Source organism: Pelobium manganitolerans, assembly GCF_003609575.1.
GTDB lineage: Bacteria > Bacteroidota > Bacteroidia > Sphingobacteriales > Sphingobacteriaceae > Pseudopedobacter > Pseudopedobacter manganitolerans.
Map to the genome: position 1 here is coordinate 1 of NZ_MBTA01000023.1, position 114,344 is coordinate 114,344.

The window sequence follows — 114,344 nt, forward strand, 5'->3', positions numbered from 1 at the left end:
GCTAATTATTTAATGTCACAAAGCCACAAAAAAAACCTTAGCGCCTTCGTGGCTAAATTATTTGTACGCCATCCTTAAATTTTGGAAGCGTTATTGCAGAGTTTTGCTTAATCGTTGAAAAATTGATGCTAAACACCCAGGCATCAATACAAAAGATATAGCCATGAAAACAACCAATAAAACGCTTTCTTTAGTTGCGCTAGCCATCAGTATTTGGTGTTTAGCTTGCAACAATTCTTCAACCAATAACAGCGCGAGCAGTGCCGTTGATGCTCCAACATCAGACAGCGCCAACTACGTATCTACCGCAGACAGTGGAGTAATGGTGGGCGCAGCCATGATGGTGCCTCAAAAAACTATCGTTCAAAACTTGGTAGGTTCCAGTGCGCACAGCGTTTTGTTAACGGCCATCAAAAAAGCAAACCTCGAAGAAACTTTAGCGGGCAAAGGGCCTTTCACCATTTTTGCGCCCTCAAATACAGCTTTTAACAATTTGCCCAATGGGAAATTGGAAGACTTACTGAAGCCAGAAAACAAAAGCGAACTTAGTAAATTGTTAACCAACCATATCGTGTCCGGAAATTATAAAACCGCTGATTTAAAAGACGGGATGGAACTGCAGTCTTTAGCTGGCAATATCCTCAAAGTATCAGTAAAAGATGGATTAGTTAAAGTCAACAACGTAAAAATCTCCCTGGCCGATGCCATCTCTAACAATGGCGTAATCCACGTAGTAGATGCTTTGCTGCAACCCTAAAAGCGTTGTAGTTCTTTTCTCTATTTAAACGCCCGAAGTCCATTTAAATAATCGCCATATTTGTTTAAATAGTTGCCTTATTGCGCGCCAAAAATCTTTCCACACGCTAGGCTATTAGCGCTAAATTGTTAACTTCGCAAAAGCATTTTTTAATTGTTTCTAATTTAGATTTTAAAAGATAATATGGCCGAAGAAACAGATCAGAACGAGGGCTTAGAGAACGACAAGATCATTAAAATAAATATTGAAGAGGAAATGAAATCCGCCTACATCGATTACTCGATGTCGGTAATTGTTTCCCGGGCTTTGCCAGATGTGAGAGACGGTTTAAAACCGGTTCACCGCCGTGTACTTTACGGTATGCAAGATTTAGGCTTGGCCAGCAACAAACCCTATAAAAAGTCGGCCCGTATTGTGGGTGAGGTTTTAGGTAAATATCACCCGCATGGTGATGCTTCTGTTTACGATACCATGGTGCGTATGGCGCAACCTTGGTCCTTACGCTACCCTTTGGTGGATGGGCAAGGTAACTTTGGTTCTATAGACGGCGACTCGCCGGCGGCCATGCGTTATACCGAGGCACGTTTTAAAAAAATGGCCGAAGAGATGTTGGCCGATATTAATAAAGACACCATTGATTACCGTTTAAATTTCGATGATTCTTTGCAGGAACCAACCGTTTTACCTTCCAAATTTCCTAACCTCTTGGTTAACGGAGGCTCGGGTATTGCGGTAGGTATGGCTACCAACATGGCTCCTCACAATTTAACCGAGGTGATTGACGGCATAAACGCCTACATCGACAATAACGAAATTGAAGTTCCGGAGCTGATGCAGTACGTGAAAGCGCCAGATTTCCCGACCGGAGGTGTCATTTACGGCTTTGAAGGCGTTAAAGATGCTTTTGAAACCGGCCGTGGCCGTGTAGTGATGCGCGGTGTTGCCGAAATTGAAACGCTAAATAACGGGCGCGAGCAAATCATCGTTTCCGAAATTCCGTATCAGGTAAACAAGGCGATGATGATTGAGCGCACCGCCGAGCTGGTTAACGAAAAGAAAATCGAAGGCATTTCTGAGATACGCGATGAATCTGACCGTGAAGGGATGCGCATTGTGTACGAAATTAAGCGCGACGGCAATGCTGCCATCGTACTCAACAACCTTTACAAATACACGGCTTTACAAACTTCTTTCAGCGTAAACAACATTGCATTGGTAAAAGGCCGTCCAATGTTGCTGAATTTGAAAGATTTGATCCGTCACTTTGTGGACCACCGTCACGAGGTAGTGATCAGGAGAACACAGTTTGAACTGGCAGAAGCCGAAAAGCGAGCGCATATTTTACAAGGATTGCTGATTGCTTTAGATCATTTAGATGAAGTAATTAAGCTTATCCGTGCATCGCAAACGCCAGACGAAGCCCGCGAAGGCTTAATGCAAAGCTTCGGCTTGTCCGACATTCAGGCGCGCGCAATTTTGGATATGACCCTGCGCCGTTTAACCGGACTAGAGCGCGATAAGATTAAAGAAGAATATGCCGAGTTGATGAAAACCATCGATTACTTAAAATCAGTTTTGGCTGATGAAGGTTTGAGGATGCAGATTATCAAAGACGAGCTTACCGAGATGAAAGATAAGTATGGCGACGAGCGCCGTACGCAAATTGTACACTCGGCCGCGGAGATGATGACCGAAGATTTCATCGAAGATGAAGAAGTGGTGATTACTGTTTCGCGCGAAGGCTATATCAAACGTACTCCTTTAACAGAATACCGCACGCAAGGCCGCGGAGGTAAAGGCAGCATCGGTTCCAACTCGCGTGATAACGACTTTATCGAATACATATTTGTAGCTTCTAACCATAATTACCTGCTGTTCTTTACAGATAAAGGAAAATGTTATTGGTTACGTGTATTCGAAATTCCGGAAGGTACACGCACCAGCAAAGGCCGCGCTATCCAAAACATCATCAACATTGATAAAGAAGAGCGCATAAGAGCTTATATTAAAGTGGTGAATTTGAAAGATCAGGAATACCTGGAAAATAACTTCATAATGATGTGTACCAAGAAAGGCACCATCAAAAAAACCACTTTACAGGCTTATAGCCGTCCGCGTTCTAACGGTATCAATGCCATTAATATCAACGAGGACGATGAATTGCTGGAAGCCAACCTAACAACCGGCTCATCAGAAATTGTGATGGCTTTGCGCTCGGGCCGTGCTATCCGTTTTAACGAATCAACCGTAAGGCCAATGGGGCGTACCGCAACCGGCGTTCGCGGCATCCGCTTAGCTAATGAGCAAGACGAAGTTGTGGGTATGATCAGTGTCGACTCTTCTGAGAGTACTATTTTGGTAGTTTCAGAAAAAGGCTACGGCAAACGTACAGATATTGAAGATTACCGCGTAACCAACCGTGGCGGTAAAGGGGTGAAAACCATCAACGTAACCGAAAAAACGGGGCAATTAGTAGCCATTAAAGACGTTACAGATACAGATGATTTGATGATCATTAATCGCTCGGGCATTGTGATCCGTATTGCCATGAAACACTTGCGTGTGATGGGCCGTGCTACTCAGGGCGTGCGTTTAATTACTTTGAAAGGCGAAGATGAAATTGCATCGGTGGCAAAAGTACAGCACGATGAAGAGGAAGAAACCATAGCTGTGGAAATTGATGAAACAGATGTTGCTTTAGCTGATGGCGCAGAGGAGGCAGAAGAAGAGGATGATGATGTGCCTGCGGACGATGATGCAACAGATGCGCCAGAACAAGATGAAGAAGAATAGTATTTAACAACAAAAAATCACACATACACAAACAAATGAAACCATCATGTGTTGAGCGCTTAGCAGGCCATGGTTGCTTCATCATTAAACACAAAACAATTAACATGAAAAAGACCATCTTAAGCTTGATGATGCTGGCTTTCTTTTTCGCTTCATACGCACAAAAAAGCGAAATCAGCTCGGCAAAGAACAACTATGCGCTTTACGAAGTAGGCCTGCAAACCAAAACTCCGATGAAAAAACAGTTGGAGTCTTTAAATTTGGCCAAAGAATCTACAGACAAAGCTATTACCAATGCTAAAACGCAAAACAATGCCGAGCTTTGGGCTTACCGAGCTTTAATTTACGCTTCTATTTCTGTTACGGATACCGTAAATAAGGCCAATGCGAATGCAGCTTTTGAAACAGCCAAAGAAGCTATCACAAAGGCCAAAGAACTGGATTCTAAAAACGAATACAGCAAAATAATTGAAAGCGCCGAGAAAAATTTGGCCATTATGATGCAAAACAAAGGGGTGGCAGCTTTTAATAAAAAAGACTACAAAGAAGCATATAACTCTTTTAAATTTATTGCAGATGTAATGCCTAAAGATTCGTTGTTTAACATGTACACAGCAATGGCGGCAAACAGCGCACAAATGTATGATGAGGCCATCAAATATTACAATAAAAGCTTAGAGATTAACCCAAATAATGCAGGTTTGTTTCAGGAACTAGAGCGTGTTTACATGGCAAAAGGCGATACTGCAATGGCTTTAAAAGTGATTGAGCAGGGCAGGGCAAAACACCCAGATAACATGAGCTTGATTTTTGATGAGCTAAATGTTTATTTAAACAGAGGTGAAGCCGCTAAACAGATTACTAAAATTGAAAACGCTATTGCTAAAGATCCAAGCAACAAAACTTTACACTTTGTAGCTGGTATTGCTTACTCGGCCAATAAAGACAATGATAAAGCGGTTGAGGCTTACAAAAAAGCTTTAGAAATTGATCCGAGCTATTCTGATGCCATTTACAATTTGGCGGTAATTTACATAAATAAAGGTAACGCTTATATCACTGAGGCTAATAAATTGCCTACTACAAAAGCAAATGATGCCAAATACAATGCTTTGAAAAAGAAGTTTGAAGTAGAGTTAGGCAATGCTTTGCCTTTGTTGGAAAGAGCCAGAGAGCTAAACCCGAAAGACGTAAGCACTTTGAACACGCTACGCGAGGTTTACATCAAATTAAACAAGATGGATAAAGCAGCGGAAGTTAAAAAGACGCTGGACCAAATGTAAGATTTGATTTGTTAGATAATTGAAGCCGGCGTTGAAAAATGCCGGCTTTTTCGTTTTGTGTGGGTTGTGCAAATCTTATGATAAAATTGAGGGCGCGGTCAAACTTCGGGAGTTTTGATAGAAGTTGTTATTCAATAGAACGGGGTTTGTTATTCAATCGCGCCGGGGGCTATAGACCGATGTATAAAAGATAATAAAAGCAATCTGTTTTTGAATTATTCAATAGCGTCGGGGGCTTTAGCCCGATGTAATGATGTTAGGAAAGGCTTTAGCCGAATTTTTAGCTGTAGACGACGATGCCGAGAGAAATGACGCGTGTTGCAAACTTCCCAAGTTTTAATGTTTCTATCGCACACAAGCTAAGCCTCAGCGTTTCGGAAGGTGTTTTTCTTAGGTGCTTTTACCAGTTTTATACTCCGCTTAGATAAATCTAAACTCGCGTTCAGCTCAAACCCTATTAATAATATTAATGAATTTAAGTACAGCCAAATCATCACCACCAATAGCGTCCCGATAGAGCCGTAAAGCTTATTATAGCTTCCAAAATTGTTAATGTAAAATGTAAATCCCCACGAAGTAAGAACCGCCAAAATGGTAGCCAAGCAAGAGCCCGCGCTAAACAGGTGCCATTTCTTGGAGTTGGCAGGGCCGTAACGGTACAGCAGTGAGGTAGTGATAAAATAAACGATGATAATGATGACCCACCGGCTAATCATGATTAAATAAATCCAGAAAGCACCTTCTTTTAAATGCAACTCATTACGAATAAAAGTAATGACAAACTCGCCAATTACCATTACCGCTACGCCTAAAATAATGGAAAATGCCGTTAACAAGGTAAGCGTTAAAGCCACAAAGCGCTGCTTAATCCAAGTGCGGGTTTCAATAATTAAAGACGATTTGTTAAAAGCTTGCATTAAAGTACTGATGCCATTTGTAGCAAAAAACAAAGCCAGCACAAATCCTAAAGAAAGCAATTTGCCGTTTTGGTTTTTTACAATATCCTCCAAGGTAGATTCAAAAGCCAAATAAGCGTTTTCGGGTAATAGCAGTGCAATAAGCGCCATCAGCTGGTTTTGAAAATTGCTAATAGGAATATAAGGGATAAGCGTAAACAAAAAGATGATGGAAGGAAAAAGGGCCATCATAAAATTGTAGGCCAGCGAAGAAGCTTTGTTAACTAAAGAGTCTTTCTGTATCTCCTGAAAAAAAAAGACTGCAACGGTATATAAAGGCAAAGAGCCAAAGCCCGGTAACACGATAACCTTCGTCCATCCAATAAAAGTTTGGTAAAACTTAAATTTTAGAAGAAACTGGTGTAGCCACTGCATCTATCTAATTTAGGAAAAATAAATTCCAATCTTTTCCCTAAAGTTCTTTGGTGGCAAGCAAGGCTTGTTTTTTTGGATGTTTACAAACACCAAAGTGGTTTCGCCAAGGTTGATGAGTACACCGTCTTGGTTAAACAGTTCATAGGTGAAAACAATACGGACGCCCGGTTTTTCGGAAATTACAACCTTTACGGTAATCTCATCATCGTAAAGGGCAGGTTTAATGTATTTGCATTTCAGTTCCAAAACGGGCATCATTACGCCGTCTTCTTCCATAGAGCGGTAGGTCATGCCTAGGCTACGCAACATCTCGGTACGTGCAACTTCATACACCGCGGCGTAATTGCCATAGTACATATAGCCCATTTGGTCGGTATCGGCGTAGCGCACTCTAATTTTTGTTTCAAAACTAAACATGCTTATTTTTTTATGTTGCGTTGGTTTAATGCCTGTTGAAATTTTTTGGCATTTACCAAATGCTCTTTCAATGTTGAAGCAAAGTTGTGGTAACCCGAAAAATCTTCTTTAGCGCACATGTAGATGTAATCGTTGGCTTTTGGGTTCAGCACGGCATCTATCGCTTTGATAGAAGGCATGGTAATTGGACCCGGAGGCAAACCTTTATTGAGGTAAGTGTTGTATGGCGATTGTTTGCTTAAATGGCGGTTTAGTACCCTTCGGATGTTAAAGTCGTTATTAGCAAAAATTACGGTAGGGTCTGCTTCCAGTTTCATGCCTTTCTTTAGTCTGTTCAGATACAAACCGGCAATAGTTGGCATTTCTTCGTCTATCAAAGCTTCGCTATCTACAATTGAGGCTAAAATAGTTACCTGTTGAGGTGTAAGGTTTAAAGCACCGGCTTTTTGCAAACGGTCCGCATTCCAAAAAGTGGTGTACTCTTTATTCATCCGCTCAAAAAACTCTTTGGCACTGGTGTTCCAGTACATTTCGTAAGAGTTTGGGATAAACATGGTGTAAACGTTTTCGGTGGTAAAACCGTAGCTTTTTACAAATGCTGTAGAATCCAACAAACGGGCAAAGCTAGCCGAATCGAACTCCAATTTTTTGGAAGCCAAGGCCGCAAAATTACTTTTTAGGCGCACATTGCGAAAAGCCAATTGCACAGGTTCTTGGTTGCCCGCAATTAGCATGTTTAAAATCTCACGGTTGTTCATCCCTTTTTTAAAAGGATACTTTCCGGCCTTTATTTTCTCACTATACTCGCGGTCGTTCGCCAAATCGTAAAAGGTGCTGCTGTCAATTAACAAATGGTTTTTAGAGACAGAATCTTGCACTTGTTTAAAAGAAGCACCCGTAGGAATGTACAGGTAGGTTTTCTCATTTACAGCGGTGTTAGATTTAATGTATTTACGATAGGCTTTCGGAATAGTCAAAAGTCCCGTGATAACTAAAATAGCCAGTAATATTAGCGCGACAGACGTTCCGGTATTTATTTTTTTAGCCATAGGTATTATTTGCTGGTTAATCTTTGGAATTTTAGCAGACCGCCGTTTAGGTTACGTACGTTAGGGTAGCCCGCAGCGGTTAAAATTTGCTTTGCTGTTTTACTTCTAAGGCCTCTTTGGCAGATGACAATGATGGTATCTTCGGCAGAAAAATCTAATTCTTCTTCGTTAATTAGTACCGGTAGCTTGCCTAAAGGTACGTTTAAACCGCCAACGTTGAAGGTATGGTATTCCAATTCTTCGCGCACGTCTAAAAGTTTTATGGTTGCAGGTTTGTTTAACAAAGCCGCAAATTCTTCTGCCTCTATATCCTGCATCGTTAATCGTTAGATAAAACCAGGTTAATTTTTGTGCCAATATTGACTTTATTTAACGAATCTGGGCGATACTCTGGATACTGTTTTTTAATAACAGCGTTGGCAGTATCTTGTACAAAGCCTTCATAAGTAAGCTCGCCCACGCCTAAGGATGCGCCTTTTAAAGAAAACATAGCTTCGCTAAGCGTTAAACCTACTAAATTTGGTAACTCTACTTCGCTGGCGCCTTGGCCATCGCCAAGTACCAAATCAATTCTCGAGCCTTTCGGGATTTTTTGTCCGGCCTGTAATTTTTGCCCGGCATAAGAACAAGCTAACACGGCATCCCTAGCGATGTCTGAGGTGTAAGAGGTATCGCCCAGTTTTAAACCATAATTGCTTAAAATGGCTTTAACTTCGATAAATGTTTTATCAACTACATCCGGAAAACTGACATCCGGAGTTTGTGAACTTACGATGGTCAAATAAATCATCCGGTTTTCTTTGACGTTGGTACTTGCATCCGGATCTTGTTCGGTAACTAAGCCCGCAGGTTTATCTAAGATAAAAACCGAGTCTATTTGATATCTAAACCCTTCTTGTTCTAAAATCGCAATGGCTTTTTCGATATTTAAACCTTTTAAGTTGGGTACCGGGCGGCCTTCGCCATGCCGGGTGTAATATCTTAAGCTGATAAATAAGGTGAATAAAAGCACAACCACCACAGCAAAAGCAATAATTACCTGTTTCCTGAATTCTGGTGTGGCTAAATAGCTAAAAAATTTACTCATTCACGAATGTGTTTTGTAGCCTCAAACTTAGCCAAAAATATAGAATTTGGCAGAAATTATATTGTTTAATCCACGTAGCATTACAGATAAAATTTATATTTGAAGCGAAGTTTAAGTGTTAGAATGGAAGGCATCAGAATGCCTTAGACTTTATTGGGCTGTGCATAATTTCAGTGGTGGGAAATAGAGAGGTTGGCGAAACAGAGATTACAAAATCTGCCCCAGCATCATAACGAAAATACAGATAAATGAAAAAAAAGGTAGCGCTTTTGGCGGGCGGATACACCGGCGAATCGGTTGTTTCTTTAAACAGTGCAAAGCAGATTGAAGCTTCATTGGATACCGAACGTTACGAGGTATATAAAATCATTGTTACGCCAGAAGAATGGTACTTTACTGATACGCAGAACGAAAAAGTGCCGGTAAACCGCGCCGATTTTAGCTTGGATGTGCAAGGAGAACGCATTAAGTTCGACGTAGTTTTTATCATCATCCATGGTTCGCCGGGCGAGGATGGCAAACTGCAAAGCTATTTTGACTTGTTGAACATCCCTTATACCACTTGCGATGCTACCACATCTGCCCTCACCATGAATAAAGCTTATACCAAAGCAGTGGTCAACGGCATAGATAAGTTGCATATCGCCAATTCTGTACAGCTATTTGAAAACGATGCGGAGCAACTGGAGAAAATTAAAATGAAATTGCAGTTGCCGCTTTTTGTGAAACCGAATAACGGGGGTAGCAGTATCGGAATGTCTAAAGTGAACGCATGGGAAGAGCTTGCCAGCGCTCTAGATAAAGCCTTTGCGGAAGATACACAGATATTGGTGGAAGAATTTATTGAGGGACGAGAGTTTACCGTGGGCATTTATAAGGCTGCAGGCGAGGTCCATGTTTTGCCTATTACAGAGATCAAATCGTCAAAAGAGTTTTTTGATTACGAAGCCAAATATACCAAAGGCGTTACCGAAGAAATTACGCCTGCCCAAATTGATGACGGTTTAGCCGCCAAGGTGGGCAAAATTGCCCAAGAGATATTTGTGAAATTGAATTGTAGGGGAGTAGTTAGAGTAGATTTTATCGTACAAAAAAACACGGAAAACTTTTATTTTATAGAGATAAACACCGTTCCTGGCCAATCCGAGAACAGTTTAATCCCACAACAGGTACGCGCCACCGGTCAAAGTATGAAAAGCTTCTACAGCTTGTTGATAGAAGAGGCGTTGGCAGAGTAGTTGAATTTTGAATGATTGAAGGAGTGAATGATTGAAGGAGTGGATTTTGAATGAGTGAATAGATAACTGCCTAGTCCCCTAACTACCTAACACCTAACAAACTAACCACCTAACAGACGAACCCCTACTCAAACACCACCGTTTTGTTGTCATAAACAAATACGCGGTCTTCAAAAGCCAGTTGCATAGCTTTGGCTAAGGCCGATGTTTCATTTTCGCGCCCGGCACGTACCAAATCTTTTAAGCTGAAACTGTGATTAACCGGCGTGATTTTTTGGGTAATAATAGGTCCCTCATCCAAATCATTAGTTACAAAATGTGCCGTTGCACCGATAATTTTTACCCCTCTTAAATAAGCTTGCTTATAGGGATTGGCGCCTATAAATGCCGGTAAAAATGAGTGATGGATATTGATGATTTTTAACGGAAATTTGCTGATGAAATTTGGTGAAAGTATCCGCATGAATTTGGCTAAAATCACATAATCTGGCTTGTAAGGCGCTATTTCTGCAATAAGTTCTTGCTCAAAATCCTCTTTGCTTTTATCCAAGTGCGAAACCAATTTAAAAGGAATATGGAAACGCTCGCACAAGTTGGCCAAATCGGGGTGGTTGCCTACTACACAGCTTACCTGCGCGCCCAAGGTTTTAAAGTGGTTACGCGTTAAAATATCGCTTAAGCAATGATATTCTTTAGTTACTAAAACCACAATATTTTTCTCGGGCTGTGGGTTTACATTTACAACCGCGTTCGCAGGCAATACCGCTAATAGGTTTTGTTCCATCGCAACTGAATCCGTAATGTTTTCCACCACTAGACGTGCAAAAAACTGGTTGGCTTCTACGTCCACATGCTCGCGCATTGAAACGATGTTACACCCTGCTTTGGCAATTACCGCAGAAATGGTAGCTACAAGCCCCACTTCATCTTTACAATGAATTACAATAACCAATGTTGTGATTTTTTATGACGCCGGCAAAGATAAGTATTTGATGGACTAAGGAGGAAAGATTGGTAAGGAGATTTGAGATGTGAGATATGAGATGTGAGATTTGAGATGGGAAGGCCTTATCGCTTTTGTACATCGTCCATTGACTATGGACCATAGGCTATCGTCCGTAAACCAACCGGCATTTGTCCAATTAAAACTTCCCAACTTCTTCAAAAACAAATTCGGGATTACTGAAATCGATAGGGGCTTCCGGCGCGTAATAAGGAATTTTCATATACACCACGGTTACGCCTTTACCTAATAAAAGTTTGTTATTAGCCATTAACAGTGCAATAGGTTTGGTTTTCTTTAACTGTTTGTTGTACGACGAAACGTAGCTAAAAATCCCTTTTAGTGTGTCGCCGAATATTTTTCCTCGCACTTGGCCCGAGTCTTTTTCTATCCCGCTTTTGTTAATTTCGTAGGTGCCAAAGAAAACATCGCCCATCTTTGTTAAGGCCAAGGTGGCAGTGTCCGTTTTATGCGTGGCCGAATAATGTTTGTCGTAATTACCGGTATGTTTTTCTTTACAAGCGAAGAGGCTAACAGAAATTATAAAGAAAGGGAGAATAGATAGGCGCATAAGTGTTTTTCAAAAGTAGAAAATATGCATTTCGACATCAAAATTTAGAAGTTCGTATTTATCGCTTTTCTGTCAAAAAAAAAGGTTGCTCAGTTTAGTAAGCAACCCTTTTTGGTTATTAGTTTAGTTGTTAAACGGTAGCCATGTGCTGTAACAAATCAATCAATTTGTTTGAGTAACCCCACTCATTGTCGTACCAAGAAACCACTTTCACAAAATTATCGTTGAGTGCGATACCGGCATCGGCATCAAAAATTGAGGTACGCGCATCGCCCAAGAAATCGTTAGAAACAACCGCATCTTCGGTGTAACCTAAAATGCCTTTCAACTCGCCTTCAGAAGCGTCTTTCATTGCTTTTTTGATTTGCTCGTAAGTGGCAGGTTTCTCTAAACGTACGGTTAAGTCAACCACAGAAACGTCTGGAGTAGGCACGCGGAAAGCCATACCGGTTAATTTTCCTTTAATTTCTGGAATTACCAAACCTACTGCTTTTGCTGCCCCGGTTGATGATGGGATGATGTTTTGTGCAGCACCACGTCCGCCTCTCCAATCTTTGGCAGACGGGCCGTCAACTGTTTTTTGAGTTGCAGTTGTAGCGTGTACAGTAGTCATTAAGCCTTCTACAATACCAAAGTTGTCCATTAAAACTTTGGTAATTGGCGCTAAACAGTTGGTGGTACAAGATGCGTTTGAAACGATGTTTTGCGCAGCTGTTAGCTGTTTGTGGTTAACACCCATTACAAAGGTTGGGGTGTCATCTTTTGCAGGCGCGCTCATCACAACCTTTCTTGCACCGGCATCAATGTGTTTTTGAGCCAATTCTTGGGTTAAGAACAAACCAGTTGATTCAATGATATATTCTGCACCAATCTCGTTCCATTTTAGGTTGGCCGGGTCTCTTTCTGCGGTAACACGGATGGTTTTTCCGTTTACTACTAAGTGACCGTCTTTTACTTCAACTGTACCGTCAAAAATACCGTGGGTCGAGTCGTATTTTAACATGTAAGCCATGTAATCTGGTTCAACCAAATCATTAATACCTACAACTTCAATATCACTTCTTTTTAATGCTGCTCTAAAAGCCAATCTTCCGATACGGCCAAAGCCGTTGATTCCAATTTTCATTTTGTTAATTTTTATTTGCGTAATAATTCAATAAATTATAGATCGGCTCTTTAATCACCGAACTAATCTGTATTTGTTTTTCATCGGCAACTTCCCTTAAAAAGTCTTGAAAAAATGCCGCAACCGTTCCTACAAAATAGATAGGATGCTTTGCGCCATAACTTTGATATACCGGTAAAAGGTAAGTGTCCATAAAAAGGCTGAAACCGCTTTTTACCAAATTAATAATAAAAGGCGAGCTGCGGTTTTCTATCAAAAAGCTGGTAAACGAGTTTAAAAACAGGTTTGGGTGCGGCAGTTTATAAATTTTGTCCATCATCAAACGCCTGTCCAAATCGTATTTACGGTCAAAAGCCAATTTAATATCTTCTGGCATATTGCCACTAAGGTAAGCTTTAAGCAAAGTTTTTCCCATCCACGTGGCCGAACCCTCATCTGCTATTGCATAACCTAAGCCAAAGTTGTTTTTTATTATTTTTTTTCCGTCAAAAAACGCTGCGTTAGAGCCACTTCCGATAATGCAAACGATGCCGGGTTTTTCATCGCAACTGGCTTTTGCTGCCGCATCTAAATCATTTTCTACATAAACTTTACTAAACTTAAAAAAGTTGCTCAGGCCGTTTTTGATGATTTCTTTACGTTCTTTAGATGAGGCGCCCGCACCAAAAAAATAAATCTTTTTAATGGCTTCGGCGTTATTGATTAGCTTGGAGTTTTTGTTTAGCAGTTGGTTGATGAATTTTTCATCGTTAAAAAAAGGGTTAATGCCGTTAGTGCGCACTTCTACCACTTCGTTTTTACCGATTAATCTCCAGTTAGAATATCTGGAACCGCTGTAAACAATAGCTATCATCTTTTATGCTAAAATGGTGGACATTTCCAGCAAATCTTCTTCTAATTTAAACTCGTGCCCTTTTAGCGCTTCTTCTATATCCGTTAAAACAATTTTGTTGCCTCTTAAACCCACTGTTTTTCTAGATTCGCCTGCTTGTAAAGCTTTAACGGCTGCAAAGCCCATCCGGCAACCTAAAATACGGTCGAAACTGCTTGGGCTACCACCACGTTGTAAGTGCCCTAGAATAGTAACTTTTGTGTCGTAAAAATTGAAGACTTCTTTAACGCGTTTGGCTACATTAAATGCGCCTCCGCTTTTATCGCCCTCAGACACGATTACAATTGCCGAGTTTTTATTTTTCGCTACTCCGTCATTAAGGGTGGCAATTAGTTCTTCAATGCTGGTATCGCGCTCGGGTAACATAATCGCCTCCGCTCCGGCGGCGATACCTGCGCGCAGGGCAATACATCCTGCATCGCGCCCCATTACTTCAACGAAAAATAAACGCGCATGTGATTCGGCGGTGTCTCTAATTTTATCAATCGCTTCAATAACGGTGTTGGTGGCGGTATCAAATCCTAAGGTATAGTCAGATCCGTAAAGGTCGTTATCTATGGTGCCCGGCACGCCTATAACTTGTAGGTCATATTCGGATGACAGGCGTTCTAACCCCGTAAAGGTACCATCGCCACCAATGGCTACCAGCGCGTCGATATTGTTTTTCTTCAAATTCTCAAACGCCAGTTTACGGCCCTCCACATTTCTAAAATCTGCACATCTAGCCGTTTTTAAAATAGTGCCTCCCAACTGCAAAATATTACTTACCGAGTGGCTGTTCATGTCAACAATATTATTGTCAATCATGCCTTGGTATCCGTGCATAATACCAGCTACTTCATAACCCAGGTGCAAGCCCGTTCTCACAACGGCTCTAATACAAGGGTTCATTCCTGGGGCGTCTCCGCCCGAAGTTAAAACAGCTATTTTTTTAATTTCTGACATATATACTTGTGGCTCGGGATTTGGAGTCACTAATATAAGGTGTATTTTTTACACTAAGCAACTTTTGTCGATTATTTTTTTCAACTTTGCACCACAAAGTATTTAAATTATAGCTTTATAACGTGGAAAATTTACCAGCACATTTTGATTCGGTTTTCACTGTAGATTGCATCATTTTTGGGTTTGATGAAGGTGAGCTTAAGATTCTGCTGATTGAGCGAAACGAAGAGCCATTTAAAGGCTGGTTTGCCTTGCCGGGATATTTTGTAGAACATACAGAAGCCATTGAAAACGCGGCAAAGCGTATTCTGTATGAATCAACCGGGCTTAAGGACATCCACATGGAGCAATTTTACACGTTTGGCGCCTTAGGCAGGCACCCTCACGGCAGGGTGATTACGGTGGCATATTATGCCCTTATCCGTTTAACCGGACAAAAAGAAGTGAAGCCGATTACCAATTTTGCTAAACAGGCAGTTTGGATGAATGTTAAAGATATTCCACAGCTGGCGTTTGACCATAGCCGGATTTTCCGGAAAGGTTTTGAAAAAATCCGCAACAAAATAAGTTACCAGCCCATCGCTTTTGAGCTTTTGCCCGAAAAGTTTACGCTTACCCAATTGCAGAATTTGTATGAAGTTATTTTGAACAAAAAGCTGGACAAACGGAATTTTCGGAAGAAAATGCTTTCATACGATATTTTAAAAGAGTTGGATGAGAAGCAAAAAGGAGTATCGTACCGCGCTGCCAAATTGTACAAATTTGATAAACGTAAATATGCTAAGAATTTCCAGAAAGAACTTTCTTTTGGGAAGTAACTGAGTTGAAGAATATAAAAAACCGTGGCCTTACAAGACCACGGTTTTTTTTTGTTTTAGCGCTAACTTATAGACCAGAGTTCGATTATTTTTTAAAATCAAACCATCAATTATGAGGTCTTTAAAGCTGATTCAATTGCATCGGGCTTTAGCCCGATGAATAAGATTATTAAGAATATGGCTTTAGCCGAAACTTTCTGATCTCGTTTTTGGCTAAAGCCAATTATAAATTGTCGTGTAAAGCGAGCTGAAGCTCGTTCCTAGTCATAATTTTGAAATTATTAATCGAACTTAGGTTATAGCGTGATTTTAATGCCACCGTTAAACACAAAACCGTCTAAAGGGGCATAAATATCCCGAAAAACAGGGTTAGCTACACTTCCGGTATAAATGCTGTCAAAGCGGGTTTGGCGGGTGTCCAGATAATTTTCAAAATTGGCGTACAGCGAAAATTTGGCCCACATTTTTTCAATTAAAAAGCCGGTTAACCAATAGGATTTTCCAATAGCTCCATCGCTCAGTTTCTGTTCCGAATAGTAGTAAGCTTCTAAACCGACTTTCCATTGGCTTTCAACCTCGTAAACCAAAACAGAATTAATGCGGTGTTTTGGCGTTAGTCTAAACCACGTTAAGGTGTTGTTTTCATGCTCTTTAGTATCTGTAAAGGTGTAACCTAAAAACAGCGCAAAGTCTTTATAAGAAAATTTTGCATTTGTTTCTATGCCTTTAGTGTCTATGTGGCCGTTTGCGTTTGTAAAACTGTAGTTATTGTTATTCAGCTTTAGTTGCAGTGGCTTGTTTAGGTACGTGTAAAAGAACAATTGGTTTAAAGACAGTCCAACTTGATCAGTAAATAGGGTAGTGCGGTAGTTAAAATCTATATTACCCCCAACAGATTTTTCAAGTTTAGTTTGGGTTGTGTTGATGGGCAGCACTTTCTCGAAATGCAACTGTTCTGCTTCGTCTGTAAATATATTTGGTGTTTGGTACCCGAAACCGCCGCCAATCCGCGAGCTAAACTTTGAGCTCAATTTAAATAAAGCGGACACTCTCGGTAATAACACCAAACCGTAGTGATTTACATAGTCGCCCCGTAGCCCAGTTTCAATCGCTGTTTTTTCGCTAAGCTGATAGGTGTTTTGCGCAAACAGGCCAAAAATTTCTTGATCATAGTCTCGCGGGATAACGTTGGTCACCTCTTTTTCTCGGAAGCTGTCGCTCCAGAAATTAGCACCAAAAATCCACTCGCTTTTATCTTTTGTATAATCTAAAGTAAACTCGCTAAAACTGGAAAATTGCTCTCCATAAAATGAGGAGCTCGGTACAGAAAGATCGCGGTTAAAATAATTCAAACTGTTTTTAAAACTCAGGTTGGTTTGTGGGTTTAGCTGATGATCAAATGCGAGTTGGGAAGAAAGCCTTTTGCTCAAGTTTTTCTCAAAAAAAGGATGTGCCGGATCGTTTTCACCTCGAATGTAGTGCATATCGCCGCCTATTCTGCGTTCGTAACCGCTGTTTAAGCCGAAGCTTAAGGCGCTTTTATCACTGATATCAATAAAAAGTTTTGGATTAAAAGTGAAACGCTGTACTTCCGGAATCGCAGAAAAACCTACATCCGAGGGGTCATAGGCTTTACTGCGGCTATGCGCGGCAAATACCGTTATTCCCGCTTTGCCATATTTTTCGGCATAAAAGCTATTTAAATCTAATCCGCCGGCACTGGTGCCGTTAATTTGAAAGCTTAGCTCCCGTTTGTCACTAGGAGTTTTAGAAATAAGATTAACCAAACCCGCAATTGCGCCACCGCCATAAAGTGTGGAAGCACTGCCTTTGATGATTTCTACCTGTTTCAAATCGAGAGGTGGCGTTTGCAGTAGGCTTAAACCTCCCGAGAAACCCGCATATAAAGGAAAGCCGTCTTTTAAAATTTGCGTGTAGCGCCCGTCTAAACCCTGTATCCGGATACTCGCATTGCCGCTTGTTGCAGATGTTTGTTGCGTGGTGATACCCGTAGTCTCGTTCAGCACCATACGGATATCGCCGGGTTTCATTACAGATTTTTCTCCAAGTTCTTCTGCAGTTAACACCTCCATGCGGGTGGGCACGTCGGTGATACTTCCCCTGGCGCGGGTAGATGAAACAATTATCTCATCCAATTCATCGTCATCTGCCGCTAAAGCTACATTTAAAGTGTCTTGTTGTAACGGAAAGCTTAGATTAAGCGTTTTGGGTTTAAACCCTATAAAGCTAAATGTTGCCGCATGTGTGCCATTGGGTATGTCGCCTATATAAATTAAGCCATCTGTATTTGCACTTGCGCCTATTTTTAGCTCTTTAAAAGCTACAGTAGCACCGGCTAAACTTTCGCCTGTTGTTGATTTTACGATTGCTATAAATTTGTTTTGTGCTAATGCCGGTGCTATAAAGAAAATGCACAGCAAAAGCCCCCATATTTTATTCATTTTATTTTTTGCTTAGATGTAAGATGGGCAGTTGAAATCCTTAGTTCACAACTTTATAGCGGTGAACTGATGACCACGCATCGGCGAAAGCCAACGCCCGTTGCAAATAGTTTAAACGCGCTTAAACATATCGGGAAGGTTACCCTCATCCGATTTTTAAACAATTAATCTTATAAAAACGAGTTAGCTAATTTTTGGCGGTTGCCAGATAGATTGTTGAAATTCTGAAACGGAATTACAGTGATATTCGCCACAGCGTTTCTCTAGCGGTTTTACCGGATGGTTTAACGTAAAATTTTGTTTGGTAAATACAAAGCCTGCGCAAGCGTTGCAAGCAAAAAAAGGCGAGCAACAATTGGTGGTTTGTTCTTTAGAGTGGTGTTTAATATTGTCGCAGTCGTTTTTTGCATTGCATGGCATGGCGCTCAACAACAGCACATAAACAGAAAATATTACCGTCAGGTATTTCACGCGTGCAAAATAGGCATTATGCATTTAAGCGCGAAAATTTCTTGAATAAAGCGCTGAATTTAAAACAGGCGAATGGTAGTATAAAGCAAAAAAAAAGAGCAGATTAAAAAACCTGCTCTTTAAGTATTAAAAAAGTGTGGATGCTTATTTAGCTTCTTCTTTTTTCTTAGCTGCTTTTTTAGCGTCGCCTTCTAACTTGTCTTTCAACTGAGAAAGTACGTCTAAATCACCAAGAGTAGATTTTTCTACAGAATCTTTCACTTTTTTCACTGATGCACTTGCAGCACTAGCTTCTTTTTTCTTGCTAGCTCTTTCTTCTGCAATTTCCTCAGCTTTTGCTTCTTCCCAAATACGGGCGTGTGAAACAACGATACGTTTTGAATCTTTGTTAAACTCGATGATTTTGAAATCAGCAGTTTCGTCGGCTTTTAATACCGAACCGTCCTGTTTAGCCAAGTGTTTGGTTGGTACAAAACCTTCAACTCCGTAAGGTAAAGCAACTAAAGCACCTTTGTCTGTTACTTTAGTAACCGTTCCTTCGTGGATAGAATCCAAAGTGAAGATGGTTTCAAAAGTATCCCAAGGGTTTTCTTCAAGTTGTTTGTGCCCTAAGCTTAATTTGCGGTTGTCTGCATCAAGCTCTAAAACTACCACGTCTAGCTCTTCACCAACTTTAGTGAATTCATTAGGGTGGTTGATTTTTTTAGACCAAGAAAGGTCAGAAATGTGGATTAAGCCATCAATACCTTCTTCAATTTCTACAAACACACCAAAGTTGGTCATGTTTTTAACAACAGCTTTGTGCTTGCTTCCGATAGGGTATTTCTCTGCCGCATTTTCCCAAGGATCTGGAGTTAATTGTTTAATGCCTAAAGACATTTTACGCTCTTCTCTGTCTAAAGTTAACACAACTGCCTCAACCTCGTCGCCGGTTTTCATAAACTCTTGTGGGTTACGCAAGTTTTGAGACCAAGACATTTCTGAAACGTGGATTAAACCTTCAACGCCAGGGATAATTTCCAAGAATGCACCGTAATCTGCAACGGTAACAATTTTACCTTTCACTTTAGAACCGATAGCTAAATCAGCATCTAAAGACTCCCAAGGGTGGGCAGAAAGTTGTTTTAAACCTAAAGCGATACGTTTTTTCTCGTCATCAAAGTCAAGAACTACTACGTTTACTTTTTCATCTAAAGACAATACCTCTCTCGGGTGTTCAATACGTCCCCAAGAAATATCGGTAATGTGTAATAAACCGTCAACGCCGCCTAAATCGATGAACACCCCAAAATCAGTGATGTTTTTAACGGTACCTTCTAATACTTGGCCTTTTTCAAGTTTAGAAACAATCTCTACTTTTTGTGATTCAAGATCGTCCTCAATCAATACTTTATGAGATACTACAACGTTTTTGAACTCATGGTTGATTTTTACCACTTTGAATTCCATCGTTTTACCTACGTAAACATCGTAATCTCTAATAGGTTTGATGTCGATTTGAGATCCAGGAAGGAAAGCCTCAACACCAATAATATCTACAATTAAACCACCTTTAGTTCTGCTCTTAACAAAACCGTTAATTACGGTATCGTTTTCTAAAGCTTCGTTAATCATCTCCCAAGAACGTTGGGTTTTTGCTCTTTTACGAGATAATACCAACTGTCCGTTTTCGTCTTCTCTTTGCTCAACGAAAACATCAACAGTGTCGCCTTTTTTAAGGTCTGGCATGTCGCGGAATTCGTTTAAAGGCACAAGACCGTCAGATTTGAAACCGATGTTTAAAACAACGTCTTTGTTGTTGATGGTAACTACCGTACCAGAAACAATTTCGCCTTTGCTTACAGAATTGAATGTACCAGAGTACATTTCTTCCATTTTTTCGCGATCGGCTTTGCTGTAATTGCCGAACAATTTGTCGTCTGCATCCCAATCAAAATCCTCTGGGTCAGCTACTTTCGACTTTGACTTAATGTCGTCGATAGATATTGAATCAGCTTCTGACTCAAATACCTCTTTTACCTTTTTTTCAGTGTCTTGAAGTTCTGCTTCTTTCGCTTTTAACTCCTTCTCTGCTACTTGTTTTTTTGCCATTAATTAATTGATCTCCTTTTTTCCCCGTTTGGGGATGGCAAAGGTATGAATATATATTTTGAATAAAAAAGATTTTTTATGTGATAATAATTGGTTGTGAGGGGATTAGTGGAGAGTATTGAGTATTGAGTATTGAGTTCAAGTATCAAGTATCTAGATATAGAATGCTTTAGGTGTTGATAGGCTCAAATGCACGGCGTACGCCCTCTTAATGCCCTGCTTCCAGAAAAAACCCGGCCAAAGCCAAACTTACGCCTATTAATACAGCGATGGTTTTTTTAACGGAAAATTTATGGTCAACGCTAGATTCGAATAAGATAGTGGTTGAAATATGCAAAAAGATGCCGATAACAATACCCATAATATAAGGATAATAGCTTCCTAAGCTTTGAATGTTGCCACTGCTGAGTAAAAAGCTGAAAATATAGCCCAAAGGAGACATGGAGGCAAAAACAAAAAGCAAAGCAATAACAGTGTTTTTGCGTACATGATTTGCCAATAAAACACTGCCTAAGGCAAAAGCCGCCGGAATGTGGTGGATAGCAATACCGTACACCAACTGGTGGTTGTGTTTAGCGGTTAAAGGCATCCCCTCTAAAAAAGCATGTAAGCAAAGGCTAAGCATTATGCCCCACGGAAAGCTGGTTTGGTGGTTGTGTACATGGATGTGCCCGTGCTCTATCCCTTGAGAAAACTGCTCCAGTAAAATCTGTAAAATAAATCCGCCCAATATAAAAAGGCCTATTAAATGGCTTTTATCTGCGGTATAAACATCGGGCAATAAATGCAAAACGGTGATGCCAAAAAGGTATGCCCCGCTAAAAGACAGAATAAGTTTCAGTTTAGTATTGCTGTCTTTTTTTACGATAAAAATTGCCAAGCCACCCAATAAAGCGCAAAGTCCTAATAAAATGATGATAAAATAACTCATGCTTTAAACGAGGTTGATTTAACAAAAAGTTTAGCCATCAAAAATCCTATTAAACTGCCAAATATCGCTCCGGCGGTAACATCTAAAGGAAAGTGTACGCCTACATAAACCTGCGAAAAGCAAATAAGCGCCGCCCAAAACAAGGCTATTGCGGTGAAATATTTAAACCTGCGGTGGAACAACATGCTCAAAAACACAGCTATCGAAAAATGATCTGACGCATGGGTAGAAGGGAAGCTTTTTCCAGAACCGCAAGGAACCCTGGAAACTACCTTTTCTTTAAAACCGACCTCATTGCAGGGGCGGTCTCTTTTATAAAAAGGTTTAATAATGCTGGCGCTCCCATAATCTGCAATACCAACTGTTATGGCCAAAAACAACACCAAATAAATTCCTTTGCTTTTATAAGTTTTTATGGCAAAAAAGATGATGCCGATGTAAAGCGGAATCCAAGTGTATTTATTGCGCATAATAGGCAAAAGCCAATCGAAAACAACATTACTAAGTCCGCTGTTAACGGCTTGAAACCATTGATGGTCCCAGTTGCTAAGTGTTTCAAGCATCTTTTTTAGTGCAAATAAATATTAAACGATCAGACTGGTTAAGATCAAACGGGTTTAGCTGATAATCGCCAAAGGTGTTCTTTATCTGCAAGCCAGCAGCCTCAAATAATCGTTCAAAATCTGCCTGCTTATAATCTTTAACCTCCTCTTTAAAAGCATAATCTTTGTTGCGATGCTCAAAACAAATGCTTTTTACAATTTTCCCGTTGCTTACCTGCCTGCTGATGTTAAACTGTATATCGTCAACTTCTTTCACCTCACGGGATACCAAATGGTTGATAATGCGCTGGCTGTTCATGTAATCCAAAACCAACAAGCCGTCTTTCTTTAAAGCTTTTTTAAATGATTTTAATGCTTTAATATGATCCTTATCGGTTTCAAAATATCCGAAACTGGTAAACATATTAAAGGCATAATCAAAGTAATTGATATAGAAAGGCTGGCGCATATCGTGCACAAAAAAATGCAAGTTTTTATTTTCAAACTGTTGCGCAAATTTAATGCTGCTGTAAGAAAGATCGATTCCTGCAACCTCAAAGCCTTTTTTGTTAAGATAAATGGCGTGCCTGCCCCGCCCGCAAGCAATATCTAACATCCGCGCATCCTGCTTCGGCTTTAAAAAACTACAAAGGTTATCAATAAAAAGTTCGGCTTCCTCGTCATCACGTTTTTTATACAGGATATGATAATAAGGAGAGTTAAACCAGTTTTGGAACCATTTTTTGGGCATGTGATATTCAATTATGAATGTGCAAATATATAAATAAGCCGTTAAGGGCTGTTTAATTATTACAATGTTGAGTTCAGGAACTAACAAATCAAACTAACAAATGATAAAAAATATGCAGTGGTCAAACTTTCCACGTACCTTCTCCGATACTTCTTCGGAAAAAAGGCAATTTTTGGATAGTTACACCGAATGAGAGGCGAGGGAATAGCGAATGATAATAGGAGATTTAACCCTATAAGGTCCCTATAGAGACGCTATATGCTCCCTATAAGCTCGGTTTTGAATCGTATATTTTGAATGAATGGTATTGGACGGAAATGTTAAGGGAAAGATATTAAAAATTACTGATAGTGTAACGCGAAAAGCAGTTTAATAGTAGGCCACGGGCAAAAATGCCGGAATAAAGCCATAATATTATAATTTTGCAGCTCAACAAAAAATCGAATCAACGTGACTTTAATAAAATCTATCTCCGGCATACGCGGAACTATAGGCGGTAAGGCCGGCGACGCGCTTACCCCAACTGATATTGTAAAATTTAGCACCGCTTTTGGACTTTGGGTAAAGGCGCAAACCGGGAACGCTAAAATTGTTGTGGGCCGTGATGCCCGTATTTCTGGCGAAATGGTGCGCAACTTAGTAGTGGGTACCTTGCAGGGTATTGGTATTGACGTGGTTGATGTAGGTTTATCTACCACGCCAACGGTAGAAATTGCAGTGCCTTTAGAGCAAGCGGGCGGCGGTATTATTATTACAGCCAGCCACAACCCAAAACAGTGGAACGCGCTAAAATTGCTAAACAACAAAGGTGAATTTATTAATGATGAGGAAGGCAAAAAGGTGCTGGAAATGGCTGAAGACGCAGAAACTGAGTTTGCGCAGGTGGATGATTTGGGCAAGGTTCGCCAAGACGATAGCTATCTGCAAAAACACATCGACCAAATTTTAGCTTTGCCTTTGGTGGATGTGGAGGCTATCAAAAAAGCAGATTTTAAGGTGGCTATTGATTGTGTAAACTCCTCGGGCGGAATTTTTGTGCCGGCTTTGCTGAAAGCTTTGGGCGTACAAACGGTGCATCAGCTTTATTGTGAGCCCGACGGGCATTTTCCGCACAACCCCGAACCTTTGCCAGAGAATTTAGTGGATTTACGCAAATTGGTGACAGATAAAAAGGCAGATTTAGGTATTGCGGTTGACCCGGATGTTGACCGTTTATGCTTTGTTTGTGAAGACGGCAACGCATTTGGCGAAGAATATACTCTGGTGGCTGTTGCCGATTATATTTTGAAAAATCAAATGGGAAATACGGTATCTAACCTGTCGTCTACACGGGCTTTGCGCGATGTCACGGAGAGTGCCGGAGGCGAATATCATGCATCTGCAGTAGGAGAGGTGAATGTAGTGACCTTGATGAAAGAGAAAAATGCAGTAATTGGCGGAGAAGGCAACGGCGGGGTAATTTATCCTGAACTACACTACGGCAGAGATGCATTAGTGGGGATTGCGTTGTTTTTAACCCACTTAGCTAAATTTGGTGGGCCAATTTCTGCCTTACGTGCAAGTTATCCGTCGTACTTTATCTCCAAAAACAAAATTACCTTAACGCCAGAAATGGACATCGACAAGCTTTTGTTGCAAGTTGAAGAAAAATACAAATCACAGCCTTACAGTACCATAGACGGATTAAAAATCGAATTCGGTAAACAGTGGGTGCACCTGCGCCGGTCAAACACCGAGCCGATTATCCGGATTTACTCCGAATCTGCCACAGAAGCGGATGCAGAAAAATTAGCGAAAGAAGTGATGGAGGAAATACGTAAATTATTGAATGATAGAAGGAGTGAATGATAGAATACCTTTTTGGTGGCTGAATTTTGAATGATAGAATGAGTAATTGATAGAATGATTGGATAAGCAATATTAGAAATCATTCAAAAATCACGCATTAAATAACAGGTTCGCAAAGCATTCAATCCTTCACTCATTCAAAAATCACTCATTAAAAAGATGAAAATTTATCTCGATAACGCCGCTACAACGCCACTTGCGCCAGAAGTGAAACAAGCGATGCTTGAGGTGATGGAAAACGAATACGGCAATCCGTCCTCCATCCACGCTTACGGCAGGCAGGCACGTACTTTGGTAGAAAAAGCGCGTAAAACGGTGGCTTCGCTATTGAACACTGCACCGGCAAATATTTTTTTTACTTCTGGCGGTACCGAAGCAGATAATATGGCAATACGTTGTGCTGTAGAGGCTTATCAGCTAACACATGCCATTACCTCAAAAACCGAACACCATGCGGTTTTGCACACTTTAGAAATGTTGGAGCAAAAAGGTGTTTTGCGTTTAAGTTATGTGGATTTGGATGAAAAAGGAAACATCAGTTTTGAGCATTTGGAACAGCTGTTGGCCAATAACCCGCGTAGTTTAGTTTCTCTGATGCAGGCCAATAACGAAATTGCCACGCTTACAGATATAGAACGTGTGGGCGAGTTGTGCGAAAAATACGATGCCATTTACCACTCGGACACGGTGCAAACTATGGGACATTACCGCCATGACTTAAGCACGCTAAAAGCGCATTTTGTGGTATGTTCGGCACATAAACTACACGGGCCAAAAGGTGTGGGTTTCATTTACGTAAATCCATCGGTTAAAATAAAACCGCTTTTGTACGGTGGTGCCCAAGAGCGTAACATGCGTGGCGGAACAGAGAATATTTATGGTATTGCAGGCTTGGCAAAAGCTTTAGAATTGGCTTACGCTGATTTGGAAAAACAGGCCGCTTACATCCAGGACTTGAAAAGTTATGCCATGGAACGGCTTAAATTGGCAGTTCCTGAAATTAATTTTAATGGCGAAACAGACGCAGATAAAAGCTTGTACACGGTTTTAAACGTACGTTTCCCAAAGATGGAAATGGGCGATATGTTGCTGTTTAAGTTGGACATAGCGGGAATCTCGGCTTCTGGCGGCAGTGCCTGTTCGTCGGGCTCTAACATTGGCTCGCATGTGCTAACAGCCATCGGCGGCAATCCCGATCATCCTTCTGTCCGTTTTTCCTTTTCCAAATACAACACCAAAGAAGAAATTGATTATGTGGTGCAAAAAGTAAAGGAGGTTTTTATGGAGTAAGGAGTAAAGAGGAAGGAATAAGGAATAAGGAATAAGGATTCATTCATAAGGCCTTCACTCCTCCAATCATCGGAAAGCCTTGGCAACATATTTGTTTTTATCAGCATAAATCTATTTAAAAACATTTAAAGAGGAGCTGTTATGGCAAAGAGTCCGATAGAAAAACAAAACGAGCTAAAGGAAGAATTAGAAGAAAACGTACCGGTAAAGAAAACCGATTTTGGTGCCGAATCCGGAGTGGAGGGAATACCTGAAAAAAAAGGTTCTTATTCTGAGACCTTGGCGGAAAAATCGCGCACCAACAGAGGTCCAATTGGAATTGATAGAGACCCTGGAGACGTTTAAATTCTGTAAAAATTTTCAAGCGAACCATAAAGGTTCGCTTTTTTTATTTTATTTCGGGTAATGCAAATTGATATCATTGTAAGCAGAGTAAACTCTGCCGCTGATTTAGAGCGGGTTTTTGCTATCCGTAAAACAGTTTTTGTGGAAGAGCAAAACTGTCCGCCCCAGCTGGAGTGGGAAAACGAAGAGGTCTCTGTCCATTTTTTAGCTACGGTAAATGGTGAAGATGCAGGTGCTTGCCGGTGGCGCAAAACAGAAGCCGGTTATAAGCTGGAGCGTTTTGCCGTGCTTAAACCCTTCCGGAGAAAAGGCGTGGCGGGGAAAATGATAGATGCCATTTTAAACGATTTGCCACCAAGTACGCCGCACATTTATTTACATGCGCAAGTTGCTGCTATGCCCCTTTACCTAAAAAAAGGTTTCGTCTCGGTAGGCGACGAGTTTGAGGAGGCCGGCATCGGGCATTTTAAAATGGTTTACTAATCGAGATTAAGCTTGCTGGTAAAAACTATCGGCGTTGTGATTAATTAAATTGTTACATTCGGGCAAATGCTTCAACATGCGTCTTGTTGTCCTCGGTTGCACTTTTTTTATTGTTTGTGGTAGCACTTTCCTGATTACCGGTAGGCTAGCGGTTGATTTAGCAGGACAAGCCGCTACAGTAATGTTGTTCCTAATTTCTGGCGTGCTGCATATCCGCTACCGCGAAGGCTACTACCTATCATACCCAAATTTGCTGCCCCAAAGATTTCGGATTTCTTTAGCTTATGCCGTTAGCGATATCCAATTTGCGCTGGCTTTAGCTTTTTTATTGGACGATTTTGCTAAGGCGGCAGCGGTTTTGGCAATTGTTTATTTGCTTTTAGAAACACTAACTATCATTTACGCTTCGGTTAAACGCATTAGTATAAAAAGGGGCAACTACAGCGGTGCAGGCCCCCTTTATTTAGTTTTTAAACTTCCCGAGCAGTTTTTTTTGATGTGGTGGGTTTATTTTTTTACTTACCAAAGCCCGCATTTATTGTTTAAGTAATTTGCTGCTGTATAATGTAGTGCCGTCTTTTACAGTTAAAACATATACTCCGGTTTTGTAGAGCCCAATTTTGTTGTTAATAAAGCTGTTTAGATAATGGATGTCGCCTTCTGTTTTTATTAAAAGCTTACCTTCCATATCTACCAAATTAAGTTCTAAAGCTTTGCTTTTGCTGTTAATATTAATATCTAATTTGTCTGTAACCGGATTTGGACAAATGTTTAGGTCTTTTACTTTAAGTTTTTCGGGTATAACAGCTGTACTTAAGGGTTTAGCATATTTTATGTTTGGTACAGGAGGCGTTTTCATCCCGGTGCCCAAGAAAAAACTTGGGTTAGGAGGTTGGTTATATGCCGAGTTTTGCCAAGCTATTGCAGTCCTGTATTGGGTGTCGTGCATTAGCGTATATATTTTGTTACTGGTAAGCGCTGTAGTGGTGAATATATATAAGCTTTTATTGTCATCACCACGCAAGATCACTTCTTCTCGCCAGTCGCCCAAAATATCGGCCATTAAACCGGGGTTAGATTTGGTAGTGTTGTTGCTGTTAACCGCAGCTAAATCTGTAAACGTGAGTAAACGTTCCGATTTTTTAGAGCTTGGGTTCCATTTATCTAACTTCACACCGTCCAATAATTCTCGGCTCAAATCGCCATCCCACCAAATGCCAAAATTATAAGAAGGCCTGCTTGTAGCAATGATATTGCCTTTTATGCTATACAGATTACTATTCGCCGAACCCCAAACTTCATAACCTGGGTAATTAGGGTCGATATCGGCGGCCATACAACGTCCAATGTCACCGGTTGCCTGCACGCCCCATAACAACTGACCGGTTTTGGCGTCACGCAAAGTTTCACCGGTACCGCCGTATTTTGCAGGTTCTTCGTGGCACATCCAAAGCTCTTGACCTTCCCTGTCAGGATCCATATCGCTCAAATGCATTGCATCACCGTGGCCTTTGCCATCAGTCCAAAATTTTGCGCCATTATCGTTGATAGCGCTAGAGCCGTTAAATATTTCATCTTTGCCGTCGCCATCTACGTCACCGGTTGCCATTTGGTGGTTTCCTTGCCCAGCATACGCGCTGTTTCCGGCGGTATTGCTGTCAAAAGTCCAACGGTGGGTCAGTTTACCGTCCCGCCAGTCCCACGCAACTCGTACCAACCGGGTATAGTAGCCACGCCCGAAAACTAAACTGGGTTTTTCGCCATCTAAATACGCAACCGCCGCAATAAACCGGTCTATACGGTTGCCGTAATTATCTCCCCACGAGCTTACAGTACCGCGTGCCGGCAGGTAATCTGTAGTGGCCATGGCTTTGCCCGTTTCACCATTAAAAACGGTTAAAAATTCAGGACCGCTCAATACATATCCCGATGAATTCCTATAATCTGCTGTTGGGTCTCCAATAACAGTTCCCGTACCGTCTATCGTGCCGTCGGCGGTTTTGCAAGCCACCTCGGCCTTACCATCACCATCTAAATCATACACCATAAATTGCGTATAATGGGCACCTGCCCTAATATTTCGGCCTAAATCAATTCGCCACAGCCGGGTTCCATCCAGTTTGTAAGCATCAATAAAGACATTACCGGTATAACCGGATTGCGAATTGTCTTTAGAATTTGAGGGATCCCACTTTAAGATAATTTCATATTCGCCGTCGCCATCTAAATCTCCAACACTGCAATCGTTAGGGCTATAACTGTATGTTTCACCGCTTTTAGTTACACTATCTGCCGGCAGGCTTAATGGTATTTTTAAATATTTAGCCGACCAAACACTAACTGCTTTAGACTCTTCTTGTTCTTGCCCGTTAACTACCGGTCTAATGGTATAAGTGCTATTGGTATTAGCGTAATCCTCAAAATTTGACGAGTTGCTGATAGGAGTGGTGGTTAGTTTCACACCACCTTTGTAAACATTGAAAGCGATATCTGCAGGGTCGGTACCAAATATCCGCCAGCTTAAAAACACTTTAGCAGCGTTGGTGCGCACGGCAACTAGGCCGCGGTCCAGGCGTTCAACTTGTTTAGGCGTGCTAACAACAGGGTCTTGCGCAAATAATGGGCTAGCTACAAAACTAAAGAGCATAAATGCAACAGCGTGCTTCAAACGTAAAATTTTCTTCATATTAAAAGATTTATGGGCTACGTAATTGGTATGCGATATTAATTATTAAACAAGAACTTGGCAACCTGTACTGTCTTGCTCGTGTTAGGGCTAATTAGCGAGATGGTGGCTGAGAACTTAGGCAATTTTGCAATTGGCCTCGCGATAAACTAAATTTGTTGCGATGGTAAACAATATCGTGGTGGCAATAGACGGCTATTCGTCTTGCGGAAAAAGCACCCTAGCCAAAGCGCTCGCTAAAAAACTGCACTTTATTTATGTGGATAGTGGCGCAATGTACCGCGCGGTTACTTTATATTTCTTGAGGAACCAAACGGATTTAAGCAATCACGATTTAATTATCGATGCTTTAGAGCATATCGACCTCAATTTCCACTCGCGCGATTATCAATCTCATATTTTACTAAATGGGGAGGAGGTTTCGGATGAAATTAGGCAGATGCCGGTTTCGGAAAGCGTGAGTTTGATTGCATCTATCAAAGAGGTGCGCAAAGCGATGGTGCGTAAGCAACAGAAGATGGGCAAATCCAAAAACATTGTGATGGATGGCCGAGACATTGGCACCACCGTTTTCCCTCATGCGCAAGTGAAATTTTTTATGACAGCCGACCCTAAAATACGGGCCGAGCGGCGTTATCAAGAGCTTTTAGCCAAAGGGGAGCGAATATCTTTAGAGGAGATTTTTGACAATTTGGCGCATCGTGATTTTTTGGACACCACCCGTGAAGAAAGTCCGCTTACCCGCGCAGCAGATGCTATAATTTTAGACAACACCAACCTAACCGAACAAGAACAGCTGGATTTTGCGATCGAAAAAATAAGGCCTTTTATGGTGTAGGGCTAACGTTTACCGAAAAAATCGGGTTTAAGATTTAAAGAAAAGTAGTTGTTTCCGCCTGCTGAACCTAATTGGCTGTGTGCATAACTCAAGCTTAGTTTTTTTAGGTTTACAGAAAACCCAAACGATAAACCCGCCGTGCCGCCCAAACCTTCTACGCTCAGCTCTTTATGTTGCTGCAGGTTGTAAGCACCTTGTATCTGAAATGTAGCGGAAAAAAGAAGCTCGGCACCAAAAACGAAGTGCTGGCTCAGCTTACTGCCAAAACTGGCTCTGCTTTTTTTTTGTTCCCCGCTAATCAAATCGATATCCGAACTTTCCCCGGTATTTCGGTAGCTTAAATCAAACTTTTGCAAATGCTTATAGCTAATGTGGTACCGGATAGGCGCAAACTGTAATTTCTTGCTCATCCCTAAAGCAATTTCAAAAGGTAATCGTTCTTTTTGGTTTTCAAAGGCATCTAATTGATAACCGATGTTTTTTAGCACCAAGCCGGTTGCAAGCGTGTTGCTGCTGTCTTTATAAGTAAAAGCCAAATCCGTTGCCAAAGCAAAAGAGCGGTAAATGTCATAACTCCCGTAAATAGCTTTTACATTAATTCCGTAGCTGATATTTTTATACAGAACATCTCCATAGCCGATGTTGAGCAGGTAATCTGCTGCACTAAAGTTGGCACCGGTTGCGGTAGCTGTTTCGTCATATTCTTCAAAATCGCCATAGTTAATCATCATTAAAGCTGTGGAAACCGTTTTTTTAGCGCCTACTTTAAACGCATACTGGACATTCCCGAAATTAATATCGGCGATATAATTGCTGTAATTGAGCGATAGCGTATTTTGATGTGTTGCCGAAAGCAAAGAGGGGTTAGCAAAGACATCGTCAAGCTCGGCGGTGTTTTGCATGGGTAAAACGTTGCCCATAGCCGCAACACGTGCTGAATTGGGTAAATTTAAAAAACGAAAAACGCCATTGCCGCCAAGTTGTGCATCTGCATTAAGCGAAAAAAAGCCCAAAAGCATGAAAAAAAATAGAGATGCGTGTTTTTTAACCATCAGATGGCTAATTTAGTTTTAATTATGAATTTTGATGAAGCGCAATTGCAAAAGGAATTTTCGTTTAGAACGGCACGCAGCGGAGGCAAGGGCGGCCAAAATGTGAACAAGGTAGAAACTAAGGTGGAACTGCTTTGGTATTTGGCAGGCACTGCTGTTTTTACAGAAGTACAGATGAAGCAGTTGCAATCTAGATTGAAGCACCGCATTAACAGCGAAGGCGTTTTTTCTGTAACGGCAAGCGAGGCCCGCTCGCAACTTCAGAATAAAGAGATTGCTGTTTCTAAAGCCCTAGCTTTAATTAAACAAGCTTTGCTGAAGCAGAAAGTGCGTAAAGCCACCAAACCCAATAAATTGGCAGTGCAAAATCGCTTAGAAAGCAAAAGAAAACAGGCGCTGAAGAAAATATCTCGCAATAAAAATTTCGATATCTAAAAGCGGTAATACAAACTGATAGAGCCATACTGCTCTGAACGTTTGGCACTTTCCAACTCTTTGCTTTTGAAAATAATCGAAAAATCGACAGTCCACTTTTCACTGGCGAATGCTGCGCCAATTTGTTGCGAAAAAACAAAGGGTTTTGGGTTATAGGTTACCGGACCTTTATCGGTGCGGAACATGCCGCCCTGTATGGTAGCGTTATAAGCGACATACTTTAAATTAGGTTGCAAGTAAAAATACAGTTCTTTGTTTTTCTCTTTTTCTGATGTGGAGGAAACCGTGCTTTGCGTGGCTACCGAATGGTTTAGGGGGTTGATATTGCCAGTTCTAAATAAAAGTCCGGCAGACAAACCGCTGTATGTATTTCCCAACTCTGCCAGTAATGGTAGCGAAAAATCAAAAGTTCTTTGCCGGTTTTTGAGCAACAAATAATGCAAGCCTAATTTTGCATTAATCCCGAGTTCATTATTTACTTGGTACTGCCAACCCGAGACTTCGTAAAATCCTACCACTTGGTGCAACAGCTTTTGTGCTTCTTCGCCCATTGCGGCGGGGCCGATAGTGCCTATTTGTAGTTCTGTCTTAACGCTATTCTGGTTACTTTTAAGCCACTGCATACTTGCACCGGCATATAAATAAGACGCGAAAGGCCGGTCCACGTTAACTATGTTTTTGATATTACCGGATCGGGCGTTGTACATTTCTTGCCCGGCGCTTATTCCCCAAATTTTTTTTACTGCACTGTCTTTAGCTTTGGCAGCTTGCCTATAATGTATAAACAAGCCGTTAGTATAATATCTATCTTGTTTTGATGCTAAATAAACGTCATTGTCGGACCGGAAACCCAGTTCATGACGGTAAGGTTTGTTTTGGGCAAACATAGTTATATGGCAAACGCAGATAAGAGATAGCAGGAAAAAACGCATAAAAAAAGGCCGAAAAAAATTCGGCCTTAAAATACGATATTATTTTTTTAGGCTTCCGCTCTTAATCTTGTTTTTGCTTATTGCCTTCTTCGCGATAGCTGATGTCTAAAGCGTTTTTGACTTTTACCGGTAAAAGCGCCAGTTTAACAACATCCATCATGTTGCTAACGTAATGGAAAGTCATGTCTTTGATGTAATCGGCTTTTATTTCCAAAATATCTTTCTGGTTTGATTTACATAGAATAACTTCCTTAATGTTTGCACGTTTTGCAGCTAAGATTTTTTCTTTTATACCGCCAACAGGCAATACCTTGCCGCGCAGGGTGATTTCGCCGGTCATGGCTAAATGTTGTTTCACTTGACGTTGCGTAAACGCAGATGTTAAGGCGGTGAGCATGGTTATGCCAGCGGATGGACCGTCTTTTGGTGTAGCACCAGCTGGCACGTGGATATGTAAATCCCATTGGTCAAAAACACGGTGGTCTATCTCCAATTCTTGCGCATGTGCTCTAATATAAGCCATCGCAATAACGGCAGATTCTTTCATCACATCGCCCAAATTACCGGTTAAGGTCATTTTTCCTTTTCCCGGACTTAAACTTGCCTCAATAAATAAAATATCGCCACCAACAGAAGTCCAAGCCAAACCGGTTACAACGCCAGCTACTTCGTTACCTTCGTAAGCATCCTTGTCATAATAGGGTGCGCCTAAAGCTTGGCTCACATCCTCATAAGTATAATTCGGATTGTAAGCTTCTTCCATCGCAATTTTTGTGGCTGCGCTGCGCACTACAGAGCCTAAAGTTTTTTCCAGGCTGCGTACGCCAGATTCGCGCGTGTAATCCTCAATAATTTTTTCGATAAGTGCACTTTTTAGATTTACGTCTTTAGCTTTTAAGCCATGCACTTCTTTTTGTTTTGGGATAAGGTGTTTTTTAGCTATCTCTATCTTTTCTTCAATGGTGTAGCCGTTCACCTCAATAATCTCCATCCTATCTAACAATGCAGGCTGGATGTTGCTGAGCGAGTTGGCCGTGGCAATAAACATCACGTTGGATAAATCGTAATCCAGCTCTACAAAATTATCTACAAATGCGTTGTTTTGTTCAGGGTCTAAAACTTCCAGCAAAGCCGATGAGGGGTCGCCACGGAAATCGTTACCTACTTTATCAATCTCATCCAGTACAAAAACCGGATTTGATGAGGCAGCCTTTTTTAGAGACTGAATTACGCGGCCCGGCATTGCGCCAATGTAGGTTTTGCGGTGGCCACGGATTTCGGCTTCATCCCTGATGCCTCCCAGCGCCATCCTCACGTATTTACGGCCCAAAGCTTTAGCGATAGATTTACCCAAAGAGGTTTTTCCTACACCTGGAGGGCCTACCAAACACAAGATTGGCGCTTTCATGTTGTGCTTTAATTTTAGCACGGCCAAATATTCTATGATACGCTTTTTAACCTTCTCTAATCCGTAATGGTCTTTATCCAGGATTTTTTGTGCGCGTTTTAAATCAAAATTATCTTTGGTGAACTCGCCCCAGGGCAAATCCAGCAAAACCTCTAAATAGTTGATCTGTACCGAATAATCTGCCGCAACAGGGTTCATACGGGCCAACTTATCAACTTCTTTGTTGAAATGTTCACCGGTTTCTTTGCTCCAGTGTTTCTTTTTTGCTCTAGCCCTCAGCTCCTCAATTTCCATGTCGGGCGAGTTGCCGCCCAGCTCTTCTTGTATGGTTTTAAGTTGCTGGTTTAAAAAATAATCGCGTTGCTGCTTATCTAAATCAACTTTTACCTTGCTTTGGATCTGGTTCTTCAATTCTAACATCTGCAGTTCAGAAGTTAAATGCCCTAAAACTAGGTGTGCGCGTTCGCGAAGGTTGGCCACTTCTAACATGGCTTGCTTATCTGCCACGCTAGCGTTCATGTTTGAAGATATAAAGTTGATCAAAAACGGCACGCTGTCAATGTTTTTGATGGCAATAGCCGCTTCAGAAGGAATGTTAGGCGAAAACTGGATAATCTGCATCGCAATTTCTTTCACAGAAGCAATTGCGGCTTTAAATTCCCTATCAACTTTTGGCCGTATTTCTTCAAACTTCTCAACAGTAGCTTTAAAATAGGGCTCCTCTTGCACCAATTCGCCCAGCTTAAAACGGTTTTTGCCTTGTATGATAACTGTGGTATTCCCGTCGGGCATTTGTAGCATTTTAACGATGATTGCCACCGTACCTATGGCGTTTAGCTCGGTAAAAGACGGGTCTTCTGCATTGCCGTCTTTTTGCGCAACCACGCCAATGGTTTTATCGCCTTTGTAGGCGTCTTTTATCAACTTTATAGACTTATCGCGGCCCACCGTAATTGGGATAACAACCCCCGGGAAAAGCACCGTATTGCGCAAAGGCAGTATAGAAAGCACCTCGGGAGTTTGTTCGTTGTTCATTTCCTCCTCGTCTTCTGGAGACATCAGCGGAAAAAACTCGGTATCTTCATTAATTAGGGGTAACGCTTGGTTAAAATCGAACTGGTCAAATTTGCTCATGAATAATATATAAACAGCGCCATTTTGACAGCAAAAACTGGAAATAGCGCTTTTAAGATGTATAAAGGTATATTTTACAAGCACTATGCCAAGCAATTTATTTGTGGTGGCATCAATTTTTTTTAAAGAATAACTTGTTTTATAGCAGAAATAACTGAAATTACGTCAGTTTTAGGTTCACGAAATAATAACGCTCTCCAAACGTTATTAAAGCTGTACCAACAATTTTTGTTGATTTTTTTATTTTTAATGAGAGCACCGGCTTTATTACTCGTAGTAGGATTTATTTTTATCAATGGCATTGCGCAAGCACAAACTCCTTATGAACGCTTGGGACAAAAAGCAATGACAGGCGGACAGTTTAGCACCGCTGCAGATTATTTTGAGAAAGCTTATGCCAGCGACCGTACCAATATGAACGTGCTTTGGCTCATGGGCTATTCTAGCTATCATGCGGCAGATTATAAAAAATCTATCGAAGCTTTTGATAAGCTGATAGCCATGAAACCTGCCGAAACCGCGGCTTATTACTATCGCGGTAAGGCCAAAATGTTGGCTGCATCAGCAGTGAAAGAAGCTAAATCTCCCGAGCGCGAGCGCTTGCTTTTAGGTGCGATAAAAGATTTTTCTTCTGCGCTTGATTTAACGCCTACTGATTATAAGCTTTACCAAAACAGAGGTTTAGCTTATCAGGAATATGCCATTTATAAGAGCCAAAAAATTGCTGATGTTTACAATAAGACTGTTGCAATTAATGCCTGCAATGCTTCTATCAATGATTTTGAAAAGGTTTTAGAAGAATCTGGCTTTCGCCGGGATATCGCATCGCAGATAGAAAAATCAAAACAGCTTTTGACTAACATCAGATAAATTAACCCACGCACACGGTTTTGATGTTCATAAACTCCAATAAACCGTTTTTGCCCAGCTCGCGCCCATAACCCGATTGTTTGATGCCTCCAAACGGCAGGCGCGGGTCCGATTTTACATTGGCATTCACAAAAACGCTTCCCGCTTCTATTTGGTTGCGGGCAACATCGTTGCCTTTCTCAGTATCGCTGGTGAAAACAGCACCGCCTAACCCAAAATCAGTGTCGTTTGCTAAATCCATGGCGTGATTTAAGTCATCTGCCACAATAATTGATGCCACCGGTCCAAACATTTCATCGTCAAATGCAGGCATTCCTTTTTTTACGTTTATCAATACAGTTGGTGGGTAAAATGCGCCTTCGCCTTCGGGTATTCTTCCGCCTAAAATACATTTAGCGCCTGCTTTTACAGAATCTTCAACTTGTTGATGCAACTGATTGCGTAAGGTTTTGTTGGCCATAGTGCCCAGCTCAAACTCTTCATTACTCGGGTCGCCAAATGTTTTGGCTCTCATTTTTTCGGTAAATAATTGAGTAAATTTTTCAGCGATGGGTTTTAATACAATAAATCTTTTTGCGGCAATGCAACTTTGGCCATTATTGATTAAACGGGCATTTACACAAAGTTCTGCGGATTGTTCTAAATCGGCATCTTCTAAAATTACATAAGCGTCGCTTCCGCCAAGTTCCAAAACACATTTCTTTAAAACGCTCCCGGCTTTCTCGGCAACTTTTTTTCCGGCTTCTGTACTTCCTGTCAGCGTTACTGCTTTTACATGCTTATGCTCAATCACTTGTGCAACGTTTTTGCCAGATACCAGCAATACGCTAAATACATTATCCGGAAAACCTGCTTTTGAAACCAATTTTTCAATAGCTAAAGCACATCCGCTAACGTTCGAGGCGTGTTTTAACAATCCGCAGTTACCGCCCATTAAATTTGGTGCTAAAAATCTAAATACCTGCCAAAATGGGAAATTCCACGGCATTACCGCTAAAATAACACCCAGGGGCTGGTAGCTGATATAGCTTTTTTGGGCGTCGGTTTCCACCAGCTCATCTTTCAAAAATTCTTGCGTGTTTTTTGCATAGTAGGTACAAACAGAGGCACACTTCTCAATCTCTGCTCTGCTTTCTTTTATTGCTTTGCCCATCTCTGCGGTTATCGTTTTAGCTAAATCTTCTTTTTCGGCTAAAAGCAATTCGCCTAAACGTATCATCATTTTAGATTTTTGTTCAAAAGAAATCTTTTTCCATTGTAGCCACGCGTGTTGCGCGGCCTCAATTTTTTGCTCAATTTCTTGCTTGTTTAATTCAGTATAGGTGCCTACTACTTGATTATTGTAAGGGTTTGTGCTTTTAATGCTCATGGTATAAAGGTGTTTTTAACCGTTTATCCGTATCAATTTTAGTACCGCTAATAAATTGTTACTTAAATTTATCAGTTAATATATTGGCTTTTTAAACGCATTAAAGCAGTTTTTTGTAAATTGGCGTGACTGTTTATTATTAAAGAAATTTTTTACCACAATACCTTAATTTTTTAACATTTACCGTACATATGGGGCATTTACCTAAACTTATTGAAGATTTAGCCTTAATTTTGATTGCAGGCGCGGCAACAACGCTACTCTTTCGCAAAATAAAACAGCCTTTAGTGTTGGGTTATATTATTGCGGGTTTGCTGGTAGGGCCGCACATTTCCATTACGCCGTCTGTGGTGGATAGCGCAAATATTAAAACCTTTGCCGAGATAGGCGTTATTTTTCTTCTATTTAGTTTGGGTCTCGAGTTTAGTTTTAAAAAGTTGGTGCGGGTTGGCGGCGCAGCATCCATAACCGCTTTTGTCGAGATTATTGTAATTACCATTTTAGGCTATTTTGTGGGTAAATGGATGGGTTGGTCAACCATGGACAGTTTGTTTTTAGGCGGAATGTTGGCTAGCTCATCTACAACAATCATTATCCGTGCTTTTGACGAACTGGGCATAAAAACCAAACGTTACGCCCGCATTGTTTTTGGCGTGCTGGTAGTTGAAGATATTGTGGTAATCTTGCTGATGGTATTGCTTTCTACAGTGGCCATTACCAAGCAGTTTGAAGGCTCGGAGATGATGTTTACCGTGGTCAAGCTTCTATTTTTTCTGGTGCTTTGGTTTATTACCGGCATTTTTTTACTGCCCACGTTTTTGCGCAAGGTAAAACCACTTTTAGATGAAGAGACTTTACTGATACTTTCCATTGGTTTGTGCTTAAGTATGGTAGTTATTGCCACCCAAGTAGGCTTTTCGGCCGAGCTGGGCGCTTTTATTATGGGTTCTATCTTAGCAGAAACAACATCTGCCGAAAAGGTAGAGCACCTTTTTAAACCTGTTAAGGATTTGTTTGGGGCGGTGTTTTTTGTTTCCGTAGGGATGATGATTGAGCCGGCAACCATTGTTGAGTATCGCTGGCCGGTGCTATGGGTTACGGTTTTAGCGCTCTTCGGAAAACTAATTAGTACCACGTTAGGCGCTTTGCTATCAGGGCAACCGCTAAAACAGTCTGTACAGGTGGGGATGAGCATGGCGCAGATTGGCGAGTTTGCTTTCATTATTGCAACTTTAGGTTTAACATTAGGCGTTACCTCCGATTTCCTGTTCCCGGTTGCGGTAGGGGCTTCGGCCATTACCACTTTTACCACGCCGTATATGATTAAGTATTCCGAAGCTTTACACAACGGAATTGTGAAAGTGATGCCAGACAGGTGGGTGCGGGGTTTAAACAACTATGCTTCTAGTACGCAAAATATCCGGGCAGAAAGCAATTGGAAACTACTTCTAAAATCGTACGGTAGCATAGCCGTAACAAACGGAATCGTGATTTTGGCCTTGATGCTGGTTTCTATCAATTTTTTGATGCCGTTTTTAAATGAAGCCATTGAGAACACCGTTTTAAGAGCCTTATTAGTTCTGGTGCTTTCTTTAGGCTTGGCTACGCCGTTTTTATGGGCTTTAATGGCGAAAAGGCCAAATACTTTAGCTTACAAAGAACTTTGGTTGGATAAAAAATACAACCGTGGTCCGCTTTTAATTCTCGAGATAGCCAGAAACTTGCTCGGCATTTTAATTATCAGCGTGTGGGTTGATCGTTTATTTTCAACCGATGTTGCCATTTTGGTAGCTGTGCCGATTATTATTGTGGTGTTGGTGGTGTTCTCTAAACGTATCCAAGGCTTTTATCAGCGTATTGAGGGGCGCTTTATCACTAACTTAAACGCCCGAGATATAGCCTTGGAAGCTAGTGAAGATAAATTAGTACGCGATTTAAAAAGTAAGTTTAAGCCAGAAGAGGATATTTCGCCTTGGATAGCCCACATTGTAGATATGGAAGTAAGTCAGCACGCAGCTTATGTTGGAAAAACTTTGGCACAATTGGGTTGGCGCGAGACTTACGGAATAAACGTAGCTTATATCAAACGCGGTGACAAAGTGATTTACGCTCCGGGCAGAGACCAAATTATTTTACCTTTTGACAGGTTGGGGGTGATAGCTAGCGACGAGCAAATGCAACAATTTAAACCCGTGTTTGATTCTTTACAAGAGGTGGCAAATGGTACGCACAGCATTGAAGATATTGTGTTGCTTACCATTGTTGTAGATGAGTTTAACCGTTTAAAAGATTTGAGCATCCGCAACTCTGGCATTCGCGAGCAAACCAACGGATTGGTGGTAGGTATAGAACGCGACGGAAAAAGAATTTTGAACCCGGAGCCAGATACTGTTTTTCATTGGGGCGATGTGGTTTGGATTGTTGGCGAGCGGAAAAAAATTCAGCAGTTAAACGCGATCAAGCAAACGCATAACTTGGCCTAGCTGTTTTTTCTTTGGTTGCATTTTTGATTGGTTTAGCAAAAAAGATACTGCCATGTTAAAACTGATTAAAGATTTGCCAGCCCACGTAGTTGGCGTAGAGGCTACCAATGAGGTAACTGCTGATGATCTGAAGAATGTATTAATCCCAGCTTTGGATGAAAACGTAAAACAGTACGGGAAAATTAACTACCTGCTTATTTTACATACCGACGTACAAAATTGGTCCGCAGGGGCTTGGCTACAGGATATGTGGGCAGGTCTAAAAAACTTCACTGCCTGGAATAGGATTGCCGTAGTTACAGATCAAGAAATGGTTGAGAAATTCACCGATGGATTTTCATTAGTAACTCCGGGAGAGGCAAAAGGCTTTAAACTTTCTGAAGAGCAAGAAGCCAGAAGTTGGATTAGCCGGCTTTTTTAAGTGCTTCTAAAACTTTAGCAACATCTTCGGGGCTGTCAATGGCAAGGCTTTCCTTGTCAGTGATGGCCACTTTAATCGTTGATCCGTTTTCTATCCAACGTAGTTGCTCCAACTTTTCGGCATTTTCTAGCTTGCCCAAATTCATGCTGGCAATAATGCCTAAAGTGGTGGTGCGGTATCCGTAAATGCCGATATGTTTGTAAAAGATGTGTTTCTTCAGGTAGTCGTCTGGTGAAACTTCTTTTAAATAAGGAATTACTTGCCTGCTAAAGTAAATAGCTTCGGAACGGCTGTTAATAATCACCTTCGGCGTGTTATAATTAAAAAGTTCGTCTTCGCTATGTATCCGTTTAATTAAAGTGGCTAAATCCGTGGTGATATCGTTAAAACAGCTGGCCAACAAATTGATCTGTTGAGGATCTATTAAAGGTTCGTCGCCTTGGATGTTGATAATTGCATCGTAACCTATCATTTTTTTAGAAACCTCGGCACAACGGTCGGTGCCACTTTGGTGCTGGTCGGATGTCATGATCACATTCCCCTTGAACGCATTAACGGCGTTAAAAATTTCGGCACTGTCTGTTGCCACCACCACATCGGCCAAAGCCGAAGCTTTTTTAGCTTGCTCGTAAACACGCTGAATCATGCTTTTTCCTGCCAAATCTATTAAAGGTTTGCCAGGGAAACGGGTTGAGGCAAAACGCGCCGGGATGATTCCTAAAATTTTCATGCTACTTAAAAAGTCCGTTTATTTCTCGTTCAACGCATTCAATGATATAAGCCAAATCGTCCGGGTTGTTAGTGAAATCTAGCTTGTCTTTATCTAAAACCAACAATTTTCCTTCATTGTAGTTTTTTATCCAGCGGTCGTATTTTTCGTTTAGCTTTTGCAGATAATCTAGGCGGATGCTCGCCTCGTACTCTCGGCCACGGCGTTGTATATTCTCTACCAACGTAGGTACAGAGGCTTTTAGGTAGATAAGCAAATCTGGCGGATTGATAAAAGAAGTGATATTGTCAAAAATGGCGCGGTAGTTTTCATGATCCCGCGTAGTCATTAAACCCATCTCGTGCAGGTTTTCTGCAAAAATATGCGCGTCCTCGTAAATAGTGCGGTCTTGCACAATGGCTTTATTGCCACGCTGAATTTCTTTTATCTGCTGAAACCTGCTGTTTAAAAAGTAAATCTGCAGGTTAAAGCTCCATCTTTTCATGTCGCTATAAAAATCCTCTAGGTAAGGGTTGTTGTCAACCGCTTCATAGAGCGCCTCCCAGCCGTAATTTTTAGCCAATAATTCTGTGAGCGTAGTTTTGCCGGCGCCAATGTTACCAACTATAGCTATATGCATAAAAGATTTTGTTAAAAGAGATTTGGGGATTAATCTACTAAAAATTTCTAAAACCGATAATTTCTCTGACTTCTTTCACTGTTTTAGCCGCACTTGCTCTTGCTTTTTCTGCGCCTTGCAAGGCTACTTTACGTAACAAATCTGTATCGGCAGAAATGTCATCAATCCGCTCTCGAATATCTTTTGTAGCGTTAATCATATCCTCGGCTAAAGCCTTTTTAAAATCGCCGTAGCGGATCTGGCATTTGTTGTACAAACCGTCAAAGTGCGCTAAAGTGTCCGGCGTAGATACCACTGCCATTAAGTCAAACAGGTTTTGGATTTCTTGTGGCTTTGCTTGATTTTCTTCCGTGGGTCCGCCATCGGTAACCGCTTTCATTACTTTTTTACGGATAATTTCTGGGCTGTCTGATAGGTAAACGGCATTCATTTCCCCTTCAGATTTTCCCATCTTACCTTTACCGTCCAATCCTGGAATTTTAATTAAATCTTTGGCGTAACTAAAAGCGTAAGGTTCTTTAAAATATTCGGTTTTGTATAAATTGTTAAAACGGTTGCCAAAGGTGCGCGCCATTTCCAAATGTTGCTCTTGGTCTTTTCCTACAGGCACTTTTGTGGCATGGTGTATCAATATATCAACCGCCATTAAAACGGGGTAGGTAAGCAGGCCGGCATTTACGTTGTTGGGGTTAGCTCGTATTTTATCTTTAAAAGATGCTCCTCTTTCTAACTCGCCCAAATACGCATTCATGTTCATAAACAGGTAAAGTTCGGCAATCTCGGGCACGTCAGACTGGATGTACAAAGTGCTTTTATCCGGATCCAGCCCGGCGGCCAAATACTCAACCAAAACCTGCTTCACATTTCCGTGCAAATCACTAGGAGTGGGGTGCGTGGTTAAAGAATGGTAATCGGCAATAAAGAAAAAGCAATTATACTCATTTTGCATCTTTAAAAAGTTGCGTAAAGCACCGTAGTAATTGCCCAAATGAAGCTTTCCGGTAGATCTTATTCCGCTAACAACTGTTTCCATATGCTGGCGAAAGTACAGAAAATTTCTATTTTTGATTGGCATGAAACGAATTTTGAAGCAATTGTTACGCTTGTGGCACTTAGCTATGGTGGCCTTAATTTTTGTGCTCACCTTTCCGTTTGTGTACTTTTTTTCGCGGCAGAAAAGCACCTACCGGCAATTGAATTTTTTTCGCAAAATCTGTGCTTTTTTCCCCTCCGCTTTAAGCGGGATTTTTTACCGTATCACCTATAAACAAAAAATAGATTGGAGCAGGAATTATATTTTTTGCCCCAACCACGCATCAAACCTGGATATTTTTGCAATGAGCTTGGTGGTTAAAAACAATTTCTTTTTTTTAGGGAAAGAAGAGTTGTTGAAAAATCTGGTTACGCGTATTTATTTTAAAACCATTGACATCCCTATTAATAGGGAACATAAAATTTCGGCATTTCGTGCTTTTAAAAAAACCGCGGAACGTTTGCAAGAAGGGATGACGGCCGTTATTTTCCCCGAAGGCAAAATTGCAGACGATTACCCGCCGGTATTGCAAGATTTCAAAACCGGGCCTTTTCGCCTGGCAATTGAGCATCAAATTCCTATTGTGCCGGTCACTTTAAAGGATAATTGGAAAATTTTTTGGGATGATGGACAAAAATATGGATGCAAGCCGGGAGTTTCGCATATTTGCGTACATCCGCCAATAGAAGTGGCGGGGTTTAGTTTAAAGGACGAGGATTTATTGCGGCAATTGGTGTTTGATCAGATAAAATCCGCATTGTAAATCATTACCATAAAACAAGTAAAATGAAGGTTGACAAAGAAACGGTAGACAAAATTGCGCACTTGGCGCGTTTGGAGCTTACAGAGGCAGAGGAAGAAAGATCTATTGAAGAATTAAGTGAGATTTTGAGCTTTATGGAAAAGCTAAACGAGCTGGACACCTCTGGCGTAAAGCCTTTAATTTACATGAACGAGGCCGTGAATGTTTTACGCCCAGATGTAATAGTACAAGAGCTTACGCGTGAAGAAGCACTAAAAAATGCACCGTTGAAAAATGAGGAATATTTTAAAGTTTCTAAGGTAATTCAAAAATAGCGGTAACAATTTTGCGCTTTTAGTGTCTGATAAAAAAAGAAAAAATGGAGCCATTAATTATCATAAAAGACTTAGGGCGTAAATATGTAATCGGCACAGAGGTAATTCACGCCTTAAAATCTGTTACGCTCACAGTTAATAAAGGCGAATTTGTGGCTTTAATGGGGCCGTCAGGTTCGGGAAAATCTACGCTGATGAATTTGTTGGGCTGTTTAGATACCCCTACCAAAGGCGAATATATCTTAAACGGCATCAATGTAAGCCATATGAGCGATAGCCAGCTGGCAGATGTACGCAATAAGGAAATTGGCTTTGTGTTTCAAACCTTTAACCTTTTGCCGCGTTCCAGTGCTTTGGATAATGTTGCTTTGCCTTTAATTTATGCCGGCGTAAAAAAGAAAGACCGTGATGAGCGTGCCACCAAAGCTTTGGTGAACGTAGGTTTGGAGCATCGCGTGCATCATAAACCTAATGAGCTTTCGGGCGGACAAAGACAGCGCGTGGCTGTTGCAAGGGCATTAATAAATAACCCGTCTATTATTTTGGCGGATGAGCCCACCGGCAACCTAGATACCAAAACTTCTATCGAAATTATGGGTTTAATAGAGGATATCCATGCTAAAGGGAACACCATTATTATCGTAACGCACGAAGAAGATATTGCGCAACACGCTCATCGTATTGTGCGTATGCGCGATGGTTTGATTGAAGAAGATTATCAGAACACGGATATAAAAACTGTGCGAATAAAGTTGCAGGAGCTATAAAGAGATTTAAAAGCGGAGTTTTTCCGCTTTTTTTATGCGATAACGAACAAAGGACGAAATGAAAATATATACAAAAACAGGCGACAAGGGTTATACTTCGTTAATTGGCGGTACAAGAGTTGCAAAACACCACGTCCGCATTGAGGCTTATGGCAGTGTAGACGAACTGAATGCACACATTGGATTAATAGCAGTACAAAATATAGATGCGGAGCAACAGGCCATTTTAAAAGAGGTTCAAAACTGTTTGTTTGTGGTGGGTTCGCTTTTAGCGGCCGATCCGGCGAAATCTAAAATGAAGTTGCCTGATATTTTACAAAGTGATATTGAACTTTTGGAACGTGGGATGGATAATATGAACGAAGCTTTGCCTGCACTAAAGCATTTCATACTGCCCGGCGGGAACCAAACAGCTTCTTTTTGCCACATTGCACGTTGTGTTTGCAGGCGGGCCGAAAGGCAAGTGGTGCATTTGGCCGAGCAAGAAATCGTTGATGAGCTTTTACTCATTTACCTTAACCGCCTATCAGATTATCTTTTTGTATTGAGTCGTAAGGTGGTTTACGATGCCAAAAACGAAGAAAATATCTGGAACCCGCGGGCTTAAAAATTGTTGATAACTTTTTTAGCAACTGTTAAATTTTAATATAGATTTGCAAAAAACTTAAATAATCTAAGACTATGTATTGGACGTTAGAATTAGCATCGCATCTGGAAGATGCGCCTTGGCCAGCAACTAAAGACGAGTTAATTGATTACGGTATTCGTTCTGGCGCTCCGGTAGAAGTTATCGAAAATCTTCAAGCGTTAGAAGATGACGGCGAACCTTACGAGAACATCGAAGAAATTTGGCCAGATTATCCTACCAAGGACGACTTCTTTTTTAACGAAGACGAATACTAAAACAGAGGGCTCATTAAAAAATGAGCCTTTTTTGTATCAAAATAAGTACATAGCAAAGGCCTTTAAAGGTGTTTCAGTACGTTTTTTAGCGGTTTATAGCGATATTTTCGCAATTGGTCTGTTTTTAGATAAGCTGACAGTATACATTTATTGTTAAACTTTATAAAAAATCGATCATGGGAAACTTACTTTATTTAATTGCAGTTGTACTAATTATACTGTGGATTTTAGGAGCTTTTGTATCTCCGTTTGGAGGTAACTTAATACACATTTTATTAGTTATCGCAATTATTGCCATCTTATTACGGGTAATAAGGGGCGCATAGGAATATCCAGTTTTTTAGGATAGAAAAAGCAAAATATCGGAAAGATATTTTGCTTTTTTATTTATAAAACATAAATATTGTTTATCATTTAGTGTTTAAATGAATTCATGATAACGTTTACCAGTACGCTTCCAGACGATTTGATGCGATTGCTTACTCAGAAAGCAAAAGAGCTTAAGTTGCCCAAAAACAAGTTGATTGAGCGCGCTTTGGAGATTTATCTCGACCAAATAAACAAAGCGCAGTATGCAAAATCTTACAGAAGTGCAGAAAATGACCCAGATATTTTGACGATTGCTGAAGAGGGTATGGCTGACTATTTTAAGCAACTAAAAGATTGAAACAGGGCGAAATCTGGTACGCAAATTTAGATCCGTCAAAAGGAAGTGGGCAAGCGGGCTATAGGCCCGTGGTTATTTTAAGTGGGAATTTATTGAATACGTTATTACAGGTTGTTATTGTACCACCGCTTACTACAAAGATTAAAAACTATAAAGGTAATCCTGTTTTGCTTCCCAACGACATAAACGGTTTAAAGGAAAAATCGGAGTTATTGATCTTTCATATCCGGTCATTGTCCAAGGAGCGTTTAGTAAATAAAGCCGGTTATATAGCCCGATCAGATTTGGATTTGGCTGTTGCTAGACTCAATGATATCCTGAGATATTAGAGTTTTCCATCGAAAATACTTTCTGCCAACTTTAAATCTGTTTTAAAAGTGATTTTAAAGTTATCCTCGTCACCGGCTTCCAGATTAATTGTAAAGCCTGCATGTTCTACCACAGAGGCGTCATCAGTAAAAAACGAGTTATAAGTTTGTTGATATGCTGTTTTGAGTTGGCTAAGCTTAAATGTTTGGGGTGTTTGCACCAAATACACCGCTTTGCGGTCAAGTGCTTCGGATTTGCCATTTTTTACCAGACGAACAGAGTCTTTAGAAGGTATAGCGGCTACGGCATTGCCACTTTTTAAGGCAGTTTGGTAGCAATTGCTAATGGTTTTTTCTGTTACTAGTGGCCGCACCGCATCATGCACAGCAATTATCGCATCTTTATCGTCAATGAGATCAAGCCCGTTTTTTACGGAATGAAAACGTTCTGCCCCGCCCGCAACTACTGTATGCGGGATATTAAAATCGTGCTCTGTTACTAATTGTTCCCAAAGTGCGATGTCATTTTGGTTAAGTACTACGATTATTGCTGGTTGGTGCGGGTTACGGTAAAATGTTTCGATACTGTGCATAATCACAGGTTTACCCTTAAGCAATAAAAACTGCTTAGGTATTTCGGTATTCATGCGTTTGCCACTACCGCCGGCTACTATAATGGCAAAAAAATGCGTGTTATCCATCCAAAGCGAAATAAACAAAAAAGACCGAAATTTTCGGTCTTTTTTAAGCTTTATATAATTAGCATGGCGTCGCCGTAGCTGTAAAATCTGTATTTTTCTTTCACCGCTTCCTCGTAGGCGTGCATCACATAATCGTAACCGCCAAAGGCAGCAACCATCATCAATAAAGTTGATTCTGGCGTGTGGAAGTTGGTGATCATGCTGTTTGCAATGCTAAAATCATACGGAGGGAAAATGAACTTTGATGTCCAATCGTTAATCGGTTTTAGTGTGTGGTTTGCAGAAACAGCAGATTCAATGGTGCGCATAGCTGTTGTGCCCACCGCACAAACTCTGTTTTTGCTTTCGATAGCTTTGTTTACAATGTTGGCCGCTTTTTCATCGATGATGATTTGCTCAGAGTCCATTTTGTGCTTGGTTAAATCTTCTACCTCTACCTGGCGGAAAGTGCCCAAACCGACGTGCAAAGTTACTTCGGCAAACTCAACGCCTTTAAGCTCTAATCTTTTCAAAAGCTCGCGGCTAAAGTGCAAACCCGCAGTTGGGGCGGCAACCGCACCTTCGTTTTTCGCGAAAATGGTTTGGTAGCGTTCTTTATCTTCAGCTGTCGGTTTGCGTTTAATATATTTAGGAAGCGGTGTTTCGCCTAAAATTTCAATGTTTTGTCTAAACTCTTCATCGGTACCGTCAAACAAGAAGCGGATGGTACGGCCTCTGGAGGTGGTATTGTCCACAACCTCGGCAACTAAAAGATCATCATCACCAAAATACAGTTTATTACCCACGCGGATTTTACGTGCCGGGTCAACCAAAACGTCCCACAAACGCAATTCTTTGTTTAATTCGCGCAGTAAAAAAACTTCAATGGTAGCGCCGGTTTTTTCTTTGTTACCGTACAAACGTGCCGGGAAAACTTTGGTATTGTTCAAAATCATCACGTCTTTTTCATCAAAATAATTCAAAACATCTTTGAAAATTTTGTGCTCTATTTTGCCGGTCTTTCGGTCTAAAACCATCAAACGAGATTCGTCACGGGCTTCTGCTGGTGTATGTGCAATTAAAGACTCTGGTAAATGGAATTTAAACTGTGATAATTTCATAAACTATATGCGATATTTTGGAGCGCAAATTTAAGAAAAATATATTCAATTTTTTGGTGCTATTCAAAAGCTTGGTTTAATGTGAGATAAGTCTGATACAGCCATCATCCTAACGCATTAACGATTGCAGCGGCATCCTTTTTGGCTGCCAAAGGCGCGCCGGTGCGGTCCAAAAAGATACAGCGGAAAGCGTGACCAGCTTTTTCTGCTGGGAATGCCCAAACTATATTTTTCTAGATAAAATTTATTTAAAATTGTAACTAAGCTTGCAAATGACGGTCAAACCCACAATATGCTGTTTTTAAAACTACTTCGCGAAAGTTTCATTTTTGCTTTTGATGCTTTACGGCAAAACAAAACGCGTACTTTCCTGTCTTTACTGGGGATTACCATCGGTATTTTTACCATTATTACCGTTTTTGCCGCAGTGGATACGTTTAGAGGGAACTTGCAATCGAGCGTGGATAAACTGGGCAGCAAAACCATTTACATTGAAAAGTGGCCCTGGGGCGGTTTTGGCGATTATCCGTGGTGGAAATATATGCAACGGCCACAGGTAAACCTGCGCGATTACGAAGCCTTACGGCAACGGACTACAACGGCGGAAGGTGTGGCTTATTTGGCAGGCATGTCTAACCGCACCTTAAAATACAGAAGCAATACCATTGAAGGCGTGCAGGTTACGGCTGTTTCGCACGATTATTATAAAACATGGAATTTTGATTTAGCCGAAGGGCGTTATTTTACCGATAATGAATCGAAAAGTGGGTCGCCGGTTTGTTTAATTGGTGCCGATTTGGCCGACGGTTTATTTGCAAACCAAAACGCTATTGGAAAATCGGTAAAAGTTTTAGGCAGAAATGCGACGGTAATTGGCGTGTTTGCGAGGGAAGGGGAGGATATGCTGGGCGTTTCTAAAGATAAAACCTTGCTAATGCCCTTAAATTTTGCACGTAATTTAATTAATGTGGAGAGCGGCCGCTACGATCCGCAGATTATGGTGCGCGGAAAAGAGCAGTATAGTTTGGGCGATGTAGAAACCGAATTGCGCGGATTAATGCGTTCTATCCGGAAAATACGGCCTGTTGATGATGATAACTTTGCGCTAAACAAAACCACCATTTTATCGGGACAGCTGGACCAAATGTTTATGATTGTAGATATTGCCGGTTGGATTATTGGTGGTTTCTCGATATTGGTAGGCGGTTTTGGTATCGCTAACATTATGTTTGTTTCTGTGAAAGAACGTACCAACATTATCGGCATCCAAAAATCTTTAGGCGCCAAAAACTACTTTATTTTAATGCAGTTTTTATTTGAGGCTATCGCTTTGTGCTTAATTGGCGGCTTAATAGGCTTAGCCATTGTTTACATAGTTACGCTGATTGCCACCTACGGTTTTGACGTGCGGATTGTTTTGGATATGGGCAACATCATCAGAGGAATTAGCATATCTGTTGTAATTGGTGTGATCTCTGGTTTTTGGCCGGCTTTTTCTGCAGCGAGGATGGACCCTGTGGAAGCCATCCGGTCTAAGTAGCCAGTTTTGCCACAATTTTGTTGAAACGGATATACAGCATCAGCGCAGCTAAGGTTAAGGATATGGATAATGATATCCAGATACCAAGAGCACCCAAATTAAAGGTGAAGCCCAACACATAGCCAAATGGCAAGCCTAAACCCCAGTAAGCAATAAGGGTGATTAAAGTTGGAATTTTTACATCGGACAAACCGCGCAAAATGCCTGCGCCAACAACCTGCACACCATCTGATATTTGGAAAAAAGCGGCCATTATCAACAATTGCGAAGCAATTAAAATTACATCTTGGTTTTGGATGTACAGCCAAGGCAAGAGTTTGTTGCAGGTAAGAAAGATGAAAGCAGTGACGCACATGTAAAAAATTACCAAATGGTACGAGCTGATTGCCGAAAGTTTTATCTCCCTAAAATCTCTTCGGCCGTAGGCATGTGCAGCTTTAACAGTTGCCGCCACGCCAACACCGCTGGCGCCCATGTACGTAAGTGCCGCTAAATTGATGGCAATTTGATGCGCCGCCAGTTCTTTAGCGCCTATCCAGCCCACCATAATTGCCGCGCCAGAAAAAGCACCCACTTCAAAAAAGTATTGCAAAGAGATAGGGAATCCCAGTTTGATGATTTTTTTCATCTTATCAAAATCCGGTTTACGGATTTTAAATTGTGCCAGATAAGGCTTAAAAATGCTGGATTTATTAACAAACCAAGCCATGCCGATAGCCATAAAAACCCGAGAGATGAAAGTGCCTAAACCCGCACCAAAAAGTCCGTAGGCCGGAAAACCAAACCAGCCGTAAATGAGCAAAAAATTAAAGAAAATATTTAAGAGGTTACCCATTACAGATACCCACATGGCTTGTTTGGTATAGCCCAATCCCTCGGCAAATTGCCTAAAGTTTTGAAAAATCATTAAAGGCACAAGTGAGGCGCCAATAATTAGCAAAAAGTTTTTTGCCGCCACCGCTACTTCTGTAGGTTGGCCAAGCCAGTTTAACCTCTGCGCAATTAAAGCCACAAGCGCAAAAAGTACGATACCGCTAAACAAACTGATGATAAATCCTTGCTCTAAATAATCGCCGCAAATGGATTTATTTTTTTTGCCATTTTCTTGCGCAACTAAAGGCGTAATTCCCTGCGAAATACCAATACCGCTCACCATAAAAATACCGAGGATGCTGTTGCCCAGTGCGCAGGCGGCTAAAGGTATTGCTCCCAACTGTCCAACCATCACGCTGTCTGCCACCATCGTAAACATATGGCCCAACTGCGAAACCACAACTGGGTAGGCTAATAAAAAATTGCTTTTGTAAAAGGGACGGTATTTTTCAAATCGGGCAAACATAGCGCAAAAACAAGTTAGCAAAGGACGCTATATTTGGCTGATTTTGCTTGCTCGGGTTTGTAAAATATTGGTGTTTTTTGGGTGAAACCTTAATAGGCAACAGATTCTTTCTCGCCCAAACGTAAATTTCTGACGTAAACTTCGTTTTGAACCAAAGCGCAAAGCACGCCATCTTTATTGTACATTTCTATTGGATAGCTTTTAACAAATTTGCCCACCGTGTTTAACTGTTCTTGTGCAAGGGCAATTTCTTCGTCGGCAATGCGGATGGTGAATTGCAAATCTGTGTTGCCAGGTTTTAGATATTGGATGTGTGCACTTTTAAGCCAAACCCTTGTTTTAAAGCCTTTACGCCTTAAAATCTGATCAAAAAGTAAAGCATAAAACGGATCGGATGCGCTAAAAATACTGCCCCCAAACAAGGTTTTATTGTAGTTGATGTTTAAAATGCTGCGCTTAATTTTTACAGTGACAGATTTAAAATCATCGCCAAAATGCAACACCCAAATCCGTTGAAAAAACAATGGCGGGTAAAATCTTAATAACCATTTTAAGGTATTGGGCTTTACATTCATCGCTACAAATATCGGTAATAATGGTTTTACAGAAAAGATATTGCAAAAGCGATGCTAGCTCTTGATGTTTAAACATCTATTTGTGAGCTTTTTACGTTATTTTTGATTTAGCCGATGTGCTATTTACGGTTTGTTTGATGCAAATGTTGGTAAAAACTGTGGGTTTTGCACAGTGTAGTTTTTCGTAATTAAAGGATATTAAGCATCTTAGCAAAACAATTACGTTTTTAAAGATGGAAGAAGTTAGAAGACCGGAGGATGAACTAGATAAAAAAGATACATCTGAACATATAGAAGTTAACATCCAAGATTTAGAGGAAGAAGAAATAAAATTTGTAAACAACCCCATTGTTGGGCTAAAGCCGATAGAAAAAGAATTTTTAGGCGCGGTAAAAGAAGTTAGGCAAGAGGGTAATAAGTTTATTTTTTCTGATGGTTCGGCATCGGTAGAAATACGGGTAGTAAGCGACGAGATTATACGCGTGCGTTTGGCGCCACACAGCTCGTTTTTAGAAGAGTTTTCTTACGCAGTGCCTAGCCTGGACCAAAAGGTGGCTGTGTTTAATTTTGTGGATGGCGATGGCTTTTACAGCGTTTCTACAAACACCGTTTCTTGCATCATCAACAAAGCAAACTTTCACATTTCCTTTAAAGATTTAGATGGCGTAGTTACCAGCGAAGACCATTTGGCGATGCACTGGGAAGAAAACGACCAGTTTGGAGGCTATTATGTGTATTGCACAAAAAAATGCTATCCAGAAGAGGCTTTTTTTGGTCTTGGTGATAAACCAACGGACTTAAACCTCCGAGGAAAGCGTTTGCAAAACTGGAATTCTGATACTTACTCTTTTGCTAAACACCAGGATCCGCTGTACCGCAGTATTCCGTTTTACATCAGTTTAAATGAAGGCAGGGCATACGGTATTTTTTTAGACAATACTTTTAAAACCCATTTTGATTTTGGACAAGAGGACCGCGAGAAGCTGAGTTTCTGGGCAGATGGTGGCGAACTGCAATACTATTATATCCATGGTCCGCACATGATGGACGTTGTAAAACGTTACCATACTTTAACCGGAACCCATGCTTTGCCGCCTATTTGGGCTTTGGGCTACCACCAATGCCGTTGGAGCTACTACCCAGAATCAAAACTGCATGATTTGGCGCATAATTTCCGCTCGCGCAAAATTCCTTGCGATGCGCTATATCTTGATATCGATTACATGGACGGCTATCGCTGCTTTACGTGGAATAAAAAGTACTTCCCTAATCCTAAAAAAATGATTAAGGAATTGGCCGATGACGGCTTTAAAACCGTGGTGATTATTGATCCAGGCATTAAGGTAGATGATAATTATTGGGTTTTTAAAGAAGGTAAAGAGAAGAAATATTTCTGCAGGCGCAGTGATGATTATTTTATGGAAGGCCATGTTTGGCCGGGCCGTTGCCAGTTTCCGGATTTTACCAATCCCGAAGTTCGTCAATGGTGGGGCGGTTTGTTCCAAGAGCTGGTTGATGTAGGTGTTGCCGGCGTGTGGAACGATATGAACGAGCCTGCTGTGTTTGGCAAAGGAACTTTCCCCGATGATGTACGTCATCAGTACGACGGTCACCGTGGTTCGCATCGCAAAGCACATAATGTTTACGGAATGCAGATGGTGCGTGCAACTTATACCGGGTTAAAGAAAATCCAAAAAAATAAACGGCCGTTTACCATCACAAGGGCAGGATACTCTGGCGTACAACGTTACAGCTCGTGCTGGACAGGTGATAACGTTGCCAGCTGGGAGCATCTAAAAATTGGAAGCTTGCAGATGCAACGTCTTTCTATGTCGGGTTTGCCTTTTGCAGGTACAGATATAGGCGGTTTTAGCGGCGAGCCGACGGGAGAATTGTTTACCCGTTGGATACAATTAGGTGTGTTTTCTCCGTTTATGCGGGCCCACTCGGCCGGGGACACAGCCGAGCGCGAACCTTGGAGCTTTGGCCCCGAGCTAGAAGCGATTAACCGCAAGTTTATCGAGCTGAGGTACAAATTGTTGCCCTACATTTACTCGGCATTTTGGGAGCACCACCGTTACGGTTTCCCCATACTGCGTCCGGTAGTAATGCTTGAGCAAGATAAGCCTGTGAATCGTTATAGAGAAGATGAATTTACCTTTGGTGATAAAATTTTGGCTTGTCCGGTTTTAGAAGAAGGTGCAACATCGCGCAAAGTGTATCTGCCTAAAGGGGTTTGGTTTAACTATTGGACTTTAGAACAATTTGAAGGCGGGGAAGAGATTTTGGTTGATGCGCCTTTGGATAGTATGCCGATTTTTGTAAAAGCAGGTTCCGTTGTGCCGGAGTATCCGGTAATGCAGCACACCAACGAGTTTGAGGTGGAAGAGATGAAGTTTCAGGTTTATTATTCCGCTACGGAGGTCAACTCGTTTTACTTTGAAGACCATGGCGATACTTTTGCCTACGAGCAAGATATTTATATGGAGAAAAAGTTTGTGGTTAACGGCGACAAAAAATGTATGACCATTAAACAATCTGTAGAAGGTTTGTTTACCCCGCGTTACGAGATGTACGAGCTGGTAATTAACGGTTTACCGTTTAAACCTGGTAAATTACTGATTGATGGCAAAGCTTATAATGGTTCGTTAGAGTTAAATGAGCAAAACAGATTAATTGTTAAGACACCTAAGCAGTTTAAGCAAGTGCAGGTGATGAAATAGGTAATATTACTGCTGTTTAAAGGTTGTTTCGGTAAAATGGAACAACCTTTTTTTATGGACAAAAATGTTGGTGTAATATTTGGAAAGGAGCTGCTTAAAATTGAACAATATCCGTACATTGTAAGCAACAAAGCCCTTAAAACTAAATTCACCCTTACCATGGCTAAAAAAGCAAAAGATAGCATTGCCCCAGGCACCGAACAAGATAAACCCAGCACAGAGAAACAGCCTAAAGTTCAGAAAAGTGCAAGCAAAAAGGCAGGTACATCTAGCCAGTCTGCTGCTGTTGCAGAAAAAAGCACAGCCAGAAAAGCAAGCAAAAAGCCCTTAGCCGTATCAACGGAGAAACCATCGCCACAAGGCAAAAAAGTTGCTGAAAAAGCAGAGGCTAAACCGGCGAAAAAAGCATCGGCGAAAGCCAGCGGTAAAAAAGCGGCAACCAAAGCCGTTGAAACAACAAAGTCTTTATCATCTGTTGAGGGAGAAACAACTTATGCCAGCGTAAAACATTTTTCGCGCTTTACAGATTTTGATGTGATGCTCTTTAAATCGGGCAAGCATTATAAGCTTTTCGATAAACTGGGTAGCCACGTGGTAACGCATAATGGGGTAGTGGGCACTTATTTTGCGGTTTGGGCGCCTAATGCGCATTACGTTTCGGTTATCGGCAACTTCAATTATTGGGACAATTCATCGCACCCTTTATATGTCCGGTGGGACGGAACCGGCATTTGGGAGGGCTTTATCCCACACGTTGGCAACGGTGAAACCTATAAATATTTCATCAACTCTACCAATGGTGCCGATTTAGAAAAAGCAGATCCTTTCGCTTTACGCAGCGAAGAACCTCCGCGTACCGCGTCTATTGTATGGGATACTTGGTACGAGTGGAAAGATAAAGAATGGATGATGCATAGGCATAAAAATAACGCCTTAAACCAACCTATGTCTGTTTACGAGGTGCATTTTGGTTCCTGGAGCCGTAGCCCCGAAACGCCGGATTTGTTTCTTTCCTACCGGGATATGGCTGATAAAATGGTGCCTTATGTGAAAGAGATGGGCTTTACGCATGTGGAATTTATGCCTTTGATGGAGCACCCATTTTATCCGAGCTGGGGCTATCAAATTACCGGCTATTTTGCTGCAAGTTGCCGTTATGGCACACCGCAAGATTTGATGTTTTTGATTGAAGAATTTCACAAAGCCGGTATTGGTGTAATTATGGATTGGGTGCCATCGCACTTCCCGGGCGATAGCCATGGCTTATATCAGTTTGATGGCTCGCATTTGTACGAGCATGCAGATGTTCGCAAAGGTTTTCATCCGGATTGGAAATCATACATTTTTAATTACGGCCGTAACGAGGTACGTTCTTTCCTAATTTCTAACGCTATTTTTTGGTTAGAACGTTACCATGTAGACGGTTTACGTGTAGATGCTGTGGCTTCTATGCTTTATTTAGATTACTCGCGTAAGCATGATGAATGGGTACCCAATGAGTTTGGAGGCAGGGAAAATACAGAAGCTATTTCTTTTTTGAAAGAATTTAATGAGGCGGTTTATGCCATGTTTCCGGATGTGCAGACTATTGCTGAAGAATCAACCTCGTTTAGCGGTGTAAGCAGGCCAACTTATGCCGGTGGCTTAGGTTTTGGACAAAAATGGATGATGGGTTGGATGAACGATACCTTACGCTATTTTGCCGAAGATCCGGTGAACAGGAAGTATCACCATAGCGGCTTAACCTTTAGCACCATTTACGCTTTTACAGAAAATTTTATGTTGCCGCTTTCGCACGATGAAGTGGTGCACGGCAAAAAGCCGCTTATTTATAAAATGCCGGGGGATGAGTGGCAACAGTTTGCCAACTTGCGTCTTTTATATGCGTATATGTGGACACACCCGGGTACTAAACTGCTGTTTATGGGTGGCGAGTTTGCACAGACCCGCGAGTGGAACCCACGGTATTCTTTAGATTGGCATTTATTACAATATACGCCACATCAAGGGATCAAAAAGTTGGTGATGGCGCTCAATAAACTTTATAAAGAGGAACCGGCCTTATACGAGAAAAGTTTTGATTCTGAAGGTTTTGAGTGGATTGTGAATGATGATGCAGAAAATTCTGTGGTGGTCTACACCCGTAAAGGCAATAATCCAAAAGACGATTTGATTATTGCGTTAAACCTAACACCGGTGCCGAGGCAAGATTATCGTTTCGGTGCAAACTGCGGCGGAACATGGACAGAGATTTTTAACTCCGACGCCAGAGAGTTTTGGGGAAGCGGTATGCGCAATTCCAACAAAGTAGCAGAAGACATTCCGAGCCATTGGCGTAAAAATTCTATTTCTGTTTGTTTGCCGCCTTTGGCGATGCTTGTTTTTAAATGTTTGTAGCTACAGGAGCCAAACGTAAATGTCGTTTGTAAAAGTATATATTCATCTGGTTTGGGGTACAAAAAACCGTTATCCTTTCTTAGAATCGAAAGAACTTAGACTTAAACTGTGGAACCATATCAGAGAAAACGCAAAAGAAAAAGGCGTGTTTGTGGATCATATTGGTGGGTATAAAGAGCATTGTCATTGTCTAATTTCATTGGGTGTTGACCAGTCTATACAAAAGACGGTGCAGTTAATTAAAGGAGAGTCTGCTTTTTGGATTAATCAATCCGGGATATTAAAAACAGCATCAGCGCATCCGGTTGATGAAGTTGTGAAATTTGCATGGCAAAAGGAGTATTTTGCGGTTTCTGTTTCTGAATCTATGGTGCAGCGGGTTCGGGATTACATCAAAAACCAAGAAATTCATCATGCTCATAAAAGTTATGAGGAAGAATGCGATGAACTTATCAAAAAATTCGGTTTTTATAAAGAGAGGGATTGAATAAGTTCGTATTCGTTTGGTGAATTTTGAGATAAATCTCAAAGGATTTTGAAAAAGATTCGGCTAAAGCCGTAAACGTAACTCAACTGTAACGCCCGGATAAATCCGGGCGCTATTGAACTGTGTAAATGGTTAAAAAATCTGAACGAGTGAACATTGCGCAACGTGATATTTCTGACAATTGATTTGAAAAAGATGTACACAATAATTGGTATTCAATAGAACCGGGCTTCCGCCCTGATACGATTTTTTCCGATATCGTCAATCAATGGAACCGGGCTTCAGCCCCTGATACGGTTTTTCCGATGTTCCTCAATCAATAGAACGGGGCTTCAGCCCTGATACGGTTTTTCCGATGTTCATTAATCAATAGAACCGGGCTTCAGCCCGGTTTGATATATTTTAAACGAATTTTCAGATCTGCCCATTCGATAAAACAGGGCTTCAGCCCGGTTTAACTGGGCAAACCTCACAAAGTGCCTTTCGCATAAGCGCGATTGGCTCTTTTTATGGCTAGTTTTTCTCTGAAATTTGCGTATTTTTCTTTAAAAATCAATTTAATTAAACTGTCCACACCGCCTTTAACGGCAAGGTTATAAATGCTATGCGCTTTGCGGGCGATAGATTTATCCCAAGCGCGCAGGCTGAGCGAAAAAGATCCGTCGATATATTTCATCCAATGCCAATAACCTGTTGGCATAAACAAGGTATCGCCATGCTCCAAAAAAGCTTCCATGCCCTCAACGCCCTTTAATGCTGGAAATTTCTCGAAATCCGGATTTAAAACATCGTAATCTTCCAAAGCGTAGGTGGCGTTAGGGATGCAATACAATCTGCGTTTCCACTTGTATTCGAACAAAATCACATGTTTTCTTCCGCCAAAATGCGTATGGAAAATGTGTGGCATATCTATATCATAATGCAAAAACGTAACGGAGTTGGAGCCACCGAAAAACATCGTTGGCAGGCTCTCAATAAAACCGCCCATCAAATCTTTCGGGATAATCACATCGTCTTTTAAACTAGGGATGTGCTTAAAAAAGTTGAACAAAAATATCCGAAGCTCCGTAGGACCACTTTTTAAAATATCCAGATAATCTTTCACCTTCATCCGCGCTGCGGCGGCATTAATAGGTTTAGAAGGATCAGCTTTTGAATTGTCGTACAATGGCACCTCAATTTCGCCGGCCACAGATTTAAAGTAATCTATGGTCCACTTTTCGCGGGCAGGCCAATCTTTGGTGAGGTTTTTAATAATTAGGGGGCGGTTTTTGTCCAGATAGTTTTTCTTAAAATCTTCAGGACTGATGGTATCTACCGTGTCTACCTTCGTTAAAATAAATCCCATATTTCTCAGATGAGGGCCTTCAGAAGCGTTAAGGTGTGTAAGCTAGCCCGGGCGGTAAAATTAAAAAATCGCAATAAATTTAAAAATATAGCTTTTTGCTATGGCTAATTTATGACAATTTAAATCTTTTGAACCTTTCCCGATCCGCTGATGTTCGACTGTACCTCCGGATTGCCCAGGTACAACACCCGGCCGCTACCGCTAATGGCTACTAAAAGTTTATCGCTCACTTTTGTTTTTACCTCGCCACTTCCGCTAATGCTAACGTTGGCATCGCTTGCATCTATATTGACCAAATTAACGTTCCCCGATCCACTGATATTAACGTCTAAGCTTTCTGCAACAAAAGCGCCGGCGTTAATATTTGCAGAGCCGTTTATCTTAAAAAAGATATGATTTACAGGCTCAAAATTGCCACTGATAAACGCATCTGCCGAGCCGTTAAGGTAAATATTAGGAGATTTTGGTAAAATTAAAAACACCTCTGTATTGTCGTTTCTAACATTGTAATGATTTTCAAATTCAACAGTCAGTACGCCGTTTTTCAAAGTTGTGCTCAGCGCGGCCACCAAATTTCCGTAGCCTTTAACTTTTAATTCCGGCACGGTACCGTAACTGATGTGGAGCTTGGTACTGCCGTTTACGCGCACGGTTTGCAGTTCGGATGCATTAATGCTTCTGCTTTCGGTTACCGTTGGACCTTCGCCACGTAAGCGGTCTTTGCTACATGCACTTAAATATAATATTGAAGTTAATAAGATAAGGTAAGTTCTCATGGATGTAAATCTTTAAGGTTTAAAACTGAATTTTATAATTAAAAGTTGGCAATAGGCCACTATGGTAAATGTTTTCAATCTTTTGTTTTTCCCTGCTATAAAACTGGCTTTGCACATTTTGTTTATTGGTGAGGTTTTGGACATCTAAAATGAGGAAGTGATTCACTTTCGGCCGATTTATCCGGTAGCTGATGGAAAAATCTGTGCGGAAATAATCAGAAGTTTTTAACGTGTTAGTTCGGTCATCGTAAAAAACGGCATCATCTTCTGCAATAGATTGAGCTAAATTGATAGGCGTATAACGTTTGCCTCCGTTTAAGGTGCTTTTCACATTGATGCCCAACAGGTTTTTACCATTTTCTTTAACCGCATACTCTTTACCGATGACAACATTGGCGTTGTATTTTCCGTTATAGGGCGTATTAAAGGTTCTGTTATCTATCGTGTTAAAGGTGGAGCTGTACAGCGATGCCGTGCCCAGGAAGTAAAATCCGTTCTCTAAGCTACGCTCTAAACTAAACTCTATCCCGTAGTTTTCGCCTGTGCCTTTGTTCACCAACAAATCGTAATTTTTATAATAAATAAGGTACGAGTTGTCTATGTTTAAGGTAGAGATGGGGAAACTTGGGTTCGGACTAACCGGAACGTCAAACATCTTTTGGTAATAGGTTTCTGTTTTGAACTTTAGGGCTTCATTGAAGCGGTGCTCGAATCCTAAAACAAAATGGGCAGATTTTGTAAGTTCCAGTTTTTTGTTTGATTGGATAATAGCGCCGTTGGGCTGTTCTTTTGTGCCGAAGTAAAGCAACAAGGGCTCGGTACGGCTATGTAAACCGAAACCAAAATTCAGTACATTTTTATCGTTGATGTGATAATTAGCACCTACGCGTGGCTCTACATTAACTTTTTGGCTAAGGCCGAAGTAATTGACGTGGAAACCGCCATTTAAAGTAAATTTTCCTGTGGGCTGATATTGCAGTTGCGTATAAGCCTCTAATAAATAACTGTTGCCTTTTTCATCAACCAATTGAGATAATTTTCCAAGCTCTCTGCGGTACGATAGCGAATTGAGGTTATACAATAACAGCGAACCGATTACACCGCTTCTTAAAGTTGTTTTTTCGCTGGTTTTATAATTCACCATACCCGAGTAGCGGATGGCTTGGTTTAAATATAAATCACGGTTAAAAGCACCGGCATTCAAATTATTGTCCAAGGTGTCGGTATGGTCAGTGTTGCGGTTCATACTAAAAGAAAGGATGTTTTTTAGATAGCCTTTTTGCCGCAGTAAACTCGTGTTTTTAATACCGCCGCTAAAAGAGCTGTAATTTAGGTCTTGGTCAAATTTGTCTTCAAAGCTGTCCCAGTTATTTACATTTCTATCGGCCCTGTCGCGCTGTATCCCAATTCCGCCAATCCCAAAAACAGAAAATGTTCCGGTGTTTTTTGTAGGGAAGTTAAGGTTGAAAGCCAGATCCTGAAAAATTGGTGTGCCGTAATCGCCAACAGGGTTTATGCCTATTTTTTTAAGAAGTCCGAGCGTGGAGTAGCGATAGTTAAACAGGTACGACGAATTTTTATTTTTCACAAACGGTCCTTCGGCAGAAATTTCTGTGCCTAAAACGCCAATCATAAATGCTTTTTCAGATTTCTCGGTGTTGCCTTTCCTAAATTGTAAATCAAACACACCGCTTAGCGCATTGCCGTATTCGGCCGGGAAGGCACCGGTAAAAAAATCCGATTTGCTCAACATGTTGGAGCTAATCATACTTATGCCTCCGCCCGAGCTTCCTTCTTCGCCATAATGGTTTGGGTTGGTGATTTCTACGCCCTCCAAGCGCCACTGTAAATTCTTTGGGCTATTGCCACGGATGACAATATTGTTGGTAAGATCATCCGTAAAGGTTACGCCGGGAAAGCTTTGTACCATACGCGCCGGGTCAAAATTTCCGGCAGCGTAACGGCTGGTTTCTTCGGTGCTAAAAGAACGTGCGCTTACAGAAGCCATCGCGTTAAGCGGCGCTGTACGGTCTCTGGAGTCGGAAACGGTGACCGACGCAAGGCTGTTAACCGCTTCTTTCATCTCGATGTTTAATACCAATTCTTTTGCAGATGTGAGTAAAAGTTCTGGATTGCTAATGGTTTCGTATCCGAGGTAACTTATTGCCAAATGTTGCCGACCAACAGGAACTTTCGCCAACCTAAAATTCCCGGCCGCATCCGTAATGGTGGCCAGCGGCTTATCTAAGGAAATAATTTGCACGCTAACGCCCACCAGGGGTGTTTGGCTATCTTTATCTACAACCTGGCCTCTTAAAGTTTGCGTTAAAGGTTCTTTAAGCTTTTCTGGGCTTTGCTTTGCAACTTTTAAAATAATTTGACCGCCCACCAATTGCCATTGCATAGCTGTTTGTTTGCACAGCTCGTCCAACACTTTGCTAAGCTTTTCATTTTTAGCAATTAAGCTTATTCGCTGGTCCAAATTAATTTGGTTGTTGGCGTAGCTAAAGGGTAAATCATAACGTTTGCTAAGGTCTTTAAGCACCTCGGCCAAAAAGCGGTTTTTGTAGTTTACGCTAATTTTTTTATCGCTCAGGCTTTGCGCCTGCGCCAGCAAAAAAGTGCACAGTAAGGCCAGTAAGACCAAAAGTCTTTTAGTTTTCATATTCAATTTTTTTTGTGATTGCCTTATTTTACAACGATATAGGCATTGTCAGATTTTTCGATTTTAACATCCAGCGATGCTTCCAAAACATCAATAATTTGATGGATGGATGCCGACTTGAAGCTTGTTGTGAGCTTAAGGTTTTGCAGTTTGCTGCTCTTTATTACAAACCTTACACTGTAAATTGTCTCGATTTCCGCGAGAACATTTTTTAAGGGTTCATTTTCAAAATTTAGCTGGCGATTTTTCCAGAACAAAAAGTTGGTGTTTTTAAAAGCGCTTTTTGCCAAACTGCCATTTGGGGTGTAGGTGCCTTTTTCGCCGGGCAATAAAAACAGTTGCGCTTTACCGTTTTCTTTAGCGAAAGAAACTTTTCCGCTAATTACAGCTACACTTACTTTTTTTGTAGTAGCATCAACGTTAAATGATGTTCCTAAAACCTGCGTTTTGGTGCCGCCTGCATGAATGATGAATGGTTTTTGAGGATTGTGCTGTACCTCAAAAAATGCTTCACCGCTTAGCTCAACTTCTCTCTGCGATAAATTTTCTAGTCCCTTTTTGTAGCTTACTTTTGCACCTTTGTTAAGCCAAATGCTAGAACCGTCTGGCAAAAGCAATTGCTGTTGCGTTTCTAAATTATTGGCAAAAGTAACGGTTTGATGCTTCTGGTAGTAGCTAACGCCAAGCCAAGCTAAGCTAATTATCAGAAATAAAGAGGCCGCAATGCTTGTCCACCGCCGCATTGGTTTAAATTGTGTTTTTGGATGGCTGTCTGCAAACAAGCGCGCTTCTACTTTTTTCCACGCAGCATCAACATCCACATCGGTTTTTAGCGTTTTTTGATATTCATTGGATTTTTCCCAAGCACTTTGCATTTCGCGCAGTAATTGGCCATTTTCCGGCGCCTCGGCAACCCAAGACAGCAACTCGTCAGTTTCTGTGTCAGAAAGCTCGTTAGCAAGATAATTGCTGATTAAAATCCAATATTTATCGTCTGGTGCCATCTAAATTAAAGCACAATTTTCTGAACCATCTCTAAAAGCGCTAACAAAGTTTCCGCTTCCATTTCGCCATTTTCAAAATTCGCGATAGCTTGATCTAAAACCTCTAATTCCATATCGTTGTTTCCTACAAGACAAAGACCTAATGCTTTACCCCTACATCAGCTCAAAAAAAATATATAAAAAAATCAAAATCAATTGCCCTCTCAATATTTTTAGGGCTTTGCTTACTTGGTTCTCCACCGTTTTTACAGAAATGTTTAAGGTTTCTGCAATTTGTTTATAGGATAATTTTTCAAAACGGCTTAATAAAAACACCTGTTTGCAAGCAGGCGGTAAGCTGTTGATGGCCAAATTTATTTGCTGTTGCGCGTCTTTTGCAAAAAGTAAGTCTTCGGTGCTGTTGCGCTCATCCATTTTTTCCATCGCATAAACCTCATTGCGTTTTGCTAAAGCTTGTTCCTTTTTTAGATAATTTAAACTTTCATTGATGACAGCGCGACGTAAATACGCCTGTACCGAAAGTTGTATGCCCAGTTGATGTCGCTTTTCCCAAAATCGGCAAAACACATCCTGAACAATATTTTCCGCAATAGCTAAATCGTTTACAAAACGCAGCGCAACATTGCATAAGCGCTTGTAATTGCTTTTAAATAGAATTTCAAAACTGTTTTGGTCCAGCTCCATGCTTGGTTAAGGCTTTGGCATACAGACGCTAAAATGCAAAAAATGTTACAGTAAAAAATTACCGCGTAAATCTTGCACTCATAAATAATAGCTGATATTGTACGGCTTCGCGCCAATAATCCCAATTATGCGCTCCCGGATTGGTAATAAAAGTGTGCGGAATGTTATTGTAAGTTAGCTTTTCGTGCAGTTTTACGTTTACATTGTAAAAGAAATCCTCGGTGCCACATTGTATAATTAACGACAAGGATTTTGGTGTAAGCAGGTTAATTTGCTCAATTACCGTGTTTTTGTCCCAAGCCTCTTTATTTTCTGCGTAGCTTCCTAGGTATTTTGCAATTTCCCAATTTAGCGGGAACGGTCTAAAGTCTACGCCACCACTCATACTACCGGCAATGCTGTAAGTATCTTGATGGCGGAAAGCCAAGTATAAAGCTCCATGACCGCCCATACTCAACCCAGTTATCGCACGATTATCGCGGTTCGGGATTGTTCTGTAATTGTTATCAATCCAATTCACAAGTTCCGTAGCAACATAAGTCTCGTACCGGCTTTTGTCAACTTTCGGTGAATCGAAGTACCAACTCCCGAAATTTCCATCCGGGCAAACAATAATTAGCTGATATTGATCCGCCAGTGTTTTAATGATAGGCGCTGCTTTAACCCAATTGGCGTAATTGCCGGAGTATCCGTGCAACAAATACACCACCGGAAAACGTTTTTGTTGCTGATAGCTGTCCGGTTTTATAACTACGGCCTTAATTTGTTTTTGCATACTTTGACTAAAAGTAGTCACCGTATCCACGCTGGCTGCCAAAGCGTCGCTTGCTGATAAAAGCAATAGCGCGATAAAAATGCTGAGTTTTTTCATGGTTGTTAGTTGGTTAGGTGTTAGTTTGTTGGTATACGGCAGGATTTTTAGCGATTTTGCCTCAATCCTTACTCTTTGCTCTTTATTCCTTGTTCTTTAGTTGGTTAGGTTGTTAGGTGTTAGTTTGTTCGTTTGCAGTATGGGGCTCCTTAGCGATTTTGCCTCAGTCCTTACTCTTTGCTCTTTATTCCTTGTTCTTTAGTTGGTTAGGTTGTTAGGTGTTAGTTTGTTCGTTTGCAGTATGGGGCTCCTTAGCGATTTTGTCCTTATTCTTTACTCCTTACTCTTTATTCCTTACTCCTCAGCATTTACTCCTTGTTCACATACTTTGACCCCTGCACCACCCCTTTGTGTTCAATTTCGTTATCAATAAAAGTTTGGATTTCCGATTTTCTAAGTCCCCATTTTGGTGCAATTAGCATGTCCAAATCAGAAATGCCAAACAGGCGCTGGATAACAATATCCGGACGTACCAGCGGTAAAAGCTCGCAAAGAAAATCGGCGTATTCTTGTAGCGAAAATAATTTGAAAGGTTCGCGCTTGTATTTAGCGCCCATGATGCTTCCTTCAACAATGTGTAAATGATGAAACTTTACAAAGTTGATTTGCGGAAAGCGGTTAATTTCATCGGCGTAAGCCAGCATCATTTGATGCGTTTCGCCAGGCAAACCAAAAATGGTGTGCACACAAATATCCAATTTGGTGTTTTGCAACAGACCCATGGTGGCAATAAACTCGTCGTGCGAGCAACCGCGGTTTATTTGCGCTAAGGTTTCGTTGTAAATGGATTCCATTCCCATTTCCAAATCTACGTCCAGCCTGTCTGTATAACTTTCTAGTAGAGCGATTTTTTCAATGTCCAAACAATCAGGACGTGTTCCTACAGAAAGGCCCACAACGTTACTTAAATCTACGCTCAAAGCTTCATCGTACATTGTTTTTAAATAATGTGCTGGCGCGTAGGTGTTGGTATTTGGCTGAAAGTAAATGATGAATTTTTCGGCTTTATAATGTTTCCAGGCGCGCTCCATACCAAACTCAATCTGCTGTTTCATGGTTTCCATGGTGCGCGATGTTGGCGTAAAAGAATCTACATTGCAATAAGTGCAACCGCCGTAACCTTTAGAGCCGTCGCGGTTGGGGCAGGTGAAACCGCCGTCTACAATTACCTTGTAAACACGTTTTACGTGGTATTTTTCTTTAAGATAAGCGCTGTAATAATTATAGTTCTTTTCTCCGAAGGCGAGGGCTTTTTCCAATGTCAAATGATATTTTTGCAAAGATACGAATTGGAAATTAATGTTATATTGAGCGCCCATGCTTCGGATTTATTACAAAAAAAATACCCGGCTAGCCAAAGAATCTGACGTAGAACATCTGCGCGAAATACCGATGGAGAGCTTGGTTTGGGTTGATTTGCAGAACCCCACCATTGAGGAGAAGGTTACGATCGAAACTTATTTCGATATCAAATATTCATCAGAGGAAGAATCGCAAGAAATTGAAAGTTCATCGCGCTTTAGCGAAATGGACAACGAAATTATCATCAACTCCAATTTTTTGTCGGTTATGCCAAACGGGTTCGAGTATAATCCGGTTTCCATTATCTTAGAAAAAGGCATTTTGTTTACCTACCGGGATGATGATATCAAAACTTTCCGCGAGGCAGTTAAAAAAATAAAAGCTAACCCAACGCTGTACGTAAATGGCTATCAAATTTTATCTACCATTTTGGAAACCTGTATAGATCAGGATGCAGATTTGATAGAGAATATTGCCAAAGAAATTGCGGAGCTAAACAGAAGCTTAAAGGCTACTAATGAGCGTGTTGACGAAGAAGATTTATTGAAAATTTCGTCGTTACAGAACGATAATATGATGTTGCGCGAGAACATTATTGATAAGCAGCGTTTGTTGTCGTCGCTTATTAAATCATCCATTTTTCCGCAGGAGTTTATGGGGGTGCTCAAAATCATGATTAAAGATATCAGTTCGTTATTGGAGCACAACAAGTTTGCATTTGAGCGCTTAGAGTATCTGCAAGACACGTTCATGGGTTTAATCAACATCGACCAAAACCGTATCATCAAAATTTTTACGGTGGCAACCGTTGCTTTTATGCCGCCCACTTTAATTGCCAGCATTTACGGCATGAACTTTAAAACCATGCCCGAACTGGATTGGGATTATGGCTATCTGGCGGCAATTTTACTGATGGTGATATCTTCTTTAGGTACGCTGATTTATTTTAAGAAGAAGAATTGGCTTTAGAGGGCCTCATCCCCAACCCTTCTCCAAAGGAGAAGGGAGTTATAGCGGGACAGCTGGTTTGTTGGCTATCTGGTGCTAGTTGGTTTGCAGGGCTGGTGGCTTTTTAAAATTCCCAGTTCTCAAATCTCATATCTCCTGTGTCTCACATTTAATATCTCACGTCTCCACGCCAAATTTCCTGAATTTTTTTATATTGGCAGTCACCAAAAAAATAAACCTTTATGAATCACGGACCCGCAGTGGAACTCGACGTTGACCATGCTTCTTCAAAAAAAGCAAAATTGGGCGTCATTTTTTTCTTAATTTACTCCTTTTTTTACGCCGGATTTGTTGTTATCGGCGTTTTTAATTACGAATTGCTCAGTCAGGAATTCGCGTTAGGCCTTAACTTGGCGCTGTTTTACGGCATGGGACTTATCGTGTTTGCAGTGTTACTGGGCATTTTGTACAATTTTTTATGCTCGCGCTACGAAGACCAATTGAACACTAAGGAGGAGGTTAACCAGCCATGATCTACGAAATTTCTTATCAAGCACTCATTTTCTTTGTTCTTTTTGTAGCCTTTGTGCTTTGGCTTTCTTTTTATTTTGCGCGTAAAACCAAATCGGCTTCGTCTTATTATGCTGCCGGCGGGCAAATACACTGGGCGGTAAATGGGGTGGCCTTCGCTGGCGATTATTTATCTGCAGCCTCTTTTTTAGGGATTTGTGGGATGATTGCTACCGTAGGTTATGATGGTTTTCTGTATTCCATCGGTTTTTTAGCTGGATGGATTGTGGCACTTTTTCTCATTGCAGAACCCTTGAAGCGTTTGGGTAAATATACCTTTACGGATGCACTTAATGCTAACTTTAAATCGCGGGCGATAACATTAACTGCTGCAATAAGTACCCTAATTGTATCGATGTTTTACCTTATACCGCAAATGGTGGGTGCCGGAGATTTGGTTACGCCACTGCTGGGTTTGCCACATTGGGTAGGTGTGGTACTGGTAGGCATAGTGGTTATTGTAATTGTGGCCAGCGCCGGGATGACCTCTACCACCTACGTGCAATTTATAAAAGGCGGTTTGTTAATTGTACTGTCTACCGTTTTAACCGTTTATATCCTTAAAAACGGTTTATCGCTAAAACCCAACCATGAAGGCCAAAATTACCATGAGTTTGTAACTATACCTGCGCAGGTTAGCAATGGGAAAGTAACGCAGGCAGAGGGCTGGCAGGTGGTTTCGCAGCAAGAGGTGAAAGAAAAAACCTATGTAAAGCTTTCGCAAAATAACGTGGGCAGGTGGTTTTCACTTTCTGATAAAGACGGACAAGCGGTTTTAACGGAAGCACTTTCTATTGAGGAAGGGGCAAATGGCACCAAGCTTTACAACGGCGAACCTGCGGTAAACGGCAAGTTTTACCAAGTAGGCCACATGAACAAAATCATGTTAGATGGCAAAGAGGTAGAAAGCACCGGAGCGTTAAGCCCTACAAAATACCTTTCTACAGTTGAAAAAAGCGAAATTACCCGTTTCTCTAAAGTGTCTTTTAAAGACGGCGACACCAACGTGGATTTGTTTGTGCAAAACGTTACGCCCGGAAAAAACTTTATGCTACCGGGTTTAAAGTATAAAATAGGGAAAGGTGCTAGCGTGTGGAGCAAAATGGATTTTATTTCGCTGATGCTGGCTTTGTTTTTAGGAACAGCTTCTTTGCCGCATATTTTAATCCGCTATTACACGGTAAAATCGCAACGCGATGCACGGAAATCAACCATTTTAGCCATTGCAGCAATTGGCGCTTTTTACGTGCTAACCTTGTTTATGGGCGTGGGTGCTGCGGTAAATGGAGTGATGGACGTAGAATCTAGCAATATGGCGGCGCCTTTATTGGCCAAAGCTTTTGGTGTGATGCTTTTCAGCGTGATATCTGCAGTGGCTTTTGCCACTATTTTAGGCACCGTGTCCGGGTTAATTATTGCATCTTCTGGCGCGATTGCGCATGATTTGATCGAAAATTATTTTAAGATAAACTTAGATGAAGCCAAGAAAGTAAGGGCGGGCAAAATCGCTGCTTTTGCAGTTGGCGCACTAGCCATAGCTTTAGGAATTGCGTTTAAAGGGATGAATGTATCTTTTTTGGTGGGATGGGCGTTTTCTGTGGCAGCCTCGGCAAATTTACCTGCCATATTGTTCTTGCTATTTTGGAAAAAAACCACAGCAAAAGGCATCTCGGCATCTATCATTGTAGGGGTAGCAACTTCTTTGTTAATTATTCTTACCTCGCCAACAATGTGGGGCCGCTACGGTTTAGATCCAGCTACGGCATTGCACCAATTGGATAATCCGGCAATTATATCATTCCCGCTGGCGGTAATTACGGTGTGGCTGGTTTCCTTGGCTGCTAAACCAAAGACCATTGTGATAAGTGCTTAAACAAAAAAATCATGGCTTAACCGCCATGATTTTTTGTTTTGAAGGGTTTTGTATTTGGATGCGTTTGCGTTAGGGATTGCAGTGAAAATCCTTTTTGTGCGTAGCAAACAAAAAGATTGTAACGCAAAGCCCGACCCGCCCTAAGCGGGTAACGCCCAAATTGTTAGGTAATTTCGCTAAACTATTTGCCCATAAAAAGCGAGGACACAAATACAATGAGATAAAAGAAGATAACTACGATGATGACGTTGGCGATAAATTTAAAGAAGGCGCGTAACCTATCTAGGCTGTAGTCCAGAGATTCTTGATCGTTATAAGCCACCGCTTGTTGTAAAAATACGGCAAAATCATAAATCCGTTTAGATACAAAATAATATAGCACCGCCACTATCATATAGGCTAGGCCGCTTGCTTGGTTCAATATTACGCCGGTTTGCCCCTCAGCGGATAACTGCTGAGACAAAGCCTCACCAAAAAAAACAATTACTACCGAAAAAATCAACAAAAACCCGGTGGCACAAAACCCGGCAACACCTACAAACTTTGCCCAGCGGGCAATTTCAGTCAGCAGGTTTTTGATTTTTTTGTTAATGGTAAGTTCGGTGTTAGCTTGCGTTTCTTCTTGCGCTTTAATTTCTTCTTGCATGGTTGCGGATGCTTAAGCTTTTAGTGATAAAAAGCGAAACTAAAAAAATATACGCTTATTCTTTTATCTTTGCGCCCAAATTGGCGAAATTATAGCCAGTGGCTTATCAAAAATACATTTAGAATAATAAAAATATGGCTTTGCAGTGCGGAATTGTTGGACTACCTAACGTTGGAAAATCAACTTTGTTTAATTGTTTGTCTAATGCCAAGGCGCAGGCGGCCAACTTTCCTTTTTGTACCATTGAGCCAAATGTGGGCGTAATTACCGTTCCGGATGATCGTTTAACTAAGCTTGCCGAATTGGTGAAGCCGCAAAGGGTGGTACCCAACACTATTGAGATTGTGGATATTGCCGGTTTGGTTAAAGGCGCCTCAAAAGGGGAGGGCTTGGGTAACCAGTTTTTAGGAAATATCCGGGCTACCAATGCAATTATACACGTTTTGCGTTGTTTTGAAGATGACAATGTGATCCATGTTGACGGTTCTGTGGATCCAATCCGTGATAAAGAAATTATTGATACCGAGCTTCAGCTGAAAGATTTGGATACGGTAAACAAACGCATCCAGAAGGTAGAGAAAATGGCAAAAACCGGTAATGATAAAGATGCGAAACGTACTTTTGAGATATTATCGGTAATTAAAAGCCATTTAGAAACCGGGAAATCTGCACGTACGGCCGCGGTAAGTGCCGAGGATTTTGAGTTTATCCAAGACCTTAGCTTGCTTACCATTAAGCCGGTGCTGTACGTTTGTAACGTAGAAGAAGCATCTGTAAACACGGGTAATAAATACGTGGACCAAGTAAAAGAAGCGGTTAAAGACGAGAATGCAGAAGTGCTGATTATCTCTGCTAAAATAGAATCGGAAATTGCCGAACTAGAGGATTTTGAGGAGCGCGCAATGTTTTTAGACGATTTAGGTTTAACAGAATCTGGTGTGGCAAAATTGATTAGGGCGGCTTACCGTTTACTGGATTTGTACACCTATTTTACTGCCGGCGTGCAAGAAGTACGCGCTTGGACCATAACAAAAGGGTTTACCGCGCCCCAGGCTGCGGGCGTAATCCACTCGGATTTTGAAAAAGGTTTCATCCGCGCAGAGGTGATAAAATACGATGACTTCGTGAGCTTAGGCTCAGAAAATGCTTGTAAAGAAGCAGGTAAACTGGGCGTAGAAGGTAAAACTTACGTAGTTGAAGATGGTGATATTATGCACTTTAGGTTTAACGTGTAATTTTTAGCGGCATATTTCGCAAAAAATTCGCAAATTCGACCACAACATTGCGTCCTTAGTTTAATGGATAGAATGTAAGATTCCGGTTCTTACGGTACAGGTTCGATTCCTGTAGGGCGCACAAAAAACCGCTTCAGTTTTATCCGAAGCGGTTTTTTCTTTTTCTAAAAGATGGGCAAGATATTCAAGACTGCTCGCTGTAAAGCGCTTTTAAGAAAAATCGGATAGAAGCAAGTTCTACATGATTTTTTTAAGAATGGCATCAGTTGAAATAAGTTAGGTACGCATTCAAAGCCGTTAAATTCTTTAAAAGCCTTTTCTTTAAACAATAATTTTTGTACTTTCGTTGCTTTAGATAGCCAACTTGTTTCTTCGTCAAAATATCTTTAACCTAAAGCTGGTCAGGTTTTTTTTGGTTTTTTCGGTGTTGTTTGTTTCTTGCGAGAAAGAATCGACGCGTTATTTAAGGAACGAGAAGTATTTTGATGATATTATGCTGAATATCATTGAAATTAAGCTGCAGAAAGGTGCTAAAAAAGCTTACCTCGCCCTAGATTCTATTAAACAGCACGATCCGGAGGTAAACCCACTTTTTGTTTTTAAATATTACCGCTTTATGAGCGGCGAATATTTTAGCCTAGGAAAAACAGACTCGTCAATTATTTTTGCGCAGAAACTTCTGCCTATTTTAAATGAGATAGGTAGCCCGGAAGAACTTCCTGCGTATTATTCGCTAGCTTATTATACCCTGTCTGATATTTATTACAAGCAGAATAATTTTTTGGAAGCCTTTAAATACCTGTACATGGGTAAGCAGGTTTCTGGAGTGGATCATGTTGCCTTATCAGAATATAATTATCGGATAGGAATGATTTTGTACCGCCAGGGCGAGTACCTGTTGGCAGCGCGCAGTTTCAAAGACGCAGCAGAAACTTACCAGAAAGACAGCACTTTTGAACGTATTTATCGGCATCAAGAAGTATTGGCCAACACGGGTTTAGGTTATGGCAGGGCGCATCAACCAGATTCGGCTTATATATGGTTTCAAAAAGCTATCAATTATATTGATGCCATGGCCCTAAGCACCAATCGCCCGGCTTTGTTTTTAGGTGCAAAAGGGGTGGTTTTGGGCAACTGGGGCCAGGTGTATGCGCAGGAGGGTGAACTGGAAAAAGCTATTCCGTTATTGAAACAAAGTATTGCAATTAACGATACCTCGGCGGTATTGGCCGATGACGCTTTCTCTCAGAAAATAAAGCTTGCGCGTATTTATATACAAAAACAGCAACTTAATTTGACGAAACCTTTGATGCGCGACATTGAAAAATATAAAACCGCACATCCTTCTTTAGGGGCAGAGATAGATTGGTATAGCTTGTTATCCGCGTTCGCGGAACTGGAGGGAGATTTAACCTTGTCGCTAGCAAGTTTAAAAAAAGCACAAACGCTTAAAGACGCTTATTTAGAGCAAAAAAAGCCTTTAACGTACACCAATATTGTTCAGCAGCTCCGGATAATTGAAAACCGGAATAACATGCTTTTTTTGCAAAGAAATAATCAGCAAAAAAACCTCTACTTATTTTTAACTGTTGTATTGGTTTTGCTTACGCTGATTATTCTCGCCCTAATCTACTTCAACTGGCGCAAGTCTAAAAAAGCAGTGGCCAATTTAAACGTGTTAAATCGGCGTATTCAGTTACAGGCCCAAGAATTAATGGCCGGTAATGCTGAGAAAGATAGGCTGATGCGTGTTGTAGCGCATGATTTGCGAAACCCTATAGGTTCGGTGCTTTCGCTATCGCGATTGTTACAGTCGGAAACCGGTTTAAGCAACAACGATAGAGAGTTGCTTATACTCATTGAAAGATCGGCAAACGACGCGCTGTTGCTTATAAAAGAAATTTTAGAAAGCCATCAAAAAAAACAAAACATTAAACAGCCTGTGAATTTAAGGCAGCTAGTAGAAGAATCAACCATGGTACAAAGGTTTAGCGTGGATGAAAAGCAACAACATTTAACCACTAACCTGCCAAAGGGAGAAATAGAAGTATATGCCAACCGCGAGCACTTGCAAAGGGTTTTGGCGAACCTGATCAGCAATGCCAGCAAGTTTAGTCCAGAAAAATCAACCATTTATGTGGATTTGACTTCCAAAGCCGGCAAAGCCTTGATTTGTGTTAAAGATGAAGGGATAGGCATTTCGCATACTGGCAGGCAACCGAGCATTGAGGAGCTTGCATTCCAAAACAAAAGCGGTACAAAAGGCGAGCAGTCTTTTGGGATGGGTTTAGCAATCTGCAAAAAAATCATTGAAGATCATAAGGGCCGTATTTGGTACCAAAGTTCTGTTAACGGCACTAGCTTTTATGTGGAAATACCTTTAGCTGATCATGCTGTTTAGGGTTTGCCAAAAAGTTTGGTGACGGCCTGCTCGCGGTAAGTAAAAATATCGCGGACTTGTTTGCCCACAACCAGCGCATTAATAGCAGTGCCCAAAACACCAAATGGCATTCCGTAGGTCAGCTCGTCGCGCATTAATACGCCATCTTTAGTTTCTTTGAAATGATGCTCGTGGTGCCAGAATTTAAAAGGTCCAAACCGTTGTTCATCAATAAAGTATTGCTTGTCGCAAACGGTGGTTATTTCTGTCATCCAATTCAATTTTATCCCAAACAAAGGCGAAACTTTATAAGTGATAATCATGCCTTCATACATTTTGGTGCTATCCGAAAAATCAGAAGTCACCGTAAAATTCATACTTCTAGGCGTTATCCTAGCCAGATTCAATGGAGAAGAGAAAAAGTCCCAAGCCTCGTTTAAGCTGATTGGCAATAGCTGCTGGCAGTTTAGATGGTAAACTCTCATGTTTAGCTTAACAGGAAATGATGGAAAAGGTTTTAAAAGAGTAGCAAGTAGGAGAGCAGTAAGTATAAAGTAGTAAGTATAAAGATACCTGGAAGGTGCTTATGAAAGAAAAACGTCTCGAAATCAAATCCCGAGACGTTTTAAAAGTGTTAGAAAACGTTAACTAAGCTAACTGCTTATTGCTTTTTAACACACCATATCTTGATTTTGCTAGTTCGAAACCTCCGTAAAGCAATGCGCCGAATATCAAATTACCTAATAGTAGGTTTTTCTCAAACGGAATGGCGGCCACTAAAGCCTGGCTGTAACCACTTAAGTCTCTACTGTACAGCTCCAAACCGGGAGCGAACCCGGGAATATCGGTCACTAGCCAATGCACAAGCACACCGCCCAAAGAGGCTAAAAGCACATTGGCCACGCTTACTTTTTTAATTAAACTGCCAATGAACACCATCAGCGCAAAGCTTATATAAATTGGTGCCATGCCGGTATAAAAAAACGACCATTGGCCGGTATAACTGTAGTTAATAAAAATATCGCTTACAAAAAGCACCAAAAGCGGCACTAAATAGGCTTTCCATCTATTTTGAAAGTAAGTGCCTCCAAACAAAGCAATAGCACCCACCGGCGTAAAGTTAAACCATTTTGCATCGCCCATTAAAGGGATAAAACGTGTGCCTGCCGCTACCAAAAGAATCAGTATCAGCACCCAAGTTCTGGCATTAAAGTTTTTTAAAGACATGGCTATATTTTTTTGAACAGCTAAATTAGGAATTCTTTTTAAGCATTAAAAATTACTTGTTTAAGAATACAACTGCGCCTGGCAAAGCTCCTGCTTTTACTTCGTATTTCTTTTTACCGTCTTTACCAAAACAATAAACAATACCGCTGCCGCTGTAGCTTACCGCATCGCAAACAAAAAACTCGCCCGTTACGTTATCATAGCTAAAACCGTAAGGAATTTTTATCGCTGTACCATCGGTAATAATGTTTTCTTTAACCACGGCGTCTGTTAATAAATCGTACTCCATTACACCGCCGCTTTTTAAGAAATAAGCTTTGTTGCCTACCACCGTCATGCTGCTGCCAGAAAATTCTTTGCTAGAGGTAACCGCGTCTGTTTTGCTATCAATAATACTTAAAGTTGGCTTTACATCGCCGTAATTACCGGTAGATTTCACATAAATTTTACCGTTTACGCCAGCTGTTACATTGCCTGGGTTTACAGCTACTTCAATTTTCTTTATTTCGCTAAGGCTGCTAAGGTCAATTACAGATACGGTTTTATCGTAATTAGGATAGTCCAATCCGCCAGAGTTTGCAACGTACAATTTGTTGTTGGCAATAGCCATCGCTTCTGGGCTTCTGCCTACTGTAATTGTTTTTTCGATAACTAAACTTGCGGTATCTATCACAGAAACGGTACCGTCATAAGCAGAAACAAAAGCCTTGTTTTTGTTAAACACGATATAACGTGGCTGACGGCCAATCTGTTTTTGCTGATCTACAAAGCTGATTTGTTTAATGCTTTTCACCGTTTTAGCATTTACCACCTCAACCGTGTTTGATGCATTTACCACAATGTACATTTTTGAGCCATAAATTTGGATGTCGTTACCGGTATCGCCCAAGCCACGGCCATTTTTTTGTGCAAAGAAATCTGCGACAACAGATTCGTTTTCAAAATTGTAAAAACTTAAGCTGGCGTTGTTTGCGTTAAGGTTTCCTTCATTTAAAATGTAGAAACCCGAACGGATTTCTGGCAACTGGCCAGGTCCATCATCTTTGCTACAGCTGCTAAATGCTACAGCTGCAACTAAAGCCAAAAACAGCGCGCGGAAATTGTAAAAATTTGTTTTCATGATTTTTTATATGATTGTTTTAATGGTTAAGCGTATCGAAGTGCCAGGCATCGGAAAACTGCGCACTACATAATAATTCTGGTTAAAAACATTGTTAAGCTCGGCACTTAAAATCAAGGGCTTATTGTAAAGGCGCAGGTTGTAACAGGCAGAAACATCACTTACAGAAAAGCCTTTTACCAAATAAGCCCGACTGTTGTCGCTACTGTAATAACGGTCTGATGAAAATATCTGATTGTAAAAAACGCTCCACCTTGCTTGCTGTACACCAACATTTAAAGCCACCGTATGTTGCGGTGTATATGGGATTTGGTTGTTATAAACCGCTGCTTCGGGATCCGATTTATCTAAACCTAACTGATACGTATAGTTTAAACTAATTTGGAGCGTACTTTTTTGATCAATTTGGTAGCCAGCTTCAGATTTAAAATCGGCACCGTAAATGGCTACTTTGCCCAAATTGTACATGGTCCAAATAAACAAGTCTTTGTTAGGCAAGGCCACAATTTTATCGCTAATTTGGTTATAGTAAAAATCGGTACTTAGCATAAAGTGTTTGATTTTGCTGTCGCGATATTTTTCAAAAACGTAGCCCAGGCTGTATTGTTTAGCCCGCTCGGGGTTTAGTTTCCGGTTGCCAAAATTGGTATAGTACAAATCATTAAAGGTTGGGTATCTGTAAACATCTTTATAAAACGTACGTAGCGTTAAATTAGCTGTGGCTTGGTAAGCCAATGCCAGCGTTGGGCTAAAAACAGATTTCTCTGGGGATGCCTTTCCGCTTTTCACCTTTTCTTTAATGTAGGTATGCAAAATATTGCCCTCCACAATCCAATTGTTGATACGATACCTACCGCCTAACACCTGCAACAAGGTGCTGCGCGTTGGGTAAGCATATCCGTAAAGATTGGTGTGTAAGGTGTTAAGAAACAAATCGGCCGCATAATTGAAGCTTAGCTGTTCGCTTGCTTTATAAGTTGTTGCTATAGATTGGTAATACTCTTTTTCTGTGTAGCGGTTATCTAGCTGGCCTTGCAGGTTTAAGTATGCAGGATCATTATAGCGCGTATAGTTGCGCGAGTATTTCACAGATGCCAGAAGTGCCCAAGCATCACCCAGTTGTTGCTGGTACTGCGCCTGGGTAAAAAAATCTTTGTTCCATAAAGTTTGGCGTCCAGTTGGATTGTAATAGATTACGGCATTGGGCAAACCCCGTTCAGAGTTGTAATAATTTCCGCGTAAAGTAAGCTTGCCGCTTTCGCCGATTTTCCCATGCAAAGCCACATCAACCTGCAGGTTTTCGATAGCCGAGTTTTTGCGAACCGCCAAAGTATCGGAACCATCGCCATCTACCTTAAATTGATAATCTCCTTTTGCTTTTTGGTAAGCCGAGTTGAGGCTGAACACCCATTTTTTGCTTAATTTCTGATCGTACTGCAGTGCCGGATTGTGCAAGCCAAAAGAGCCTGCGGTGTACTTTAATAACAAGCGGTTATTTCTGCCCGCTTCAAAATTGGGTTGTTTAGTTTTAATTACTACCACACTGGCATTAGAGAATGCCCGCGCATTGCTCAACAAATCATCGGGCTGTGCTTGGTATAAACCGATAGATTCTACATTATCCAGCGAAAGCTTGCCTAAATCTATCTGGCCGGTTTGTACGTTTGAGATAGCCATACCATCCAACAAAACTCCGGTGTGGCTTGCGCCCAAGCTACGTACAGATACTGTTTTTAAACCACCAATACCTCCGTAATCTTTAACAATTACCCCGGCAAAATTCCGGATGGCATCCGCTACGTTATAAGAGCTGGTCCTAAGGAAACTTAAGGTGTCTGCTTTTTGGCTGCCTCTTAAACTCGGACGCTCTTTAGACGCATTAACTTTTACCTCGTTAATGTGCTGCACCGAATCCAACTGCTGTGCAAAAACATGGGGGGCAAGCGCAAAAAAGGCCAAACAAAAAACAAGTCTCCTTAACATTTTAAAAATTAAGGCCAGCGGAGAAAAAAATTGGGCAACAAAAAAACGAATGTTACATCCAACAGCTTCAATCCCCGAAAGCTATGAATAATTAATGCCAAGGCAGGTCTTCTGACTTACTCTAAGTTTTTCGGTCTTCCCATCTGCCGTTTGGCAAAAAGTGACCTAAAGAATGAAAAACTTTTACAGAGCTTACAGCTGCGGGACAGTTGAGGACTTACACCTCATTCCCTTTTAATTCCGATACTATCGGAAACCAAAGCGCAGCAAAGATATAACTTATTCCAATAAAAAGACAACGGCATGTTGCATTCATCGTATTTATAGCGTAAAGTCTTTCAAAATGTTAAGCTGAGGTTAAAAAAATATGAATTGTTTGCTTAACACTGTTTTTATGAGTTTTTGGTATGCTTATTGGCTTTATACCAATAAATTAAAAATTATGATAAACAAAAGCTTTTTTAAGGTAGAAAACTACGGAGGCGAGTTTTCTATACACAACACTTACAATCCATCAAGGCCACAGAAGTTTCGTCAACTGAAGGCTAAAATGTACACCGTATTTTTATATGTATTAGCTTTAGTAAGCATTGTAATGTGGGTTACGTCGTTAAATATTTTGCCATTTGGCCACATTTTTCAGTTTTTATTAGGTTCTGCTGTGTTGTTTACCAACGTGCTTATTTTCAAGTGGGTTCGTTTATAAAAATGCCCAAATCCATTATTTACAGGCATATTTTTGTTGCCCTAGCCTTGCTGTGCGCTAAATTCTGACGCCTACCTAAAAAAATCTCGCATTAGAGATTAAGCCCTATCTTATTTAAAAAATTTACTTTTACAATTAATGAAAATCTTAGTTGTAGAGGATAAATTGGCCTTGGCCCAAAGCATCATAAGCTATTTAAATAGCGAAGGCTACACTTGCCATTTAGCTACCGATGCCTACGAGTTTGAAGATTTTTTTAGCAAGCACCAATACCAGTTTTTTATTTTAGATGTGATGTTGCCTTTTGGCGATGGCTTATCACTGCTAAAACACATAAAAACGGCTGATGCCGATGCACCTGTAATGATGATATCAGCCAAAGACGCACACGATGACCGTGCAAAGGCTTTAGCTTTAGGTGCCGACGGATTTTTGACCAAACCCTTCCACTTATCCACCTTAAGCACACAGATACGCGAAATACTGCTACAAAAAAGCCCGCGCACCGCATTATTAAAGTATAAAGAAATTGAGCTGAACAACCTGGAAAAGAGTGTGAAAATACTGGGCGTTGAACTAGATTTAACCTTCACAGAATTTGCCTTGCTCCGCTTTTTGATGCTAAACCCCAACAAAGTGATTTCAAAAAATGCGGTGATAGAAAATTTAAACGCACAAACTGCCCTTTATTTTAATAACTTTGAGATAGTTGCCGCGCATTTACATCAGCTTAGGCAGAAGATGGGGACGGCAGGCAAATACGTACAAACTGTTTACGGAATTGGATTTAAACTAAGCTGATTTTGAAACTAAAAACCTATCAAAACAAAAGACATTTTTGGACTTCCTTTTTGGTGTTAGCCATAAGCATACCTCTATTTTATGGGTGCACATATCTTATTTTTTCCAGAATTTTAAACCAAGCACAGGTACTAAAAACGGGCGTAGTAGCTTTATTAATTTACGTTTTGTTTGCGCTAATTATTTTATTGGTTTTAAATGCACTTAACCGTAAAACAGTAAAAAAGGGAATAAATGCAATAAAGCAATCTGCCAGCCTGCTAAAAACCTACGAGCTTACCAAAGACAAAGACCTGTTAAATATAGAAAGCGATTTTGAAGAGCTTCAGAAGCTGAATAAGAACTTACTCACTTTAATAGAACGCACAGAAAACGCGCAAAAGCTACAGAAAGAATTTTCTGAAAACGCCGCGCACGAGCTTCAAACGCCTTTAGCCATCATAAAATCAAAGCTGGATTTAATGTTGCAGGATGAGCAACTGAGCGAAAAACAAAGTCAGCTAATTGACGATATTTACCAAGTGCTGCAAAAGCTGGGCGACCTAAACAAAAATCTCCTCTTTTTAAACAAAATAGAAAACCAACAGTTTGAATTAGCCGATATGGTGCATTGCGAGGAAGTGGTGAACAAATTAATTAAACAGCTGAACTTTTTTGCAGAATCGCGTTACCAACAGGTGCTTTTTCCGCAAATGCACCAGCTTACATTTGAGGGCAACCAATCTTTGTTTGAGCAGTTGGTGCAAAACCTACTGATAAACGCCATACAATACTCGCCCAAAGGCAGTATCATCAACATCAAGCTTGATGATGAGCACTTAACTTTTATTAACGAAGGCCCAGAATTTGAGTTTAGCGAAGCGCTGTTGTTCTCGCGTTTTTCTAAAAACAGCAATGAGAAAGAACAGGACGGCAACGGCTTGGGTTTAGCCATCTGCAAAAAAATTGCCGATTTGCATGGCTTCGGCTTAAGCTATCACCACCAAAACGGCAAACATCATTTTACAGTATTGTTTAAAGAGCCAAACCCAGCCGAGGTGGCTTAATTTGGCTCTGTAAATTAATCTTGCGATACAATCATCACAATTTTAATCCTAACCCTGCCCGGAGGGTTCACAGTGCCTAAACCGTCGGAGTTTTGAATTTGCAAAGTCAGCTTTTGCTGCGATACAAAATAGCTGTATGATACTCCATCAAACACCTGCGAAATTGGTTCCCAGTTACGGTCTATATCCGCAACGTTATCGCCGTCAAAAGAAATATACACCAGCACACCATCAAAATCATTTTGATAAACATCGCTGTTTAAAAAATTGATCGATGCAGAATAGGTAAGTCCGGCATCATTGCTAGTCCAACGGCCAGCTTCTAAAGTTTCGTAGGCGGTTTGGTTGGGCGTAGTATAATATTCATTGGTTACTTTACGGCAGGCGGATACTCCAAGTATCGTGAAGCCTAAAATTAAAATAGCTAGCTGTTTCATAAATTCATTATTGTAAGTGTATATGTTAAAGACGCTAAAAAACGTCCACAGGTTGCATATCTAAAACAAAAAACACACCATTATTTAAGCTGTGGCTATTTATTTGTTAAGCCTAAATTTTAACTTTGGTTTCAGAACAAAAAAGACAGATATGCAACAACTAGAGCCCAGCGTAAAAGAACGTGTAGATAAATGGTTAAACGGCAATTATGATGCTGCCACAAAAGCAGAAATCCAAAATTTAGTAGATACCCAAGCTTACACCGAGCTTACGGATTCTTTTTATAAGGATTTAGAATTTGGCACCGGTGGCTTACGGGGTATTATGGGGGCAGGCTCAAACCGGATCAATAAATACACCATTGGTGCCGCTACGCAAGGTTTAGCTAATTATTTGCTGCAAAAATATCCTAACCAAGAAATTAAAGTTGCCATTGCGCATGATAGCCGCAATAATTCTGATGTCTTGGGCAAAATTACCGCCGATGTTTTTTCGGCAAACGGTATCAAAGTTTATTTCTTTAAAGCTTTGCGTCCTACGCCAGAACTTTCTTTCGCTGTGCGCGAGTTGGGCTGCAAAAGTGGCGTAATGCTAACAGCATCGCACAACCCAAAAGAATACAATGGCTACAAGGCTTACGGTGCAGACGGTGGGCAGTTTGTTGCTCCAGACGATAAATTAGTGATGCAGGAAGTGGCTAAGATTTTAAGTGTGGACGATATTAAATTTGATGCAAAGCCAGAAAACATCAGCTACATTGGCGAAGAAATGGACGAAGATTATTTGCAAAAGATTACTTCGCTTTCGGTTTCGCCGAATGCCATTAAACGTCAAAAAGATTTAAAGATAGTTTACTCGCCTATCCACGGAACAGGGATAACGCTGGTGCCACAGGCTTTGGAGCGTTTCGGTTTTGAAAACGTGATTTTGGTTGATGAACAGACAACGCCAGACGGCAACTTCCCGACCGTAATTTACCCAAATCCAGAAGAAAAAGAAGCTTTGACCTTGGCGCTTAAAAAAGCAAAGGAAGTAGATGCTGATTTGGTTTTGGCAACCGACCCCGATGCTGACCGTGTAGGTATAGCCGTAAAAAATTTAAAAGGTGAGTTTGAGCTGTTAAACGGCAATCAAACCGGCTGTTTATTGGTAAATTACATGTTAGAGGCTTGGGAGAAAGCCGGTAAATTTACCGGCAAAGAGTATGTAATTAAAACCATTGTTACCTCTTACCTTATTGATAAAATTGCGGAAAGCAAAAATGTAACTTGTTACAATACCTTAACCGGATTTAAGTTTATCGGTCAAATTATGACGCAACTGCAAGGCAAAGAAACTTTTATTGTAGGTGGCGAAGAAAGTTATGGCTATTTAGTAGGCGAGTTTGTGCGCGATAAAGATGCAGTGGTTTCATCGGCTTTTATTGCGGAGATGACCGCCTTTTACAAAGATAAAGGAAGCAGTTTGTACGAGGCTTTAGTAGACATGTACGTGAAATTTGGTTTTTATAAAGAGAAGCTGGTATCTATCACTAAAAAAGGTAAAAGCGGTGCAGAAGAAATTGTAGCCATGATGGAGCGCTTTAGAAACAATCCGCCTAAAAGTTTGGGAGGCTCTAAAGTTGTGGCTTTAAAAGATTACGGCTTACGCCAAGAAACCAATCTGCACGATAACAGCACTAAGGAGCTAGAATTGCCAAAATCTGACGTATTGCAGTTTATTACAGAAGACGGTTCTATTATCTCTGCACGCCCATCAGGCACCGAACCTAAAATTAAATTTTATTGCAGCGTAAACAAGCCTTTGGCCTCTAAAGCAGAATTTGATAAGGTGAACGAGGAATTAGAGCAAAAGGTGGATAAAATTATGCAGGATTTGGAGGTGTAAGCCTCAGCCCAGCCCCTCCGTTGTGCGGAGCAGGTTCTCCGAAGGATAGAGCGCTTTGGAAGAGGGAGTGTTGGTGGGATGTATGTGTGATAATGCGATTAGCAGGCTTGAGCTGGGATTGTAGCTTGTGCAACTAAACTGCTTTGAGCAATTAATTCGGCTAAAGCCAAATTGCATTGTTTATAATTGAAAAACCGGGCTAAAGCCCGGTTCCATGGATTGATGATAATACGCTTCGAATAACCGGGCTGAAGCCCCGGTTCTAATGAATAATGCGGATCAATCATAAACCTTATCATCGCGAATTCGTTGTGCTAATAAACAAATGAACCACAAAATCTAATCTACTAGTGAACTCTGCAACCAATGACCCCGTCAGCCTAATGACCCAATGAGCTACTCACTTAACGAAATTGCTATTTCCTCCCCTTCGGTACGGCAATCATTCCCTTAAAATCTTGGTTACCAATTGCTTTATTCAGTGTGTTTCCCGATTTAGTTTGCTGTGTGCTTAATGTACGGTTCACCTTTAAAGAACCGCTTGTTAAATAAGCCAGAGCTGCCGCCAAAGAGCGTTCGTTTGTATCACCAAAATCATGTTTAACATCATCAGGCGTCTCTAAATCGGGCGCAATTCCGTCGTAATAATCGCCGTCACCCTCAGAATTTTTGGTAGAAAAGGAAGATAGGTAAACATCATATTTATCTATCCTTATCGGGAAAAAGCCAACCGGTTTACCATAAGACGTGGAACCGAAGGTTTTAACCGTGATGTGTGGTTTTAAGCTGTTGATTACCAATTCGCTTGCAGATGCGGTGTTATCTGTAGTGATGAATGCTACTTTGGTTACGCTGTTTAAATTTCCTTCTTTTTCAAAGATGGTGGTATTATTTTCTGGCCTGTAAGATACGTTATCCTTGTAATTGAGCATCTTACCGTTTTTGTACTCAATATTCCCTTCCTGGTCCCGCAAAGGCTGATTAACCAATATAGAGGCTTTCCCGCTGCGCAAAGTTTCATTGTAGGTTTCTACAAACATGGTTCTACCGTTTAAACCGGGTGGCGCAATCAAATTTATCAAGTGCTCTGCGGTAGAAACGTAACCGCCAGGATTGTAGCGCAAATCAATAACCAAATCGCTTACGCCGGCATTTGCAAACTTCGCAAAAACGTTATCTAAAACTTGCGCCGAGTTTTTATCGGATGTAAATCGGGCGAAAGCCAAATAGCCTATTTTCTTTGCGCCCACAGTTAATACGCTGTCTTTAAAAATAGGGCTACTGTCGTATTTCTTGGCGGTTAAACTCACGTTAAAAGCTAGGCCTTTTTTATTAATCCCCGTTAAGCTTACGCTAGATGCGTTTAAAGCATCTTCCAAAAAGCTTACTTCTCCATCGTAATCGCTTCCAATTGTTTTTCCGTTAATCTTGGTAATCCTATCGGCGCGACCTAAGCCCGCTAAAGCTGCCGGCGAACCCGGAGAGCAAAAACGGATATATACTTTGTAATCGGTTTTTTTACCCTCTAAATAAACGTAAAAGCCGGTGTCGTTTCCTTCGCCGTTAAAATCAACACCTTGTGCATTTTTAACAGATGCAATAACACCTTTGGCCGCTAAATCTTCTATAAAAGAGTATTTAGTATCGTCGGGGTCATCGGGGTTGTATTCGTAAGATTTTCCGGTAGTCGGATTTATGGCTTTTTGCGTTATTGCAAAAAGCTCGCGGTTTAAACTGTAAAGCTCTTCCGAAAAATTGAAATTATCGCGCGGTGCAAACGCTTCGTAGCTAGGCAAATATTGGTTCCACAAATACAGTTCTTTGGCGTATAAAAAAATGGAATCTTTGGTGAGTTGCGTACGCGTTCCGTTGGCTGTTTTGGTATCAGTTTTACTGATTTTATCTTTTTTGCAGGCACCTAACAATACCACGGAGGCTAGGGCGCATAGCTGCAACAATTTTTTGGCTTTTGTCATGTGAAGATTATCTGCATAAGAACGTATAAACCAGTCATTTTGTTGCGGTTAAGCCTGTAAAAAAGTCAAAAAATCTACCTTGCTATTTGTCGCTAATTTTTTGCGGATTTCACTATTTCCAATCAGCAGCAGCTCATCGCTTTTAAAGCCGTTTTCTTTCATCAAAACATTTAAAGCATCATGTTCACTCTGGTATTCATCCGCAAAATAAACTTTAAGATATTGGTCCAAGCCGTTCCATTCGGTTTGGCGTATTTTGTTTAGTTGTTGTTGCGCGTTACCTGCCGTTAAAATAAAAATAGCAATGCGGTTCACCACTAGTTCCTGCATTAGCGCTAAAGCTTCTTTAAATAAAAGCAATTTAAGCGGTAATTTGGCATTGCTAAACAACAGTTTCAGGTTTTCTTGATACTTGCTTTCTATTCCAAAAGTTTGCTGCACTTCCTCAAACATTCCTTTTTGTCCATGCGCATAGTATCTTTTCTCCATAAACGCCAGCATGTCTTTGGCAGGCGGAAATGTAGCCAGATATTCGATAAAATTGGCAAAAAGATAATAAACCTGTAAGTCATAATCCTTTTGCGGGATTAAAGTATCATCTAAATCAAAAACAACGGCTTTTTTACTCGCAGGGATTTGTTGGTAGCTTAACATCTTTCACAAATTAAATAACAGCGGGCGTTAGGCGTAAAATTTCATTTTCACTAGCTGCCAAATGGTACAAACCCTCTACGCCTTTCAGTTTTTGTTGTACCCGTTTTAAAATTTCGGCATCTAAGTTTTGTACACAGCTTATTTTCTGTTCGCGCAATAAAACGTAGTGCTGTTGTAGGCTTTCGCCGATGTTGTAGCAAGCGAGTGTTTTAAACGCAGCTTGGTTAAACCATTTCCCTAGCTGAGTGAAGTTTAAACTTTGTATGCCGCTCCAAATTTGGGATGGTTCTTTTACCGCATCGTCAATAGTTATTAATCCGCCACGTCCGTCCGCATCTGCCAAAGCCACTTGCCGGTTGGGATAGCCCAACTTTAATAAACTTGAAGATAACGATGCGTAAGAATCGGCAAGGGCAGCGGGTTTTGAAAAAACTAAATCTGGTGCAAAAACTTTTATCCCAAATTCTTCAAAAAGTACTTTGGCGTTTTGCAGTGCTTTTAACTCTGTAAACCTCAACGGAAAAACCTCGGTAACTTGTTGATCCAAACAGAAAGTTAAAATCTGATGCGCCAAAGAATTGCTCTGTTGCGAAGGGTAACTGACGCAACAATCACCAAAAACAACCTCAGCCCCAACCAGCATTTGGACAAGCTGTGCACTTGCCGGATGTTGCGATGTACTTATTAAAACTTTCAATACTAATTGCTATAAATTAAACCGTCTTTCATGGTTATCTTACGGTCCGCCATATCGGCTAATTCTTCATTATGCGTTACAATCACAAAAGTGTGCTGAAAGCGGTCGCGCAGATCAAAAAACAGCTGGTGCAGTTCTTTTGCATGTTGCGAATCGAGGTTACCGGAAGGTTCATCGGCTAAAATTAAATCGGGCTGGTTAATTAAAGCACGGGCCACCGCAACACGTTGCTGCTCTCCGCCCGACATTGCCGCCGGTTTATGTTGCGCCCTGTCTTTTAAACCGAGTAAAGTAAGCAATTCCATAGCCTGCTTTTCGGCTTCTGCCCTGGATTTTTTTGCGATAAAAGCCGGAATGCAAACATTTTCTAAAGCCGTAAACTCGGGCAATAAATGATGAAACTGAAATATAAAACCAATGTGGCGGTTGCGGAACGCGCTTAGCTGTTTGGCATTTAGCTTTGTAATGTCTTGCCCGTTTATCAGCACAGATCCTGCATCGGCTTTATCCAAAGAACCAATGATGTGCATCAAAGTGCTTTTACCTGCGCCAGAAGCTCCTACAATACTTACAATCTCGGCTTTGCCCACTTCTAAATCCACATTTTTGAGGATTTGCAGGTCGCCATAATTTTTTACAATGTTTAAAGCTTTCAGCATCCGCCAAAAATAAATAAAAGAAGCTGCAAAAAAAGCCTTTTTATGGAGGTTAAACGCCAAATTAATGGCAATAAGATTTTATTTATGAGGATGTATTTGTAATTTCACAGCAAATTTTTAGAAGATGAATATTCACGAATATCAAGGTAAACAAATTCTTAAAAGTTTTGGCGTAAGGGTACAAGAAGGCATTGTTGCCGATACTCCTGAAGAAGCTGTAGAAGCGGCCAAAAAACTTAAAGAAGAATACAACTCGGACTGGGTTGTGGTTAAGGCACAAATTCACGCTGGTGGCAGAGGTAAAGGCGGTGGGGTAAAGCTGGCTAAAAATTTAGACGAGGTAAAGCAGAAGGCAAGCGAAATTATAGGCATGCAGCTGGTTACCCCACAAACTGGCGCCGAAGGTAAACGTGTGAATAAAGTTTTGATTGCGCAAGACGTGTACTACCCGGGCGAGTCGGAAACTAAAGAATTTTACATTTCTGTACTACTAAACCGTGCTACCGGCAGAAACATTATTATGTACTCTACGGAGGGCGGTATGGACATTGAAGAGGTTGCAGAAAAAACGCCTCACTTAATTTTTAAAGAGGAAATAGATCCTAAAGTAGGTTTACAAGGTTTCCAAACCCGCAAAATTGCCTTCAACTTAGGACTGTCTGGCGCTGCGTTTAAAGACATGACCAAGTTTATCGCCGCATTGTATAAAGCGTACGAGGCAACGGACTCTTCAATGTTTGAGATTAACCCGGTTTTAAAAACTTCTGACGATAAAATCTTAGCGGTTGATGCTAAAGTGAATTTGGATGACAACGCTTTGTTCCGTCACCCAGATTATGCAGCCATGCGCGATACAACAGAAGAAGATCCAACCGAGGTAGAAGCTTCTGCATCAAACCTAAACTATGTAAAACTAGACGGAAATGTTGGCTGTATGGTTAACGGTGCTGGTTTGGCAATGGCAACCATGGACATTATTAAGATTGCCGGTGGCGAGCCCGCAAACTTTTTAGACGTGGGCGGTACAGCTAATGCAACAACGGTAAAAGCTGCTTTCAACATTATTTTGAAAGACCCAAACGTAAAAGCTATTTTAATTAACATTTTTGGCGGTATTGTACGTTGCGACCGCGTTGCACAAGGTGTAATTGACGCTTATAAAGAAATGGGCAATATTAATGTGCCTATTATTGTGAGGTTGCAAGGCACCAACGCCGAAGAAGCCAAAAAATTGATTGACGAGTCTGGCCTAAAAGTTTTCTCGGCTATCCTTTTAAAAGAAGCTGCAGATTTAGTTTCTGAAGTATTGGCGTAAGGAAGGTTTAAGGTGTAAGGTTTAGGATTTAGGGTTTGAAGGCGTGGGGTTTTGGAAAAAGTTCTAATCACCTAAAACTAATCTCCCATCAGATTAATAAGATAAATCCCGGTTTTTTAATCGGGATTTTTTTTATGCCTAACGTTAAATACTGCACCATTTTTGATAAATTTAGATACGCGCAAGTGCAAAAGCGCTACCAAATGAAAGTCCACACTCCAGACCATATTGTTTATTTGTGCTTAGGCAGCAAATGCGAAAAAAAAGGCGCAAAAGAATGCTATAAAAAAGTGAAGAAACTTTTAAAGGGCAGCAAAACAAAAAAAGTGGAGGTGATTAAAACGGAGTGTACAGATAGGTGCGACTATGCACCTGTGATGTCTTTTCAGCCGGAGAATAAGTGGCTCATCACTTATAAACAAGATGAAGTGCTTGAAAAAACACTTCACCTTGTAACAAAGAAATCTTAGTCTTCGCTGGTATAGCTAATTTTTGGGATGGTTTTGTCAATTTCCCATAAACCGGTAGCTTCTTCGCCAATTATGTTGAATAATTCTAGCGCTCTTCTGGCTTTATATTCTTCTTCGCGTTGCTCTTTCAAGAACCAGTTTAAGAACTCCATAGTTACATAATCTTGTTCTTTGTGGCAGGCAGCAGCAATTTTCTTGAATGATTGCGTGATGGCAATTTCCATTTCCAATGCTTGCTCAAAAACCTCTCTAAAGCTGTTAAATTCTATACGGATATCATCAACTTCCGGAGAAATTGCATGGCCGCCCATATCTAAAATATACTTAAACAACTTTAACTGATGGGTTCTTTCCTCATCAGACTGTTTAAAGAAGTAATCTGCTGAATTGTCAAATCCGTTTTGGTCGCACCAAGATGCAACTGCCAGATATTGTGCACAAGAATGCGCTTCTTTTTTAACTTGGCTATTTAATAAGCTTTCTACCTCGGTAGAAATAAGGCTTTTCACTCTTAGTAAATCTTTCATAATGTCGAAACTTTACTCAAAGCTAAGCACCAAGACGTTAGGTTACCTAATTTTTGTGCTATAAAGAATTAAACTAATTAAGCCAGTACGGCATACTGCAAGCAATCTTTTAAAACCTGGTTTACATGCAGGTTAAAAAAAGTTTGATCTAGCAATTCGCGGAAGCGGATGATTTGTAAAGGATTTAAGATGTAGCAGTAATTTGTGGTAGAAATAGTTACAATTTCAACACCCGAAGGATTTAAAGAATCTACCGCAAAAATCTCCTCGATTTTGAAATGATCCAGTTTACGTTTCAGCTGCATCAAATTTCTAACGCTGTATTTAGCACGTTTCCCCTCAAACTCTACATAAAAACACGATTCTAAATCGCATTGATAAACCACGCCCGAATTATTGCTAAATACCTCTTGAAATGTTGCGCAACTCATGCCGCAAAAGTAAATCAATTTAGATTAAATCCAAACAAAATTAAGAAATCTCTTCTGCCAGCAATTTCATCTCTATACGCGGCGCGTGTTTCTCGTAAAGCACGGCATAAACTGCGCGCGCAATAGGCATATTTACTTTGTAAATTTTGTTGATTTGATGGATGCAGTTGACCGCGTAATAACCTTCGGCAATCATGTTCATCTCCAACTGCGCCGATTTTGCGGTGTAGCCTTTCCCTATCATAGCGCCAAAAGTACGGTTACGGCTAAACTGGGAGTAGGCAGTTACCAATAAATCGCCGAGATAAGCAGATTCATTGATATCCCTACTGATGGGATGGATAGCGTCCACAAAACGGCTCATCTCGCGGATGGCATTAGAAATCAGCACGGCTTGAAAGTTATCGCCAAAACCCACGCCATGGCATATTCCGCCCGCAATGGCATAAATATTTTTAAGAACTGCGCCGTACTCTGTTCCATAAATATCATCCGAAATATTGGTTTTGATGTACCTGGTGTTAATCAATCCCGAAAAACAACAAGCCAATTTATGGTCTTGGCTGGCGATGGTTAAATAGCTCAGTTTCTCTAAAGCCACCTCCTCTGCGTGGCAAGGACCGCTAATGACCACGATATCGCTCAAAGGCACCTGAAATGTTTGGTGGATATAATCGCCAATGATTTGGTTTTCATCCGGAACAATGCCTTTAATGGCCGATATAATTTTTTTGCCTTTAAAATCTTCTGGATTTATACCCTGCAAAGCATCTTTTAAAAACGCGGCGGGCACACACAGCACCACCAACTGTGCCGGCGCAATAATTTCTTTAATTTGAGTAGATACATGGTCGGCAGTTACCTTTAGCTCTACCGCCGATAAGTATTTGGGGTTGCGTTTGTATTTGGCGATATGGCATACCGAATCTGCATCGCGCATCCACCAAAAAATTTCTTTTTCCGCAATATTGTCAGAAAGCATTTTCACTATTGCCGTTGCCCAACTGCCGCCGCCTATCACGGCAACCTTATGCTGTTGCTCTACCATTAAAAACAGGTTCTTATTTGCTAAAAGCCACAAATTAAATAAAATCTTCCGAATTAGGATTAGTGAGATACGCAGGCGATGCCGTATCACCTAGTAGGGCGACAAACAAATATTAAGCAACCTGTTGATAACGAACATATTGTTAACAAAAAAATAACAGCAGACGTTGCGATTGCTCAAAAATTATCGCTTATTTTTATAGACCTCAATTTAATGGTCAGTAAAAAAAGCTATATGACCTGGAAAAAATTCAGTGGAGAAGTGCTTCACGCGCCTATTTTAGCCGAAGTTGAACAAATTATCGAAAAAGAGTACCAGCTGGGCAACCGTTTAAAAGTATGCATCGGCACCGACTCGCAAGTGAAAGGAAAAGTAATTGACTTTGCCACCGTTATTGTTTTTTTACGGGAGAAAAAAGGTGGCTTTATGTTTATCAGTCAAGAACGCTGCACACAAAAAATGGGTATCAAACAGCGTATGCTGGCCGAAGTCCAAAAATCTATCGACTGTGCTTATGCGCTTTGTCCTTTGTTGGATTTGTATCAGATTGGTTTAGAGGTACACGCCGACATTAACACCAGCCCCAATTTTAAATCGAACGCCGCCTTGCGCGAAGCAATGGGTTATATTTTGGGGATGGGATTTGTTTTTAAAGCCAAACCCGAAGCTTTTGCCAGTTCTTATTGTGCAAATAAGATGGTGCAGTGAGTGCAGGTTGGAATAAGGAGCAAGGAGGAAATAATAAAGATGAAAGACGAGCCTGATACGGTTCCTCAGGCTGTGCAAGCTTCGTCTTATCGTTTTGGGACACCAACCGTGTTACTTTTTTAATTTTTAATCTGCAAAAAGTTTCGCAGCTCCAAGCCAAAATTCGGGAGGCCGGGCTCGTCGCTCGGGGACGCTACATGTTGCGTCGCCTCGATTGCCAACTGGCAGAGATAGCTCTCACATGATAAGTGATGCGCTTGCCTTTTTAATTTTTTTAATACCCTCCAAACCTATCTTCCAGTTGTTTAAGCCACTTTTCGCGTTTGTACTGATTGACAGATTTTACCGACGTGAAACTTAGCCATTTGATGTTTTTATAGCCCATAGTCTTAAACACACTTTTAACCATTACCTTCTTTATCAGGTTGCCAATAAATAAGGCGTATAAAAAACGGGGCTTATTCATGGTGGTAATAACATCAATGCCTTTTAAGTTTTGTAATAGTGGTACCAGACCAAAACCTCGCGGATGATGATCGTAGGCAAAGCCAGGCGATAATACGCGGTCAATAAAGCCTTTGGTACTTGCGGGCATAATATCCCACCAAATAGGAAAAATAAATACCAGATGGTCTGCATTGGCAATACGTTTTTGATAGTCTATCACTTGCACATCTACAGCTTTGTGCGCCACAAAAGCTTTTAAATCTGCGGCAGACATAGCCGGGTTAAAGCCATCTTTATCTAAATGAATTACATCTACAAAATGTTTAGCGCGAGTTAATCCTTTAATTACGGCCTCCAAAATAGCATTACAATAACTGCCACTATGCGGATGGTTAAATACAATTACAACATTCATGCTTTTAATAATTTATGATGTTACAAAAATCTTTAGCCTACCACGTACAAACGATAACAATTGTTAAAAAAGAAGAACGGTTACGATTTACGATTGCGGATCCTGCTAAGAGAAACAGAGGTAATGCCCAGATAAGAGGCAATGTAATGCTGTGGCACACGCTTAATTAGCTCCGGATGCTGCGCAATTAGATCTTCGTAACGCTTTTGCGGACTGTTTTTTAAAAACGAATAAAAAAGTTGCTGTGCCTGAAAAAGCCTTTTAAAAAGATGATCTTCCATTTCTGTTTTTAACGCGGGATTTTGCTCAAGCACTTGGTTAAAATCATCTGCCGAAAGACATTGCAAAGTACAAGGTTCTAAGGTTTCGATGCTGTATAAACTAGGTTTTTTTAACCTAAAACTTTCTATTGACGCTACGCTGTTACCCTCGAAAAAGAATTGAGTGGTAATCTCTTTTCCGTCATTGTTTACCCATGTACGCAAAGCTCCTTTTTCGATGAAAAACATTTGCCGAGCTATATCACCCTCGTTTAAAAGGATAGTTTTGGGCGCAGCATTTAGCGGTTTAAAGTATTTGGCAAATTTTGTCCAAGGATTTCCCATATAATTTTTCTGAGTGATGATTGTTGTTGTTGCAATTTAACGCTCTTACATGATAAGTGCTGCTTTTGCATTTTTTTTTAATTTTTCGTTTTGAATTACCTTCATAGCTCCAACTAATAATTGGACGCAGCAGCGAGTGCCGAGAAAAAAGCCGTAGCATTTTTTAAGACTATTTTCGTTCATCGCCACTAGGGCTAGTCCTTTTTTCGGTAGTTTTTATTATTTTCTTTTGCCCTCAAGAATGCTACGCATTTTTGCTTGAACCAAAGGACCAAAGTTCAAGGCTGACCTCATTTTGTTTGTTACGCCTCGCGGGGGTCTTCTAACGAAACACCCCACCCGTACAAAAAGTCACAAGTCTTTTCCCGAAAAACTCTCCTCGAACGAAATACAGAGGCTATAAATCAATCAGCTTGCTTTTTTTAATTTTTAATTTTTAATTTTTCTTTTGCCTTTAAATTGCCATTTCCAATCATAAGTCTAAATTTGTGGCTACACTTATGGTCCATTTCGAGAAATTTACGCTATCAAACGGCTTAAAAGTTATTGTGCATGAAGATTATACCACGCCAATGGCCGTTTTAAATATACTTTATGATGTTGGTGCAAGAGATGAAAATCCCGAACAAACAGGCTTTGCGCATCTTTTTGAGCATCTGATGTTCGGCGGTTCGGTCAATATTCCGTCATACGACGAGCCTTTGCAACGCGTTGGCGGCGAGAATAACGCCTTCACCAGTAACGACATCACCAACTACTACATCACTTTACCGGCATCAAACCTCGAAACTGCTTTCTGGCTCGAGTCTGACCGGATGTTAAGCTTGGCCTTTTCCGAAAAAAGCCTAGAAGTGCAACGCAACGTGGTGTGCGAAGAGTTTAAACAGCGTTACCTTAACCAGCCTTACGGCGATGTTTGGCTAAAGCTGCGTCCTTTGGTGTACAAAAATCACCCTTACCAATGGGCTACCATAGGTAAAGAACTTGCACACATCGAAAACGCGCAGATGGCAGACGTGAAGGCCTTCTTTAAAAAGCATTACAATCCAAGCAACGCCATTATGGTGGTTGGTGGGGCTGTTAGTTTGGGCGAGGCAAAAACGCTGGCAGAAAAATGGTTTGGTTCCATAGAAGCCGGCGAAAAATATCAGCGAAAGCTGCCACAAGAGCCAGAGCAGTTGGAAGAAGTGAAGGAGACAGTTACCGCCGATGTGCCTGCAAATGCAATTTACAAGGTATTTAAGATGCCCGGTAGGATGGAAGAGGGTTATGCTGCGGTCGATTTGATTTCGGATATTTTATCTCAAGGAAAATCGTCCAGGCTGTACCAAAACTTGGTGCAACAAAACCCGGTTTTCAGCGATATTAATGCTTACAACTACGGCAGTGTCGACACAGGGATGTTTGTGGTGGAAGGAAAGGTATTGCCGGGCATTGAAGTGGCTTACGCCGATGAGTGCATTTGGAAAGAACTGGAATCTTTGAAAGAAGTAGAAGTGTTTGAAGATGAGCTTACTAAAGTAAAAAACAAATTCGAGTCGACCCGCGAGTTTGGCGAAATGAGCCTTTTAGAAAAAGCGATGAACTTAGCGTTTTATGAGCTCTTTGGCGATGCCAACCTTATTAATACTGATATTGAAAAATACCGCGCGGTAAACACACAAGACATCTTAAACTGGTCTAAAAAATTGTTCCGCAAAGCAAACACAACTACCTTATTTTATTTAAAATCTGATGACGTTAAACAGAACACAGCAGCCGCCATTTAAACAGGTTGAGCAAATTAACTTTGTAGAAGCAAGGCCGCATCAGCTACAAAACGGCATCCCGGTTTATGTAATTAATGCGGGCGAACAAAATTTGGTGAGGCTAGAGTTTATTTTTGAAAACAGTAACTGGGACGCACATAAACCGCTTTTAGCCGGCTTAACTAACGCTATGCTTTCCGAAGGTACGCACGCTTTGTCATCGGCAGAAATTGCGTCAAAAATTGATTATTACGGTGCTTTTTTTCAGGCAGAAGCCACACCAGACCATTCTATTTTAACCCTTTATAGTCTTAATAAATACTTACCGCAAACACTTCCGGTGATTAAAGAAATGCTTAGTGGCTCTATTTTTCCGCAAAAGGAATTGGATGTGCAGCTACGCAACCAAAAACAAAAATTAAAGCTTGCCTTAGAAAAAAACGCAGTACTTGCTCGGCGCGATTTTGCCAATGCACTTTTTGGGGACACGCCTTACGGTATTACCGCAACGCAAGAAGATTATGACAAAGTATTGCGAGACGATTTGATAGCGCATTACCAAGCGGTTTACCAGCCAAACAATTGCGTAATTGTAGCATCGGGTAAAATATTGGATGAAACAATTGTTTTGTTAAATGAGCTTTTTGGGCAGCTAAAAAGCACGGGAGAGCAGGTGAGTCCCGATTACACGCCGCACAGTGCGCAAGAAAGGTTGCATTATACCGAAAAACCGGAGGCATTACAGTCCGCCATACGCATTGGTACCATAGCTATGCAACGCAAGCATCCCGATTTTGTGGGTATGCAGGTTTTAAACACCGCTTTGGGCGGTTATTTCGGCAGCAGGCTCATGAGCAATATCCGCGAAGACAAAGGCTATACTTATGGTATCGGCTCGGGATTGGCATCTTTGCAACACGGGGCCTACTTTTTTATAGCTACAGAAGTTGGGGTTGATGTTACTGCAGCCACCCTGCGCGAAATTGAATTTGAGGTGGAGCGCTTAAAAAACGAGCTTATTGCGCCCCAAGAGCTGGATTTGATCCGCAATTTTATGGTGGGTAGCCTGCTAGGCAGTCTTGAAAATGCATTTAGCCATGCAGATAAATTTAAAAATCTGCACTTCTCCGGTTTAGATTATAGCTACTATCAGCATTATGTAAATACCGTAAAAACTATTCAGGCGCACGAGTTGCAAGCATTAGCACAACGTTATTTTGATTATAATAACTTCCACAAAGTGGTGGTGGGCAAAATGTAGGTTTGCCTAGTGTAAAAAAACAGGAGATATCCGGGCATAACCTATTCGCCCGGATTTTTTTGTTTAATAAATTCCAAAAAAAGCTATCTTTGTGCGGCAAATAGAGTACCCTAATTTATTTGCTATGCAACTTGATCCCCATAAATTTCTGGCCGACGGTTTAACTTATGACGATGTGCTTTTAGTGCCCGCATACTCCGAAGTGCTGCCACGTGAAGTTGATACTTCCAGCTATTTCACCAAAAAAATAAAATTAAACGTGCCCATAGTTTCCGCCGCTATGGATACCGTTACGGATTCTAACATGGCCATTGCCATTGCGCAAAACGGCGGTATTGGTGTGTTGCACAAAAACATGAGCATTGCTGCGCAGGCAGATGAAGTCCGTCGCGTAAAGCGATCAGAAAGCGGGATGATTCAGGATCCAGTGACACTGAATAAAGATGCTTTGGTTGGCGATGCGTTTAAAATCATGCGCGAGAATAAAATTGGCGGTATCCCGGTTATTTCCGAAGATCATAAGCTGGTGGGCATTGTTACCAACCGCGATTTAAGGTTCGAGAAAAACATGAACCATAAGATTGCCGATGTAATGACCAAAGATAAGCTCATTACCGCACCAGAAGGCACTACTTTATTGCAGGCCGAGCTGATTTTGCAAGAACATAAAATCGAAAAGCTTCCGGTAATTAATAGCGAAGGCAAACTGAGCGGTTTAATTACGTTTAAAGACATCCAAAAATTCAAACATTTCCCTCTGGCTTGTAAAGATGAGCACGGGCGTTTACGTGTAGGCGCGGCCGTTGGTGTAACGCACGATACCATGGAACGCGTGGCTGCATTAGTAAAAGCCGGGGTTGATGTAATTGCTATTGATACGGCGCACGGCCACTCAAAAGGTGTGATTAACCAACTAAAAGCAGTAAAAGCGGCTTATCCAGATTTGCAGGTGATTGCCGGAAACGTAGCAACTGCAGAAGGTGCAAAAGCTTTAGCTGATGCCGGTGCAGATGCAGTTAAAGTGGGTATTGGTCCGGGTTCTATTTGTACCACCCGTATTATAGCAGGTGTGGGCGTGCCACAACTTTATGCGGTTTACCAAGCTGCAAAAGGTTTAGAAGGTACGGGCGTTCCGGTAATTGCGGATGGCGGGATTAAGCACACGGGCGACATAGCCAAAGCAATTGCTGCCGGTGCAAGCTCTATTATGGCGGGTTCGCTTTTTGCAGGAGTGGATGAATCACCGGGTGAAACCATTATTTATGAGGGACGTAAATTTAAATCGTACCGCGGAATGGGTTCTGTGGAAGCTATGGAGCAGGGATCTAAAGACCGTTATTTCCAAGACGTGGAAGACGATATTAAAAAATTGGTTCCGGAAGGGATTGTAGGCCGTGTAGCTTACAAAGGAACCTTGGCCGAGGTAATGCACCAATACATAGGCGGTTTAAAAGCAAGTATGGGCTATGTTGGCGCTAAAGATATTTCAGCTTTGCAAAAAGCGCAATTTGTACGTATCACTTCTTCGGGCATCCGCGAGTCGCACCCGCATGATATTACCATCACCAAAGAAGCTCCAAATTACAGCAGATAGCGATCATAACTGGTTGTTTTTGGTTGATATAGCAAATCCGCAAGGGTCCAAACCTTGCGGATTTTTTGTTTTAAACTTTTCTTTTAAATTAATAAGAAAGTATCGAACTAAATTAGCACTTCCTAAAATGCAGAAATTAGTAAAAACAAATTTAGAAGGAATAAAAAATCTAATGAAAGCGCATCAGGTTCAACAGGCCTATCTTTTTGGAAGCGCTGTCGATGGTACAATGAATTCAAGAAGTGATGTAGATTTCGTCGTGAAGTTTTCAAGTATTGTTAATGAAAACTATGCGGAAAATTATTTTAATCTCTTGTATGCTCTACAAAATTTGCTAAAACGCGATATAGAATTGATCGAAGAATCCACTCTGTCAAATCCTTATTTTTGGAAAGTTTTAACAAATCGAAGAAAAGGTTGCTATGAGCCTCCATGTCAAAAAACTTTGTTTTGATATATTGTCTTCTATTCAGCGCTATTGATGACCGTCTCGAAAATAAAAGATTGTATAGCGAATATTTGTCAAATAAGACAAAACGCAGAGCGGTAGAACGGGAGTAAGAAATAATAGGAGAGGCTGTAGGCAGGTTATTGCGAATTGAAGTTAATCTAAAACTTTCCTTCGCTCGTCAAATTGTTGACTTAAGAAACAGGATTATCCATGCGTATGATAATATTGACAATCAGCTCATTTGGAACATTGTTATAAATCATCTGCCACTTTTAAAAACAGAATCACTCAACTATATTCCTCCCTGTAAACCTTTTTCACGTTCCATCAAATCAGCAATGCTGGTATTTTCCATAATTCCGATGGATGCATCGCGTACTTTTTGCGCCATTTCCCTGATGCTGCAGTTCAATTCATCTTCGCATTCTTCGCAACGCTGGTAAAAATTTATGCTCACACAGGGCAATAATGCAATAGGGCCGTCAAAGCATCTAATAATTTCAGAAACCATGATTTCTTTAGCAGGTTTCATTAAAAAATAACCTCCGCCAGCGCCCATTTTGCTGCCCAACAGTTTAGCACGTTTCAAATCCAATAAAATAGATTCTAAAAAGCGCTTGGGCAACTTCTCGCTTTTTGCAATATCCACAATCAGCATAGGTTTATTCTCGGCATTTTTTGCCAATGCAATCAGTGCTTTTATAGCGTATTTGGTTCGTTTGGTAAGCAATTCTTTTTTTATCCAAACATACATTTTTTTAGCTCAACATCAAGTCAACAATAATTTGGTTGAATTTTATTTCACTGATTATCAGATAAATCTATATAATCAGTAGATTTTATGTTTTATTTTAAATTTATTCCTTTTATCATTGTCTACTATTTTACTAGACTTTAAAGAAAATATTCATGAAAAGCTTAATTAACAGGTTTGTGTTCAGTGTTTTGCGATGTTGTTGATGTAATAAAAAAGCATTCTCTCAACACAATTCAACAGATTTATCATCAATAAACATACACATGAAACATATATATATTACCTTACTGTTTTTTGTCTTTAGCTTTACAGCAAAAGCCCAGGGCAACAATTTCATCATCATATCGGGCACCGTTATTAATCAGGAAGATCAGCTTCCGTTGCCCGGTGCAAGCATCACCATAAAAAACACCGTTAACGGCACCGCTTCAGACGCCAACGGTAAATTTAAATTGCGCGGAAAAGCGGTTTACCCGTTTTACATTGTTATTTCCAGTTTGGGGTTTAAGCCACAAGAATTTAGAATTGACGGTCCCGGTTCAGATTTAAGGATTGCGCTTCTTACCCAATCTCAACTGGGGCAAGAGGTAGTGGTTACCGCCTCCAGGGTTGAAGAAAGCATCTTAAAATCGCCGGTAGCCATTGAAAAATTAGATATCCGCGCTATCCGGGAATCTCCCGCATCTACTTTTTATGACGCTTTGGAAAATGTAAAAGGCGTACAAATGACTACTTCTAGTTTAACATTTAAAGTGCCAAATACCAGAGGTTTCAACATTCCTAACAATTTCCGTTTTGTACAATTGGTAGATGGGGTTGATATGCAGGCGGGTACGCTTGGTGTACCTCTCGGTAACGCAATAGGCCCTACCGAGCTGGATATTGCCAGCGTTGAAATTACCCCAGGCGCGGCGTCTGCTTTGTATGGGATGAATGCGATTAACGGAATGGCTAACCTGCTTACTAAAAGTCCCTTCTATTACCAAGGTTTAAGCCTTTATCAAAAAACCGGTATAAACCATGTTGGCGGCGGTACCGGCAGAGATTTAAGCAATCTTACGCAAACTGCAATCAGATACGCCAAAGCTTTTAAAAATAAAGTGGCTTTTAAGTTGAATCTTGATTATTTAAGAGGTACAGATTGGCTATCAAATACCAAAACCAACCAAAACCCAAACAGCTTAAACACGGCAAATCCGAAATTTGAGGCTTTAAATGCCGATGTTGATAACCCCGCTTATGATGCTTGGAACAAATATGGCGACGATAATGGAAGTAACGGAGTAACGCTTAGCGGTTTAAACATCCCCGGCTACGGCACAAATCAGAGTGTTTTGGTGCGGCGCACGGGTTATTGGGAGAAAGATGTTACCCAACCAACGGTAGATAATTTAAAATTTGATGCTGCGGTACATTATCGCATTACAGACAAGGCAGAACTATCTTATAGCTACCGCTATGGGAAATTAGACGGCCTTTTTCAGCGCGGAAACAAAATCCAAATGGATAACGTGACGGTTCAAAATCATAAACTGGAGCTAAAAGGCGCAAATTATTTCATAAAATCTTATGTTTCAGTAGAAAACACCGGCGACTCGTACAACATCAAACCTTTGGTTGATAATTTAGAGATTACCAGTGGCGGCACAAACGCGGTTTGGGGAGCAAAATTTAAGTCGGCCTTGCAAAACGCGCTTAATGCAGGCACCCCTTTGGCGGCAGCTTTAAAAATTGGCCGTGCGGCAGCCGATGCCAGCCGTGTTGAACCCGGCACACCTGCCTTTAACAATCTAAAAAATACCATCATAAAAATTAACAACTGGGATAATGGCGCAGTGATTGCGGGCGCACCGGCAACAGGCGGAGCATGGCTTAACCAGCACAGCCGTACCTATCATGCAGATGCGCAATGGAACCTAGCGGGAAAAATAAAGTTTGCTGATTTACTGCTTGGCGCCGATACAAGAATTTACGAGGTTATCCCTGACGGAAACAATTTTGTGGATTTTAACAGGCCGGTAGCGGAAAGGAATACGCCATTAGCTGATGGCTCTTTCGGCAAAAACGTTTACTACAAAAAGTTTGGTGGTTTTGCCCAAATTACCAAAACCTTTTTCGAAGAAAAATTGAAACTCTTTGGTTCGCTAAGGCTAGATTATAATCCAGAATTTGATCCTAAACTGAATCCGAGATTAGCAGCCGTTTACACCTTGGCCCAGCGGCATAACTTCCGCATATCTGTACAAAACGGCTACCGTTTCCCGGCTTTATTTGAAGCTATTTCTTTTGTAAACAACGGAAACGTGCGGCGTGTAGGTGGCCTTTCGTACATTAACGAAGGCTTAAATTACTTGGATAATTCTTATACCTTGGCTTCTAGCGATGTTTTTAATGCAGCGCTTAACGCGGATGTGGCAAACGGCCTCACCCCGCAAGAAGCGGCATTAAAAAATAAATCCCTGCTAAAAATAACCGATCTCTCTGCAACCCGGCCCGAGCGTATCAACTCTTTAGAGGCCGGATATAAAAGTATTCTGCTGGATAATAAGTTAGTGGTAGATGTAGATGTTTACCTAAACCAATACGACGGGTTTTTGGGCCAGGTTGAAGTTTCAGTGCCTTATACCTCGGGTTTTGGGCAACAGCTAAAAGTAGGTACAGATGAAGCTGTTTATGCCATGATACGCGCAAACCGCGATAAGCAACAAACGCGTTATCGCGTTTATACCAACGCCAAAAACACTTATAATAACTATGGTTCGTCTTTAGGCTTAACCTATAATTTTTACCAAAAATATACGCTGTCCGGAAATGTAAGCTATAATGCTATTTCAGAAAATAAGCAGAAAGACGTTTTTGTAACCGGCTTTAACACTCCAAACTGGACCACCAACCTATCTTTCGGAAACAGAGAAATTGTGGAGAATTTGGGTTTTAACGTGCTTTGGAGGTGGCAAGATGCATTTTTGTGGGAGAGTCCTCTGGTAAATGGTAAAGTGCGAGCTTACAACACCTTTGATGCTCAAATAAGTTATAAAGTTCCGCAAGCGAAGGCTGCCGTTAAACTTGGTGCTTCCAATTTATTTAACACTAAATATGTGCAATACGCGGGCGGTCCAACCATAGGAGGCCTGTATTACCTATCCCTCACTTTTGATAACCTTTTAGCTAAATAATTATGTTCTCTGCCATCAAATCGGCTTTTTACAAGTACGCTGGTCTAATAAATGTTAAGTTTTTCAGTCTTATCGGTATTGTTTTGTTATTGGTAGTTGTAACACAGTTATACGGCGCCGATAAGATTTTAGATTTTCTGCATCAACATGTAGATGAAACTTTTTTCCTGATGTTGGCCATCGGTTTTATAGCGCAAATGGTTGACGGGGCTTTAGGGATGGGTTACGGGGTAATGTCTACCACTTTACTACTTTCGGCGGGGTTAAACCCCGCCGTTATTTCGGGAAGTATCCACACCGCCGAAATGTTTTCCAGCGCCGCCTCTGGCTTTAGCCACTACAAATTTGGTAATGTAAATAAAAAGCTTTTTAAAGTTTTGCTTGTTCCGGGCATTATTGGCGCGGTTGCCGGTGCGGTATTACTGGGTTCCATTGGCGATGAGTATGTTGCCTATGTAAAACCCCTTATTGCAACTTACACGTTCTTTTTGGGCCTTCGCATTTTATCTAAAGCGTTTAAAAAAAATCGCGTTAGCGAAAAAATAAAAAATGCGGGATGGCTGGCGGGTTTCGGGGGCTTTATGGATTCTTTTGGTGGCGGCGGCTGGGGACCAATTGTTACCAGTTCTTTGGTGGCCAAAGGAAAAACGCCCAAATATGTCATCGGATCTGTAAGTTTAACCGAGTTTTTTGTGACTTTGGCCAGTGCTTTAACGTTCTTTATCATTTTAGGTTTAAGTCACATCGGCACCATCATTGGCCTTATTTTAGGCGGTATAATAGCCGCTCCATTTGCCGCGCGCCTTTCTGGAAAGCTGCCACTCAAAAAAATGCTGGTTGCTGTGGGTGTGTTAGTTTTAATCTCGAGCCTTAGGATTTTATGGCACTCATTTTTTTGAAGTTGCACTTGCTGTACGCATTGTAAATACGGTGATTATTTTGGCGCGGATGTTTTAAGAGGCTAAAAAATTAGGAGAAGTGCTCCGAATTCTCTTAAATTTAAATCGGATAAAAAGACAGGTCGGATCAGACGGAAATCACTTTATCCGCCAAAAAAATAAATACATGAAACATACCTATTTAAGTGATGCAGGACCAAAAGTTTCTGCTGCCGTTTATGGTTTTTACCGCTGGAACGATGTAGAGCAGGATTTGGCGAAGCAAATGGAAGATATTTTTAACTATTGCATGGAGCTGGGCATAAACACCTTTGACCATGCCGATATTTATGGCAATTACCAATGCGAAGAGGTTTTTGGAAAAGTTTTAAAAAACAGCGCCGTAAAACGTGAAGATGTTGTGCTGTTTACCAAATGCGGTTTGTGCGAACCCCATCCATCAAAACCAGAAATAAAAACACGTTACCTGGATAATTCTGCCAAGCATATTAACGAGTGCCTGCATCAATCTTTAAGAAAATTGCAGACAGATTATGTGGATGTTTTTCTGCTGAATAATTTAGACCCGACGGCCGATTTGGAAGAAACCGCGGCAGAATTATATCGCTTAAAGCAAGAAGGTAAAATTAGAGCTGTAGGTTTAAGTAATTTTAGCGTGTTTCAGCACCAGCTGTTAAGCAGTTATTTGAAGTTGCCAATTGTAACCAATCATGTAGAGTTAAATTTGCTGAATACCAGCGCGCTAGAAAACGGGCAGATTGACTACATGAAACAAAAATACATGAAACCATTTGCCTTAGCGCCTTTGGCAGAAGGCAGGATAGCAATGGGAATGGATTTAATTGAGGTGGTGATGCGCGAAAAACTGGATCAACTGGCCGAAAAATACCACACCAACTTAGAGTCTATAGCGATAGCGTGGCTGTTAAAATTAGGCGCCCTGCCTTTGATAGGTACACGTAATAAAGGCCGCATCAAAAATATTGTAAGTGCTTTTGACATCGAGTTGGATAGGCAAGACTGGCACAACTTGTACAATAGCACCCGTATTTTGAAGTAGCTATTTATTTATGCTAAAATTTGTATGCGTTTACTGTGGCGCAAATTTTAACGGCGATGCTGGCTTAGAAGCTGTGGTGGAAGATTTGGCAACGCAGATGGTAGCCAAAAACATTAGTTTGGTGTTTGGCGGCGGAAGCATAGGCTTAATGGGAATCATTGCCGATGCGGTTTTAAGCAGAGGCGGAGAGGCCATTGGCGTAATTCCACAGTTTTTGCTGGAGAAAGAAGTGGGCCATAAAGGGCTTACACAAATGATAGTAACCGAAAACATGCATCAGCGTAAGCAAAAAATGGCCGACATTGCTGATGCGTTTTTAATATTGCCGGGCGGTTTTGGTACGCTTGAAGAATTTTTTGAAGTGCTTACTTGGCTGCAGTTGGGCCTGCATCAGAAACCTATTGCCGTATTAAACTATAAGGGTTTTTATGATTTTTTATTTAAGCAACTGGATGTAATGGTAGAACAGAAATTTCTGAAAGCCACCAACCGTGATTTGGTAATTAATGCCAGCGATGCCCTAAGCGTGTTAGAACAGCTAGAATGTTTTTCTGTACAGGCCGATGAAGTATGGTTTAGGGACCGAAACCTAAGCTAAATTGCTTTTCAAGCTGGCCGAAGGCTTTAATTTAAAATTGGCAAAAGAATTGATTTGCGAGCGGTATAAATCATTTTATGAAAAATACTACGCTAATCATTTTATCCGCATTGTTAATTTCTTGTGGCGGTGCATCTGCGCAAAGCCAATCGCCTTACGAAACCAGTTTTAAATACGATGGGCCTGCAATAGCCGCGGGCATTGGTTTAAGCTATTTGGGCTTAACGCTCATCAAAAATAAAGACGCTTTAACTGCCGCCGAGGTGGCAAGCAAATCCAAAGATGATGTCTTTTTTATCGATCGCTTTGCTACCGGAAATTATTCGGAACAGGCCGATAAAGATAGCTATATCCCTTTTTATGGCTCTTTTGCAGTAGCGCCAATTGTAGCTTTGTTAGATAAAGACCAGCGGAGCCACTTTGGGCAAATATCGGTGATGTTTGTAGAAACCATGTCGGCAGCAGCGGCATCTTTTACATTGGCCGCTGGTTTAGTGCAACGTAGCCGACCTTTAGTTTATAACACCAATGTACCGTTAGAGCTTCGGCAAGATAAAGACGAGCAACGATCATTTTTTGCCGGCCATACCGCCGCCACTGCCGCCGCCACGTTTTTTGCAGCTAAAGTATATTCTGATTTTCATCCGGACTCAAAACTAAAACCTTATATCTGGACCGCCGCTGCCATAATTCCGGCCAGTGTGGGTTATTTGCGCTTAAAAGGCGGTAAGCATTTTTTAACAGATAATCTTCTGGGTTTTGGTGTTGGTGCAGCTTGTGGTATTCTGGTTCCCCAACTACATAAAAAAGGTAACAAAAGTAATCTTTCTATTAGTCCGGTGGTGGGTTATAACTACCAAGGCATGGGCTTAAACTACAAATTCAAGAAGTAAATTTTTCGGGCTATTTTTTTATCTTTCGGGATGATTTGCCCAAACCTTGAGATAGAGAAATTTGCGGATAAAGGGGAGAAAACCAGCTGGACTTATCTTTTTATCTCGCAAGAAATTGCACATCAATTAAAGCCAAACTACCGCAAAAGTTTTCGTGTTTGCGGCAGAATAGACGATTTTTCTTTTGGCGGAATGGCCTTAGTGCCAATGGGCGAGGGCAATTACATTTTACCCCTAAAGAAGAGCATTTTAAAGGCTATAAAAAAACAAAAAGGCGAGCGCGTGCTATTACAAATTGAGGAGGATGTAAACTATCAGCTTGTTATACCGGATGAGCTTCGCATCTGCCTAAGCGATAGCGCTAAAGCGGAAAGTGAGTTTTTTAACCGGCGCGAATCTGAACAACGCTATTTTGTGAACTGGATAAACACTGCAAAAACTGATGCTACCAAAGCCAAGCGTATTGCCCAATTAATCCAGGCCATGGAACTAAAGTTTGATTTTGGCCAGATGATAAGATACAACCGCCAGAAGAAATGAAGTGGATTTCTATTGAGCTGACTTCCTTAAACAGCAACGAAGTGCAAACCATTTATATAAATGGTAAAAAACTGTTGTTAGTTAGTAAAGAAGAAAGTTTTTTCGTTTTTGCTAGCAAATGCCCACACGCCGGTGCCGATTTAAGCAATGCTTGGTGCAAAGGCGATTTTTTAGTTTGCCCGGTGCACCGCTACCAGTACCAACTTTTAAACGGAAGAGGTGCGCCAGGGCAAGGTGATTACCTTAAAAATTACCCTACAAAAATAGAAAACGGAAAATTGTGGATTGGATTCAAAAAGCCATGGTTTCGGTTTTGGTAAGCACATCAAAAAATAAAAGATAAAAAACTCTTTTATTATTAGATTTCGGATTATCTTTGCATAACAAATAAATGAGCATTTTTTCTAAAACCTGCGAATACGCAATCAGAGCAGTTTTTTTTATCGCACACCGTACCGAGAGCGGTGATAGGGTAGGTATTAAGGAAATTGCCACCGGAATTAGCTCTCCCGAACATTTTTTAGCCAAAATTTTGCAGGATTTAAGTCGCCGGGGAATTGTAAAATCGGCGAAAGGGCCCAACGGAGGTTTTTATATGGACGAGCAGACCCTTAGACGCCCTTTGGTGGATGTAGTGGAGGCGGTAGACGGAAACGGTTTGTTTGTGGGTTGCGGTTTGGGTTTGGTGTCCTGTTCAGAAAAAAAACCTTGCCCTCTGCATGCAGAGTTTGCGGTAATCCGTAAAAACATACACCAAATGTTGGTGAAAACCAGTATCGGTGATTTTACCGAAGATTTAAACTTGGGAATCACCAATCTTAAAAAGTAAACTATTTTTGAATAATAAAGGATAATAAGGTCTTAATATTTTATAAATACAAATGATAAATATTTTGCAAACCGCCACACAGGCAAACATAGGCCAGAGTGCCGCCAAAATCTCATCAAACGATCTTCAAATCATTATTAACGTGTTAATTGTGGTTGCGGTAATCGGATTGGCTTTATTGCTGTGGAGCTTAAACTCCAGTTTAAATTTACTGAGAGAAAGCGGTAAAAAAGCGCCAAAAGGGAAGTGGCTAAATACCAATCTGCATAGTTTAAATGCAGATGAATTAAACATCTTAATTACAAAACTTAACAAAACACACAAAAATGAAGAGCAGGCTTAATGCACGCAGTTGGCGTTCCGCGGTTGTTTTTTTGTTGCTGTTGTTGGCAAGCAGCAGTGCAATGGCACAAAAGCAGGATGCAGGAGACGTAATATCTAACCCCGGTGTAATTATCACCATCGTACTTATTTTAATCCCTTTGCTAATAGCAGTTTATTTAGTAACTGTTAAGGTACGCGCTTTAGTTGCTAAAATAAAAATACGAGAAGCTAGCGCACAGAAGAACGCTGTGCTAGAAGAGTTGAAAAGCGCTGATGCAGATCAACTTTCGGCTATTTTAGCACAAAGAGAAAAAGCTGTCAGTTATAAACTAAGCAACCATGAGTTGGCAGGCACCTTGCCTCCAGAAGATAAAAAAGGCCTAATCAACCAGCCTAATCAGGTAAACATTCGGTTTGTGCCAGCTAAAAAACGTTCTGCTAAAAGACCACAGGTAAATCCGGCTTTAGCCAAAATGATTATTTGGTACTTGGGCGCTGCTACGCTGTGGTTGGTGCTAGGTACATCAATAGGCGAATATCTAGGGATAAAATTTGTGTCGCCAGATGTGGACCATGTAAGCTGGCTCAGCTTTGGACGCTTAAGACCTGTACACACCAATATGGTTTTTTGGGGCTGGAGCTCACTTGCCATGATCGGTTTGGGTTATTATGTGGTGTACACGGTAAGTAATACGGCAGTAAAATCGTTAAGCTGGGCCTGGGCAAGTTTCTGGCTAATTAATGCATCGGTGTTTTTTGGAACTATTTCTTTAATGGCGGGTGTTAATAACGGCGGGGGCGAATACCGCGAATACATTTGGCCTATCATGCTCTTATTTGGCATTGGGCTGGCCATTACTTTGGGTAATTATCTCACCATTATCGCCAAAAGAAAACCGAAAGAAATTTATGTGTCTAATTGGTACATCGTTTCGGCAGCAATTTTCACCATCGTAATTAGTTTGGTAGGTTATCTTCCGTTTTGGCAAAACGGCCTTGGCGAAACCATTGCCCAAGGTTATTATATGCACCAGGGCGTGGGCATGTGGTTTATGCTTTTTGTGCTGGGCTTGGTATATTACTTTTTACCTCAGCAACTAAACACGCCTATTTACTCTTACAGTTTAGGGATTTTAGCCTTTTGGTCGCAAATTTTGTTTTACACGGTAATTGGTACGCACCATTTTATCTTTAGCGCTATTCCTTGGTGGTTGCAAACTACAGCAATTGTGGGCAGTATGGGAATGCTGATACCGGTTGCGGCAGGCACTACCAACTTTTTAATGACCATGCGTGGCAATTTCCATAAATTAGGTACAAGCTACACGCTTCCTTTTTATCTGGTAGGTATTGTGTTCTACTTCACGGGCTCTTTTCAGGGTACTGCCGAAGCTTTCCGTACGGCCAATCTGTATTGGCACTTTACAGATTTTACCGTGGCACACTCGCATTTAACTATGTATGGCATTATCGCGTTTTTTCTTTGGGCCTTTGTTTACACTTTGGTGCCACGCTTAACCGGCAAAGAACCCTTGCATGCTTTGGTAGGTGCCCATTTTTGGATGGCTTTAATAGGGATGATGTTTTATACCGTTCCGCTGATGATTGGAAGTACTATAAGAGGCGTTGAGTGGATGGAAGGCAAGCCTTTTATTGATACGGTGGCTAACATGGCGCCATACTGGGTTTGGAGAGCAATTGGCGGTTCTTTAATGTGGGGTTCGCATCTGGTGTTTGCGTATAATTTATATTCGATGACACGTGGCGGAGGCATCGCCAACCAGCAAGCTTTGGTTTTTGAACAATTAAAAAAAGAGGATTAATTCTCAGGAAACAACATGGAAATCTATAACAATCATAAACGTCTTTACATTGCGGCATTGTTGCTGTTTTTAGCATTAACCTTGTACGCGGCGTTAATACCGGCTTACAAAGCGCAAAACGACAATGCACCTTTGCCTAACAGCAAGCCCTTATCAGAACAAGAAGCTTTAGGAAAAGCAGTGTTTGTAAAAGAGGGTTGTGTAGCCTGCCATACGCAGCAGGTCCGTAACGTAGAGATGGATAAATTTTGGGGCGAACGACCAAGTGTAGCATCAGATTACGCGCGCAACAAGCGTCCGGATATTTGGCGCAACACCGCTAACTTAATGGGTTCTGAACGTACCGGTCCCGATTTGACCAATATCGGGAAAAGGCAACCGGGGAAAGAGTGGCATTTGATCCACTTATTTCAGCCACGGTCTGTGGTGGCGCAATCTATTATGCCGGCTTACCCTTGGCTGTTCGAGATTAAAGAAAGAGCGGCCGCGGCCGATGTAACCGTGCAAGTGCCAGAAGAGTACCGCAAAAACATAAAAGGCGATATTGTTGCTACCGAGGATGCTTTAAACTTGGTGGCCTATCTGCAGTCTTTAAAACAAGTGAGCTTGCCTGATGGCCGTCCGGTTCCCAAATTCTTGTACCCAAAACAATCAACACCAGATTTGAAAGGTATGGGCACACAAACAGAAGATGCCGGTTTAGATGGTGCCAGTTTATATGCAGCAAATTGCCAAGCTTGTCACCAACAAAATGGCGAGGGCTTGCCAGGCGCGTTCCCAGCATTGAAAGGTAGCTCCATTGTAACAGATGCAGACCCCAAAGCTTTAATTACCGTAATTATGAAGGGCTATAACGGCAGAGTAAAAGAAGGTTTTGCAGAGATGCCACCCATCGGTGTAAACAACAATTTAAAACCCGAGGAAATTACCGCCATCATTAACCACGAACGTACCAGCTGGGGCAACAACGCCAGCAAAGTTACCGTTGATGAAGTTAAAGCAGTGTTAGCAGAAATTGGAAAGTAAAATGAAACAACTAAATATATTCAAAACCAGCTTGGCGGTTATTTACTTGTTGCTGGCAGAAGCGGTTGCCCAAGCCTGTGAAGTTTGCAACCAAAACCAACCGAAAATACTCCGTGGCATTACGCACGGTGGCGGTCCGCAAAGCAATTGGGATTATTTTGTGGTTATTGCCATGGTAATTATTACCGTTTATACCTTATACGCAACCATCCGTTGTTTTTTAAAACCACAGCACGAGGGTAAGTACAACAACATTAAAAACGCTATTTTAAACCAACAATAATGAAAAGTCAAAACGAAGTCGCTTTATTTATTGATGATGATATTCAGTCAATCGGGGTTTTTCCAACGCCGGTGTCATTTGAGTTAGATACCACCAAATTAACCGACGGCGAACATATTTTAAAAATTGTGAGCAAAGATCATACGGGCAAAGAGGGGATCAAACTGGTGCCGTTCACCGTTCGTAACGGACCGGCCATTGCCATAGAAGGCTTAAAGAAGAATGAAGTTGTCGATGGCGTTGTGCCATTAATGATTAATTCTTACGGAAAAGGAAATCAAACATCTTTTATTTTGCACGGTAGCGAAACACCGCACAGCATCCCAATATGGATTGTTATTCTTATTATTTTATTTATTGGCTGGGCAGCGTTTTTCCATATCACGTCAAGTGCCGTCTCTTTATTTTAAATTTAACGCTATGAAAGACATTGAAGGATTAGACGACATTAAGCTTTTTGTAGACGAATTTTACCAAAAAGTGCGTGATGATGATTTTATAGGTCCTATATTTATGAATGCCATAGCAGACTGGGGACCACATTTACAAAAAATGTATGCCTTTTGGAATGCCGCGCTTTTTGGCGTGCCGGGTTTTAGAGGAAACCCTTTTGCCAAACACGCACCTTTAGGCATACAGCCACCGCATTTTGATAGATGGTTACAGCTTTTTGATGAAACCATCAACCACAATTTTGAAGGGATTATGGCCGAAGACGCAAAAAACAGAGCGCAAATGATGGCGGTAATGTTTATGAAACGTTTGGCCGCTTTGGGTGGCGATGCACATAAAGTAGTTTATTAAGTGAACACGATGACATCTTCCGAGAAAAGAGAAATAACGAGCGTTGCGGATATTGAACTTTTGGTATATACTTTTTATGATAAAGTACGTGCTGATGCGCTGTTGTTCCCTATTTTTGATCCGGTAATTAAAAACAACTGGCCTGCGCATTTGCAAAAAATGGTGCGTTTTTGGTCCACGCTATTACTGTATACACGCGAGTATAAAGATGATCCCTTAACCAGCCACATGCCTTTGCCGTTAGCTAAGGAACATTTTGAGCGTTGGCTTGCGCTGTTTCACCAAACTTTAGATGACCTTTTTATAGGCGAAATTGCAGAGAATGCAAAAAAACGGGCTTTTAGTATTGCCCGTATTATGAAAGCGGTAAAAGGTATCGAAACAAAAGAGAATAGTGCCGCGCACTAAAAATGGCGATATTTGATTTAGGTTAAATGCAAGAGCGATGTTAAATTCTGAGAATTCCTATATCAAAAGGTTATCTGAAGATCATCGTCTGGAGATGGCTTTTTGTAGGCATATAGAAGAGGGGGTTCTGTTAAATATCTCGCTAGAGCGGATACGGGATTATATCCGGTATTTTTGGGACGCCCATTTAAAAGATCATTTTGATGAAGAAGAGATGGTTCTGCTAAACTTGGAAGATGATTTTTCGAAAAAAGCCGTAGCAGATCATCAGTTAATAAAAGCGGAATTGGAGAAAATTGTTTCTGGCAAACATATAGCACTGCATCATTTTTCTGAACTGGCTTTGCTGTTACGGCAACACATTAACTTTGAAGAGCGTGTACTGTTTCCAAGTTTGGTATTGGGTTTAAGTACCGCGCAGTTGGATGCTATTGTTTCCGCTAAACAAGGGCACACACCTAGCAATTTTGTAGATAACTATCCCGATAAATTTTGGATTCCGGCTTTGTAATGCAAGGCAACATAACTTTTGAACTTATTTACGAGGGCGAAAGCCATACAGTTAGCGTCCGCCGTAACGAGTACGTTAATCTAATGATGCTCATTTACGACCAGTTTGCCGATGAAGAATTTGGCGACTGCAGGGGTATGGGTAAATGCGGGACTTGCATGGTTCAGGTTTTAAATCAGCAACAACCTTTATCAGATTACGGAAGAAACGAAACCGTAACCTTGGCCAAAATGAACGCTTCAAATGCTGGCGTAAGGTTATCCTGCCAATTGCTTATAGACGAGAGGTTAAACGGCTTGCGAATTAGAGTTATTTAACCACTATCGCCATCTTGGCTGGTACTGTTTTGTGAAAAAAGCCAATATTTACGTTATGAAAACTTTCCTTTTATCCGCGCTTATTTGTGCCACTCAGCTTTTTGCTTTTGCCCAAAAAGATACTTTATCCATTACTTTAGAAAACGTAGATTACGCTTATCCGGTCCAATATTTCGCTCTAAAAGTTGAAAATCAGGATGTGCGGATGGCCTATATGGACGTAAAGCCCAAAGTTGAGGCTAACGGGAAAGCAGTTGTCTTGCTCCACGGAAAAAACTTTGGTGGCTACTACTGGGGCAATGTTATTGAAGCTTTAACGGAAAAAGGTTATCGAGTAATTGTTCTGGATCAGATAGGTTTCGGAAAATCTAGCAAGCCCATTATCCATTATAGTTTTCATGAAATGGCCAAGCAAACTAAAATGTTATTAGATAGCTTGAGCGTAGATAAAGTAAACGTCTTAGGGCATTCTATGGGTGGGATGTTGGCTACACGCTTTGCTTTGATGTTTCCCGAGCGAACAAGCAGTTTGATCTTGGAAGATGCCATCGGCTTAGAAGATTACCGGACTTTTGTGCCCTACCAAAGTGCAGCCGAAAATTATCAATCGGAACTGAAAAAATCTGCGGAGAGCATTAAATCTTATTATCAAAATTCTTATTTCCCAGAGTGGCGCGCCGATTATGACTATTTAGTTGATATTGCTGCCGGCGTAATCCCGAGTGCAGATTATCCGCGATGGGCAATGGTTTCGGCGCTTACATCAGTGATGATATACGAGCAACCCGTGGTGTACGAATTTGAGAATTTAAAGGTGCCCACAACCGTAATGGTAGGTACAAAAGACCACACTATTGTTGGCAAAGCATTACTAAACAAAGCAGAACAAGCCAAACACGGCCTTTATAAAGAGTTGGGTAAAGCTACAGCCAGCAAAATCCCTCATGCAAAACTGGTGGAGTTTGACGGAGTGGGGCACATCCCGCACCTGCAAGTATTCCCTCAATTTATGGAAGAATTTTTAAAAGCGTTACGATAGTTACTGATCGGCTAATGTAATCCATATCGGCGCATGGTCGCTGGTGGCTTTCCAACCACGCACATGCTTGTCAACCTCAAAATGTTGTAAACGTGGCGCAATGTTTTTATTGAGCAAGAAGAAATCTATACGCAAACCCGCATCACGCCCGTAGGCGTTCCTGAAGTAATCCCAAAAAGTATAAATTCGTTTGTCTGGGTGCAAAGTACGCGCGGCATCTGTCCAGCCCTGCGCCACTAAAGTTTTAAAAGCCTCGCGCGTTTCTGGTCTAAAAAGTGCGTTTTCGACGTATTTTTCTGGTTTGTAGGTATCTAGCTCGGTGGGCATCACGTTAAAATCGCCTGCGAAAATAACAGGCAAATCTTTGTTAACTAAACTATCAGCGTGTTCTTGTAAACGTTTCATCCAGCGTAACTTGTAATTAAATTTAGGTCCAGGGAAAGGGTTACCGTTTGGTAAATAAACACAGGCAATTACTACCCCGTTTGTAAAAGCTTCCAAGTACCGGCTGTGCGTAAACTCGTCATCTGTGCCCGGCAAATCGTTGTGTAATTGTTTTATTTCTGTTTTGGATAAAATGGCAACGCCATTCCAGCTTTTTTGCCCGTGCCAAATGGCGTGGTAGCCCGCGTTTTCAATGGCTAATTTGGGGAATTTATGGTTTTCTGCCTTTAACTCTTGCAAGCAAACAACATCAGGATTGGCTTCTTTAAGCCATTTCAATAATACCTCTAACCTTCCGTTTATCCCATTAACATTATAGCTTGCTATCTTCATTTATTTGAGTTCATTAGTTGAAAGTTCATTGGTTTTCGAGTTTATTAGTTGCGAGTTAATTAGTTTCGAATTAATTGGTTCACTAGTTGCAAAAGTTCACTAGGCAAATTCAATCCTTGCTCATTGTTCCTTAATCTTTGGTCTATACTAACTCTTCGCAACTTCCAAATCTGTTTCTGTATGCATGGCACAAAGCCAGTTTCCGCGTATTTCTAGCCAAGTAGAGGTGCAGGCACATTGCATCATTTTGCCGTTATAATCTAGCTCAATTTTATAAGCAATCAAAGCATAGCCTTCTCCGGTGTCAATTTGTTCTTCGGATATTTTACCAACTTTCATTTTACGGTCTTTACCTTGCTCAAACATTTTTTGGTATTCGGGCTGATCAACACTCATGACGCCATTTTTACCGGCAACAATGCATGGGAACCGCGTTAAACTACGTACCGTTTCGTAATCATGTGCGGCCATTGCTTCCCAGTATTTTTTTTCGAGATTTAAAATTTCTTCTTTCATGGTTTCTGATTTTAATTTTTGATGGGTTCTTAACCTTTAAAGTTTTACCAGTTAAGGCTATCATAATTTTATCAATTATTGTTCCCAAACAGATGGAGGGACCATCATCTTAAACTGAAAATTCCATGAA

General features: G+C 41.0%; 114 protein-coding genes, 1 tRNA gene, 1 pseudogene and 1 riboswitch. Of the genes and pseudogenes, 63 read left to right on the top strand and 53 right to left on the bottom strand.

Translation table 11 applies throughout. From position 1 onward, the window contains the following. Positions 1-163 precede the first annotated feature (163 nt). From BCY91_RS08565 to BCY91_RS08575, 3 genes are all read left to right on the top strand, one after another. Positions 164-757: a fasciclin domain-containing protein gene (locus tag BCY91_RS08565; protein WP_120181550.1), complete on the top strand. Its 594-nt coding sequence runs from the start codon at positions 164-166 to the stop codon at positions 755-757. A 183-nt stretch (positions 758-940) separates the two neighbouring features. Continuing rightward, entirely contained in the window at positions 941-3,550 is a 2,610-nt protein-coding gene (gene gyrA / locus BCY91_RS08570; protein WP_120181551.1) for a DNA gyrase subunit A, read from the top strand. Positions 3,551-3,654: 104 nt separating this feature from the next. Further along, a complete protein-coding gene (locus BCY91_RS08575; RefSeq protein ID WP_182995341.1) occupies positions 3,655-4,833 on the top strand; it encodes a tetratricopeptide repeat protein in 1,179 nt (392 codons plus the stop codon). Between the two features lie 359 nt (positions 4,834-5,192). Here BCY91_RS08575 and BCY91_RS08580 read toward each other — a convergent pair whose 3' ends face one another. The 5 genes from BCY91_RS08580 to BCY91_RS08600 are packed head-to-tail and all read right to left on the bottom strand — an operon-like array spanning position 5,193 to position 8,717. After that, positions 5,193-6,164 (bottom strand): YihY/virulence factor BrkB family protein, encoded by a 972-nt coding sequence (locus BCY91_RS08580; protein WP_120181552.1) that lies wholly within the window; start codon positions 6,162-6,164, stop codon positions 5,193-5,195. A gap of 9 nt (positions 6,165-6,173) precedes the next feature. Then, a complete protein-coding gene (locus BCY91_RS08585; RefSeq protein ID WP_120181553.1) occupies positions 6,174-6,581 on the bottom strand; it encodes an acyl-CoA thioesterase in 408 nt (135 codons plus the stop codon). Between the two features lie 2 nt (positions 6,582-6,583). Next, on the bottom strand, positions 6,584-7,630 hold the full coding sequence (mltG, locus tag BCY91_RS08590) for an endolytic transglycosylase MltG (RefSeq protein ID WP_120181554.1): 1,047 nt from the start codon (positions 7,628-7,630) through the stop codon (positions 6,584-6,586). Between the two features lie 5 nt (positions 7,631-7,635). Next, a complete protein-coding gene (locus tag BCY91_RS08595; RefSeq protein ID WP_120181555.1) occupies positions 7,636-7,947 on the bottom strand; it encodes a rhodanese-like domain-containing protein in 312 nt (103 codons plus the stop codon). 2 nt (positions 7,948-7,949) lie between these two features. Beyond that, positions 7,950-8,717: a PASTA domain-containing protein gene (locus BCY91_RS08600; protein ID WP_120181556.1), complete on the bottom strand. Its 768-nt coding sequence runs from the start codon at positions 8,715-8,717 to the stop codon at positions 7,950-7,952. Positions 8,718-8,965: 248 nt separating this feature from the next. Between BCY91_RS08600 and BCY91_RS08605 the strand changes: the two genes are divergently transcribed. Then, positions 8,966-9,955, top strand: a complete 990-nt coding sequence (locus BCY91_RS08605; protein ID WP_120181557.1) for a D-alanine--D-alanine ligase — start codon at positions 8,966-8,968, stop codon at positions 9,953-9,955. 124 nt (positions 9,956-10,079) lie between these two features. Here BCY91_RS08605 and purU read toward each other — a convergent pair whose 3' ends face one another. The 5 genes from purU to pfkA form a co-directional block, all read right to left on the bottom strand. Next, on the bottom strand, positions 10,080-10,907 hold the full coding sequence (gene purU, locus BCY91_RS08610; RefSeq protein ID WP_120181558.1) for a formyltetrahydrofolate deformylase: 828 nt from the start codon (positions 10,905-10,907) through the stop codon (positions 10,080-10,082). A 190-nt stretch (positions 10,908-11,097) separates the two neighbouring features. Beyond that, positions 11,098-11,529, bottom strand: coding sequence for a hypothetical protein (locus tag BCY91_RS08615; RefSeq protein ID WP_120181559.1), 432 nt, complete (start codon positions 11,527-11,529; stop codon positions 11,098-11,100). A 130-nt stretch (positions 11,530-11,659) separates the two neighbouring features. After that, a complete protein-coding gene (gap, locus tag BCY91_RS08620; RefSeq protein WP_120181560.1) occupies positions 11,660-12,655 on the bottom strand; it encodes a type I glyceraldehyde-3-phosphate dehydrogenase in 996 nt (331 codons plus the stop codon). A 4-nt stretch (positions 12,656-12,659) separates the two neighbouring features. Next, the gene (locus BCY91_RS08625; RefSeq protein WP_120181561.1) at positions 12,660-13,508 is read right to left on the bottom strand and encodes a hypothetical protein; all 849 of its coding nucleotides are present in this window, start codon (positions 13,506-13,508) and stop codon (positions 12,660-12,662) included. A gap of 3 nt (positions 13,509-13,511) precedes the next feature. Next, positions 13,512-14,492 carry a 6-phosphofructokinase gene (gene pfkA, locus BCY91_RS08630; protein WP_120181562.1) on the bottom strand — a complete coding sequence of 327 codons (981 nt, stop codon included), beginning with the start codon at positions 14,490-14,492 and terminating at the stop codon, positions 13,512-13,514. Between the two features lie 122 nt (positions 14,493-14,614). On the opposite strand from pfkA, the gene BCY91_RS08635 reads away from it, so the two are divergent. Further along, positions 14,615-15,310 (top strand): NUDIX hydrolase, encoded by a 696-nt coding sequence (locus BCY91_RS08635; RefSeq protein WP_120181563.1) that lies wholly within the window; start codon positions 14,615-14,617, stop codon positions 15,308-15,310. 296 nt (positions 15,311-15,606) lie between these two features. On the opposite strand, the gene BCY91_RS08640 is transcribed toward BCY91_RS08635, so the two are convergent. The 6 genes from BCY91_RS08640 to BCY91_RS08665 form a co-directional block, all read right to left on the bottom strand. Further along, positions 15,607-17,772: a TonB-dependent receptor gene (locus BCY91_RS08640; RefSeq protein WP_120181564.1), complete on the bottom strand. Its 2,166-nt coding sequence runs from the start codon at positions 17,770-17,772 to the stop codon at positions 15,607-15,609. A 183-nt stretch (positions 17,773-17,955) separates the two neighbouring features. Beyond that, a complete protein-coding gene (locus tag BCY91_RS08645) occupies positions 17,956-18,267 on the bottom strand; it encodes a hypothetical protein (RefSeq protein ID WP_120181565.1) in 312 nt (103 codons plus the stop codon). 120 nt (positions 18,268-18,387) lie between these two features. Continuing rightward, positions 18,388-20,334 (bottom strand): 30S ribosomal protein S1, encoded by a 1,947-nt coding sequence (gene rpsA, locus BCY91_RS08650; RefSeq protein WP_120181566.1) that lies wholly within the window; start codon positions 20,332-20,334, stop codon positions 18,388-18,390. A 208-nt stretch (positions 20,335-20,542) separates the two neighbouring features. Next, positions 20,543-21,265 carry a ZIP family metal transporter gene (locus tag BCY91_RS08655; protein WP_120181567.1) on the bottom strand — a complete coding sequence of 241 codons (723 nt, stop codon included), beginning with the start codon at positions 21,263-21,265 and terminating at the stop codon, positions 20,543-20,545. After that, on the bottom strand, positions 21,262-21,828 hold the full coding sequence (locus tag BCY91_RS08660) for a phosphatase PAP2 family protein (RefSeq protein WP_120181568.1): 567 nt from the start codon (positions 21,826-21,828) through the stop codon (positions 21,262-21,264). The genes BCY91_RS08655 and BCY91_RS08660 overlap by 4 nt, the downstream gene beginning before the upstream one ends. Beyond that, positions 21,821-22,558 carry an SAM-dependent methyltransferase gene (locus BCY91_RS08665; RefSeq protein ID WP_120181569.1) on the bottom strand — a complete coding sequence of 246 codons (738 nt, stop codon included), beginning with the start codon at positions 22,556-22,558 and terminating at the stop codon, positions 21,821-21,823. The genes BCY91_RS08660 and BCY91_RS08665 overlap by 8 nt, the downstream gene beginning before the upstream one ends. A 450-nt stretch (positions 22,559-23,008) precedes the next feature. On the opposite strand from BCY91_RS08665, the gene glmM reads away from it, so the two are divergent. The 5 genes from glmM (at position 23,009) to BCY91_RS08690 (ending at position 27,074) form a co-directional block, all read left to right on the top strand. Further along, the gene (gene glmM / locus BCY91_RS08670) at positions 23,009-24,406 is read left to right on the top strand and encodes a phosphoglucosamine mutase (RefSeq protein WP_120181570.1); all 1,398 of its coding nucleotides are present in this window, start codon (positions 23,009-23,011) and stop codon (positions 24,404-24,406) included. 159 nt (positions 24,407-24,565) lie between these two features. Next, positions 24,566-25,696 (top strand): cysteine desulfurase family protein, encoded by a 1,131-nt coding sequence (locus BCY91_RS08675; protein ID WP_120181571.1) that lies wholly within the window; start codon positions 24,566-24,568, stop codon positions 25,694-25,696. A 141-nt stretch (positions 25,697-25,837) separates the two neighbouring features. Beyond that, complete coding sequence (locus BCY91_RS08680) at positions 25,838-26,041, top strand: hypothetical protein (protein WP_120181572.1); 204 nt, start codon at positions 25,838-25,840, stop codon at positions 26,039-26,041. A gap of 60 nt (positions 26,042-26,101) precedes the next feature. Further along, a complete protein-coding gene (locus tag BCY91_RS08685; protein WP_120181573.1) occupies positions 26,102-26,524 on the top strand; it encodes a GNAT family N-acetyltransferase in 423 nt (140 codons plus the stop codon). Positions 26,525-26,705: 181 nt separating this feature from the next. Continuing rightward, positions 26,706-27,074 carry a hypothetical protein gene (locus tag BCY91_RS08690; protein ID WP_182995342.1) on the top strand — a complete coding sequence of 123 codons (369 nt, stop codon included), beginning with the start codon at positions 26,706-26,708 and terminating at the stop codon, positions 27,072-27,074. Here the strand turns inward: BCY91_RS08690 and BCY91_RS08695 are convergent. Beyond that, positions 27,060-29,210, bottom strand: a complete 2,151-nt coding sequence (locus BCY91_RS08695; protein ID WP_182995343.1) for a rhamnogalacturonan lyase family protein — start codon at positions 29,208-29,210, stop codon at positions 27,060-27,062. The two genes, BCY91_RS08690 and BCY91_RS08695, sit on opposite strands and share 15 nt — an antisense overlap. A gap of 163 nt (positions 29,211-29,373) precedes the next feature. Here BCY91_RS08695 and cmk point away from each other — a divergent pair, with 163 nt between their 5' ends. Continuing rightward, positions 29,374-30,048 carry a (d)CMP kinase gene (gene cmk, locus BCY91_RS08700; RefSeq protein WP_120181575.1) on the top strand — a complete coding sequence of 225 codons (675 nt, stop codon included), beginning with the start codon at positions 29,374-29,376 and terminating at the stop codon, positions 30,046-30,048. Between the two features lie 2 nt (positions 30,049-30,050). Here cmk and porQ read toward each other — a convergent pair whose 3' ends face one another. After that, on the bottom strand, positions 30,051-31,100 hold the full coding sequence (gene porQ, locus BCY91_RS08705; RefSeq protein WP_120181576.1) for a type IX secretion system protein PorQ: 1,050 nt from the start codon (positions 31,098-31,100) through the stop codon (positions 30,051-30,053). Positions 31,101-31,103: 3 nt separating this feature from the next. Here porQ and arfB point away from each other — a divergent pair, with 3 nt between their 5' ends. Then, a complete protein-coding gene (arfB, locus tag BCY91_RS08710) occupies positions 31,104-31,535 on the top strand; it encodes an alternative ribosome rescue aminoacyl-tRNA hydrolase ArfB (RefSeq protein WP_220699462.1) in 432 nt (143 codons plus the stop codon). On the opposite strand, the gene BCY91_RS08715 is transcribed toward arfB, so the two are convergent. Then, positions 31,532-32,467 carry a lipid A deacylase LpxR family protein gene (locus BCY91_RS08715; RefSeq protein WP_120181577.1) on the bottom strand — a complete coding sequence of 312 codons (936 nt, stop codon included), beginning with the start codon at positions 32,465-32,467 and terminating at the stop codon, positions 31,532-31,534. The genes arfB and BCY91_RS08715 overlap by 4 nt on opposite strands. Positions 32,468-32,528: 61 nt before the next feature. Beyond that, on the bottom strand, positions 32,529-35,009 hold the full coding sequence (lon, locus tag BCY91_RS08720) for an endopeptidase La (protein ID WP_120181578.1): 2,481 nt from the start codon (positions 35,007-35,009) through the stop codon (positions 32,529-32,531). Between the two features lie 249 nt (positions 35,010-35,258). On the opposite strand from lon, the gene BCY91_RS08725 reads away from it, so the two are divergent. Continuing rightward, positions 35,259-35,879 carry a tetratricopeptide repeat protein gene (locus tag BCY91_RS08725; protein WP_120181579.1) on the top strand — a complete coding sequence of 207 codons (621 nt, stop codon included), beginning with the start codon at positions 35,259-35,261 and terminating at the stop codon, positions 35,877-35,879. A 1-nt stretch (position 35,880) separates the two neighbouring features. Here the strand turns inward: BCY91_RS08725 and BCY91_RS08730 are convergent, their stop codons facing one another. Then, positions 35,881-37,248, bottom strand: coding sequence for an NAD-dependent succinate-semialdehyde dehydrogenase (locus BCY91_RS08730; RefSeq protein ID WP_120181580.1), 1,368 nt, complete (start codon positions 37,246-37,248; stop codon positions 35,881-35,883). A 191-nt stretch (positions 37,249-37,439) separates the two neighbouring features. Between BCY91_RS08730 and BCY91_RS08735 the strand changes: the two genes are divergently transcribed. Then, complete coding sequence (locus BCY91_RS08735; protein ID WP_120181581.1) at positions 37,440-39,731, top strand: cation:proton antiporter domain-containing protein; 2,292 nt, start codon at positions 37,440-37,442, stop codon at positions 39,729-39,731. Positions 39,732-39,783: 52 nt separating this feature from the next. Beyond that, on the top strand, positions 39,784-40,152 hold the full coding sequence (locus BCY91_RS08740) for a SpoIIAA family protein (protein WP_120181582.1): 369 nt from the start codon (positions 39,784-39,786) through the stop codon (positions 40,150-40,152). Here BCY91_RS08740 and kdsB read toward each other — a convergent pair. Genes kdsB through trpS form a run of 3 tightly spaced genes read right to left on the bottom strand, consistent with a single transcriptional unit; the run spans position 40,136 to position 42,534 of the window. After that, on the bottom strand, positions 40,136-40,882 hold the full coding sequence (gene kdsB / locus BCY91_RS08745) for a 3-deoxy-manno-octulosonate cytidylyltransferase (protein ID WP_120181583.1): 747 nt from the start codon (positions 40,880-40,882) through the stop codon (positions 40,136-40,138). The genes BCY91_RS08740 and kdsB overlap by 17 nt on opposite strands. Position 40,883: 1 nt before the next feature. After that, positions 40,884-41,501 (bottom strand): deoxynucleoside kinase, encoded by a 618-nt coding sequence (locus tag BCY91_RS08750; RefSeq protein WP_120181584.1) that lies wholly within the window; start codon positions 41,499-41,501, stop codon positions 40,884-40,886. A 37-nt stretch (positions 41,502-41,538) separates the two neighbouring features. Then, positions 41,539-42,534, bottom strand: a complete 996-nt coding sequence (gene trpS, locus BCY91_RS08755) for a tryptophan--tRNA ligase (RefSeq protein ID WP_120181585.1) — start codon at positions 42,532-42,534, stop codon at positions 41,539-41,541. Positions 42,535-42,574: 40 nt separating this feature from the next. Here trpS and BCY91_RS08760 point away from each other — a divergent pair, with 40 nt between their 5' ends. From BCY91_RS08760 to BCY91_RS08795, 8 genes are all read left to right on the top strand, one after another. Then, positions 42,575-43,297 carry a lysophospholipid acyltransferase family protein gene (locus BCY91_RS08760; protein WP_120181586.1) on the top strand — a complete coding sequence of 241 codons (723 nt, stop codon included), beginning with the start codon at positions 42,575-42,577 and terminating at the stop codon, positions 43,295-43,297. A gap of 23 nt (positions 43,298-43,320) precedes the next feature. Next, positions 43,321-43,611: an Asp-tRNA(Asn)/Glu-tRNA(Gln) amidotransferase subunit GatC gene (gene gatC, locus BCY91_RS08765; RefSeq protein WP_120181587.1), complete on the top strand. Its 291-nt coding sequence runs from the start codon at positions 43,321-43,323 to the stop codon at positions 43,609-43,611. A gap of 44 nt (positions 43,612-43,655) precedes the next feature. After that, a complete protein-coding gene (locus tag BCY91_RS08770; RefSeq protein ID WP_120181588.1) occupies positions 43,656-44,378 on the top strand; it encodes an ABC transporter ATP-binding protein in 723 nt (240 codons plus the stop codon). A gap of 58 nt (positions 44,379-44,436) precedes the next feature. Beyond that, entirely contained in the window at positions 44,437-44,985 is a 549-nt protein-coding gene (locus BCY91_RS08775) for a cob(I)yrinic acid a,c-diamide adenosyltransferase (RefSeq protein WP_120181589.1), read from the top strand. 74 nt (positions 44,986-45,059) lie between these two features. Continuing rightward, entirely contained in the window at positions 45,060-45,281 is a 222-nt protein-coding gene (locus BCY91_RS08780) for a DUF2795 domain-containing protein (RefSeq protein ID WP_017258669.1), read from the top strand. Positions 45,282-45,457: 176 nt separating this feature from the next. Continuing rightward, entirely contained in the window at positions 45,458-45,607 is a 150-nt protein-coding gene (locus BCY91_RS08785; RefSeq protein WP_120181590.1) for a lmo0937 family membrane protein, read from the top strand. Positions 45,608-45,714: 107 nt separating this feature from the next. Further along, positions 45,715-45,948 carry a ribbon-helix-helix domain-containing protein gene (locus BCY91_RS08790; RefSeq protein ID WP_120181591.1) on the top strand — a complete coding sequence of 78 codons (234 nt, stop codon included), beginning with the start codon at positions 45,715-45,717 and terminating at the stop codon, positions 45,946-45,948. Then, positions 45,945-46,277: a type II toxin-antitoxin system PemK/MazF family toxin gene (locus BCY91_RS08795; RefSeq protein ID WP_120181592.1), complete on the top strand. Its 333-nt coding sequence runs from the start codon at positions 45,945-45,947 to the stop codon at positions 46,275-46,277. The genes BCY91_RS08790 and BCY91_RS08795 overlap by 4 nt, the downstream gene beginning before the upstream one ends. Here the strand turns inward: BCY91_RS08795 and BCY91_RS08800 are convergent. Both BCY91_RS08800 and queA read right to left on the bottom strand, forming a co-directional pair. After that, on the bottom strand, positions 46,274-46,957 hold the full coding sequence (locus BCY91_RS08800) for a 2-C-methyl-D-erythritol 4-phosphate cytidylyltransferase (protein ID WP_120181593.1): 684 nt from the start codon (positions 46,955-46,957) through the stop codon (positions 46,274-46,276). The genes BCY91_RS08795 and BCY91_RS08800 overlap by 4 nt on opposite strands. Before the next feature lie 50 nt (positions 46,958-47,007). After that, positions 47,008-48,057 carry a tRNA preQ1(34) S-adenosylmethionine ribosyltransferase-isomerase QueA gene (queA, locus tag BCY91_RS08805; protein ID WP_120181594.1) on the bottom strand — a complete coding sequence of 350 codons (1,050 nt, stop codon included), beginning with the start codon at positions 48,055-48,057 and terminating at the stop codon, positions 47,008-47,010. 292 nt (positions 48,058-48,349) lie between these two features. Between queA and BCY91_RS08810 the strand changes: the two genes are divergently transcribed. Then, a complete protein-coding gene (locus tag BCY91_RS08810) occupies positions 48,350-49,597 on the top strand; it encodes an ABC transporter permease (protein WP_120181595.1) in 1,248 nt (415 codons plus the stop codon). Here the strand turns inward: BCY91_RS08810 and BCY91_RS08815 are convergent. Next, complete coding sequence (locus BCY91_RS08815) at positions 49,590-50,936, bottom strand: MATE family efflux transporter (protein WP_120181596.1); 1,347 nt, start codon at positions 50,934-50,936, stop codon at positions 49,590-49,592. The two genes, BCY91_RS08810 and BCY91_RS08815, sit on opposite strands and share 8 nt — an antisense overlap. Positions 50,937-51,025: 89 nt before the next feature. After that, positions 51,026-51,511, bottom strand: a complete 486-nt coding sequence (locus BCY91_RS08820; protein WP_120181597.1) for a YiiD C-terminal domain-containing protein — start codon at positions 51,509-51,511, stop codon at positions 51,026-51,028. Positions 51,512-51,744: 233 nt separating this feature from the next. On the opposite strand from BCY91_RS08820, the gene BCY91_RS08825 reads away from it, so the two are divergent. Genes BCY91_RS08825 through tnpA form a run of 3 tightly spaced genes read left to right on the top strand, consistent with a single transcriptional unit; the run spans position 51,745 to position 57,118 of the window. After that, a complete protein-coding gene (locus BCY91_RS08825; protein WP_120181598.1) occupies positions 51,745-54,234 on the top strand; it encodes a glycoside hydrolase family 31 protein in 2,490 nt (829 codons plus the stop codon). 36 nt (positions 54,235-54,270) lie between these two features. Continuing rightward, complete coding sequence (gene glgB, locus BCY91_RS08830) at positions 54,271-56,631, top strand: 1,4-alpha-glucan branching protein GlgB (RefSeq protein WP_262696792.1); 2,361 nt, start codon at positions 54,271-54,273, stop codon at positions 56,629-56,631. 19 nt (positions 56,632-56,650) lie between these two features. Then, complete coding sequence (tnpA, locus tag BCY91_RS08835) at positions 56,651-57,118, top strand: IS200/IS605 family transposase (RefSeq protein ID WP_120181599.1); 468 nt, start codon at positions 56,651-56,653, stop codon at positions 57,116-57,118. Between the two features lie 469 nt (positions 57,119-57,587). Here tnpA and BCY91_RS08840 read toward each other — a convergent pair whose 3' ends face one another. From BCY91_RS08840 to BCY91_RS08870, 7 genes are all read right to left on the bottom strand, one after another. Then, positions 57,588-58,466, bottom strand: a complete 879-nt coding sequence (locus tag BCY91_RS08840; RefSeq protein ID WP_120181600.1) for a cupin-like domain-containing protein — start codon at positions 58,464-58,466, stop codon at positions 57,588-57,590. Between the two features lie 119 nt (positions 58,467-58,585). Then, on the bottom strand, positions 58,586-59,242 hold the full coding sequence (locus tag BCY91_RS08845) for a GIN domain-containing protein (RefSeq protein ID WP_120181601.1): 657 nt from the start codon (positions 59,240-59,242) through the stop codon (positions 58,586-58,588). A 19-nt stretch (positions 59,243-59,261) separates the two neighbouring features. After that, positions 59,262-61,907 carry a carboxypeptidase-like regulatory domain-containing protein gene (locus BCY91_RS08850; protein WP_120181602.1) on the bottom strand — a complete coding sequence of 882 codons (2,646 nt, stop codon included), beginning with the start codon at positions 61,905-61,907 and terminating at the stop codon, positions 59,262-59,264. Between the two features lie 23 nt (positions 61,908-61,930). Beyond that, positions 61,931-62,911 carry a FecR family protein gene (locus BCY91_RS08855; protein WP_120181603.1) on the bottom strand — a complete coding sequence of 327 codons (981 nt, stop codon included), beginning with the start codon at positions 62,909-62,911 and terminating at the stop codon, positions 61,931-61,933. A gap of 153 nt (positions 62,912-63,064) precedes the next feature. Next, positions 63,065-63,595, bottom strand: coding sequence for an RNA polymerase sigma-70 factor (locus BCY91_RS08860; protein WP_120181604.1), 531 nt, complete (start codon positions 63,593-63,595; stop codon positions 63,065-63,067). Positions 63,596-63,653: 58 nt separating this feature from the next. Beyond that, positions 63,654-64,466, bottom strand: a complete 813-nt coding sequence (locus tag BCY91_RS08865; protein ID WP_120181605.1) for an alpha/beta hydrolase — start codon at positions 64,464-64,466, stop codon at positions 63,654-63,656. A 308-nt stretch (positions 64,467-64,774) separates the two neighbouring features. After that, positions 64,775-65,725, bottom strand: coding sequence for a TIGR01212 family radical SAM protein (locus BCY91_RS08870; protein WP_120181849.1), 951 nt, complete (start codon positions 65,723-65,725; stop codon positions 64,775-64,777). 58 nt (positions 65,726-65,783) lie between these two features. Here BCY91_RS08870 and corA point away from each other — a divergent pair, with 58 nt between their 5' ends. The 3 genes from corA (at position 65,784) to BCY91_RS08885 (ending at position 69,159) form a co-directional block, all read left to right on the top strand. After that, the gene (corA, locus tag BCY91_RS08875) at positions 65,784-66,737 is read left to right on the top strand and encodes a magnesium/cobalt transporter CorA (RefSeq protein ID WP_120181606.1); all 954 of its coding nucleotides are present in this window, start codon (positions 65,784-65,786) and stop codon (positions 66,735-66,737) included. A 221-nt stretch (positions 66,738-66,958) separates the two neighbouring features. After that, a complete protein-coding gene (locus BCY91_RS08880; protein ID WP_120181607.1) occupies positions 66,959-67,249 on the top strand; it encodes a DUF485 domain-containing protein in 291 nt (96 codons plus the stop codon). Next, the gene (locus BCY91_RS08885) at positions 67,246-69,159 is read left to right on the top strand and encodes a solute symporter family protein (protein ID WP_120181608.1); all 1,914 of its coding nucleotides are present in this window, start codon (positions 67,246-67,248) and stop codon (positions 69,157-69,159) included. The genes BCY91_RS08880 and BCY91_RS08885 overlap by 4 nt, the downstream gene beginning before the upstream one ends. 181 nt (positions 69,160-69,340) lie before the next feature. On the opposite strand, the gene BCY91_RS08890 is transcribed toward BCY91_RS08885, so the two are convergent. Beyond that, on the bottom strand, positions 69,341-69,805 hold the full coding sequence (locus BCY91_RS08890) for a hypothetical protein (RefSeq protein ID WP_120181609.1): 465 nt from the start codon (positions 69,803-69,805) through the stop codon (positions 69,341-69,343). 134 nt (positions 69,806-69,939) lie between these two features. Here BCY91_RS08890 and ychF point away from each other — a divergent pair, with 134 nt between their 5' ends. From ychF to BCY91_RS08905, 3 genes are all read left to right on the top strand, one after another. Beyond that, positions 69,940-71,040, top strand: a complete 1,101-nt coding sequence (ychF, locus tag BCY91_RS08895) for a redox-regulated ATPase YchF (protein WP_120181610.1) — start codon at positions 69,940-69,942, stop codon at positions 71,038-71,040. Between the two features lie 49 nt (positions 71,041-71,089). Further along, positions 71,090-71,161: transfer RNA gene (locus BCY91_RS08900), tRNA-Arg, on the top strand. Positions 71,162-71,533: 372 nt separating this feature from the next. Beyond that, complete coding sequence (locus BCY91_RS08905) at positions 71,534-73,441, top strand: tetratricopeptide repeat-containing sensor histidine kinase (RefSeq protein ID WP_147387925.1); 1,908 nt, start codon at positions 71,534-71,536, stop codon at positions 73,439-73,441. Here BCY91_RS08905 and BCY91_RS08910 read toward each other — a convergent pair. The 4 genes from BCY91_RS08910 to BCY91_RS08925 all read right to left on the bottom strand — a co-directional run bounded on the left by BCY91_RS08910 (position 73,438) and on the right by BCY91_RS08925 (position 77,750). Continuing rightward, positions 73,438-73,905 (bottom strand): SRPBCC family protein, encoded by a 468-nt coding sequence (locus BCY91_RS08910; RefSeq protein ID WP_120181612.1) that lies wholly within the window; start codon positions 73,903-73,905, stop codon positions 73,438-73,440. The two genes, BCY91_RS08905 and BCY91_RS08910, sit on opposite strands and share 4 nt — an antisense overlap. 163 nt (positions 73,906-74,068) lie before the next feature. Then, positions 74,069-74,647, bottom strand: a complete 579-nt coding sequence (locus tag BCY91_RS08915; protein WP_120181613.1) for a DUF6580 family putative transport protein — start codon at positions 74,645-74,647, stop codon at positions 74,069-74,071. A 52-nt stretch (positions 74,648-74,699) separates the two neighbouring features. Continuing rightward, positions 74,700-75,767, bottom strand: coding sequence for a YncE family protein (locus tag BCY91_RS08920; protein WP_120181614.1), 1,068 nt, complete (start codon positions 75,765-75,767; stop codon positions 74,700-74,702). Between the two features lie 6 nt (positions 75,768-75,773). Next, positions 75,774-77,750: a TonB-dependent receptor gene (locus tag BCY91_RS08925; RefSeq protein WP_120181615.1), complete on the bottom strand. Its 1,977-nt coding sequence runs from the start codon at positions 77,748-77,750 to the stop codon at positions 75,774-75,776. A gap of 84 nt (positions 77,751-77,834) precedes the next feature. Next, positions 77,835-78,026, bottom strand: a riboswitch (cobalamin riboswitch). Positions 78,027-78,192: 166 nt separating this feature from the next. Here BCY91_RS08925 and BCY91_RS08930 point away from each other — a divergent pair. The 3 genes from BCY91_RS08930 to BCY91_RS08940 all read left to right on the top strand — a co-directional run bounded on the left by BCY91_RS08930 (position 78,193) and on the right by BCY91_RS08940 (position 80,303). Next, positions 78,193-78,456 (top strand): hypothetical protein, encoded by a 264-nt coding sequence (locus tag BCY91_RS08930; RefSeq protein ID WP_147387926.1) that lies wholly within the window; start codon positions 78,193-78,195, stop codon positions 78,454-78,456. Between the two features lie 138 nt (positions 78,457-78,594). Next, positions 78,595-79,257, top strand: coding sequence for a response regulator transcription factor (locus BCY91_RS08935; protein WP_120181617.1), 663 nt, complete (start codon positions 78,595-78,597; stop codon positions 79,255-79,257). Between the two features lie 2 nt (positions 79,258-79,259). Then, on the top strand, positions 79,260-80,303 hold the full coding sequence (locus BCY91_RS08940) for a sensor histidine kinase (protein WP_120181618.1): 1,044 nt from the start codon (positions 79,260-79,262) through the stop codon (positions 80,301-80,303). A 14-nt stretch (positions 80,304-80,317) separates the two neighbouring features. On the opposite strand, the gene BCY91_RS08945 is transcribed toward BCY91_RS08940, so the two are convergent. Then, entirely contained in the window at positions 80,318-80,740 is a 423-nt protein-coding gene (locus BCY91_RS08945; protein ID WP_120181619.1) for a hypothetical protein, read from the bottom strand. Positions 80,741-80,891: 151 nt separating this feature from the next. Here BCY91_RS08945 and BCY91_RS08950 point away from each other — a divergent pair, with 151 nt between their 5' ends. Continuing rightward, positions 80,892-82,628, top strand: coding sequence for a phospho-sugar mutase (locus BCY91_RS08950; RefSeq protein ID WP_120181850.1), 1,737 nt, complete (start codon positions 80,892-80,894; stop codon positions 82,626-82,628). A gap of 416 nt (positions 82,629-83,044) precedes the next feature. Here BCY91_RS08950 and BCY91_RS08960 read toward each other — a convergent pair whose 3' ends face one another. Genes BCY91_RS08960 through BCY91_RS08975 form a run of 4 tightly spaced genes read right to left on the bottom strand, consistent with a single transcriptional unit; the run spans position 83,045 to position 86,614 of the window. After that, entirely contained in the window at positions 83,045-84,604 is a 1,560-nt protein-coding gene (locus tag BCY91_RS08960) for a S41 family peptidase (protein WP_120181621.1), read from the bottom strand. Positions 84,605-84,652: 48 nt separating this feature from the next. Further along, positions 84,653-85,258: an HAD hydrolase-like protein gene (locus tag BCY91_RS08965; protein WP_120181622.1), complete on the bottom strand. Its 606-nt coding sequence runs from the start codon at positions 85,256-85,258 to the stop codon at positions 84,653-84,655. A gap of 10 nt (positions 85,259-85,268) precedes the next feature. Beyond that, positions 85,269-85,955, bottom strand: a complete 687-nt coding sequence (locus tag BCY91_RS08970) for a hypothetical protein (protein WP_120181623.1) — start codon at positions 85,953-85,955, stop codon at positions 85,269-85,271. 2 nt (positions 85,956-85,957) lie between these two features. Continuing rightward, complete coding sequence (locus tag BCY91_RS08975; protein WP_120181851.1) at positions 85,958-86,614, bottom strand: ABC transporter ATP-binding protein; 657 nt, start codon at positions 86,612-86,614, stop codon at positions 85,958-85,960. A gap of 124 nt (positions 86,615-86,738) precedes the next feature. Here BCY91_RS08975 and sucC point away from each other — a divergent pair, with 124 nt between their 5' ends. After that, positions 86,739-87,929, top strand: coding sequence for an ADP-forming succinate--CoA ligase subunit beta (gene sucC / locus BCY91_RS08980; RefSeq protein WP_120181624.1), 1,191 nt, complete (start codon positions 86,739-86,741; stop codon positions 87,927-87,929). Between the two features lie 134 nt (positions 87,930-88,063). Next, a complete protein-coding gene (locus tag BCY91_RS08985; protein WP_245989048.1) occupies positions 88,064-88,399 on the top strand; it encodes a (2Fe-2S) ferredoxin domain-containing protein in 336 nt (111 codons plus the stop codon). On the opposite strand, the gene BCY91_RS08990 is transcribed toward BCY91_RS08985, so the two are convergent. From BCY91_RS08990 to BCY91_RS09000, 3 genes are all read right to left on the bottom strand, one after another. Then, positions 88,396-88,926: a ferritin gene (locus BCY91_RS08990; protein WP_120181625.1), complete on the bottom strand. Its 531-nt coding sequence runs from the start codon at positions 88,924-88,926 to the stop codon at positions 88,396-88,398. The genes BCY91_RS08985 and BCY91_RS08990 overlap by 4 nt on opposite strands. A gap of 77 nt (positions 88,927-89,003) precedes the next feature. Then, entirely contained in the window at positions 89,004-89,357 is a 354-nt protein-coding gene (locus BCY91_RS08995; RefSeq protein WP_120181626.1) for a hypothetical protein, read from the bottom strand. Positions 89,358-89,397: 40 nt separating this feature from the next. Further along, entirely contained in the window at positions 89,398-90,405 is a 1,008-nt protein-coding gene (locus tag BCY91_RS09000; RefSeq protein ID WP_120181853.1) for an NAD(P)H-dependent glycerol-3-phosphate dehydrogenase, read from the bottom strand. A 234-nt stretch (positions 90,406-90,639) separates the two neighbouring features. Here BCY91_RS09000 and BCY91_RS09005 point away from each other — a divergent pair, with 234 nt between their 5' ends. Further along, the gene (locus tag BCY91_RS09005; protein WP_120181854.1) at positions 90,640-91,113 is read left to right on the top strand and encodes a ribonuclease H-like YkuK family protein; all 474 of its coding nucleotides are present in this window, start codon (positions 90,640-90,642) and stop codon (positions 91,111-91,113) included. 274 nt (positions 91,114-91,387) lie between these two features. Here the strand turns inward: BCY91_RS09005 and BCY91_RS09010 are convergent, their stop codons facing one another. Then, positions 91,388-91,975 carry an NAD(P)H-dependent oxidoreductase gene (locus tag BCY91_RS09010; protein ID WP_120181627.1) on the bottom strand — a complete coding sequence of 196 codons (588 nt, stop codon included), beginning with the start codon at positions 91,973-91,975 and terminating at the stop codon, positions 91,388-91,390. An 80-nt stretch (positions 91,976-92,055) separates the two neighbouring features. Further along, a complete protein-coding gene (locus tag BCY91_RS09015; protein ID WP_120181628.1) occupies positions 92,056-92,580 on the bottom strand; it encodes a Crp/Fnr family transcriptional regulator in 525 nt (174 codons plus the stop codon). A gap of 500 nt (positions 92,581-93,080) precedes the next feature. Between BCY91_RS09015 and BCY91_RS09020 the strand changes: the two genes are divergently transcribed. From BCY91_RS09020 to BCY91_RS17875, 5 genes and pseudogenes are all read left to right on the top strand, one after another. Further along, positions 93,081-94,349 carry a M16 family metallopeptidase gene (locus tag BCY91_RS09020; RefSeq protein ID WP_120181629.1) on the top strand — a complete coding sequence of 423 codons (1,269 nt, stop codon included), beginning with the start codon at positions 93,081-93,083 and terminating at the stop codon, positions 94,347-94,349. Further along, positions 94,315-95,589, top strand: coding sequence for a M16 family metallopeptidase (locus tag BCY91_RS09025; protein ID WP_120181630.1), 1,275 nt, complete (start codon positions 94,315-94,317; stop codon positions 95,587-95,589). The genes BCY91_RS09020 and BCY91_RS09025 overlap by 35 nt, the downstream gene beginning before the upstream one ends. A gap of 124 nt (positions 95,590-95,713) precedes the next feature. Further along, positions 95,714-97,183 (top strand): IMP dehydrogenase, encoded by a 1,470-nt coding sequence (gene guaB, locus BCY91_RS09030; RefSeq protein WP_120181631.1) that lies wholly within the window; start codon positions 95,714-95,716, stop codon positions 97,181-97,183. After that, positions 97,140-97,637, top strand: coding sequence for a nucleotidyltransferase family protein (locus BCY91_RS09035; RefSeq protein WP_120181632.1), 498 nt, complete (start codon positions 97,140-97,142; stop codon positions 97,635-97,637). The genes guaB and BCY91_RS09035 overlap by 44 nt, the downstream gene beginning before the upstream one ends. Positions 97,638-97,774: 137 nt before the next feature. Next, positions 97,775-97,867, top strand: a pseudogene (locus BCY91_RS17875) (DUF86 domain-containing protein); the annotation flags it as partial. Positions 97,868-97,926: 59 nt separating this feature from the next. Here BCY91_RS17875 and BCY91_RS09045 read toward each other — a convergent pair. Continuing rightward, positions 97,927-98,364, bottom strand: coding sequence for an RrF2 family transcriptional regulator (locus tag BCY91_RS09045; protein ID WP_120181855.1), 438 nt, complete (start codon positions 98,362-98,364; stop codon positions 97,927-97,929). 290 nt (positions 98,365-98,654) lie between these two features. On the opposite strand from BCY91_RS09045, the gene BCY91_RS09050 reads away from it, so the two are divergent. From BCY91_RS09050 to BCY91_RS09135, 18 genes are all read left to right on the top strand, one after another. Further along, positions 98,655-101,567: a TonB-dependent receptor gene (locus BCY91_RS09050; RefSeq protein WP_120181633.1), complete on the top strand. Its 2,913-nt coding sequence runs from the start codon at positions 98,655-98,657 to the stop codon at positions 101,565-101,567. A 2-nt stretch (positions 101,568-101,569) separates the two neighbouring features. After that, the gene (locus BCY91_RS09055; protein ID WP_120181634.1) at positions 101,570-102,466 is read left to right on the top strand and encodes a sulfite exporter TauE/SafE family protein; all 897 of its coding nucleotides are present in this window, start codon (positions 101,570-101,572) and stop codon (positions 102,464-102,466) included. Between the two features lie 166 nt (positions 102,467-102,632). Further along, entirely contained in the window at positions 102,633-103,526 is an 894-nt protein-coding gene (locus BCY91_RS09060) for an aldo/keto reductase (protein ID WP_120181635.1), read from the top strand. Positions 103,527-103,536: 10 nt separating this feature from the next. Beyond that, a complete protein-coding gene (locus BCY91_RS09065) occupies positions 103,537-104,124 on the top strand; it encodes an LOG family protein (RefSeq protein WP_120181636.1) in 588 nt (195 codons plus the stop codon). 77 nt (positions 104,125-104,201) lie between these two features. Beyond that, positions 104,202-105,017 carry a phosphatase PAP2 family protein gene (locus tag BCY91_RS09070; RefSeq protein ID WP_120181637.1) on the top strand — a complete coding sequence of 272 codons (816 nt, stop codon included), beginning with the start codon at positions 104,202-104,204 and terminating at the stop codon, positions 105,015-105,017. Between the two features lie 30 nt (positions 105,018-105,047). Then, positions 105,048-105,557 carry a DUF1905 domain-containing protein gene (locus BCY91_RS09075; RefSeq protein WP_120181638.1) on the top strand — a complete coding sequence of 170 codons (510 nt, stop codon included), beginning with the start codon at positions 105,048-105,050 and terminating at the stop codon, positions 105,555-105,557. Next, positions 105,554-105,877 (top strand): Rieske (2Fe-2S) protein, encoded by a 324-nt coding sequence (locus tag BCY91_RS09080; protein ID WP_120181639.1) that lies wholly within the window; start codon positions 105,554-105,556, stop codon positions 105,875-105,877. Before BCY91_RS09075 ends, BCY91_RS09080 begins: the two co-directional genes overlap by 4 nt. A 71-nt stretch (positions 105,878-105,948) precedes the next feature. Then, entirely contained in the window at positions 105,949-106,386 is a 438-nt protein-coding gene (locus tag BCY91_RS09085; RefSeq protein WP_182995345.1) for an RrF2 family transcriptional regulator, read from the top strand. Between the two features lie 52 nt (positions 106,387-106,438). Next, on the top strand, positions 106,439-106,729 hold the full coding sequence (locus BCY91_RS09090; RefSeq protein ID WP_120181640.1) for a hypothetical protein: 291 nt from the start codon (positions 106,439-106,441) through the stop codon (positions 106,727-106,729). After that, entirely contained in the window at positions 106,713-108,533 is a 1,821-nt protein-coding gene (locus tag BCY91_RS09095) for a cbb3-type cytochrome c oxidase subunit I (RefSeq protein WP_120181641.1), read from the top strand. The genes BCY91_RS09090 and BCY91_RS09095 overlap by 17 nt, the downstream gene beginning before the upstream one ends. Positions 108,534-108,548: 15 nt before the next feature. Further along, positions 108,549-109,559, top strand: a complete 1,011-nt coding sequence (locus BCY91_RS09100) for a cbb3-type cytochrome c oxidase subunit II (protein ID WP_120181642.1) — start codon at positions 108,549-108,551, stop codon at positions 109,557-109,559. A 1-nt stretch (position 109,560) separates the two neighbouring features. Then, positions 109,561-109,842, top strand: a complete 282-nt coding sequence (locus BCY91_RS09105) for a hypothetical protein (protein ID WP_120181643.1) — start codon at positions 109,561-109,563, stop codon at positions 109,840-109,842. Next, complete coding sequence (locus tag BCY91_RS09110) at positions 109,842-110,252, top strand: cytochrome C (RefSeq protein WP_120181644.1); 411 nt, start codon at positions 109,842-109,844, stop codon at positions 110,250-110,252. Before BCY91_RS09105 ends, BCY91_RS09110 begins: the two co-directional genes overlap by 1 nt. 10 nt (positions 110,253-110,262) lie before the next feature. Next, positions 110,263-110,646, top strand: a complete 384-nt coding sequence (locus tag BCY91_RS09115) for a group III truncated hemoglobin (protein WP_120181645.1) — start codon at positions 110,263-110,265, stop codon at positions 110,644-110,646. Positions 110,647-110,655: 9 nt separating this feature from the next. Continuing rightward, on the top strand, positions 110,656-111,054 hold the full coding sequence (locus BCY91_RS09120) for a group III truncated hemoglobin (protein WP_120181646.1): 399 nt from the start codon (positions 110,656-110,658) through the stop codon (positions 111,052-111,054). Positions 111,055-111,091: 37 nt separating this feature from the next. Continuing rightward, positions 111,092-111,565, top strand: a complete 474-nt coding sequence (locus BCY91_RS09125) for a hypothetical protein (RefSeq protein WP_120181647.1) — start codon at positions 111,092-111,094, stop codon at positions 111,563-111,565. Continuing rightward, positions 111,565-111,882, top strand: coding sequence for a 2Fe-2S iron-sulfur cluster-binding protein (locus BCY91_RS09130; protein ID WP_120181648.1), 318 nt, complete (start codon positions 111,565-111,567; stop codon positions 111,880-111,882). The genes BCY91_RS09125 and BCY91_RS09130 overlap by 1 nt, the downstream gene beginning before the upstream one ends. Positions 111,883-111,937: 55 nt before the next feature. Further along, the gene (locus tag BCY91_RS09135) at positions 111,938-112,921 is read left to right on the top strand and encodes an alpha/beta fold hydrolase (RefSeq protein WP_120181649.1); all 984 of its coding nucleotides are present in this window, start codon (positions 111,938-111,940) and stop codon (positions 112,919-112,921) included. On the opposite strand, the gene xth is transcribed toward BCY91_RS09135, so the two are convergent. After that, on the bottom strand, positions 112,922-113,698 hold the full coding sequence (gene xth / locus BCY91_RS09140) for an exodeoxyribonuclease III (RefSeq protein WP_120181650.1): 777 nt from the start codon (positions 113,696-113,698) through the stop codon (positions 112,922-112,924). 147 nt (positions 113,699-113,845) lie between these two features. Then, positions 113,846-114,214 carry a nuclear transport factor 2 family protein gene (locus BCY91_RS09145; RefSeq protein ID WP_120181651.1) on the bottom strand — a complete coding sequence of 123 codons (369 nt, stop codon included), beginning with the start codon at positions 114,212-114,214 and terminating at the stop codon, positions 113,846-113,848. Positions 114,215-114,344 lie beyond the last annotated feature (130 nt).

Excerpts from the sequence above, each read along its gene's own strand:
- BCY91_RS08760 (WP_120181586.1), top strand. The coding sequence starts at position 42,575 with ATGAAACGAATTTTGAAGCAATTGTTACGCTTGTGGCACTTAGCTATG.
- BCY91_RS08770 (WP_120181588.1), top strand. The coding sequence starts at position 43,656 with ATGGAGCCATTAATTATCATAAAAGACTTAGGGCGTAAATATGTAATC.
- BCY91_RS09090 (WP_120181640.1), top strand. The coding sequence starts at position 106,439 with ATGATAAATATTTTGCAAACCGCCACACAGGCAAACATAGGCCAGAGT.
- glgB (WP_262696792.1), top strand. The coding sequence starts at position 54,271 with ATGGAACAACCTTTTTTTATGGACAAAAATGTTGGTGTAATATTTGGA.
- BCY91_RS08915 (WP_120181613.1), bottom strand. The coding sequence starts at position 74,647 with ATGTCTTTAAAAAACTTTAATGCCAGAACTTGGGTGCTGATACTGATT.
- BCY91_RS09080 (WP_120181639.1), top strand. The coding sequence starts at position 105,554 with ATGAAGTGGATTTCTATTGAGCTGACTTCCTTAAACAGCAACGAAGTG.
- BCY91_RS08845 (WP_120181601.1), bottom strand. The coding sequence starts at position 59,242 with ATGAGAACTTACCTTATCTTATTAACTTCAATATTATATTTAAGTGCA.
- BCY91_RS08645 (WP_120181565.1), bottom strand. The coding sequence starts at position 18,267 with ATGCATAATGCCTATTTTGCACGCGTGAAATACCTGACGGTAATATTT.
- tnpA (WP_120181599.1), top strand. The coding sequence starts at position 56,651 with ATGTCGTTTGTAAAAGTATATATTCATCTGGTTTGGGGTACAAAAAAC.
- BCY91_RS08600 (WP_120181556.1), bottom strand. The coding sequence starts at position 8,717 with ATGAGTAAATTTTTTAGCTATTTAGCCACACCAGAATTCAGGAAACAG.
- BCY91_RS09125 (WP_120181647.1), top strand. The coding sequence starts at position 111,092 with ATGTTAAATTCTGAGAATTCCTATATCAAAAGGTTATCTGAAGATCAT.
- BCY91_RS09015 (WP_120181628.1), bottom strand. The coding sequence starts at position 92,580 with ATGGGAAATCCTTGGACAAAATTTGCCAAATACTTTAAACCGCTAAAT.
- BCY91_RS09060 (WP_120181635.1), top strand. The coding sequence starts at position 102,633 with ATGAAACATACCTATTTAAGTGATGCAGGACCAAAAGTTTCTGCTGCC.
- BCY91_RS08995 (WP_120181626.1), bottom strand. The coding sequence starts at position 89,357 with ATGAGTTGCGCAACATTTCAAGAGGTATTTAGCAATAATTCGGGCGTG.
- BCY91_RS09010 (WP_120181627.1), bottom strand. The coding sequence starts at position 91,975 with ATGAATGTTGTAATTGTATTTAACCATCCGCATAGTGGCAGTTATTGT.
- BCY91_RS08880 (WP_120181607.1), top strand. The coding sequence starts at position 66,959 with ATGAATCACGGACCCGCAGTGGAACTCGACGTTGACCATGCTTCTTCA.
- gap (WP_120181560.1), bottom strand. The coding sequence starts at position 12,655 with ATGAAAATTGGAATCAACGGCTTTGGCCGTATCGGAAGATTGGCTTTT.
- xth (WP_120181650.1), bottom strand. The coding sequence starts at position 113,698 with ATGAAGATAGCAAGCTATAATGTTAATGGGATAAACGGAAGGTTAGAG.
- lon (WP_120181578.1), bottom strand. The coding sequence starts at position 35,009 with ATGAGCAAATTTGACCAGTTCGATTTTAACCAAGCGTTACCCCTAATT.
- BCY91_RS08725 (WP_120181579.1), top strand. The coding sequence starts at position 35,259 with ATGAGAGCACCGGCTTTATTACTCGTAGTAGGATTTATTTTTATCAAT.
- BCY91_RS08990 (WP_120181625.1), bottom strand. The coding sequence starts at position 88,926 with ATGAAAGATTTACTAAGAGTGAAAAGCCTTATTTCTACCGAGGTAGAA.
- BCY91_RS08945 (WP_120181619.1), bottom strand. The coding sequence starts at position 80,740 with ATGAAACAGCTAGCTATTTTAATTTTAGGCTTCACGATACTTGGAGTA.
- ychF (WP_120181610.1), top strand. The coding sequence starts at position 69,940 with ATGGCTTTGCAGTGCGGAATTGTTGGACTACCTAACGTTGGAAAATCA.
- BCY91_RS08730 (WP_120181580.1), bottom strand. The coding sequence starts at position 37,248 with ATGAGCATTAAAAGCACAAACCCTTACAATAATCAAGTAGTAGGCACC.
- BCY91_RS08690 (WP_182995342.1), top strand. The coding sequence starts at position 26,706 with ATGTTGTTCCTAATTTCTGGCGTGCTGCATATCCGCTACCGCGAAGGC.
- BCY91_RS09135 (WP_120181649.1), top strand. The coding sequence starts at position 111,938 with ATGAAAACTTTCCTTTTATCCGCGCTTATTTGTGCCACTCAGCTTTTT.
- BCY91_RS09115 (WP_120181645.1), top strand. The coding sequence starts at position 110,263 with ATGAAAGACATTGAAGGATTAGACGACATTAAGCTTTTTGTAGACGAA.
- BCY91_RS08910 (WP_120181612.1), bottom strand. The coding sequence starts at position 73,905 with ATGAGAGTTTACCATCTAAACTGCCAGCAGCTATTGCCAATCAGCTTA.
- guaB (WP_120181631.1), top strand. The coding sequence starts at position 95,714 with ATGCAACTTGATCCCCATAAATTTCTGGCCGACGGTTTAACTTATGAC.
- sucC (WP_120181624.1), top strand. The coding sequence starts at position 86,739 with ATGAATATTCACGAATATCAAGGTAAACAAATTCTTAAAAGTTTTGGC.
- BCY91_RS08750 (WP_120181584.1), bottom strand. The coding sequence starts at position 41,501 with ATGCATATAGCTATAGTTGGTAACATTGGCGCCGGCAAAACTACGCTC.
- BCY91_RS08860 (WP_120181604.1), bottom strand. The coding sequence starts at position 63,595 with ATGGAGCTGGACCAAAACAGTTTTGAAATTCTATTTAAAAGCAATTAC.
- BCY91_RS09105 (WP_120181643.1), top strand. The coding sequence starts at position 109,561 with ATGAAACAACTAAATATATTCAAAACCAGCTTGGCGGTTATTTACTTG.
- BCY91_RS08680 (WP_120181572.1), top strand. The coding sequence starts at position 25,838 with ATGGCAAAGAGTCCGATAGAAAAACAAAACGAGCTAAAGGAAGAATTA.
- BCY91_RS08640 (WP_120181564.1), bottom strand. The coding sequence starts at position 17,772 with ATGAATAAAATATGGGGGCTTTTGCTGTGCATTTTCTTTATAGCACCG.
- BCY91_RS09110 (WP_120181644.1), top strand. The coding sequence starts at position 109,842 with ATGAAAAGTCAAAACGAAGTCGCTTTATTTATTGATGATGATATTCAG.
- BCY91_RS09075 (WP_120181638.1), top strand. The coding sequence starts at position 105,048 with ATGATTTGCCCAAACCTTGAGATAGAGAAATTTGCGGATAAAGGGGAG.
- BCY91_RS08790 (WP_120181591.1), top strand. The coding sequence starts at position 45,715 with ATGATAACGTTTACCAGTACGCTTCCAGACGATTTGATGCGATTGCTT.
- BCY91_RS09020 (WP_120181629.1), top strand. The coding sequence starts at position 93,081 with ATGGTCCATTTCGAGAAATTTACGCTATCAAACGGCTTAAAAGTTATT.
- BCY91_RS08740 (WP_120181582.1), top strand. The coding sequence starts at position 39,784 with ATGTTAAAACTGATTAAAGATTTGCCAGCCCACGTAGTTGGCGTAGAG.
- BCY91_RS09000 (WP_120181853.1), bottom strand. The coding sequence starts at position 90,405 with ATGGTAGAGCAACAGCATAAGGTTGCCGTGATAGGCGGCGGCAGTTGG.
- cmk (WP_120181575.1), top strand. The coding sequence starts at position 29,374 with ATGGTAAACAATATCGTGGTGGCAATAGACGGCTATTCGTCTTGCGGA.
- BCY91_RS08885 (WP_120181608.1), top strand. The coding sequence starts at position 67,246 with ATGATCTACGAAATTTCTTATCAAGCACTCATTTTCTTTGTTCTTTTT.
- BCY91_RS09070 (WP_120181637.1), top strand. The coding sequence starts at position 104,202 with ATGAAAAATACTACGCTAATCATTTTATCCGCATTGTTAATTTCTTGT.
- BCY91_RS09100 (WP_120181642.1), top strand. The coding sequence starts at position 108,549 with ATGGAAATCTATAACAATCATAAACGTCTTTACATTGCGGCATTGTTG.
- BCY91_RS08855 (WP_120181603.1), bottom strand. The coding sequence starts at position 62,911 with ATGGCACCAGACGATAAATATTGGATTTTAATCAGCAATTATCTTGCT.
- BCY91_RS08810 (WP_120181595.1), top strand. The coding sequence starts at position 48,350 with ATGCTGTTTTTAAAACTACTTCGCGAAAGTTTCATTTTTGCTTTTGAT.
- gyrA (WP_120181551.1), top strand. The coding sequence starts at position 941 with ATGGCCGAAGAAACAGATCAGAACGAGGGCTTAGAGAACGACAAGATC.
- BCY91_RS08950 (WP_120181850.1), top strand. The coding sequence starts at position 80,892 with ATGCAACAACTAGAGCCCAGCGTAAAAGAACGTGTAGATAAATGGTTA.
- BCY91_RS09035 (WP_120181632.1), top strand. The coding sequence starts at position 97,140 with ATGATATTACCATCACCAAAGAAGCTCCAAATTACAGCAGATAGCGAT.
- BCY91_RS09050 (WP_120181633.1), top strand. The coding sequence starts at position 98,655 with ATGAAACATATATATATTACCTTACTGTTTTTTGTCTTTAGCTTTACA.
- BCY91_RS08985 (WP_245989048.1), top strand. The coding sequence starts at position 88,064 with ATGCCTAACGTTAAATACTGCACCATTTTTGATAAATTTAGATACGCG.
- BCY91_RS08920 (WP_120181614.1), bottom strand. The coding sequence starts at position 75,767 with ATGAAAACAAATTTTTACAATTTCCGCGCGCTGTTTTTGGCTTTAGTT.
- BCY91_RS08655 (WP_120181567.1), bottom strand. The coding sequence starts at position 21,265 with ATGAGTTATTTTATCATCATTTTATTAGGACTTTGCGCTTTATTGGGT.
- BCY91_RS08685 (WP_120181573.1), top strand. The coding sequence starts at position 26,102 with ATGCAAATTGATATCATTGTAAGCAGAGTAAACTCTGCCGCTGATTTA.
- BCY91_RS08660 (WP_120181568.1), bottom strand. The coding sequence starts at position 21,828 with ATGCTTGAAACACTTAGCAACTGGGACCATCAATGGTTTCAAGCCGTT.
- BCY91_RS08780 (WP_017258669.1), top strand. The coding sequence starts at position 45,060 with ATGTATTGGACGTTAGAATTAGCATCGCATCTGGAAGATGCGCCTTGG.
- BCY91_RS08585 (WP_120181553.1), bottom strand. The coding sequence starts at position 6,581 with ATGTTTAGTTTTGAAACAAAAATTAGAGTGCGCTACGCCGATACCGAC.
- BCY91_RS08865 (WP_120181605.1), bottom strand. The coding sequence starts at position 64,466 with ATGAAAAAACTCAGCATTTTTATCGCGCTATTGCTTTTATCAGCAAGC.
- BCY91_RS08975 (WP_120181851.1), bottom strand. The coding sequence starts at position 86,614 with ATGCTGAAAGCTTTAAACATTGTAAAAAATTATGGCGACCTGCAAATC.
- BCY91_RS08850 (WP_120181602.1), bottom strand. The coding sequence starts at position 61,907 with ATGAAAACTAAAAGACTTTTGGTCTTACTGGCCTTACTGTGCACTTTT.
- BCY91_RS09055 (WP_120181634.1), top strand. The coding sequence starts at position 101,570 with ATGTTCTCTGCCATCAAATCGGCTTTTTACAAGTACGCTGGTCTAATA.
- BCY91_RS08565 (WP_120181550.1), top strand. The coding sequence starts at position 164 with ATGAAAACAACCAATAAAACGCTTTCTTTAGTTGCGCTAGCCATCAGT.
- BCY91_RS08925 (WP_120181615.1), bottom strand. The coding sequence starts at position 77,750 with ATGTTAAGGAGACTTGTTTTTTGTTTGGCCTTTTTTGCGCTTGCCCCC.
- BCY91_RS08960 (WP_120181621.1), bottom strand. The coding sequence starts at position 84,604 with ATGACAAAAGCCAAAAAATTGTTGCAGCTATGCGCCCTAGCCTCCGTG.
- arfB (WP_220699462.1), top strand. The coding sequence starts at position 31,104 with ATGGCTAATTTAGTTTTAATTATGAATTTTGATGAAGCGCAATTGCAA.
- gatC (WP_120181587.1), top strand. The coding sequence starts at position 43,321 with ATGAAGGTTGACAAAGAAACGGTAGACAAAATTGCGCACTTGGCGCGT.
- BCY91_RS08735 (WP_120181581.1), top strand. The coding sequence starts at position 37,440 with ATGGGGCATTTACCTAAACTTATTGAAGATTTAGCCTTAATTTTGATT.
- BCY91_RS08675 (WP_120181571.1), top strand. The coding sequence starts at position 24,566 with ATGAAAATTTATCTCGATAACGCCGCTACAACGCCACTTGCGCCAGAA.
- rpsA (WP_120181566.1), bottom strand. The coding sequence starts at position 20,334 with ATGGCAAAAAAACAAGTAGCAGAGAAGGAGTTAAAAGCGAAAGAAGCA.
- BCY91_RS09085 (WP_182995345.1), top strand. The coding sequence starts at position 105,949 with ATGAGCATTTTTTCTAAAACCTGCGAATACGCAATCAGAGCAGTTTTT.
- BCY91_RS08775 (WP_120181589.1), top strand. The coding sequence starts at position 44,437 with ATGAAAATATATACAAAAACAGGCGACAAGGGTTATACTTCGTTAATT.
- BCY91_RS08965 (WP_120181622.1), bottom strand. The coding sequence starts at position 85,258 with ATGTTAAGCTACCAACAAATCCCTGCGAGTAAAAAAGCCGTTGTTTTT.
- BCY91_RS09005 (WP_120181854.1), top strand. The coding sequence starts at position 90,640 with ATGACCTGGAAAAAATTCAGTGGAGAAGTGCTTCACGCGCCTATTTTA.
- BCY91_RS08905 (WP_147387925.1), top strand. The coding sequence starts at position 71,534 with ATGCTGAATATCATTGAAATTAAGCTGCAGAAAGGTGCTAAAAAAGCT.
- BCY91_RS09065 (WP_120181636.1), top strand. The coding sequence starts at position 103,537 with ATGCTAAAATTTGTATGCGTTTACTGTGGCGCAAATTTTAACGGCGAT.
- trpS (WP_120181585.1), bottom strand. The coding sequence starts at position 42,534 with ATGGAAACAGTTGTTAGCGGAATAAGATCTACCGGAAAGCTTCATTTG.
- BCY91_RS08605 (WP_120181557.1), top strand. The coding sequence starts at position 8,966 with ATGAAAAAAAAGGTAGCGCTTTTGGCGGGCGGATACACCGGCGAATCG.
- queA (WP_120181594.1), bottom strand. The coding sequence starts at position 48,057 with ATGAAATTATCACAGTTTAAATTCCATTTACCAGAGTCTTTAATTGCA.
- porQ (WP_120181576.1), bottom strand. The coding sequence starts at position 31,100 with ATGGTTAAAAAACACGCATCTCTATTTTTTTTCATGCTTTTGGGCTTT.
- corA (WP_120181606.1), top strand. The coding sequence starts at position 65,784 with ATGCTTCGGATTTATTACAAAAAAAATACCCGGCTAGCCAAAGAATCT.
- BCY91_RS08715 (WP_120181577.1), bottom strand. The coding sequence starts at position 32,467 with ATGCGTTTTTTCCTGCTATCTCTTATCTGCGTTTGCCATATAACTATG.
- BCY91_RS08595 (WP_120181555.1), bottom strand. The coding sequence starts at position 7,947 with ATGCAGGATATAGAGGCAGAAGAATTTGCGGCTTTGTTAAACAAACCT.
- BCY91_RS08820 (WP_120181597.1), bottom strand. The coding sequence starts at position 51,511 with ATGAATGTAAAGCCCAATACCTTAAAATGGTTATTAAGATTTTACCCG.
- BCY91_RS09025 (WP_120181630.1), top strand. The coding sequence starts at position 94,315 with ATGACGTTAAACAGAACACAGCAGCCGCCATTTAAACAGGTTGAGCAA.
- BCY91_RS08840 (WP_120181600.1), bottom strand. The coding sequence starts at position 58,466 with ATGGGATTTATTTTAACGAAGGTAGACACGGTAGATACCATCAGTCCT.
- BCY91_RS08575 (WP_182995341.1), top strand. The coding sequence starts at position 3,655 with ATGAAAAAGACCATCTTAAGCTTGATGATGCTGGCTTTCTTTTTCGCT.
- BCY91_RS08935 (WP_120181617.1), top strand. The coding sequence starts at position 78,595 with ATGAAAATCTTAGTTGTAGAGGATAAATTGGCCTTGGCCCAAAGCATC.
- BCY91_RS08695 (WP_182995343.1), bottom strand. The coding sequence starts at position 29,210 with ATGAAGAAAATTTTACGTTTGAAGCACGCTGTTGCATTTATGCTCTTT.
- BCY91_RS09120 (WP_120181646.1), top strand. The coding sequence starts at position 110,656 with ATGACATCTTCCGAGAAAAGAGAAATAACGAGCGTTGCGGATATTGAA.
- BCY91_RS08825 (WP_120181598.1), top strand. The coding sequence starts at position 51,745 with ATGGAAGAAGTTAGAAGACCGGAGGATGAACTAGATAAAAAAGATACA.
- BCY91_RS09130 (WP_120181648.1), top strand. The coding sequence starts at position 111,565 with ATGCAAGGCAACATAACTTTTGAACTTATTTACGAGGGCGAAAGCCAT.
- kdsB (WP_120181583.1), bottom strand. The coding sequence starts at position 40,882 with ATGAAAATTTTAGGAATCATCCCGGCGCGTTTTGCCTCAACCCGTTTC.
- BCY91_RS08625 (WP_120181561.1), bottom strand. The coding sequence starts at position 13,508 with ATGATAGCTATTGTTTACAGCGGTTCCAGATATTCTAACTGGAGATTA.
- BCY91_RS09145 (WP_120181651.1), bottom strand. The coding sequence starts at position 114,214 with ATGAAAGAAGAAATTTTAAATCTCGAAAAAAAATACTGGGAAGCAATG.
- BCY91_RS08615 (WP_120181559.1), bottom strand. The coding sequence starts at position 11,529 with ATGCGCCTATCTATTCTCCCTTTCTTTATAATTTCTGTTAGCCTCTTC.
- BCY91_RS08930 (WP_147387926.1), top strand. The coding sequence starts at position 78,193 with ATGATAAACAAAAGCTTTTTTAAGGTAGAAAACTACGGAGGCGAGTTT.
- BCY91_RS08890 (WP_120181609.1), bottom strand. The coding sequence starts at position 69,805 with ATGCAAGAAGAAATTAAAGCGCAAGAAGAAACGCAAGCTAACACCGAA.
- mltG (WP_120181554.1), bottom strand. The coding sequence starts at position 7,630 with ATGGCTAAAAAAATAAATACCGGAACGTCTGTCGCGCTAATATTACTG.
- BCY91_RS09095 (WP_120181641.1), top strand. The coding sequence starts at position 106,713 with ATGAAGAGCAGGCTTAATGCACGCAGTTGGCGTTCCGCGGTTGTTTTT.
- BCY91_RS08815 (WP_120181596.1), bottom strand. The coding sequence starts at position 50,936 with ATGTTTGCCCGATTTGAAAAATACCGTCCCTTTTACAAAAGCAATTTT.
- BCY91_RS08800 (WP_120181593.1), bottom strand. The coding sequence starts at position 46,957 with ATGGATAACACGCATTTTTTTGCCATTATAGTAGCCGGCGGTAGTGGC.
- BCY91_RS08665 (WP_120181569.1), bottom strand. The coding sequence starts at position 22,558 with ATGCCCAAAAAATGGTTCCAAAACTGGTTTAACTCTCCTTATTATCAT.
- pfkA (WP_120181562.1), bottom strand. The coding sequence starts at position 14,492 with ATGTCAGAAATTAAAAAAATAGCTGTTTTAACTTCGGGCGGAGACGCC.
- BCY91_RS08785 (WP_120181590.1), top strand. The coding sequence starts at position 45,458 with ATGGGAAACTTACTTTATTTAATTGCAGTTGTACTAATTATACTGTGG.
- BCY91_RS08580 (WP_120181552.1), bottom strand. The coding sequence starts at position 6,164 with ATGCAGTGGCTACACCAGTTTCTTCTAAAATTTAAGTTTTACCAAACT.